The organism is Pseudomonas sp. PGPR N4, assembly GCF_059693665.1.
The window spans coordinates 1,714,197-1,829,539 of record NZ_JCAUKV010000001.1 but is presented as its reverse complement, the minus strand read 5'-3'; the positions used below and the strand labels follow the sequence as shown (position 1 = coordinate 1,829,539).

96 protein-coding genes, 10 tRNA genes and 2 pseudogenes are annotated in these 115,343 nt (G+C 57.8%); 72 read left to right on the top strand and 36 right to left on the bottom strand.

Annotated features, from left to right (window positions below):
* Positions 1–462 precede the first annotated feature (462 nt).
* Positions 463–1,617 carry a molecular chaperone DnaJ gene (locus AC58X1_RS08215; protein ID WP_497428656.1) on the bottom strand — a complete coding sequence of 385 codons (1,155 nt, stop codon included), beginning with the start codon at positions 1,615–1,617 and terminating at the stop codon, positions 463–465.
* 196 nt (positions 1,618–1,813) lie between these two features.
* Here AC58X1_RS08215 and AC58X1_RS08210 point away from each other — a divergent pair, with 196 nt between their 5' ends.
* Positions 1,814–2,623, top strand: a complete 810-nt coding sequence (locus AC58X1_RS08210; protein ID WP_497428655.1) for a hypothetical protein — start codon at positions 1,814–1,816, stop codon at positions 2,621–2,623.
* A gap of 91 nt (positions 2,624–2,714) precedes the next feature.
* Here the strand turns inward: AC58X1_RS08210 and AC58X1_RS08205 are convergent, their stop codons facing one another.
* The 5 genes from AC58X1_RS08205 to AC58X1_RS08185 all read right to left on the bottom strand — a co-directional run bounded on the left by AC58X1_RS08205 (position 2,715) and on the right by AC58X1_RS08185 (position 9,307).
* On the bottom strand, positions 2,715–3,509 hold the full coding sequence (locus AC58X1_RS08205; protein WP_497428654.1) for a DUF1889 family protein: 795 nt from the start codon (positions 3,507–3,509) through the stop codon (positions 2,715–2,717).
* A gap of 227 nt (positions 3,510–3,736) precedes the next feature.
* Positions 3,737–4,942 (bottom strand): XRE family transcriptional regulator, encoded by a 1,206-nt coding sequence (locus AC58X1_RS08200; RefSeq protein ID WP_497428653.1) that lies wholly within the window; start codon positions 4,940–4,942, stop codon positions 3,737–3,739.
* The gene (locus AC58X1_RS08195; RefSeq protein WP_497428652.1) at positions 4,939–5,595 is read right to left on the bottom strand and encodes a hypothetical protein; all 657 of its coding nucleotides are present in this window, start codon (positions 5,593–5,595) and stop codon (positions 4,939–4,941) included. The genes AC58X1_RS08200 and AC58X1_RS08195 overlap by 4 nt, the downstream gene beginning before the upstream one ends.
* A gap of 301 nt (positions 5,596–5,896) precedes the next feature.
* Positions 5,897–8,482 (bottom strand): DEAD/DEAH box helicase, encoded by a 2,586-nt coding sequence (locus AC58X1_RS08190; protein ID WP_497428651.1) that lies wholly within the window; start codon positions 8,480–8,482, stop codon positions 5,897–5,899.
* Positions 8,483–8,944: 462 nt separating this feature from the next.
* Complete coding sequence (locus AC58X1_RS08185) at positions 8,945–9,307, bottom strand: hypothetical protein (protein WP_497428650.1); 363 nt, start codon at positions 9,305–9,307, stop codon at positions 8,945–8,947.
* Positions 9,308–9,700: 393 nt separating this feature from the next.
* On the opposite strand from AC58X1_RS08185, the gene AC58X1_RS08180 reads away from it, so the two are divergent.
* Complete coding sequence (locus AC58X1_RS08180) at positions 9,701–10,078, top strand: type II toxin-antitoxin system CcdA family antitoxin (RefSeq protein WP_497428649.1); 378 nt, start codon at positions 9,701–9,703, stop codon at positions 10,076–10,078.
* 62 nt (positions 10,079–10,140) lie between these two features.
* On the opposite strand, the gene AC58X1_RS08175 is transcribed toward AC58X1_RS08180, so the two are convergent.
* Positions 10,141–10,599, bottom strand: coding sequence for a helix-turn-helix domain-containing protein (locus tag AC58X1_RS08175; RefSeq protein ID WP_497428648.1), 459 nt, complete (start codon positions 10,597–10,599; stop codon positions 10,141–10,143).
* Between the two features lie 247 nt (positions 10,600–10,846).
* Here AC58X1_RS08175 and AC58X1_RS08170 point away from each other — a divergent pair, with 247 nt between their 5' ends.
* The 6 genes from AC58X1_RS08170 to AC58X1_RS08145 all read left to right on the top strand — a co-directional run bounded on the left by AC58X1_RS08170 (position 10,847) and on the right by AC58X1_RS08145 (position 15,521).
* Positions 10,847–11,359, top strand: a complete 513-nt coding sequence (locus AC58X1_RS08170; RefSeq protein WP_497428647.1) for a hypothetical protein — start codon at positions 10,847–10,849, stop codon at positions 11,357–11,359.
* Between the two features lie 200 nt (positions 11,360–11,559).
* Positions 11,560–12,288, top strand: coding sequence for a metallophosphoesterase (locus AC58X1_RS08165; RefSeq protein ID WP_497428646.1), 729 nt, complete (start codon positions 11,560–11,562; stop codon positions 12,286–12,288).
* An 803-nt stretch (positions 12,289–13,091) separates the two neighbouring features.
* Positions 13,092–13,736: an HAD family hydrolase gene (locus tag AC58X1_RS08160; RefSeq protein WP_497428645.1), complete on the top strand. Its 645-nt coding sequence runs from the start codon at positions 13,092–13,094 to the stop codon at positions 13,734–13,736.
* A gap of 882 nt (positions 13,737–14,618) precedes the next feature.
* Positions 14,619–14,969, top strand: coding sequence for a hypothetical protein (locus tag AC58X1_RS08155; protein ID WP_497428644.1), 351 nt, complete (start codon positions 14,619–14,621; stop codon positions 14,967–14,969).
* A 53-nt stretch (positions 14,970–15,022) separates the two neighbouring features.
* Positions 15,023–15,187 (top strand): hypothetical protein, encoded by a 165-nt coding sequence (locus tag AC58X1_RS08150; RefSeq protein WP_497428643.1) that lies wholly within the window; start codon positions 15,023–15,025, stop codon positions 15,185–15,187.
* Positions 15,188–15,200: 13 nt separating this feature from the next.
* Positions 15,201–15,521 carry a hypothetical protein gene (locus AC58X1_RS08145; protein WP_497428642.1) on the top strand — a complete coding sequence of 107 codons (321 nt, stop codon included), beginning with the start codon at positions 15,201–15,203 and terminating at the stop codon, positions 15,519–15,521.
* 132 nt (positions 15,522–15,653) lie between these two features.
* Here the strand turns inward: AC58X1_RS08145 and AC58X1_RS08140 are convergent, their stop codons facing one another.
* From AC58X1_RS08140 to AC58X1_RS08110, 7 genes and pseudogenes are all read right to left on the bottom strand, one after another.
* Positions 15,654–16,367, bottom strand: coding sequence for a methyl-accepting chemotaxis protein (locus tag AC58X1_RS08140; protein ID WP_497428781.1), 714 nt, complete (start codon positions 16,365–16,367; stop codon positions 15,654–15,656).
* 144 nt (positions 16,368–16,511) lie between these two features.
* Positions 16,512–16,634 (bottom strand): annotated as a pseudogene (locus AC58X1_RS08135) (HAMP domain-containing protein); the annotation flags it as partial.
* Between the two features lie 1,180 nt (positions 16,635–17,814).
* The gene (locus tag AC58X1_RS08130; protein WP_497428641.1) at positions 17,815–18,426 is read right to left on the bottom strand and encodes a dimethylsulfonioproprionate lyase family protein; all 612 of its coding nucleotides are present in this window, start codon (positions 18,424–18,426) and stop codon (positions 17,815–17,817) included.
* Positions 18,427–18,458: 32 nt separating this feature from the next.
* Entirely contained in the window at positions 18,459–19,562 is a 1,104-nt protein-coding gene (locus AC58X1_RS08125) for a polyamine ABC transporter substrate-binding protein (protein ID WP_497428640.1), read from the bottom strand.
* A gap of 455 nt (positions 19,563–20,017) precedes the next feature.
* A complete protein-coding gene (locus AC58X1_RS08120) occupies positions 20,018–20,377 on the bottom strand; it encodes a cupin domain-containing protein (RefSeq protein WP_497428639.1) in 360 nt (119 codons plus the stop codon).
* A 9-nt stretch (positions 20,378–20,386) separates the two neighbouring features.
* Positions 20,387–22,447 carry an oxidoreductase gene (locus AC58X1_RS08115; RefSeq protein ID WP_497428638.1) on the bottom strand — a complete coding sequence of 687 codons (2,061 nt, stop codon included), beginning with the start codon at positions 22,445–22,447 and terminating at the stop codon, positions 20,387–20,389.
* A gap of 265 nt (positions 22,448–22,712) precedes the next feature.
* On the bottom strand, positions 22,713–23,186 hold the full coding sequence (locus AC58X1_RS08110) for a hypothetical protein (RefSeq protein ID WP_497428637.1): 474 nt from the start codon (positions 23,184–23,186) through the stop codon (positions 22,713–22,715).
* Positions 23,187–23,810: 624 nt separating this feature from the next.
* On the opposite strand from AC58X1_RS08110, the gene AC58X1_RS08105 reads away from it, so the two are divergent.
* The 10 genes from AC58X1_RS08105 to AC58X1_RS08060 all read left to right on the top strand — a co-directional run bounded on the left by AC58X1_RS08105 (position 23,811) and on the right by AC58X1_RS08060 (position 35,322).
* On the top strand, positions 23,811–24,359 hold the full coding sequence (locus AC58X1_RS08105; protein ID WP_497428636.1) for a helix-turn-helix domain-containing protein: 549 nt from the start codon (positions 23,811–23,813) through the stop codon (positions 24,357–24,359).
* A 332-nt stretch (positions 24,360–24,691) separates the two neighbouring features.
* Positions 24,692–25,441 carry an electron transfer flavoprotein subunit beta/FixA family protein gene (locus AC58X1_RS08100; RefSeq protein ID WP_497428635.1) on the top strand — a complete coding sequence of 250 codons (750 nt, stop codon included), beginning with the start codon at positions 24,692–24,694 and terminating at the stop codon, positions 25,439–25,441.
* A complete protein-coding gene (locus AC58X1_RS08095) occupies positions 25,441–26,370 on the top strand; it encodes an electron transfer flavoprotein subunit alpha/FixB family protein (RefSeq protein WP_497428634.1) in 930 nt (309 codons plus the stop codon). The genes AC58X1_RS08100 and AC58X1_RS08095 overlap by 1 nt, the downstream gene beginning before the upstream one ends.
* Positions 26,371–26,448: 78 nt before the next feature.
* Entirely contained in the window at positions 26,449–28,119 is a 1,671-nt protein-coding gene (locus tag AC58X1_RS08090; RefSeq protein WP_263596327.1) for an electron transfer flavoprotein-ubiquinone oxidoreductase, read from the top strand.
* Positions 28,120–28,151: 32 nt separating this feature from the next.
* The gene (locus tag AC58X1_RS08085; RefSeq protein WP_497428633.1) at positions 28,152–29,576 is read left to right on the top strand and encodes a gamma-aminobutyraldehyde dehydrogenase; all 1,425 of its coding nucleotides are present in this window, start codon (positions 28,152–28,154) and stop codon (positions 29,574–29,576) included.
* Between the two features lie 95 nt (positions 29,577–29,671).
* Entirely contained in the window at positions 29,672–31,078 is a 1,407-nt protein-coding gene (locus AC58X1_RS08080; protein WP_497428632.1) for an APC family permease, read from the top strand.
* Positions 31,079–31,142: 64 nt separating this feature from the next.
* The gene (locus tag AC58X1_RS08075) at positions 31,143–31,484 is read left to right on the top strand and encodes an ethanolamine utilization protein EutQ (protein WP_497428631.1); all 342 of its coding nucleotides are present in this window, start codon (positions 31,143–31,145) and stop codon (positions 31,482–31,484) included.
* Between the two features lie 37 nt (positions 31,485–31,521).
* The gene (locus AC58X1_RS08070) at positions 31,522–33,483 is read left to right on the top strand and encodes an oxidoreductase (protein ID WP_497428630.1); all 1,962 of its coding nucleotides are present in this window, start codon (positions 31,522–31,524) and stop codon (positions 33,481–33,483) included.
* 80 nt (positions 33,484–33,563) lie between these two features.
* Positions 33,564–34,925 (top strand): MFS transporter, encoded by a 1,362-nt coding sequence (locus AC58X1_RS08065; RefSeq protein ID WP_497428629.1) that lies wholly within the window; start codon positions 33,564–33,566, stop codon positions 34,923–34,925.
* A 55-nt stretch (positions 34,926–34,980) separates the two neighbouring features.
* Positions 34,981–35,322: a cupin domain-containing protein gene (locus tag AC58X1_RS08060; RefSeq protein WP_497428628.1), complete on the top strand. Its 342-nt coding sequence runs from the start codon at positions 34,981–34,983 to the stop codon at positions 35,320–35,322.
* A gap of 177 nt (positions 35,323–35,499) precedes the next feature.
* Here the strand turns inward: AC58X1_RS08060 and AC58X1_RS08055 are convergent, their stop codons facing one another.
* Genes AC58X1_RS08055 through AC58X1_RS08045 form a run of 3 tightly spaced genes read right to left on the bottom strand, consistent with a single transcriptional unit; the run spans position 35,500 to position 39,053 of the window.
* Positions 35,500–36,531: a DNA helicase UvrD gene (locus AC58X1_RS08055; RefSeq protein ID WP_497428627.1), complete on the bottom strand. Its 1,032-nt coding sequence runs from the start codon at positions 36,529–36,531 to the stop codon at positions 35,500–35,502.
* Complete coding sequence (locus AC58X1_RS08050; RefSeq protein WP_497428626.1) at positions 36,516–38,081, bottom strand: ATP-dependent nuclease; 1,566 nt, start codon at positions 38,079–38,081, stop codon at positions 36,516–36,518. Before AC58X1_RS08050 ends, AC58X1_RS08055 begins: the two co-directional genes overlap by 16 nt.
* Before the next feature lie 42 nt (positions 38,082–38,123).
* A complete protein-coding gene (locus tag AC58X1_RS08045) occupies positions 38,124–39,053 on the bottom strand; it encodes a hypothetical protein (RefSeq protein ID WP_497428625.1) in 930 nt (309 codons plus the stop codon).
* Between the two features lie 367 nt (positions 39,054–39,420).
* Here AC58X1_RS08045 and AC58X1_RS08040 point away from each other — a divergent pair, with 367 nt between their 5' ends.
* Positions 39,421–40,020: a hypothetical protein gene (locus AC58X1_RS08040; protein WP_497428624.1), complete on the top strand. Its 600-nt coding sequence runs from the start codon at positions 39,421–39,423 to the stop codon at positions 40,018–40,020.
* 259 nt (positions 40,021–40,279) lie between these two features.
* Positions 40,280–41,140: a hypothetical protein gene (locus AC58X1_RS08035; protein WP_497428623.1), complete on the top strand. Its 861-nt coding sequence runs from the start codon at positions 40,280–40,282 to the stop codon at positions 41,138–41,140.
* A gap of 241 nt (positions 41,141–41,381) precedes the next feature.
* On the opposite strand, the gene AC58X1_RS08030 is transcribed toward AC58X1_RS08035, so the two are convergent.
* Entirely contained in the window at positions 41,382–42,410 is a 1,029-nt protein-coding gene (locus tag AC58X1_RS08030; RefSeq protein ID WP_497428622.1) for a reverse transcriptase family protein, read from the bottom strand.
* A gap of 260 nt (positions 42,411–42,670) precedes the next feature.
* Between AC58X1_RS08030 and AC58X1_RS08025 the strand changes: the two genes are divergently transcribed.
* Entirely contained in the window at positions 42,671–44,854 is a 2,184-nt protein-coding gene (locus AC58X1_RS08025; protein WP_497428621.1) for an AAA family ATPase, read from the top strand.
* A gap of 452 nt (positions 44,855–45,306) precedes the next feature.
* Here AC58X1_RS08025 and AC58X1_RS08020 read toward each other — a convergent pair whose 3' ends face one another.
* The 9 genes from AC58X1_RS08020 to AC58X1_RS07980 form a co-directional block, all read right to left on the bottom strand.
* Positions 45,307–46,215 (bottom strand): bacteriophage abortive infection AbiH family protein, encoded by a 909-nt coding sequence (locus tag AC58X1_RS08020; RefSeq protein WP_497428620.1) that lies wholly within the window; start codon positions 46,213–46,215, stop codon positions 45,307–45,309.
* Positions 46,216–46,395: 180 nt separating this feature from the next.
* On the bottom strand, positions 46,396–46,893 hold the full coding sequence (locus AC58X1_RS08015; RefSeq protein ID WP_497428619.1) for a hypothetical protein: 498 nt from the start codon (positions 46,891–46,893) through the stop codon (positions 46,396–46,398).
* 118 nt (positions 46,894–47,011) lie between these two features.
* On the bottom strand, positions 47,012–47,473 hold the full coding sequence (locus AC58X1_RS08010) for a hypothetical protein (protein ID WP_497428618.1): 462 nt from the start codon (positions 47,471–47,473) through the stop codon (positions 47,012–47,014).
* A 157-nt stretch (positions 47,474–47,630) separates the two neighbouring features.
* Positions 47,631–48,233: a hypothetical protein gene (locus AC58X1_RS08005; RefSeq protein ID WP_497428617.1), complete on the bottom strand. Its 603-nt coding sequence runs from the start codon at positions 48,231–48,233 to the stop codon at positions 47,631–47,633.
* Between the two features lie 284 nt (positions 48,234–48,517).
* Positions 48,518–49,846 (bottom strand): site-specific integrase, encoded by a 1,329-nt coding sequence (locus tag AC58X1_RS08000; protein WP_497428616.1) that lies wholly within the window; start codon positions 49,844–49,846, stop codon positions 48,518–48,520.
* The gene (locus tag AC58X1_RS07995) at positions 49,843–50,832 is read right to left on the bottom strand and encodes a hypothetical protein (protein ID WP_497428615.1); all 990 of its coding nucleotides are present in this window, start codon (positions 50,830–50,832) and stop codon (positions 49,843–49,845) included. The genes AC58X1_RS08000 and AC58X1_RS07995 overlap by 4 nt, the downstream gene beginning before the upstream one ends.
* Positions 50,829–52,901, bottom strand: a complete 2,073-nt coding sequence (locus tag AC58X1_RS07990; RefSeq protein ID WP_497428614.1) for a tyrosine-type recombinase/integrase — start codon at positions 52,899–52,901, stop codon at positions 50,829–50,831. The genes AC58X1_RS07995 and AC58X1_RS07990 overlap by 4 nt, the downstream gene beginning before the upstream one ends.
* Complete coding sequence (locus AC58X1_RS07985; protein ID WP_497428613.1) at positions 52,894–55,107, bottom strand: hypothetical protein; 2,214 nt, start codon at positions 55,105–55,107, stop codon at positions 52,894–52,896. Before AC58X1_RS07985 ends, AC58X1_RS07990 begins: the two co-directional genes overlap by 8 nt.
* 2 nt (positions 55,108–55,109) lie before the next feature.
* Positions 55,110–55,988 carry a deoxynucleotide monophosphate kinase family protein gene (locus AC58X1_RS07980; protein ID WP_497428612.1) on the bottom strand — a complete coding sequence of 293 codons (879 nt, stop codon included), beginning with the start codon at positions 55,986–55,988 and terminating at the stop codon, positions 55,110–55,112.
* Between the two features lie 114 nt (positions 55,989–56,102).
* On the opposite strand from AC58X1_RS07980, the pseudogene AC58X1_RS07975 reads away from it, so the two are divergent.
* The 7 genes and pseudogenes from AC58X1_RS07975 to AC58X1_RS07945 form a co-directional block, all read left to right on the top strand.
* Positions 56,103–56,441 (top strand): annotated as a pseudogene (locus tag AC58X1_RS07975) (dTMP kinase); the annotation flags it as partial.
* Positions 56,434–57,420, top strand: a complete 987-nt coding sequence (locus tag AC58X1_RS07970; protein ID WP_497428611.1) for a DNA polymerase III subunit delta' — start codon at positions 56,434–56,436, stop codon at positions 57,418–57,420. The pseudogene AC58X1_RS07975 and the gene AC58X1_RS07970, both read left to right, overlap by 8 nt.
* A 31-nt stretch (positions 57,421–57,451) precedes the next feature.
* Positions 57,452–58,234 carry a TatD family hydrolase gene (locus AC58X1_RS07965; protein ID WP_497428610.1) on the top strand — a complete coding sequence of 261 codons (783 nt, stop codon included), beginning with the start codon at positions 57,452–57,454 and terminating at the stop codon, positions 58,232–58,234.
* Between the two features lie 405 nt (positions 58,235–58,639).
* A complete protein-coding gene (locus AC58X1_RS07960; RefSeq protein ID WP_101321468.1) occupies positions 58,640–59,275 on the top strand; it encodes a TetR/AcrR family transcriptional regulator in 636 nt (211 codons plus the stop codon).
* Positions 59,276–59,383: 108 nt separating this feature from the next.
* Entirely contained in the window at positions 59,384–60,352 is a 969-nt protein-coding gene (locus AC58X1_RS07955) for a GTP 3',8-cyclase MoaA (protein WP_150570199.1), read from the top strand.
* Positions 60,353–60,418: 66 nt separating this feature from the next.
* On the top strand, positions 60,419–61,024 hold the full coding sequence (locus tag AC58X1_RS07950; RefSeq protein WP_101321464.1) for a DUF4823 domain-containing protein: 606 nt from the start codon (positions 60,419–60,421) through the stop codon (positions 61,022–61,024).
* Positions 61,025–61,036: 12 nt separating this feature from the next.
* The gene (locus AC58X1_RS07945) at positions 61,037–61,597 is read left to right on the top strand and encodes a DUF1285 domain-containing protein (protein ID WP_497428609.1); all 561 of its coding nucleotides are present in this window, start codon (positions 61,037–61,039) and stop codon (positions 61,595–61,597) included.
* A 36-nt stretch (positions 61,598–61,633) separates the two neighbouring features.
* Here the strand turns inward: AC58X1_RS07945 and AC58X1_RS07940 are convergent, their stop codons facing one another.
* Positions 61,634–62,830 carry an amino acid aminotransferase gene (locus AC58X1_RS07940; protein WP_150572946.1) on the bottom strand — a complete coding sequence of 399 codons (1,197 nt, stop codon included), beginning with the start codon at positions 62,828–62,830 and terminating at the stop codon, positions 61,634–61,636.
* A 279-nt stretch (positions 62,831–63,109) separates the two neighbouring features.
* Between AC58X1_RS07940 and uvrB the strand changes: the two genes are divergently transcribed.
* The 11 genes from uvrB (at position 63,110) to AC58X1_RS07885 (ending at position 69,772) form a co-directional block, all read left to right on the top strand.
* Positions 63,110–65,125, top strand: a complete 2,016-nt coding sequence (gene uvrB / locus AC58X1_RS07935; protein WP_101321457.1) for an excinuclease ABC subunit UvrB — start codon at positions 63,110–63,112, stop codon at positions 65,123–65,125.
* 145 nt (positions 65,126–65,270) lie between these two features.
* Positions 65,271–66,752 carry a glutamate--tRNA ligase gene (gene gltX, locus AC58X1_RS07930; RefSeq protein ID WP_103438112.1) on the top strand — a complete coding sequence of 494 codons (1,482 nt, stop codon included), beginning with the start codon at positions 65,271–65,273 and terminating at the stop codon, positions 66,750–66,752.
* Positions 66,753–66,997: 245 nt separating this feature from the next.
* Positions 66,998–67,073, top strand: a tRNA-Ala gene (locus AC58X1_RS07925).
* A gap of 76 nt (positions 67,074–67,149) precedes the next feature.
* Positions 67,150–67,225: transfer RNA gene (locus tag AC58X1_RS07920), tRNA-Glu, on the top strand.
* A gap of 53 nt (positions 67,226–67,278) precedes the next feature.
* Positions 67,279–67,354 (top strand) — tRNA-Ala (locus tag AC58X1_RS07915).
* Positions 67,355–67,396: 42 nt separating this feature from the next.
* Positions 67,397–67,472: transfer RNA gene (locus AC58X1_RS07910), tRNA-Glu, on the top strand.
* 64 nt (positions 67,473–67,536) lie between these two features.
* Positions 67,537–67,612: transfer RNA gene (locus AC58X1_RS07905), tRNA-Ala, on the top strand.
* A gap of 45 nt (positions 67,613–67,657) precedes the next feature.
* Positions 67,658–67,733 (top strand) — tRNA-Glu (locus AC58X1_RS07900).
* 171 nt (positions 67,734–67,904) lie between these two features.
* Entirely contained in the window at positions 67,905–68,444 is a 540-nt protein-coding gene (locus tag AC58X1_RS07895; protein ID WP_103438111.1) for a TetR/AcrR family transcriptional regulator, read from the top strand.
* A gap of 22 nt (positions 68,445–68,466) precedes the next feature.
* Complete coding sequence (locus tag AC58X1_RS07890) at positions 68,467–69,300, top strand: alpha/beta hydrolase (RefSeq protein WP_101323080.1); 834 nt, start codon at positions 68,467–68,469, stop codon at positions 69,298–69,300.
* Positions 69,301–69,343: 43 nt separating this feature from the next.
* Entirely contained in the window at positions 69,344–69,772 is a 429-nt protein-coding gene (locus AC58X1_RS07885; protein WP_447733030.1) for an acyl-CoA thioesterase, read from the top strand.
* 8 nt (positions 69,773–69,780) lie between these two features.
* Here the strand turns inward: AC58X1_RS07885 and AC58X1_RS07880 are convergent, their stop codons facing one another.
* Together AC58X1_RS07880 and AC58X1_RS07875 are read right to left on the bottom strand one after the other, a co-directional pair.
* The gene (locus AC58X1_RS07880; RefSeq protein ID WP_497428608.1) at positions 69,781–70,488 is read right to left on the bottom strand and encodes an ATP-binding cassette domain-containing protein; all 708 of its coding nucleotides are present in this window, start codon (positions 70,486–70,488) and stop codon (positions 69,781–69,783) included.
* On the bottom strand, positions 70,489–71,376 hold the full coding sequence (locus AC58X1_RS07875) for a hypothetical protein (protein WP_497428607.1): 888 nt from the start codon (positions 71,374–71,376) through the stop codon (positions 70,489–70,491).
* Positions 71,377–71,806: 430 nt separating this feature from the next.
* On the opposite strand from AC58X1_RS07875, the gene AC58X1_RS07870 reads away from it, so the two are divergent.
* Both AC58X1_RS07870 and AC58X1_RS07865 read left to right on the top strand, forming a co-directional pair.
* A complete protein-coding gene (locus AC58X1_RS07870) occupies positions 71,807–72,781 on the top strand; it encodes a tRNA dihydrouridine synthase (RefSeq protein WP_101321437.1) in 975 nt (324 codons plus the stop codon).
* A gap of 126 nt (positions 72,782–72,907) precedes the next feature.
* Complete coding sequence (locus AC58X1_RS07865) at positions 72,908–73,351, top strand: Hsp20 family protein (protein WP_101321435.1); 444 nt, start codon at positions 72,908–72,910, stop codon at positions 73,349–73,351.
* A 49-nt stretch (positions 73,352–73,400) separates the two neighbouring features.
* On the opposite strand, the gene AC58X1_RS07860 is transcribed toward AC58X1_RS07865, so the two are convergent.
* Entirely contained in the window at positions 73,401–76,697 is a 3,297-nt protein-coding gene (locus tag AC58X1_RS07860) for a PAS domain S-box protein (protein WP_497428606.1), read from the bottom strand.
* 61 nt (positions 76,698–76,758) lie between these two features.
* Positions 76,759–77,637 carry a LysR family transcriptional regulator gene (locus AC58X1_RS07855; protein WP_101321431.1) on the bottom strand — a complete coding sequence of 293 codons (879 nt, stop codon included), beginning with the start codon at positions 77,635–77,637 and terminating at the stop codon, positions 76,759–76,761.
* Positions 77,638–77,767: 130 nt separating this feature from the next.
* Here AC58X1_RS07855 and leuC point away from each other — a divergent pair, with 130 nt between their 5' ends.
* The 23 genes from leuC to AC58X1_RS07740 all read left to right on the top strand — a co-directional run bounded on the left by leuC (position 77,768) and on the right by AC58X1_RS07740 (position 101,289).
* Positions 77,768–79,201 (top strand): 3-isopropylmalate dehydratase large subunit, encoded by a 1,434-nt coding sequence (leuC, locus tag AC58X1_RS07850; RefSeq protein WP_101321429.1) that lies wholly within the window; start codon positions 77,768–77,770, stop codon positions 79,199–79,201.
* Positions 79,198–79,842 (top strand): 3-isopropylmalate dehydratase small subunit, encoded by a 645-nt coding sequence (leuD, locus tag AC58X1_RS07845; protein WP_101321427.1) that lies wholly within the window; start codon positions 79,198–79,200, stop codon positions 79,840–79,842. The genes leuC and leuD overlap by 4 nt, the downstream gene beginning before the upstream one ends.
* A gap of 78 nt (positions 79,843–79,920) precedes the next feature.
* Positions 79,921–81,003, top strand: coding sequence for a 3-isopropylmalate dehydrogenase (gene leuB / locus AC58X1_RS07840; RefSeq protein WP_150572950.1), 1,083 nt, complete (start codon positions 79,921–79,923; stop codon positions 81,001–81,003).
* A 64-nt stretch (positions 81,004–81,067) separates the two neighbouring features.
* Positions 81,068–82,180, top strand: coding sequence for an aspartate-semialdehyde dehydrogenase (gene asd, locus AC58X1_RS07835; protein WP_101321423.1), 1,113 nt, complete (start codon positions 81,068–81,070; stop codon positions 82,178–82,180).
* A gap of 139 nt (positions 82,181–82,319) precedes the next feature.
* On the top strand, positions 82,320–83,324 hold the full coding sequence (locus tag AC58X1_RS07830; RefSeq protein ID WP_497428605.1) for an aspartate-semialdehyde dehydrogenase: 1,005 nt from the start codon (positions 82,320–82,322) through the stop codon (positions 83,322–83,324).
* A gap of 71 nt (positions 83,325–83,395) precedes the next feature.
* Positions 83,396–86,146 (top strand): motility hub landmark protein FimV, encoded by a 2,751-nt coding sequence (locus AC58X1_RS07825; RefSeq protein WP_497428604.1) that lies wholly within the window; start codon positions 83,396–83,398, stop codon positions 86,144–86,146.
* A 119-nt stretch (positions 86,147–86,265) separates the two neighbouring features.
* On the top strand, positions 86,266–87,120 hold the full coding sequence (gene truA / locus AC58X1_RS07820) for a tRNA pseudouridine(38-40) synthase TruA (protein WP_497428603.1): 855 nt from the start codon (positions 86,266–86,268) through the stop codon (positions 87,118–87,120).
* A gap of 58 nt (positions 87,121–87,178) precedes the next feature.
* Positions 87,179–87,799: a phosphoribosylanthranilate isomerase gene (locus AC58X1_RS07815; protein ID WP_497428602.1), complete on the top strand. Its 621-nt coding sequence runs from the start codon at positions 87,179–87,181 to the stop codon at positions 87,797–87,799.
* 238 nt (positions 87,800–88,037) lie between these two features.
* A complete protein-coding gene (gene accD, locus AC58X1_RS07810) occupies positions 88,038–88,937 on the top strand; it encodes an acetyl-CoA carboxylase, carboxyltransferase subunit beta (RefSeq protein ID WP_101321413.1) in 900 nt (299 codons plus the stop codon).
* The gene (gene folC / locus AC58X1_RS07805; RefSeq protein ID WP_497428601.1) at positions 88,937–90,244 is read left to right on the top strand and encodes a bifunctional tetrahydrofolate synthase/dihydrofolate synthase; all 1,308 of its coding nucleotides are present in this window, start codon (positions 88,937–88,939) and stop codon (positions 90,242–90,244) included. The genes accD and folC overlap by 1 nt, the downstream gene beginning before the upstream one ends.
* On the top strand, positions 90,228–90,878 hold the full coding sequence (locus AC58X1_RS07800) for an SPOR domain-containing protein (protein ID WP_150570208.1): 651 nt from the start codon (positions 90,228–90,230) through the stop codon (positions 90,876–90,878). Before folC ends, AC58X1_RS07800 begins: the two co-directional genes overlap by 17 nt.
* A gap of 120 nt (positions 90,879–90,998) precedes the next feature.
* The gene (locus tag AC58X1_RS07795) at positions 90,999–91,553 is read left to right on the top strand and encodes a CvpA family protein (RefSeq protein ID WP_101321407.1); all 555 of its coding nucleotides are present in this window, start codon (positions 90,999–91,001) and stop codon (positions 91,551–91,553) included.
* Between the two features lie 42 nt (positions 91,554–91,595).
* Positions 91,596–93,101 (top strand): amidophosphoribosyltransferase, encoded by a 1,506-nt coding sequence (purF, locus tag AC58X1_RS07790; RefSeq protein WP_101321405.1) that lies wholly within the window; start codon positions 91,596–91,598, stop codon positions 93,099–93,101.
* Positions 93,102–93,115: 14 nt separating this feature from the next.
* Complete coding sequence (locus AC58X1_RS07785) at positions 93,116–94,327, top strand: O-succinylhomoserine sulfhydrylase (protein WP_101321403.1); 1,212 nt, start codon at positions 93,116–93,118, stop codon at positions 94,325–94,327.
* Positions 94,324–95,097, top strand: coding sequence for an SDR family oxidoreductase (locus AC58X1_RS07780; protein ID WP_101321401.1), 774 nt, complete (start codon positions 94,324–94,326; stop codon positions 95,095–95,097). The genes AC58X1_RS07785 and AC58X1_RS07780 overlap by 4 nt, the downstream gene beginning before the upstream one ends.
* Before the next feature lie 137 nt (positions 95,098–95,234).
* Positions 95,235–95,310: transfer RNA gene (locus AC58X1_RS07775), tRNA-Val, on the top strand.
* Positions 95,311–95,388: 78 nt separating this feature from the next.
* Positions 95,389–95,465, top strand: a tRNA-Asp gene (locus AC58X1_RS07770).
* Positions 95,466–95,561: 96 nt separating this feature from the next.
* Positions 95,562–95,638 (top strand) — tRNA-Asp (locus AC58X1_RS07765).
* 141 nt (positions 95,639–95,779) lie between these two features.
* Positions 95,780–95,856 (top strand) — tRNA-Asp (locus AC58X1_RS07760).
* A gap of 399 nt (positions 95,857–96,255) precedes the next feature.
* Positions 96,256–98,313 (top strand): ATP-binding cassette domain-containing protein, encoded by a 2,058-nt coding sequence (locus AC58X1_RS07755; RefSeq protein ID WP_497428780.1) that lies wholly within the window; start codon positions 96,256–96,258, stop codon positions 98,311–98,313.
* Between the two features lie 2 nt (positions 98,314–98,315).
* Complete coding sequence (locus tag AC58X1_RS07750) at positions 98,316–99,377, top strand: ABC transporter substrate-binding protein (RefSeq protein WP_150570236.1); 1,062 nt, start codon at positions 98,316–98,318, stop codon at positions 99,375–99,377.
* Entirely contained in the window at positions 99,374–100,276 is a 903-nt protein-coding gene (locus AC58X1_RS07745) for a homocysteine S-methyltransferase family protein (protein WP_497428600.1), read from the top strand. The genes AC58X1_RS07750 and AC58X1_RS07745 overlap by 4 nt, the downstream gene beginning before the upstream one ends.
* Positions 100,277–100,428: 152 nt before the next feature.
* Positions 100,429–101,289, top strand: a complete 861-nt coding sequence (locus tag AC58X1_RS07740) for a DUF2242 domain-containing protein (protein WP_497428599.1) — start codon at positions 100,429–100,431, stop codon at positions 101,287–101,289.
* A 251-nt stretch (positions 101,290–101,540) separates the two neighbouring features.
* Here AC58X1_RS07740 and AC58X1_RS07735 read toward each other — a convergent pair whose 3' ends face one another.
* Together AC58X1_RS07735 and AC58X1_RS07730 are read right to left on the bottom strand one after the other, a co-directional pair.
* Positions 101,541–102,581, bottom strand: coding sequence for an AraC family transcriptional regulator (locus tag AC58X1_RS07735; RefSeq protein ID WP_101321393.1), 1,041 nt, complete (start codon positions 102,579–102,581; stop codon positions 101,541–101,543).
* A 4-nt stretch (positions 102,582–102,585) separates the two neighbouring features.
* Complete coding sequence (locus AC58X1_RS07730) at positions 102,586–103,719, bottom strand: nitrilase-related carbon-nitrogen hydrolase (RefSeq protein WP_497428598.1); 1,134 nt, start codon at positions 103,717–103,719, stop codon at positions 102,586–102,588.
* A gap of 191 nt (positions 103,720–103,910) precedes the next feature.
* On the opposite strand from AC58X1_RS07730, the gene AC58X1_RS07725 reads away from it, so the two are divergent.
* Both AC58X1_RS07725 and AC58X1_RS07720 read left to right on the top strand, forming a co-directional pair.
* Entirely contained in the window at positions 103,911–105,938 is a 2,028-nt protein-coding gene (locus tag AC58X1_RS07725; protein ID WP_497428597.1) for an oxidoreductase, read from the top strand.
* Positions 105,939–105,992: 54 nt separating this feature from the next.
* On the top strand, positions 105,993–106,892 hold the full coding sequence (locus AC58X1_RS07720; RefSeq protein WP_497428596.1) for a 1-aminocyclopropane-1-carboxylate deaminase/D-cysteine desulfhydrase: 900 nt from the start codon (positions 105,993–105,995) through the stop codon (positions 106,890–106,892).
* Here AC58X1_RS07720 and AC58X1_RS07715 read toward each other — a convergent pair.
* Both AC58X1_RS07715 and AC58X1_RS07710 read right to left on the bottom strand, forming a co-directional pair.
* Positions 106,883–107,428: a cytochrome b gene (locus AC58X1_RS07715; protein ID WP_101321387.1), complete on the bottom strand. Its 546-nt coding sequence runs from the start codon at positions 107,426–107,428 to the stop codon at positions 106,883–106,885. The genes AC58X1_RS07720 and AC58X1_RS07715 overlap by 10 nt on opposite strands.
* A 147-nt stretch (positions 107,429–107,575) precedes the next feature.
* The gene (locus AC58X1_RS07710; protein ID WP_497428595.1) at positions 107,576–108,565 is read right to left on the bottom strand and encodes a DUF1853 family protein; all 990 of its coding nucleotides are present in this window, start codon (positions 108,563–108,565) and stop codon (positions 107,576–107,578) included.
* A 43-nt stretch (positions 108,566–108,608) separates the two neighbouring features.
* Here AC58X1_RS07710 and AC58X1_RS07705 point away from each other — a divergent pair, with 43 nt between their 5' ends.
* From AC58X1_RS07705 to pepN, 6 genes are read left to right on the top strand one after another with little or no spacing between them, the layout of a single operon-like run.
* The gene (locus tag AC58X1_RS07705) at positions 108,609–109,499 is read left to right on the top strand and encodes an NAD(+) kinase (protein ID WP_101321383.1); all 891 of its coding nucleotides are present in this window, start codon (positions 108,609–108,611) and stop codon (positions 109,497–109,499) included.
* Complete coding sequence (locus tag AC58X1_RS07700; protein ID WP_497428594.1) at positions 109,499–110,470, top strand: metallophosphoesterase; 972 nt, start codon at positions 109,499–109,501, stop codon at positions 110,468–110,470. The genes AC58X1_RS07705 and AC58X1_RS07700 overlap by 1 nt, the downstream gene beginning before the upstream one ends.
* Positions 110,467–111,339: a rhomboid family intramembrane serine protease gene (locus AC58X1_RS07695; RefSeq protein ID WP_497428593.1), complete on the top strand. Its 873-nt coding sequence runs from the start codon at positions 110,467–110,469 to the stop codon at positions 111,337–111,339. The genes AC58X1_RS07700 and AC58X1_RS07695 overlap by 4 nt, the downstream gene beginning before the upstream one ends.
* A 13-nt stretch (positions 111,340–111,352) precedes the next feature.
* Positions 111,353–111,613, top strand: coding sequence for a YeaC family protein (locus tag AC58X1_RS07690; protein WP_101321377.1), 261 nt, complete (start codon positions 111,353–111,355; stop codon positions 111,611–111,613).
* Positions 111,610–112,440 carry a DUF2797 domain-containing protein gene (locus AC58X1_RS07685; protein WP_150570219.1) on the top strand — a complete coding sequence of 277 codons (831 nt, stop codon included), beginning with the start codon at positions 111,610–111,612 and terminating at the stop codon, positions 112,438–112,440. The genes AC58X1_RS07690 and AC58X1_RS07685 overlap by 4 nt, the downstream gene beginning before the upstream one ends.
* 12 nt (positions 112,441–112,452) lie before the next feature.
* Positions 112,453–115,110: an aminopeptidase N gene (gene pepN, locus AC58X1_RS07680; RefSeq protein WP_259072392.1), complete on the top strand. Its 2,658-nt coding sequence runs from the start codon at positions 112,453–112,455 to the stop codon at positions 115,108–115,110.
* The last annotated feature ends 233 nt before the right edge of the window (positions 115,111–115,343 follow it).

The window sequence follows — 115,343 nt, the reverse complement described above, 5'->3', positions numbered from 1 at the left end:
TTTCAGTGCTTGCGGTATGATTTAATTGTAGCATCTGCCGATTGAAAAATGTAAACCCCCTCCGATCAGGGGCTTTTTAGGGTAGGAATGTAAACGTGCCCTTTGTTCTTTCTCTATAAAACGGCAACATGGACGGCGTCAATTTTGGCTAAACCCAGTAAATACGGGCCTTTCACGGTTTACATTTCTAAAAACAGTGCGTGGCAGCGCCTCAAAGTCGAGGATTTTTGGCCAATAATGCGAGATTCTACCGTTTGTCGGAATTTTGGCTGATCCTGACTCTGGCACTGACGGCTTAAATGCTAATCGGTATGCAGTCAGCACCATGCGCTCTCCTGTCTTCCCTGGCACCCATTGAGCATTTGTACACGCAACTCAGACCCCACCTCGCGAGAGTCCCAGCCTCCTTACATATAGAAGCTGTAGCTGACCTGTGGCTTCACCACCTTTGTCGTTCTTGGCTCATAGCGCGGGCACACCGCCGCTATTAGTAGTAGTGCTCTCCGGAGGCTGGGCCATACGCAAGGCCTGCGCCCTTACCTGGGGTTCACATTTGTGGCAGGCAAAGTACTTGATTGTTTCCATGTCGCCTGTGACAAATTCTTCGCATCTACTGCATGCGACTGCTCCCCAGCCACGGTCGAAGCACGATACGCAACTCCACATACCGTCGATGAAAAATACTGATGGCTCAGCGTGCTTACAGCTGTGGCAGGATGCGATGTGTACCTGGCCTTCCTCGCACCAAGCGTCTCCCTCGGTAAAGTGTTTGGAGCAGAGGTCGATCAGGACATCGGTGGTTATTTCATGACCGCAGCCCCGGCAAACGCTGTTGCCCTGCTGAAAAAACTTAAATGGAGTGCCGCATTCAGGGCAGGGAAGTTCTGCGTTGCATTCCACCAACGCGGTGTCATCAACCCCACAGACCATACAGGCATAGTCAGTGCCCCACGCGTGTGCCTCACCCTCAATTGCGGCAGGCATGTGGCAATGACCGCAAGGAACGATGTTTTTGCCTTTCTTGACTTGGATTTCGATCTCGGGCTTAAGGATTTCAAATCGGGCTTTGATGAACTCACCCTGACGCATCATGCGTTGGTTGAGTACATGTAGTTCGGCTGCATAGGGCTGGAAGATAGCTTCCCATGGCCCGCTCAACAGCGCATGCAGGTAGTGCCAAGACGCCCACGCCTCCGCGATCACACCGGCCTGTGTCTTGCTCGGATTATCCATGCCTGAGTGAGCGAAATGGACAATCTGATTGCGATGCTCACCCAGTGCCTTGAAATTTTCAGAGGCATCCTTGTGGATTTTGTCTCCTAGAATCGATTCGATTCGCTTCAGCGCGTCATCCAGGTAGACAGAAAGGAAATCACCTACGGCAAGGTTTTGAAGGTCGCCGGTCTCGGGCTTGGACAGCATCAATGTCCAGTGCTCTTTCATTAGTCGGGCTTTCAGGAACAGCTCGATCGCCGTGTACAGGTCGACAATGGCATTCTTGGGTTTGTGCTGGAGATGATCGATGGAGGTATTCACGAAGCCAAGGGCGTTCCGCACCAGGGCATCGAAAAGCTCTTCTTTCGTACGGCGTTCCTGTTTCAACCACCTGCGTGCCATAACCCCTCACCTTGTCTGTCTTGGTTTAATTGTGGGATTGTAGGGGCGAGTGCACCTCGATGGTAGCGCCTAGTGGCCAAGGCCTGATTACACGCACGGGTACCTATGGCGCGCTGGAAAAGTTTTGAATAGGTACCGACTCTGCAGGCGCCGAAAGCTAGCCTAAGGACACATAAAATCAGACAGGTATCACTGAGTGTCCCACGCATCCACCGAAGCGGTACAAAAATGCGAAATTCTACTGCGCACGATGATGGAGGATCTTCAGGCCAAGCGAATCTGGCCGAACATGTCCAACATCATCGACGGCATGCTCAAACGCCGAATCGAGCTTGCGGAGGTATACCAGGAGGTTCATGGCTCCCTAGCGCACTCACCCAGGGCTCTATACATTTTTTGGGATGTCTTCCTCCATGCTGCTGATGGTTGGAACCCCCAGAAGAATCACGCGGCACGGCAAGCTCGCGAGGAGTTGGTCGGAGTCAATCGCCGAATCAGCGAGCTCGCTGACCAGTTGGCGGCGCTGCTAGATCGGCGCAATACCATTCATAACTACACAGGCTTCCGTTCGAATACGCACTACCACATCATGGATATTGTGCACGAAGCGTCGGAGCACAATGGCCTGTATGAGAGCTACGTGAAGGAAGATGTGGAGCGCCTTCAATACCAGTACGACCTGAAGTACTGGCCGACATTGAGTGACGTAATCCAGACGATCGGTTCCGACTCTGAGAGGGCAGAAGTATCCGCCAATGACCCAGCTACTGCAGCTGCTACAGCGAGCCGGAAATCAGGGCGCTCAGACTTCGTGAGGGCGTTCATGGCACGGATTGACGGCAATAGAGTTGAGGAGTGTGGTTTCATCCCCAATGACTTCGCGCTCTCTGACAGCTGTATGGCCTCGCTCGTCAATTGTGGCCTGGATTTGGCTCCCGATGAACTGGTGGACGCCGACTTCATCAAGCGGTTTCGACAACGACAGCGCCAAGCGAGGAAGGCCTAGCTGGATGTGCGTCGGGGCAGCATCACATAGGGCGGCGTGACCAAGTGAATGCCCGATGCTGGCCCGGTTAGGAGGGGGCGGAAGCTAGCTGTCAGTCGATAGGATGTTGCGGCTTCGCTGCCTCAGTCCAGCGCAGATAGAGCTGCTCGGCGTGAGCCGGATTATCGAGCTTCGGTTTTGAACGCAAAGCGAACGTCTTTTCAGCCAAGGTCTCCAGCCGCTCTGCTGCTTTCGGCAGCCAGCCATTCTTGATCGCCCACAGCTTGATGTTTTCTGCCGGTTCTTGATGGTTGCGCGAGCGCAGGATTCTAAGGGTGCGTTTGGCGTGGTCATCATCGGAGGCGTTCAAGACGGCGGTGCCCCGGTTGATGGCTGAGGTTAATGACTTCATTGCTTGCTCAACGATCGGATCGGCAATGAGCTTGATCGCGGGGGCGGCAGACTTCCCAGATTTTGCGGGCTTGCCCAGCACTTGGGGTGACCAGGTTCTATTCCAATTTTCAATTGCATCAGGCATCCATGGGACAGCCACGACAGCCACCAGGTTTTGCAGCGAATCGATTTTGTCCATCATGTCCTGGCTGGCAAAGATGGCGATCAGCACGGAAGGTTTGGATACCCATTTCAAGGTCTTCATCGTTTCGCAGCGCATCTGGGCGCCGCTAGGCAATGTCACGGGTACTCCTTTGACCAGCTTACTGTGCATCGTCGCCCCTAGCGCCTCATGGAGAGCGCCAGAGGTGAGTGATGCTTTGGCGGGCACCAGGAAAATGACTTCGCGAGTGCCGGAGGTCTCGCAGAGACGGTCTGCGACTTTGACACCTGCCAGGACGTGCACAGGGCTTTGATTGGTATCGGGCAGGAGTAGCCGTTGTACGTTGGGCATGCAGTCGTCCTTGTCAAAATGGTCGTCACGCGCGTGAGCCAGGTCAGCTTTGAGAAACATGTTCCCCGTTGTTTGTACAATCAAACAGCGGCGGTGGGCACAGCTTCGTGAGGTCGACGGCGGGCTTGTAAGTGCTTGCAGCGGCACGCCTCGTACTGTCTTCCCAGCTGAGCCGCAACTAAGAATGTAGTGAGGCCGGAGGCTAAACGACTTGGCCTCCGTGAAAATCATCTACCGCGATTGAATGGCACCACAACTCCTGCATCTCGCGTTTTGTGCGTAGCGGTCACGGAACTACCGTTGTTCTTGAGCTTGGCCAAGTGCACTACTTCAGCGTTGCCACTGAGGTAGCGGCTCGGCAAGCCTGTCAGCATCTCGATATCCATTGCCGCCAGGCCAATGTAGCCAGCGACTCCGTTCACAGGTAAGACGCCTGAAGAGGCCAACAACTCGATGGTGCGTTTGAGAAGGCGCGGTTGCTCAGGAGCGCGCCCCTCATCACCGGGCTCTGCCTTTACCCCCCAACGGGCTGAGCGACGCTTGAAGAGTAGGCTTTTCGCGTCATCATCGATTACGTTCAACGCCCACAAGCGCATAACCATTGCAGCTACAGAAACACCCCAGCGCTGCTTGAGCAGTAGGAGGCTGTCCAGGGTGACGGGGCTCCTGACTTCCGAGGCGAATGTCTCTGCAGGGAGCAGGAAGGCACCAGCGAAACGGTGTGCCTGATCTTCCATCACTTTGTGGCGAACAGGGTCAGTCGACCGCTCAATTCCTTTGTGGAGGATCAGATGACCAAGCTCGTGAGCCAAGTCGAAGCGGCTGCGGAAGCCATTTTGCTTGTCAGCGGAAAGCAGCACGAGCGGACGGTTCAGCACCTGACTCCACGCTGACAGTCCCTCGATAGTTGCGACGCCAGTTTCTTCACGTACCAATATTACGCCAGCGCCTTCGACCGCCATTGCAAGGTCAGGTATCGCACGTCGACCTAGTCCCCAAAGCTCGCGACATTCATCAGCAGCTTCTTCGATATCGGCACTGGTGATCTGTTCCGGATCCGTGAACGTGCGCTTGGGCAGGTTCACATCAGGGAAATCCACGAACTCGCCCAGCGCGAGTGCGATATCCTGGGCCCATTCTAGGCGGGCTTCAAGCATCATTCGGGCGCTGGCATGCGCCGAGGCATTGCTTCGGAACAAGGGGAGAGAGCATTTCTCAGGTAAAGGGCGGGTAAACCACTCCGGGGCCACATTGATGACTTTAGAAAGGTTAGCCAATGCTTCGGCTTCGGGTGACTGCTGCCCGCTTTTCCACTTGCTCATGGTGGCAGGGGAAACCCCGACCATGCTCGCCAGTGCGACTTGAGAAAGGCCGCGAGCCGAGAGCGCCTGTACAAGCCGGCCCGGCTCAAACCCTGTAATTCCACGACTCATGATTCTGTATCTTTTCCTGTTTCGAGAAGGCCCGTTTCCAGCACACCTGTTTTGAGCTTTGGCATGGCCAAGTCGACTTGCTGAGGTGTTTCGTCGTAGCGAGCCAGGAACTTAGTCAACGGCTCCCGGAAAAGCCAGCCCTTCATTTCCGCATCCGGTACCGCGATGTGGATTTCTATAGGGCGTTCCGGCTGATTGGTGAGCGATCCGGTGAAGCACGCAACGAAAAAAAACGTACCGGAGGTGATAGGTTCCGGAGCAAACAGCGATGGCTGAACCAGTTGCGTCATGGCCTGATTCGCCTCCGCGAGTTGACGACGGGTGGCGCCGCGCCGGATGTTGTTCCACAGGGTGGACGACATATTTACCCGACCGAACTTGAAGATGCCGGCGTGGCCTAGCACGACGCCATTGCCTTTGAGGGGCGTATGGACTGCGTCGGCGGCACGCAGCATCTCCTCAAAAGACTCGTTCATGTGGAAAGCCCGCATCTGCCCTAGCGCATTCTTCCGATGATTACTGTCCATGTCCTTCGTATCCAAGTAGGCACGAAGCGCACCTGCCTCGCAGGCATCCTCGGCACCCATGACAAGGTTTCGAGGGACGTGGTGAATCAATAATTCGGGAATGGTGGGTTGGCGGGTTTTGGTCATGTAAAGGATCTCAGGTTTCGGATGGCGGGATTATACCCTTGAAAAGTTTCGTGTAAACAGGGGTGCCCCGCGATTTGTGACTTCATCAGCCGAGGGCGAGGGTTCGTTTGCGTTGGCCATGGCAGATGAAGCGCAAAGAGAAATTACTTAGCTATCGTCTCGCCAACCTGTGGAAGACGGTTGGCATGGGCTGGGTGGCTCTCGGGTCGAGAGCAGTCTCGCAAGCCTGTTTTACTTCAAAGGCGTGAATGACCATACGAGAGGTGCTTTGCCTGCTCCCGTATGGCTAGTTTCTGCTGGGCTAAACGGCTTGCATGCGCTGTTCGACCGGGGTGGCTTGGACATGTCGGCAGATAGACGCGAAGTCGACCGCCTGCTGCTTTAGTACGTCCATCGCCTGTGCTTGCCAGACTAAGTCACCCTGCTCAAAGAAGCTTGATCTGAGCTTGCGCACGACTTGGAGAGCATGCGCTGCAAAATTGCAAAAATTACCGAGCTCCCAATACAGCAAGCCAGCAGCGTGAACCAGTGCCGCGTGGCTGATCTTGGTCGCAGGGGTAACTAGTACTGTGAGGAATTCGCACTGTGAGGATTCGCTGACGTTTGCTCGCATCCAATCCGGGTGAGAGGTAGCTTGCCTTGCTTTGTTCACGTGCAACGTTCCATCTGTGGTGTTGACGTAGTCCTCGAAGACAATGCACTTGGTATCACAAATCCACCATGGATCCGGCGAGCCGTCACTTTCAACCTTTCCTGCATTGAAGCCTAAAAGCCCCCCAAGGTCTTTTTGCGCTTGCTCGAACGTGTCGGGATGTCGAAGCCCATCTAGGATGGACATCTCTAGCTTGGCAAAATCACGATCATGGGTGGCGCCAAGTCGAGTTAGTTCAGCGCCCAATCGCTCGACCTGGCGTTGAAGAGCAATATCATCTTCCTGAACACTGACTGCTTCACTGACCTCACGGCGAGCAAACGCTGTGAGCCATGGGATAGTGGGAGCACACTTGTGCGCATCGCTGAAATACTGTCGTGACTTTGCTGCCATAGAGGAGTTACCAGCCTGCGCACCGAGGTAGCACGTCGAACCAGCAAGGTAGTTCCAAAGCGCTCGGTAACCTCGCAGATCAGCAGAGGTTAGGATCCCTAAAACGCGCTCAGCGGCACCAACTGCCTCGTCATAATTATGGTTCCAAAGCGCAGTCTGGTAATCGATTTCAGCTCCGACGGCATTCTCCAACTCTGCGATCGCTGGCAAGAACGTCTGCTGAGTGCGATCGCGCTCATCAAGGATCAGTCGGTTGACCTGTTCCCAGTCCCTGCCGTTTGCCAGGAAGATTTCGAAATTCTCGATTATGTCGGCAAGTTCAGTGCCTCGGGACTGCTCTGCCCCAAAGCTGATTTCTGCCTGGAGTTCCGGGTGGAAAAATGGTCGACGGCGCAAGTCTGCCAGATAGTCAGGTAGCTCATCGCCGGAAACTACCACTGCAGAATAATCTTCAAGGGAGCGGGTACATCTCCCGATAGCCTGAACCACCCTAGTCTGGATTCGTTCGTTATAGAGCGCGTTAGCAGCCATCCGGGTCATCAGGAATCGCTCTTGCGCATTCATCGCTTTGGGAAGGCCTTCAATGAATAGCAGGCGGCATTCATCCCCAGCGAAGTCGATCCCGTCATATCGGTTTGCAACGACGGCTACCGCTTCTTTAGCCAGCGTGAAGTCAGCTTTAGATTCTTCAATATCCGTTGCGTGGAATACTCTAAATTTGAGGTTTTTATTAACTTCCTCAGCAACCTGCGCGGCTGCTTTATCGCTCGGCACAAGTACAACGCTGCGACTAGCTCGTCGCATCAGCTCACATCTAAGCTGTACAGTCTCCTCTGCGGTAAGGGACATCTCTGGAAAAATGAAGAAGCGGCGGCCAACACCTTGGGTGTCCCAACCGTCTGGTGCAGGGAGACGCATGATTTTTTTGCGGCCAGTGAGCCGTTCCAAGTCTCCTCCCGCACCTAGGGTTGCGGACATGTATATCCGTTGCTTAGCGTGGCCAAATGCGGGATGAGAGAATGTAGGTGGCAGGAGAGGCCTGATCATTATCTCTTGGGAAGATAGGTAGACGTGGCAGGCGTCAAGGTGGCTACGGATCAGTGACCATGAATAGGCAAGGTCGGTGTCCTGGGTATGGGCATCCAGAATCTCAATGATCTGGGGTGTAAGCTTCACCACCGTGGGCGTGGCAATTTTCTCGACCCAGTTACGGTCTACCACGTCTTCCCAGACGCCTCTCAGGCGCGAGAGGTCTGTGGCGGTCAGGTAGGGTGCGAAAGCATTGCTAAGAGCTTGATGCAATGCTGCGTACCGCCCTTCGAGGCGGTTAACGCGCAGCGTCCATAGATGCGCGATATAGTTTTCACTGGCGTGTGCATCGTCAACAAAGATGATGTCGGCTTGATTGAAGAATGGATTTGTATTGAATAAAGCTGAATAGGTGGTGACTGCAATTTTTTGCGCTTGGAGGTAATCCGTTTTGGATGCAGGGGTGAAATCTCTCTTGCTGCCCACAAAAGTTGACACCGAAAGGCCATATTTTTTCTCTGCTTCTTCGGCTACCTGATAGACCAGTTGCTTGGTGGGGCAGAGGTAGATTACGCGTTCCCTGTACTTGCGACGGCGCCACTCTGCGATCAGTAGCCCCACCAAGGTCTTTCCGCTACCTGTAGGCAGCTGCAATGCTACATCCTCGGCGTTGACAGCTTTTGCAGCATAGGCCTGCATCATCTGGGCCTGGTGAGGCAGGACGTCCGGGAATTTTCTTCGAGGTAGCTCCCGGAAAAGCTTATCCGGCGAGTCAGGAACAGAAGTACCTGTAGTGGGGATCTTGAAAGCCATGTTCACTCCTTGTGTGCGCCTTGGGGCATGCCTGCCGGATTCATGGTGCGACCTTCAATCACATTCTCTGAACGTCCGGTGGAGCCAATTTATAGCAGGCTCGGCTTCCGAATGTTGAGTCATGGCTTTCACGGTGTGATTGGTTGAGTCTGCGGACAGCTTATGTTGCGATCGCCCGTACAATAACCTCTTGCTACTGGCACATTACGTGGACTGAAAAGGTGCCTGCGTCCGAGAAGGCCAGCCGTCATATCGAGGGGTATGAAACTTTCTGGAGGATCGAGGGCCCTCGAACTGCATCGCGTTCGGACAGCATCATGCGCAGGGTAGTAAAGGACGGTAGTCATGGCGCGCACCAAGGTTGTCAAGACGGGGTAGGGGGTAATAGCAGTTTAAAATTGCAACCTCTCCGGCTCCAGAATGCAATCCACCCGGGACACCCCATCGCACCATGTCCCCAGCTTACGCCCGGGACGTGTCCAACTCGTCAAAAGGCCGTATAGCCCGTGCGTTATCAAGCCAGTCCTCAGGGTCTTCAAGTTTCTCTCTGACGTAGTCACCGTCGCGATTGCGGTAGCCGAAGGCCAAGTACCGAAGATTTTCACGGTGGATCATGTAAGCCGCCGTGACCCTAGCCTGGCAGGCATACTCTGCTCCATCGAAGACGGGGGCGAGCAGACCCATCCTGGCCAGCGTGAGCTCAGTCTGCTCTCGCACAAACTCGACGAAGAGTTGCTGTGTGTCTGCCACCTCTGATTTGAGCCCCTTGGGCCGACCATCTTCATGTTCCAGGCCGTAGAGGTAAGCCGCCTGCTGAGACTCCACAAACAATACATCCTTGAAAACCCGGCATGCTCCTCCAGGCTCGCAAGCCTTAATGTCAGCGAGCCAAAGCTCGTCATGCTCGGAGTCTGGGAAACGCCCTGCGAAACGTGGGTCTGAGGCTGAGTAGATGGTGGCTGGTGTGATGCTATCCTGCAGGGTTGTGCTCCCAAAAATGCCGTCGAGTGTCGTCCGTCATCGAGTGTAGTCACTCATGGTGACGATCAATGACGACTATTCAGGTCATGGACTTGGGCGTTGAGGCGTAGGCTGGAATCTGACCCGTTACGCACGGGGAGTTTTAATGGCAAGCTAGCATTCACTTCCGGGGGCTTTACAGGCTTGGAGCTTCGAGTAGGACAGCCCATTCGCTCTGCGCATTATAGGAGATAAGCCATGCCACTCGGATACGACCCAAATGCCCCCAAACAGGCAGTCAAGCTTCTTGTTAACGGCGACCTGCTGGACAGGGCAGCGGCCATCGATCTGAACCTCTCCGCCGTCTTAGAAAACGCCATAGCTGAAGCTGTCGCCCGGTATCATGAAGGTGAGCAGGGCCTTGGAGAAAACCGAGACGCCATACTGGACGAATCCGTGGATCAGATTGACCCCAATGTGCTGACGGCAGCTATTGGTGTTTTCGGTAGCGCGACTCAAGCGAAAAAATGGCTGACCACCCCAGCGCGTGCGCTAGGCGACAAGCGTCCAGCAGAGGCGGATATTGAACAAGTCATGGATCTGATAGGGCGTATAGAACACGGGTTTGGTGCCTAGTAAATCGCGTCAGAATCGGCGCCTGTCAGCACGCCCGAAATCATCTCAGCCCCACATCTTGCTCAAAGCTCATGCCAATGCCGCTGAACGGTGGATCTTGGGAGCCTTAATTGCTTCGCTGCCTCAACCTGCGTCAGCCCCTGGCTTTTGAGCATCTGCACATCCGCGCGCGTAGCTGCAGCGCGAATGCTCGTTGGGTGTGTGCTATCTACGGCCTCTGCAGATGCCGGTGGAATCTGATCAGCCAACTCAAGGAGTTCTAATTCGCTGATTGCCTGCATCAGCACAGACCTGGGCGAGTCCTGAGAGTCAGAGGCTGTGGCAACGGCTACTAGAGCGGAAGGGGATAGGTCGAGCATATAGGCTAGGTCTGCTGCAACCTTGAGTGTTGGGCTGGTCTTCCCGCTTTCTAGCTGGCTGACATGCGACGCAGCAACCGTGCCGCTGAGATCCTTTTGCGTCAAACCTTTGGCCAGGCGGATCACGCGCAGCGCGGCGGCGAAGCCATTTTGAATCGACATTTGGCCTTCTCAAAAACAGACGGTATGCCTCGTTTGCCTGCGCTCGAACAAATCTATATATTGAGTCGTATGGGCTTTACGTTGCCGTCACGGCTAGCTTTTGGCATGCCGCACAGAGCGGCGCTTGAGCAATATGCCTGCGATGGTTGCCATGGCCCGTGGTGGCGTTGCCTTCGCGGGTTCGTGCGGAGGCGCAATAAAGATTTAAATTGCTTTATGAACAGGTTAGGCACTAGGGAAAGCCAGGATGTCAAAGCTGAAGAAAGTAACTGTCGTAGTTAAGAATTTTGAATTCCACTCATCCCAAAGCTGTGCAAATTTGTATAAAAAGGTTCGGCTAGAGGACGAGGACGGCAAGGTCTTTTATTACAAAGATCTGATTGTTCCTAAGTATCTTGAGAGTAAGGGGGCGTTCGTCCGCGATACTCCAAAAGTTTGGTTTATCAAGAATATCCATAAGTCAGCGGTGGTTCTGGTAGCTTTTGAGACCAAAGCGGGAAAGGTCGAATATGATCTGGATGAGGTTCGCGAGTTGTCGCGATCTGGGTTGTGGGCTGGGGTTCTGTGCGGTATCGCTGCGATTCCCGTAGGTATCATAGTGGCAATCGCCACGTACGGGCTCGGGCTGTTATTGATCCCATTGGGCTTTTATCAAGCGTATAAGCAAATTTTTAAAATTCCGGCAATTTTGAGTCGAAAGCAATTGTTGCAGGATTTTTCTCAGCACGGAATAAGTGTTAGCGAGGGTTGGTCTCGTTAGATGGTTTTTTGTCCATGGCGCTTACAGGCTTGGCTACGGCTACTAAGCACGCACTCGCCCCGTTGATCACAGTCAGTCTACCCAGATTCAATATAGCGAAAAACCGTCAATTAGAAGACCCATAAACCGCCGAGTGGCGGTTCTGAGGTTGGCCAGGAATGCCATTCCAGCCCGTTTCCTGGGAGGCAAAGGGTTCCCCAATGAAGATTTTGATTTACTCGGATTTGCACAACGAATTCGACTGCTTCGCCCCACCCGATATCAACGTTGACCTGGTCGTCCTGGCTGGAGATATCGATCTCCTGCACCGAGGGGTGAAGTGGGCAAATGACGCGTTCACGAGTGATGTGATTTATTGCAGCGGTAATCATGAGTTCTACAAAGGCCATCTCACTCGTACTCGCGAAAAAATGGAGGCAGCAGCAGCCTCGCATGTCCATGTCCTGGACAACCAGGTCTGGACGTCGGACGGTGTCCGATTTCTTGTTGCGACCGCTTGGACTGATTTCTCTGGAACAGGTGATGTGATGGCTGCTTCCAGCGCAAGCGTGCGGGAGCTGAATGACTTTCGAATGATCCGTACGGGTAGCGAATACCGTCGCATCCGGCCTGCGGATCTCATTGAGAAAAATCGAACAACTTACGAGTTTCTGTGCGAGCAACTCGCGATTCCCTATGCCGGCAAGACGGTAGTCATCACCCATCATTGCCCCATCCCAGAGGCCTCTGGGTCAGAGCATTCAGGACATTTGAACGCCGGCTATTTCAACCGCTGGCACCAGTTAGTTGACCAAGCCGACGTCTGGATCTTCGGGCATACCCACCATTCGCTCGATCAGTTTTTTGGGCAGTGCCGGTTGATCTCGAACCCTCGGGGATATCCGTCCGAAGAAACGGGCTTTGACCCTAGCAAGATTCTGGAGATTTGAAGTGTCGAAAGTAGCGAGGAGCTCGGCGGGTGACGTAACTCCCATCCCTCTACAAGTCTTAGCTGCGAAGCGAATCAAGTGGGGCGTTGTTATCGATGCGTACCTTACCGATGTTGCGAGAGTAGGAGCGCGATACTCGGCTATGGCTTTCTCGGATCGTGCGGGTCTGATTGAGGACGGAGAGACCGTCGCCACTCCGCCGGCCAAGGCTATCGCTGAGCAGCAGGGCTTCGTATTGCTCCGGAGCATTAGTGGCCGTGATCATTACGTCGTTGTGAATTGGCTGGAAGCCGATGAGGCCAGCACTCATGCCAGTCCATGAAATGATCCGGATCATGAGTCTTGGGGCGCTTTAGGGCGGGGCCTGTATGCCCCTGTATGAGGCAATCGCGTTCGCGCAGGCGGTGTCCGGATCACTGCCTATGAACTGTTGATACCTGATTCAGGATGGATTTGAACTCTTCCTCGATGGTCATTGAGGCGTTGGCAGGGGAGGGCAAGCGGTCATGTATGCTGCTCGCCAGCAATGTCCTGCTCTCCAATTCTGGAGCAAATATCAGGCTCATGATCGCCTGGCCTTTTTGCCGTACGGCCCGGAAAATAGGCATCTCAGAAAGATGAAACCTGTTTTTTGACCTGTTAACCATGGCAGTTTTCAAGTCGGAAAATCGGTTTACAGCCCTAAGTTGACTGAGGGTCACGTCTCGACTGAAAGGATTGGCAGAACAGATTCGGATACCGTTCTACAACTGGTTGCTCCGGGTAGTCGTGGAATTTGAGTCAGGTCGGTCAGGAGGAGCTTCATGATTTCAGCCGCCATATTTGATGCATTTGGTACCATCGTTCGCATCCGTGAACGCACCAACCCTTATGGTGCTCTGTTCAGAGAAGGTCGGCGACAGGGGGTGTTGCTCACACCCAACAGCGCTCATTTCGCGATGACGGCAAATCTCACTTTTGATCAGATGGCTGATCATCTGAGTATTGAGCTTTCTCCCTCTAAGCGAGCCGAGCTGAACGATGCGTTAGGGAAGGAACTGGCATCCGTCGAGCCTTACCCAGATGCTCTTGAGGCGATTGCCAAGTTCCAGGAATCTGGGGTGATCATTGGCATCTGTTCGAACCTCGCCCAGCCCTTCGGCTCTGTGATCAGGAAGGCCTTTCCGCACGTGCAGTGCCACGCTTTCAGTTATGAGCTTGCAATCATGAAACCCACCCCTGAAATCTATTTGGCCGTATGCCGAGAGATGGGCGTGGAGGCCGGTCATCGCAACGCTGGAGATGGGCGGGTGGTAATGATTGGTGACTCGAGAAAATGCGACAGAGATGGCCCTGGCAGTGTGGGAATAATGGGGTACCACTTAGACCGGTCAGGTTTGGGGCAGATCAGCGACCTCATGCAATTCACTGACAGGGTCATCGGGCACGACTTTACTGGTGAGTGGTAAGCATCCTGAACGGCGGCCAGCTAGCTCGTTCAGTTGATAGCTCAGGCATCCCTTTGGCTCACCCAAATACCGGGACGACCGTCCCGGACACATTGTTATTGAAACCCAATTAGGGGAGGGGTAACGACCTTTTCAGAGATCGATGAAATGCAGCCTTGTGCGGGCAGCGTCAGACTAACGTATGGTTTTGCGACATTTCATGTCAATTTCAGGTTTTTTTCGTACCCCACCCCCTTGAAAATTTTAAAGGACGACGGAGTTCTTTATTTGAGGGCAAGAGAAAAGCGGCAGTGGCCCAGACACCGCTTTTCCCACAGGCTACCACCGGCTTTTACTTCTGATATTTCCGGCTTCTGGATCACAAGGTTTTGAGTCCTTGGTTGCCTTGCTGGCACGCATGGCGGGGGTGGTAGGGGGATCGGCGTTTGGGGCCGTAAGGCCCTACTGCCTCTTTGAATACAAACAACCCTGCAATCCACATTTTTTTGAGTGGGAATGAGTCCGCGTGGAATCCCACGCAGGTCATCCGACGCGTGGGGGACTTTGGATGAGGTTGCCCAGCATTCTCAGAGGGCGGGGTGGGTGGTATTGGCACTGGTTGCCGATATAATCACGTGCAATGGATGACCCGAGGTCATCGCGATCCATTGGCCACCAGTAGAGCCTCCTGTAAGGCCTCCAAGGCGTCCTCTAAGCGTTGATCGTCGCGGCTGTCACCGCTTGCTGGCTTAAACGACTCGCAGTGTCTTAATAGGGCTTCCAGATCGTTTTGGTTCAGTTCAAATTCGATGTGCATGCTCAGGCTGTCTCGGTAGGTGTGATGATCGCGTTGCGCCCTGATCACAACACGATGCGATGGCGTAATAGAAGCGAGAATTAGCATTGGATGGTGATGTTGAAAAGCTCATGTGGCAAAAGGTGTCGCAGGTCTATGGCGACTCGTTGAGCGCAGTTTTGGGCCAGGCGTTGGCAGGCTACAAGCGCACTGCTGGACTTGATGATTTGACTCGTCTGTACCCCAGCACTGCTGGAATCCAAGCGCTGCAGGTCTTGAAGCAAGAATTGATTTCGCGCTGGCCTAAAGGCCATTTTGGGGATTCCGAGTCGTGTCTCGAACTGCGCTCACGGCTTCGCTCACACCTCATCCATTATCTACTGCGCCGGCTGGTCAAGGATGAGGTCGATACGCCCATTCTTCGAGACGCTCTTTTTGGGGGAGATGTAGGCGCATGATGGGGCTGTCGAATGAACAGGGTCAATGAGCCGGGCATGCCTCTGGAAGTACCATGAAGGATGGCAGTTCCCCCACGGCGCTGACTGAAGCAGACTTCGTGGAAATGATGCGACAGTTCGAATCGTCCAGCCGCTGGATGATTGAGCAACTGAAGTTGAAGCGTGAAGCTACAGGCTTGCCGATGCACAGTCGCCAGTGGCAGAAAACGATAGTTTGAGAAAGTCAAAGAAATGAGCGATACCCTCAGCGAGGAAGATATGCGTGCCGCGCTCTTCGGTACAGCAATTACCTCTGTTGGCAAGTCGGATCGGCAGCCAGAGTCGAAGTCCCAATTATCACCATCTCCTCAGGCACCAGCATCGAAGCCCCTTGTTTCCAGGTTGCGCGTAACTTTGCACGTCACGAAGGCCTACGAGGGGGCCCAGGAACTATTTGTCCACGAGGTAAATACGTTGAGTAGTTTGATTGCTGAAGCAGAAGCTAAGGCTGCGGCGAAAAATAATAAATTTCGTTATTTTGAGCTGGTTTCGATAAAGCCGGTGCAGGTCTGATTTCATGGCGCTTCCACATAAACTCCCATAAGGTACAGTGTAAAAATGAGCTTCCCTTGATCTCGTCTGTTGCGATCCCAAGGGGTGGCTCTATATATACTCAAGGGAGAAAATCTATGTGGCAATGTCTATTCAGATCTTGAACACATTCATCAGGCGATGTTGATTTTCAGCCAATGTCCACAGTTCGATGCTGGCCAGTGATACGGCTCCCGCATTTTTCGCAACGTAGTTTGCTACTGATCCGATATTGCTGACATTCAGATTGATCTCCTCTGCCACCGAGCTTTGTTCCTCTGCGGCACTGGCAATTTGTGCATTCATGTCGCTAATGACCGATACAGCTTGCGCTATTGTATCCAGTGCCTTCTGGGCGTCCTCGGACTGCCGAAGCGTAAGCTCCGTGCGGGTTTGACTCTGCGCCATGACCTCTACCACTTGCTGGGTTCCTTGCTGCAGTTGGGAGATCATGGCTTGGATCTCGTCAGTCGCTTTTCGGGTACGTTGGGCCAAGTGCCTGACCTCATCTGCTACCACCGCAAATCCTCGACCCTGTTCCCCAGCTCGTGCGGCTTCGATTGCAGCGTTGAGCGCCAGGAGGTTTGTCTGTTCTGCGATGCCGCTGATGGTTACCAGGATGGCGCTGATGCTTTCGCTTTCATCTGCCAGAAGCTCAACCACCTGTGTGGCCTTTTGAATTTCCAGCGCAAGCTGAGCACTGGCCTCTGCTGCGGAATGAACGATGCGCTTTCCATCTGCAGCTGCCTCATCTGCATGATTAGCAGCTTGGGCGGCTAGGCTAGCGTTACGCGCAACATCTTGGGCGGTTGCAGTCATCTCATGCACTGCAGTTGCCACGAGTTCAATCTCGGCGAGCTGCTTTTGCACCTCTGAGCTTGTCTGTGCGGCAATATCGGCGGTGCTCTGCGAGGAGTTGCGCAGCCCACTGACAGATGACGTGACTTGGTGAATCGTTGATTGAAGTTTGGATAAGAATGCGTTGAACCCGTCTGCTATCGCCCTGAGTTCGTCGCTTCTGCTGGAGACCAGGCGGCGAGTCAGATCCCCTTCGCCTTGGGCAATGTCATCAAGCATTGCGACCATCTGGCGCATTGGTCGCGCGATGCCAAAGCTGATCAACCAGATGACCCCTAAGCCGGCCAGCGAGACTGTCAGTCCTACCAGGGTCATCCCCCAGATGTCGTTTGCCCGCCTTTCACTCAGTTGGCTCTCTAATGCATGCAGGTCAGCCATTACCACATCGATAGGCAGGTCGAGCACGAGCAGCCAAGGTTTGGAGCCTTCTACGCTGAAAGGTTGCAACAGATAGATACGACCGTTCTCTCGATCAATCTTGAAGACTCCGTCGTCAGTCATCTCCATCTGAACGAGATCTTGCAGGGTGCCGCTGAGCACTCCACGGCTGTCACCACCCAAAATCTTGTCGTCTGCGCTGAACCCGACGATGCGCCGGTTACTGGACAGCAACGCGACCTTGCCGGCGCCACCGTAGAGTTCCTGGTTAGCCTGAGTGATGAGACGTTGGATGAACGCCAGCGATAAGCTCGCGCCTGCCACACCTCTGAAATTCCCGTCAGTGATGATAGGGGCATTGAAGCTGGACATCAGGGTCGGCTTACCTGCAACGTCATAAGGTGCCGGATCGATGGCGCAGGTGGAGAGGCTTTCTCGTGGACACAAGTAGTATTCACCCTCGCGTACGCCCGTAGAGAGCATCTTCTGGCTTTCGAGTTCGTCGCCGAGCGTAGCAAGCTGAGGTTGTCCAGAGGAATCGCGGTACCACCAGGGGGTAAACCTCCCTGAACCCTTGGACTCTGCTTCGGAGGTGCCAAGCTTTTCCTGATCGAAGGCGCCCGGCTCCCACGCGGTATACAGATCGATGAGCTCTGGATTTTCCAGCAAAATTTTGTGGGTGAGGTTGGTCATCTCCTTTCGCAAGCGTTGATTGGATGCGGATTGACCATCCTCCTCTGTGCTTAGCGAAGCATTGGTCTGAGCGACCGTTTTAGCAATCATCATGGGGTGGGCCAGTTCAGCTTGAACTTGAGCTACCTTCGCGAGTGCCAGCGATCTGAGTCGGGATTCCGTGGATTTTTCTAAGAGTTTTTCGGTGCTTTTTTCTACAAGAATCTTAGTCTCGGAGCCTGCATGAAGTGCATATATGACTAGAGCAGCAGCAACGGCGAGCACACTTACCCCGGCCAGCATCGCCACGGAATGCTGAATGGATTTAAACTTCATTTAAACTCCAACTGATCAATGAATAGTAGAGCTAGGCCGCTCCGGGGACGAAATCGGGGTCGCCGTACATGAGCCAAAGTGCTAGGAGTGGCGTGCCGACAGAACGCATTGAATGAAGCGAATTTGATGGGTTGTGAACAATCCCCCCGACTCCCGGTGCGAACCAATTTTGGTTCGGTTGCCACCATTCGCTTTCCGATAGCGCAATATAGAGCTCCTCAGGTTTGTGCCGATGTTTTGGATACACAATCTGAGGTTGCATCACCGTAATACCGAGCATGAAATCTTCACAAGTTGCCAGTCCCCTCGTTCCAAAAATTATGGCATTGAAATGACCCTCATGAAACTCGGGGTTGTCAACGGTGTTTGGTTTTTTGTACCAGTCCAGTTCATGCGCGACTACAGAAATACAGCTGGCCATGAGTCTAATATTTTCGGGAACGCTGGCGAGTTGTTTTCTTGCTGATCCTATGGCTGCCTTAGCCGCCCAGAAATTTTGATTTTCGAGTCGACTTTCTGTCAGGGGTTTGATATTTAAACGTGCTGTATTGAGCTGTATTTTTTGAGCGATATTCGGCGCAGCCTTGCGCAGGTGGATGTCAATGAGTTTCAGAAGGCATGTCAATTCAAATTTCAAATCCATGTCCTTAATGGCCTCTTGGTCAGAGACCCTCCTTATTTGCCACTCTTAATTTTGTTCCAAGCTCTGGTCTGAAGGCGGTTGACTGAAGGGGGCTGGATCTTGGCCACCACCAACCGTGCCATGGTCTGTGCATCAGGGTATATTGCAGTGTCATGCAAAATCTCTGGAGCGATGAATTGTTTGGCGTCGGCCACTGCATTCGGGAAGTGAACATAATTGGTAGTAGCAGCCATATTTTTAGGGTCTATTACGTAGTTTATGAAAGCCTCCGCGTTGTCGGTGTTCCTGGCGTCTGCCGGCACGGCCAGCATATCGACGCTAAGCTTCGCACCCTCTTTAGGGACTGTGAACTTTACCTGCACGCCATTTCGAGCTTCCTGAGCACGCGAGTTGACCATGCCAGCATCTCCTGAATAACCTATTGCTATGCAGATGTTCCCATTAGCAAGATCTGAAACATGCTTAGAAGAATTGAAGTAGGTAACATAAGGCGCAATTTTTTTCAGCAGGTTCTCAGCTGCCTTGAAATCATCTGGTTTTGAAGTGTTAGGATCCAGTCCGAGATAAATCAAGGCTGATGTGATGACTTCGTCAGGAGAGTCTAAGAATGCAACACCGCATTTTGAGAGTTTTTTTACTGTAACTACGTCAAAAACCGCTGACCAAGAGTCAATTCCGCTGCTGCCGATTAGCGCACTGACTTTCTGCGGGTTGTAAATCAGGCCCGTTGATGCCCACAGATAGGGCACGCCATAATTGTTGCCAGGGTCACTGGATTCCAGCTTGTTGAGAAATTCCGTATCGAGATATTTAAAATTCGGAATCTTAGTTTTATCCAGTTTTCTATAGACGCCAGCTTGGATGTGGCGTGCTAAGAATTGGTTCGACGGAACGACAACATCGTAACCGGTGTTTCCTGAGAGCAGTTTACCTTCAAGCGTTTCATTGGTGTCAAAAACATCATATACAACATTAATGCCTGTGCTCTCCTCAAACGACTGCTTTATACCCGGATCAATGTAGTCGCCCCAGTTGTAAACATTCACGACCTTCGTCGTGTTCTTTTGCGCCACTGCAACAGACTGTTGAGCAAGAATAGCAGTAACTATAGCGAGGCTAGTCAACGCATTTTTCATCTTTCGTCTCCTTCTATATCTCATCGTTGCTATGTGCCTAGCGCGCGATAAGTGATAAGTAAAGAATGACAACGCAGAAGTTAGCTCACATCATCATGGCATGCCTGGATGATCCGAGGAGTGTACTGACGCGGAAGAGATCAATGAATGAGAAGGAGTGGCCCTGTTCCAGTCGAGCGTTGACACTGGCGCTGAAGCGGGGAGCCTGGTCGTTGAAGCGCGGTAGTTATTGAGAAGATCAGACTTCATGAGTCTTTCCTCTTAGCTGGGGCTTTGCCTCTTTTTATCGACTCACTGTGGAACGGGGCGTGAAAAAAATCAAGAATTATCATGAATAAAAACAAATATTTTCACGATGGCTGGGCGAGGGGACGACGAATGGTCACCTCGCCAGCTGATAGCACCCAGAGCCTGCGCCATGTCTGGATGTAGGAGCCGCGTTGCGCGGCCCAGTCTTAAGCGATGACGAACAGCTTTTTCACAGTGCCAATGTTTTCCCAGACACCGCTGAAACCGGCGGGAATTACGAAGGATTCACCCGGGCCGTAATGAACAGAGTTCCCATGGTCGTCGGTCAGTCGTACATGCCCGTCGAGGATGTGGCAGAACTCATCCTGCTCTGAGGCGAAGCTCTCGCGGCATGCTCCTGCTTCCCACTCGCCCGAGATGAAGCCACGTTGCTCGTCAGAAAAATGCAACCAAGTGGCAGCTCTGTATTCGCCGGAGAGCACTTTCTCATGGCTTACAGTCTCATGAGCGGGCTCAACGCCGGAGCGGGAGAAGGAGACAACATCCTCAATTTGTTTAATATTCATTTCTACATCTCACGACTGGACAATGATTCTTTCACGACGGAATGCGATAGCTTCTTCGCTTTCCTCAAGTTCCCGTGCAGCCAGATGACCGCTGTACACCGCGCTGGCAATGATTCCTGGCGCAAAGCAGTCGCCAATGGCTCTCACCGTTTTGATGCCCGCTTCGTTTAGGGCGTCCTGGTTAGCGTTGAGCTCCAGATACAGGCCCTCATTGGGTGTGCGTTCAGTGACGAAAACAACTGCGTTGCCGGGTATGTGGGTTTCCTTGCCGGTATAGGTGCACGCGCTTGTGACCCCATTGTCTGAAAGGCCAGTCAAGGTTCGACAGGTAATGATGTCTACACCAAGCTCCATGAGACGTACCTGAGTACGACGTTGCTCCCATGTGAAATAAGACCATGGAGAGACGACGGTGGATGGCGTTACCACGCGGACTGTGCAACCTTGCTTGGCTAGGAGTTCTGCAATAACGCCACCCATATAATAGGTGTCGTCATCAAACACCACGACCTCACCGGTGGGGAGATGGCCACGCATGATGTCGTCCGGTGTAAAGACGGGAATAGAACCGAGCCCAGGCAACGGCTGATAGTGGGAGCGACCCACCCCGTCGTTTCGCCACGTAGCGCCGGTTGCCAGCAACACGTGCTGGAACCCAAAGCCTAGGACGTCCTCGGCAGACAGGGGGCTATCACGGTAGATATCTACGTTGGTCGACTTCAGCAGTTGTTGGATCCTGTAGTCGGCCACGCGACGCCATTCTGCCAGGCCTGGCAGCGCGCCTTCTTTCATTACCCGCCCACCCAATTCGGTGGAGGCTTCCGCCAACGCGACGGTATATCCTCGCTCACCCAGCGCTCGGGCAGCTTCCAAGCCTGCAGGGCCGGCTCCAACGACAAGCACCGCGTCATCCGATTTTTTCGGATTCATGCGTTCAGGGTGCCAGCCCCGACGCCACTCCTCACCCATGGTAGGGTTCTGGGTGCAGCGGATTGGTACGCCATTCTGATCCGATGAAACACAGATATTGCAGCCGATGCACTCACGAATGTCTTCGAGGCGGTTTTCTTTGATCTTGTTAGGCAGGAATGGGTCTGCGATCGATGGGCGTGCAGCCCCAATCAGGTCGATGACACCCGATTTAACCAACCGAACCATGGTGTCTGGTGAGGTGAACCGGCCTACGCCGACCACGGGCTTGCTGGTCACTCGCTTCACGAAGGAGATGTATGGCTCCTGGCTTCCTTCTTGAGCAAAGCGCGAAGGTGACGAGTCGTTCTCCCAATCACTGACGTTTACGTCCCAGAGGTCGGGAATCTCGGCGAGCATCTCAACGATCTCACGTCCTTCCACATCGAAGCGGATACCGCCGTCACCGAGCAATTCTTCGACCGAGAAACGCAGCGCTACGGCGCAAGTGTCACCTACGGCGTCTTTGGTATCCTCCAACACTTCTCGAAGGAGCCGCACACGGTTTTCAAGCGAGCCGCCGTATTGGTCTGTTCGGGTGTTGTAGCGTGGAAGGAGAAACTGCTGCAGTATCGATAGATTGTGCGCCGCGTACACATAGATGATGTTGAATCCGGCTTTCTTTGCCCGCAATGCGGCATTGCGGTGCCAGGTGCGGAACTCTTTGATGTCGCGAAGCGACATCCCACGGGCCTGGATCGGCTCTTCCAAAACGATGGAACGATGCGAAGGGGCCAGAGGCGGCATGCGCGAGTCTTGGTTGCCGAATGCGAGTCCAAGGTGTGCGAGCTCAATGCCGGCGAGGGCTCCGTGAGCATGGACTGCCTTGGTCATGGCTGCGATAGCGGGGATATCGCCATCGTCCCAGAGCCTTCCTTCAGCGTAGGGGCCTTGGTCAGACGTTGGGTGGATGTCGGTGATTTCTGTGCAGATCGATCCCCAGCCACCTTCCGCTTTAATCCCTCGCATTGCTGCCAGCATATTTGGACGAACGTGCCCCATGCCATTGCAATGAGGTACTTGGAAGAAGCGGTTTGGGGCAGTTACTGGGCCGATTTTTACGGGTTCGAAAAGGAGGGCGTATCGCGGATCTGTCATCATGGCTGGGAACCTCAGGGTGGCAGGAGCTGCACGCTCCTCACGTTGTTATGGCGCCACTGTGAAACCCGACGTGAAAAAAATCAAGAATTTTCATGAAATGAAGCGTCGTTTTTTCACGGACGGTCAGCAAGCCACCCTTTCACGAACGAGATGCTTTCCGTACAAGCGCTGACCCAATCAGTGACCGGGCGCGGTTGTGCATCACCCAAGTCAAACGATGCTGCTCGGAAATACGAAGCGAGGAAGGTAGTTGGGCCAGATTGATCTACGCCGACTTGATGGGGGAGTTGTCTTTCAAACCGTTGATGTACTGGATGAACCGTGGGTCGCCACCCTCTAGTAGACTATCCAATCGATCGGAAAAATCGTCTCTGCTGCACCACTGACGCATGTAGTTTTCCCATGCTGCCCATCTTCTGATTTGGTGTTTCGACATTTTTCTCGAATAAGACAAAATGTAAGCTTGTTCGAATAGAGACACCAGGAGCTCGAACAGCGCTCTTGACCGTTCTTCTTGGTCTGCGGTTAGTTCGATTTTTTCATCAGGACTTAGAAGTTTAAGATCAGAGTTTTTTAAAATCAGTATTAAGAACTCATTATAGCTTGAGGTAAGGCTCTCGTAGATTGCTCTGTCCTCGTCTTCGCGAGCTCTTGTACGTTGCATCCAATATAAGAAAATAGCGAATGGGAGTCCAAGCACAGTCACGAGCGCGCTCATCGTGGCGAGAGATTCTATCATATCCAAAGCACCTCAGTTTAATCGCCCAGGATCATCGTCGGATCAACTTGGCTAAGTTTATTGAGAGGAAAATTCGTAACAGTCTTCCCGTCAAAGGCTTTTGCAATGCCTACGTCCGATGCCAATGGCCCTCACCGTACCTATGCTGCCGTCATCAATGGATCCTGATCAGAAGTCCACGAAAGCATTAATCCTCTACCCACCTTTTCCTTGAGCGCTGATGATCCATCCATGCACTGAGCGTTCTGTATTGCCCAGTTCTTCCTCAGCGATTGAAGGTGGTCATGCGCCGTAATGCCACTGCGGATCTACGGTGCGGAATGGCCTTGGTGAACCTGCGAGCCAGCGGGCATCAAGAGCTTGACGATTCAGCTTCAGCCCCCCTCGACGGCCTCCTATCAATGCGGCAGCGCTGAGGTGGCATCAGGCTCCATACCGAAGGTGGCCTTCACTCTGAAATTCCCGCTGAAAAAAATCAAGAATATTCATGAAATCAGTCGGTGGTTTTTCACTCTCGACAGTTCCTGTATTGTTCGCAGCTAAGAGAAAAAATCGACTTTTGGGCTAGCTGGCGGTTGCGTGCGCCTGACTATCAGACCCTAACCTTGTCTTACGGAGCTTCCAATGAACGATCATGTCGCAGGTCTTAGGATCAAGTACCTGCGTAAAAAAAAGGGTCTCAGCCTTCAGCGGGTAGCAGATCACATTGGCCGCTCGGTGGGTTTCGTATCCCAAATTGAAAGAGGGCTTTCTCGGCCCAGCATAGAAGACATAGGTGCTATCGCTGAGCTCCTGGAGGTCGACTACCTAAGCTTTTTCACAACTGAAGAGGAACAGCCGTCTCACCGTTTTTTTGTGAAAAGATCCGAGCGCTCCGTCTTGGACTACCGAGGTGGGATTTCCGACGAACTGCTGTCACCAAGCATTTCCGGAAAATTCCACATGCTCATGACCGAGGTTGCACCAGGCGCGAAGTCCAGCGATGACCAAATGAAAGACGTCGGGGAGCAGGGTGGATTGATGCTGGAAGGCGAGCTTGAGTTCACAGTTGACGGCGAATTCTTCACGGTTGCCAGCGGCGACAGTTTCCAATTCGTGTCGGCTACCCCTCATAGCTATATCAATCGTGGTAAAAAGCCAGCAAAAATAGTGTGGGTATTTTCCCTCCGTTAGGAGATCTCTACGCACAAGCAGGGGCCCTGATTTCAGTTTTTTCACGAATGGTGTCCCGAGACAAAACGCCGCACCGGGGTCTTCTTGATTAATAAGACACTGATTTGAAAGGGTTTTCCAAAAAAACGACGAACGTAAATTTGAAATGCCTTGCCTACTCCGTGAAAAAATGAGTAAATTTTCACGGCGCTTCTGTTGAGCCTCCTGGCCAGCCTCCCCCCTTGGGGCGTAGCTGGTTCCTTCGACAGTCCCGTCAGTAGATTGCCGTCTCCCTCCACGGTGAGGGGAGAAGCCGGCGTTGCTGAAACCAGAGCACGCAAGGTAATAACAAGATGAAAGTATTGGTAGCTGTAAAACGGGTCGTTGACTTCAACGTCAAGGTGCGTGTCAAGCCGGACGACTCGGGCGTTGATCTCACCAACGTCAAGATGGCGATGAATCCATTCTGCGAGATCGCAGTGGAAGAAGCTGTGCGTCTGAAAGAGAAGGGTATCGCTTCTGAGATCGTCGTCGTGACGATCGGCCCCAATGCTGCACAGGAGCAGGTTCGCACTGCTCTGGCCCTTGGCGCCGACTCGGGCATCCTGGTCGAGACTTCCGAAGATGTTTCTTCTTTGGCAGTGGCGAAGCTGCTCAAGGCGGTAGTCGACAAAGAGCAGCCGCAGCTGGTCATTATCGGGAAGCAAGCCATTGACACCGACAACAACCAAACGGGTCAGATGCTGGGTGCTTTGACTGGTTACCCGCAAGGCACCTTCGCGTCCAAGGTTGAGCTGGCAGGCGATAAGGTCAGTGTCACTCGGGAAGTCGATGGTGGTTTGCAGACGGTTTCGCTGACCCTGCCGGCGATCGTCACCACTGACTTGCGCCTGAACGAGCCTCGTTATGCATCTCTGCCGAGCATCATGAAGGCCAAGAAAAAGCCTTTGGAAATTATCACTCCCGAAGCTCTGGGTGTATCGACCGCTTCGACAGTCACCACCATTAAAGTTGAATCCCCGGCGACGCGTACTGCGGGGATCAAGGTGAAATCTGTTGCGGAACTGGTTGAGAAACTGAAAAACGAAGCGAAGGTGATCTGATGGCTATCCTGATTGTTGCAGAACACAACGATGGTAGCCTTGCTGCTGCCACTCTCAATGCAGTCACAGCCGCTCGCCAGATAGGTGGTGATATCCACATTCTGGTTGCAGGCCAGGGTGTAGGTTCGGTGGCCGAAGCTGTGGCTCAGGTAGAAGGCGTTGCAAAGGTGCTGGTAGCAGATGCCGCGCATTTTGCTCACCAGTTGCCGGAGAATGTCGCCCCCCTGATTGCCGAAATGGCAAAGCAATATTCTCACGTCATTGCGCCTGCCACCACTAACGGCAAAAACTACCTGCCGCGTGCGGCTGCGCTGCTGGACGTGGATCAGATCTCCGAAATCACCGCCGTTGTAAGCGCCGATACTTTCAAGCGCCCGATCTATGCAGGTAATGCGATTGCCACGGTGCAGTCGAACGCGACGATCAAGGTGTTAACCGTGCGCACAACCGGCTTTGATGCTGCCCCTGCTCAGGGTGGCAGCGCAGCCATCGAAATCGTTGGCGTGGGTGGCGATTCAGGCAAGTCAGCCTTTGTCGGTGAGGAGCTTGCCAAGTCCGAGCGTCCTGACCTGACCTCTGCGAAGGTGGTTATCTCCGGTGGTCGCGGGTTGCAGAATGGCGAGAACTTCAAGCTTCTTTATGCCGTGGCTGACAAGCTTGGGGCTGCTGTTGGTGCTTCGCGCGCAGCAGTGGACGCTGGTTACGTAGCCAACGATATGCAGGTTGGCCAAACCGGTAAGATTGTAGCGCCACAACTCTATATCGCGGTTGGTATCTCTGGTGCGATTCAGCACTTGGCGGGTATGAAAGACTCCAAAGTCATTGTTGCGATCAACAAGGATGAAGATGCGCCCATCTTCCAGGTGGCTGACTATGGCCTGGTCGGCGATTTGTTCGAATTGATGCCTGAGCTGGAAAAAGCGATTTAAAAGGATTGATTGCGTTTTAAACGTTCATCGAACCCTCATTTATAGCCGGTTCGCCGGCTTTTTTTATACGCCACTCTTATAAGAAAGTCTGATGCTATGCGTGAATTTATGGAATATGACGTCGTCATTGTTGGCGCCGGCCCGTCTGGTCTATCTGCAGCTTGCCGTTTAAAAAAGCAAGCAGCTGAAGCTGGCCAGGAGATTAGCGTCTGTGTAGTGGAAAAGGGCTCTGAAGTTGGGGCTCATATCCTATCTGGCGCAGTCTTTGAACCGCGTGCGCTGATGGAGTTATTTCCTGATTGGGAAGAGCTCGGCGCGCCACTCCATACGCCAGTAATTCGCGACGACATTTTTCTTTTAAAAAATGCTGAAGACGCTCTGAAGGTTCCGGGTTTCCTGGTTCCGAAAACAATGCATAACGAAGGTAATTACATAATTTCCTTAGGCAACCTTTGCCGTTGGCTTGCGCAGCAAGCCGAGGGTCTGGGAGTGGAAATCTACCCTGGCTTCGCCGCGCAGGAAGCGCTCATCGATGAGTCTGGTGTTGTTTACGGCGTGCTTACAGGTGACCTTGGTGTAGGCAAAGAGGGGAACCAGAAAGAGGGTGTCTACACGCCGGGCATGGAGCTGCGGGCCAAGTACACGCTCTTTGCCGAAGGATGCCGTGGGCACATCGGGAAGCAACTGATCAAGCGTTTCCAGCTAGACGCCACCGCCGATCCTCAGCACTACGGTATCGGCATTAAAGAAATCTGGGACATAGATCCGGCCAAACATCAGCCAGGCCTGGTGATTCATACCGCTGGTTGGCCGTTGGATGATGCCAATCCAGGTGGCTCGTTCCTGTACCACCTTGAGAACAACCAGGTGGTGGTAGGCCTCATTGTTGATCTGGCCTACAGCAATCCTTACCTGTCGCCGTTTGATGAATTTCAGCGTTACAAGCATCACCCGGTAATCAAGCAGCATCTTGAGGGCGGCAAACGTGTCGCCTACGGTGCTCGCGCAATCTGCAAGGGTGGTTTGAATTCGCTTCCTGAAATGGTATTCCCTGGCGGCGCTTTGATTGGCTGCGATCTGGGAACACTTAATGCTGCCAAGATTAAGGGCAGTCATACCGCGATGAAATCCGGGATGCTGGCGGCTGATGCGATTGTAGATGCACTTCAGAATCCGTCCGATGACGGCAAGATCTTGACTGGCTATGTGGAATCATTCGAGTCAAGCTGGTTGTACGATGAATTATTTAGTAGTCGTAACTTTAGTGCATCGCTGCATAAGTTTGGTTTGAAGGTTGGTGGAGCCATCAACTTTGTCGATCAAAATATCTTTGGCGGCAAACTGCCCTTTACCCTACATGACACAAAACCTGATTATGCATGCATGAAGCTGGCATCAGAATCTGATCGGATTGAGTATCCGAAGCCGGACGGCAAAATCAGCTTTGACAAGCTGTCCTCGGTCTTCCTCTCCAACACCAATCATGAGGAAGATCAACCAGTCCATTTGAAGTTGGCTGATCCGAGCATCCCGATCGACTCGAATCTGCCAAAGTTTGATGAGCCCGCACAACGTTACTGCCCTGCGGGAGTTTACGAAGTGGTGCAGATGGATGATGGTAATAAGCGCTTCCAAATCAACGCTCAGAACTGTGTTCACTGCAAAACCTGCGATATCAAGGATCCGGCGCAGAATATTACCTGGATTACGCCTGAGGGTACCGGCGGCCCTAACTACGCCAACATGTAAATCCAACTACAAACAATAAGCTGGTGAATAAAATGCAAACGAAGCTTCTTATAAATGGTCAGTTGGTCTCGGGGCTTGGTGAGTCTCAGCCGGTATTGAATCCCTCGACCGGTGAGGTCGTGGTGATGATTCCTGAGGCTACCCTTGATCAGGTTGACGGAGCAGTGGAGGCAGCTCACCAAGCGTTTGACAGTTGGTCTCAGACATCTCCCAAGGATCGTTCGACGCTGCTGCTCAAGATTGCAAATGTCATTGATCAGCACGCTGAAGAGCTTGCCCGGCTGGAGTCTATTAACTGCGGAAAACCCTTCAATGCAGTGCTAAACGATGAATTGCCCGGTATCTCCGACGTGTTTCGCTACTTCGCAGGCGCGGCGCGTTGCTTGACTGGTACAGCAGCTGGCGAATATCTGCCCGGTCACACGTCGATGATTCGACGAGACTCGATCGGTGTGATCGCTTCCATCGCTCCCTGGAACTATCCACTCATGATGGTTGCCTGGAAGATCGCTCCTGCTTTGGTTGCGGGCAATACTGTTGTGCTGAAACCTTCCGAACAGACGCCATTGACCGCTCTGCGTCTGGCCGAGCTGATCGGTTCGATTCTGCCGGCTGGTGTTTTGAACGTGGTTTTTGGGCGTGGCTCGTCAGTTGGCTCCCCGCTCACCAACCACCCGCTTGTAAGAATGGTTTCGCTTACTGGATCGGTCGCAACGGGCGCCAGGATCATTTCCAGCACTAGCAGTGACGTCAAGCGCATGCACATGGAGCTGGGTGGCAAGGCTCCGGTCATCATCTTTGATGACGCTGACATCGATGCTGCGGTAGAGGGTATTCGCACATTCGGCTTCTATAACGCAGGCCAGGATTGCTGCGCGGCCACGCGACTCTATGTCCAAGAAGGAATCTACGATCGCTTCCTTGAGAAGCTGACGGAAGCTGTAGGCACCCTAAGACATGGTCTTCAAGATGATGAAGGCGTTGAATTGGGGCCGTTGATCACTGCCCAGCATCTCGCGCACGTTAAAGGCTTTGTAGAGCGTGCAGCAGCTCAGCCACATATTCGCATCACCACTGGTGGCAAAACAGTGGAAGGGCCAGGCTTCTTCTTCCAGCCCACCATCGTTGCTGACGCGAAGCAAGATGATGAAATCGTTCAGCGCGAAGTATTTGGCCCCGTTGTCTCGGTAACAAAATTTGCCACTGAGGGTGAGGTTCTGAACTGGGCCAACGATTCCAACTATGGACTCGCATCGTCAGTTTGGACTAACGACTTGGGTCGAGCGCACCGCCTTTCTGCGCGACTCCAGTATGGCTGCACCTGGGTCAACACTCATTTCATGTTGATCAGCGAAATGCCCCACGGTGGGCAGAAACATTCTGGTTACGGTAAGGATCTGTCGATGTACGGTCTTGAAGACTACACCGCTGTGCGCCACGTGATGATCAAGCACTGATTTAGTCCAGATGACACACATGGATGTGTGTCATTCGCAGTGTGATTAATAAATGGAAACCCGTGGCTCTGACATAAAAACAAGAGGGTTCATTTGTGACTAACCAAACAGCCTTATCCGAAAGTAATTTTCTTGATTCCGATTCTGGCAGTGAAGTCAAAAAAACGGAGTCTTTGTTTCGCGTGACCATGCTCGGCCTTTCTGGGCAGCAATTGGTTCCTAGCGCGGCGATGGCTGCAGGTGCATTGCCTCTTTATGCAGGGAATGGATCTTGGTTGGCAATGCTTCTCGCGCTGGTTGCGGCACTTTTCATGTCGATCGCTACCAATGTGTTCGCACGAAAGTACGTCGTTACTGGTTCGTTGGTTTCTTATGTGGGGCTTGCGCTTGGTCGCTTGCCACAGCGGGTGGTGGCTGCCTCTTATTTAACTGGTTTCCTGATTGTCTGCGCTTCATTGTCTACATCCGTAGTGATGTTTAGCAGCAGCTTCCTGCATAGCGTTGGAGTGTCCTTTGCAGCCGCAAACTGGTTCCAGGCTGTCTCGGCCATTTCCATATCTGTCATGGCCGGCGCGCTGACGTGGCGAGGATTGGACGCATCTATTTCGGTAACTGCCTGGTTGTCGTTCCTCTCTGCGCCCCTGGTTATAATCGTCGGTGTCGCAGCTGCCATGAACGGTGGAGTAGATGTTGTCAGCCAATTGACGCTCGAAGGCGTCTCGTTGCGCAACTTGGCTGAAGGCACCATTGTAGGTCTCGCCTATTTCGTCGGTTGCGATGCGCTGGCAGCACTTGCAGCTGAGACTGATAATCCCAAGAAGAACGTTCCAAAACTACTGCGGAATGTCTTGCTCATCACCGGCTTCGCGTTCATTGGTTTGATCATGCTGAGCTGCCATTTGATGAATGGCCAAATGGACGCGCTCAATGCAGGTGAATCTCCTACCTCGATTTTGGCTACGATCGCAGGCATGCCCTACCTGCAAAAGCCTATTGACCTGCTGCTGGCTGCGGCAGCATTTGCCAGCTTGGTAGCTTTCCTTAACTACGGAAGCCGCGTTTTCGCCACTTCCGCTAGCGAGCGCTTCTTGCCAGCTGTTTTTTCCAGCGTTCACCCAATCTATGGGTCGCCCACTGCCGCGACTATTTTGATGGCTGCGTCCGCCGCTGTAATCCCACTGGCGCTGCAAATCTTCGCTGGTGCGCCCCCCCTGCTGTCGGCTAACTATTTGGCCACACTTTTCTCGCTTTTCTGGATTGTGCCTTATGTCTTGCTCAGCATCGGCGCGATTAAGGAACTCATTGCATCAAACGAACATAACATACTCAATGTTGTATCGATTGCTCTTGGTGGTCTAACCTTCGGTGCGATTCTCGTTTATTACTTTGCTATCCAGGCTGAAGGCGTGTTCGGCTGGCTTCCACATATTATGGTGGGAATGACAGCGGTTGCTTACCTGATTATTGTCGCGCTTGAGCGTAAGCGTCCTGGGAAAATTTAGATGAAATTCGAGCAGGGAAAACCCTGCTCAATTCAACATGCACTTTATTATGAGAGGCCTGATAATGTCTAAACATATTCACTTCAAGAACCAGGCTATGGTGTTTTCCTCATATGGTGGTGAACCAGATGAGCGGGCGTCCATTTGCCGTTTGGTGGGAACTAAGGAGAGTGAGACCATCGGTGCAGGCATCGCTTTTTTTGATGGCGCCTCGATCCCTTGGACGGTTCTTTATGATGAGGTGATCGTTGTGCTGGAGGGAGAGTTTGACCTTTCCATTGGTGATGAAGTTATACATGCTCAAACCGGGGATGTTATTTGGGTTCCTGAGAAAAGCCCGCTTGTTTATTCTGGTAAAAAAGCAAAAGTATTCTATGCGCTTTATCCAGTGACCTGGCAGGGCTGATAGAAGTCGTACCGTTTTAGCCTATAGGTATAAAAATATGCTTTCCCAGAATAGCGCCTACAAGAACCTCTTCTCGCCGTTCGAGATACGTGGCAAGCGTTTGAAGAATCGTATTATGTCCACAGGACATGATACCTCGATGCCTACCGACAACTTGGTCAATGATCAATTTGTTGCTTATCACCAAGCGCGGGCGGAGGGTGGCGCAGGGCTGATCATTCTCCAAGTAGCAGGTGTGCACGAAAGTGCGCGTTATACCTCCCACGTATTGATGGCCACCGATGATGAGTGTATTCCGGGTTACCGTCGTGTTGCAGACATTTGCCACGCTAACGGGACTATGGTTTTCTCCCAGATCTTTCATCCAGGTAGGGAGATCATGGAATCCAGCGATGGGCCGTTGGCAGTCGCGTATTCCGCATCCTCGACCCCCAACGAGCGCTTCCATGTCATGCCGCGAGCTCTAGATCAGAAAATGATCGACGAGATCGTGCGGGGCTATGGTGAGGCGGCCCAGCGCCTCGAAGCAGCAGGCATTGATGGCGTTGAAATCGTAGCAAGCCATGGTTATCTCCCGTCACAGTTTCTGAATCCCCGGGTTAACCGGAGAACAGACGATTACAACGGCGACATCAGTAAGCGCGTACGCTTCATCGAGGAGATCATTCAGGCAGTCAGAAGCCGTACCGGCGAAAATTTTGTTGTCGGGATGCGTATTTCCGCTGAAGAGCTTGATCTTGAAGGCCTCACAGAAGACGAGTCCCTTGAAGCCGCTCGATTGCTTCAAGATCGTCTGGATTATCTCCACATTGTCGCAGGTACCTCTGCGACGTTGGGGGGCGCGGTGCACATCGTTCCGCCAATGGCCATTGAGGCCGCGTATCTGGCAAAGAATGCTGGACTGTTTAAGTCCAAGCTATCAATCCCGCTTTTCGTGACGGGACGCATCAACGCTCCACAAGAAGCAGAGCTGATCGTTGCGCGCGGCCAGGCAGATGTCTGCGGGATGACCCGTGCGTTGATCTGCGACCCGGAGATGCCGAACAAGACTTACCAGGATAAGGCTGATGATGTTCGCGCCTGCATTGCTTGCAATCAGGCGTGCATTGGACACTTCCATAAAGGGTTCCCAATCTCGTGCATCCAGCGACCCGAAACGGGGCGTGAGATCAAGTATGGCAAGGTCACGCCAGCGGCAGTCAGCAAGAAGGTGATGGTCGTCGGCGGAGGCCCCGCCGGTATGAAGGCAGCAGTAATCGCCGCGCAACGCGGTCATGACGTAACCCTCTTTGAGGCAACGTCGCAGCTGGGGGGGCAAGTCTTGCTTGCTCAATTGTTGCCTCGTCGAACCGAGTTCGGGGGAGCAAGCACCAACCTGCAGCGCGAAATGGAACTCGCTGGCGTCAAAGTCCAGAGGAACGTGCGGGTCACTGCCCAGTCGGTCGCGGACTTTGCACCTGATGCCATCGTGGTTGCTACGGGCGCGACACCGTACATCCCGCAATATGAAGCGGGAGGCGAGCTTCAAGTCGTTGATGCTTGGCAAGTGCTGCGCAATGAAGTGAAGGTCGGACGATCCGTAGTAGTGGTCGACTGGCGGTGTGACTGGATCGGGCCTGGTATTGCGGAAATCTTGATCCGCGCGGGTCACAATGTTCAATTGGCTGTGAACGGCACCAATGTGGGCGAGACACTCCCCCTGTACGTTCGGGACAATCTGGTTGGGGAAATGCACAAGCTGCAAATTCCTGTGACCACGTATGCTCGTCTCTACGGTTGCGACGACAGCACTGTGTACATGCAACATACGGCCAGTGGCGAGCCGATCATGTTTGAGGATGTAGACACGTTGGTTCTATGTACAGGCCATCAGCCGGTCGATGATCTGGTTGAGCAACTTGACCCGAGTATTGAAGTATATCGTGCTGGTGACTGCCTTGCTCCCCGTACTGCTGAAGAAGCGATCTACGAAGGTATGAAAGTCGGCTGGGAGATTTAAGTTTCTGCGCTTTGCCCGCTATCTCACCAGTTGCGGGCTTTTTTTCCTGAGGCTTACAATAAACACAATAAGGGTAAAGCATGAGCGTCTTCGACGTAATTGAAAACTCACCTGTCTCAAAGTTTCATCGAAAACTACTGCTTGCCTGCTGCGGTGGCCCATTCCTTGACGGATATATCCTCAGTTTGATTGGCATTGCTCTGGTGGGCTTTTCTCAAGACATCAGTGCCACACCGGTAGAGACAGGGCTAATTGGCGCCGCTTCCTTACTCGGCATTTTCTTCGGTGCAACTGTATTCGGAGCGCTTACTGATCGAATTGGTCGGGAAACGATGTATGCACTGGACTTGGCGGTGCTAGTCATCGCTTGCGGTCTTTCTGCGTTCGTAACAGATGCCTGGCAGCTGATCGTATTACGATTCGTGATCGGTCTTGCGGTAGGTGCGGATTATCCTATCGCTACCTCACTGCTTACGGAGTTTACTCCTGCCAAGCGACGAGGCTTCATGATCGGCGTGTCAGGTCTCGCGTGGTCTATCGGCGCCATGACAGCGTTCCTCGTGGGTTACCTCATGGTGCAGTATTCTGGTGACCACTCGCTGTGGCGATGGATGCTGTTCAGCGGCGCGGTGGTGGGCATCATTGTCGTCATCGCTCGTCGCGGTATTCCCGAGTCACCACGGTGGCTGGCGAGCAAGGGCCGTGTTCGTGAAGCAGAGGAGGTTATCAAGCTCGTCTACGGGAAAACTGTGTCCATCACTGACCAGGACATCCTCGAACTCAACGATGGGGCACATCAGCGCTCGATCATCAGCGACCTCCGCTTACTGTGCACTGGTGGTTACCTCAAGCGCACTATCATGTGCGGGGTATTGTACTTTGCCCAAATCACCCCGCAGTACGTGCTCTACACATTCGGTGGTTTGATCTTGCTGTCCGCTGGAATTCAGGAGGACAACTCGTCGACACTGGGTGAGTTGCTGATCGCCATGCTATTCGCGTTAGGGATTTTGCCTGCATTGCGGCTGGTCGAAACGTGGGGACGACGCCCGATGGCAGTGGTGCCATTTGCTCTGATGGCACTGCCCTTGATTGCCCTAGGCCTATGGGCTGATGCCCCTGCTTGGTTCATCGTTGCTGCATTCGCCTTCTACGCATTCGTGTCTGGGGGCCCTAGTATCCTTGAATGGATCTACCCCAATGAGCTCTTCCCAACAGCAGTCCGAGCGACCGCTGTAGGAGTAGCGGTCGGGTTCAGTCGTATTGGGGCTGCTACAGGCACCTATTTGATGCCCATCGGCATCGCCACGATTGGGCTGCAGGCAACCATCTTGATCGGCGCAGGAATCACCTTGGTGGCGTTCGTCATTTGCCTGGCTTGGGCGCCTGAAACCCGTGGCCGTTCGCTTCATCAAACGGCCTCTCTCAGCGCTTATACCTAATAACAGTCTAGCGGGAGCGAGGACACTCCTCGCTCTTGATGATCAGGAGATCCCCATGAGCCAACCTGTAGTTTTTTCAGATGTTCTTAACCAACCGCTGGGTCTGGCGACTCGCGTCGCTGAGCCTTTAGGTTCTCCCGTCGCTGAAGTGGCTTGTCATGAGCATGAGACCCAAGACGGTTTGTCTGCCGGCGTGTGGGTCTGCAGCCCGGGTCGCTGGCGGCGTAAGGTCATGCAGAGAGAGTTCAGCCATTTTGTTGAAGGACATTGTTTCTTCATCCCTGATAACGGTTCGGCAATTGAAATCCGTGCAGGAGATGCGGTGTTGTTTCCTGAAAACTGCGCAGGTACCTGGGACGTCAAGCAGACCATCCGGAAGAGCTTCCTCATTCTCTAGGATCCCGTTGTCGGATAGGGAGCGAGGACACCTGTGTAGGAGGGGGCCAGTTTGAGCGGTACTGGCTCTGTGCAAGCAGGGGGTTGATTGGGAGATCTACGACATTCGCGGTGGTGGTATCAAGCGCAAGCTACCGCACTTCGACGACTTGCTGCTGGCAGGCGCGAGCGTCCCGCGCTACCGAGCTTTCTTGAACGGTTTTAAAAGCTTGTCGTGAACGATGTAGAGGTCGCCATTCGCGCGCGAGCAGGCCACGTACAGCTTGTTTCGAGTCTGTGGATTGGCTTCGTGTAAATTGCCATTCTGGTATCGTTTCCAGGTGTCGGCGCCTAAAACGACACAGACGTGCCCGAAGTGATCCATGCCTTTGCTCGCTCCCCAGTTGAGCGAGTGGCAATCGTATCTGTCGTGTTCCTTCAAGAAGAGCTTCACGACGTTTGGATCGGCGTGAAGGGTTGCGGCTTGTCCAGGTTCTTCGATCGTAATGATCTCACTAACCCGCTCCTGCTGCGCGCCCATGGTGATCTGCAGCTTCGCGTTGATGAAATCGCAGACGGTTGTAGAGCACCGCCAGCTGTGCCCCAGAGTGGTTTTGTCCACCTTGATTCCAGCTTCACGGAATCGTTTCTCGTACTTGGTGATGTCGTCATGCAGCGATTTGTTAACCGAGCCGTCCCGGCTGGTGTCGTACGTATGCTGATAGAAGTCACCAACAAAGGTCATACCCGCCTTTGCTTTCGAGATGTCCAGCAGTAGGTTGAAGTCGTGGCCAGCGAAATCCTGCACCTCGTCGACGTAGACACAGTCATAGAAACGCTCGATCCGCGCGCGTATGGCCGGTATGCATTTCCTCATCTCCAGCAATTTTGCCAGGCGGTTGTAGTAGAGCCTTCGACTGCCATCCCTGAAGCGCGCCATGTCGCTGAGCGGTGTCCGGGGGTTGGTTGGTAGCCGGAAGTTCATACCCCGGGTATCTAGCTCTAACTGCAGCAGTGGGCGGTAACAAAAACCGTGCAAAAAGGAGAAGTACGTCATGACGGTGATGTTGGGCGGAATCGTCCCAAAGTTTTGGATGATGCGATGTCGAAGGTGGCGATAGTTGTTCTCGGTATAGGTGACGATCAGAGCGCGCTGGTCAAGGCTCAGGCGATTAATCACCAGGCTGGTTTTCCCGGATCCGGCAACCGCGAAGATCACGCTCTTATCCACTGGATCGCCTCCTGGATATAGGCAGGTGCGATGAGTTCTTCTGGCTTCTTCGTAAGGAGCTCGAAAGCCACATCCGCCTTGTTTTTGAGCATGTAATCCTGAACCGTAAGGGTCTTGCGTGCTCCCCCGAATAGACCGTCACAGATTTTCTGGTTGTCGAGGTAAAGGCCGATCTCGAACGTAGAGCGCTCATTGTTCCCGTCAGCGAAAATCTGGGCACCGTCGTACAGGCAAGCCTTGTAGTTCTCGACGCAATTTTGCTGATGGTCATGGTCGTTGTCCCGGATTGCTGCGACCCTGATCCCAAGGAGCTTGCCGAGCTCTAAATACCGTTTGAAGCTGGTACCACCGATCGAGATGATGTGGACGTTGTCTGACTGCGGAGTGGTTCCAGCGTGCTTGTTGTAGAAATGTTCCAGAAGGATGAATTCGGCATCCCCCTCGACCAAAATGACCCGATTCGACAACGAAAACTCAAGCACATTGTTGTCCGGGGCCTTCATGAAGAATTCGGCAGTGGACTCCGTCAGATCCTTGAGTCGGCCTGCCTTTTGTTCGGTTCCCAGGAGTAGGGCTCGACGAAGATCGAGTCGTGAGCAGATGTGACTACTGTGGGTGGCAATGAAGAGTTGAGTTCCCTGGGTACGGGTCAGACGCTCTACCAGACGCTTCATGTTCGTGTGGCTCAGATGGTTCTCGGGCTCTTCGAGCAACAATGCGTGTAGGCCACCTCTGGCATCATGCTTCTGCAGCGCAAAATTGGTCTTGATGAAACACTGCTCGCCCTTGCCACGGTTTTCGATTGGGATCCCTTCCTTGGTGATCACCAGGTCAGTTTCCAGATTCGAACGCACGCTGGTTCGCAATGCGAACTGGTACTCGCCCAGCTTGGCATTCAGCTCCTTGAGACTGTCTCTTTGGAAGCCTTCCTTGCCCTGACGGTATTGGTTTTCGAGCCGATGGCGGTCTGGCACCTGGGTGTGGAAGCCGAACACCGTCCGTGTGTACTCCCGCGCGGCGTACTCGGTGTCGATTCGAGAGCTGTCGATGAGTAGGTGCTTCACAGGCCTTCGATAACTGACGTGGGGTGCCCCGGAAAAAGTAGAGAACTGCACCGCGTAATATTCGTATGGAAAGCTTTCTTTGTTATCCCGAAGCAGTTCAAGAATGGTTCCGCCGAAATCCTCCACCAAGGGAACGATGGCCATGCGCAGGCCATCGCTGTCTGCCCCCGTCGAGTTCTGGCGTCCGTACAAACCCTGGTCATCACCCGCTTCAAGAAAAACGTCCACTATCACCTCAGGCAGCAAATCGAGGCGGGCTGGGCCTGCCAGGAATTTCCTCACTGCAGATTGGTTCAGTAGCGCTTCGTAGCCAATGGTTTCGACTCGGCTGCGACTCGCACTTAATGCGAGGTCAAGGGCCAGTAGGACGCTACTCTTGCCCGTCTCATTGTCCCCAATCAATACGTTGGTGCCGGCATCAAACTGAAGAGTCAGATCGCCAAAGCTTTTGAAATTGTGCAGCACGAGTTTGGTGATGGCCGGCATGAGCCTTTCCTGTTTGACCTTAGGCAGGAGGGTAAGCGTTCATCAGTCGATTTTGGAGACCTGGGCTTTCAGAACCAAGGTCAACGTCAATCTGCGTTTAGTGAGGGTCTTGAAGCGTCCCTCCCTAGGGGCTTTCTCGGGTGCGGTTGTGGAGTTTTTCCACATGCCCAGAACTACGACCTCATCGTCCTTTTCAATGCCTTTGAGCCACGATGGATCCCTGGCCCAAATGCTCACCTCCAGGCCAATGCCATTTTCTGCATCATCCGGATCAACTCGGAACTTGTTCATCTGCAGGTTGATAACGTTCTTGGATTTGTCACCCCTGATTTCAGTCCTGACACTGCTCACCGCACCCTGAATCGCGATGGGGTGTTGAACGGTGTTATGCGACACCGCGTAATACGCTTCTGCGTGGCGCTCCGGCTCGAAATAGAACTGATTCCAGGCGACCTTCACATTGCCCTCAAACACCAGCTCCAGATGCTGTTCGATGTCTTGGTCTTTGTCACAGAGCGCGCGGAGCTTCAGGGCTCGCTTGGCGGAATTGATGTACGCTGGAAGAAGATTTGGGTTGTGGGTGTAAGTTCGACCCGCTGTCGCCCGAGTGCCCCCATCATCCTCGAAATTACGACCACCTTTCTCCAGGGCTTCTTTGATCATGACCAGGCGCATCCGGTAACGATTGTGCTGGATGCTCTCGATCAGGTCTTCGGAGGTGCTGGCAATCTCGTTAATTTCCTCGTCCACACCGAATCGACAGTTCGCGGCATGGGCACCTTTGGGATAGAGGCGAAAATAGCCCTGGACGAAAACAGGCTTGTCATACATTTCCCGGGTGTACGGTGGGTTATGAGCGACTGGAGTTCCGCATTTGCATTGAAGAGGTTCGGCTCCCGTGCCTTTGGTGTATGTGTCTGCTTCCCATCTATCGCCGTTCTGGTCGAAGGCGTGATCCATTTTGATGCCCATGCAAACCCCTCAAATCAAAGGCGGATTAAATCCAATCTTCATATCGAGTATGAAGCCACGGTCATCCTGCCGACGGCTGCGTGGTAACCGATACGGTTGCGCTCCTGGTCTCACGGACAGCTTAAGCGTCCGAGCTTCTGGCTATAGGCCATCAGTGTACCGATCAGGGGAGGGCCTGCAAGCATGGGCTAGTGCTGGTCAACGGGAACCACTACCCATCCCCAAATACTCGCTTCGATAGGATCTGGTTGAAGCGATGAGGTTGCCTTCAGTGATGTTTTCCTGCTGGCCGGTTAACATGGCGATTTTTCAGCCGTAGGTCGACACAATGGCTAAACGCTGCGCCTGCTTGCCATGAAGGAAGGATATGGATTCTGACGCACACGCAACGCACGCTGCTCTAAACTCTAGCGGGGCAGGATTGGCTGATGCATCTGATGGGCAGAAAGCCCCTCGACAGATCCACAGCAAGAAGGCCCCGAGCGAGGCGATCTACTGCAAGAGGTTCATCAGACGCCTGCAGACAGACAACGTTCTGACTGCCCTGATGGCTTTCAGTGATCGAGATCTCCAGTCGAATCTCCGAACATGGGATCTCGCATGTGAGGTTTACACGACTGAGCAGCTTGCGCAGATTTTCGACGAGATGGTGCAGTCCGGTGACTATTCGCTCGGCAGATTGACAGGAGAGCTGATGCATTCTTTCGATCGACTTCGAGATCCAGCTCCGGATATGGAATTTCCGTCTGTGGCCGCAGCCTGTGCCGCTGTGAAGCGTGAAGCTAAGGTGCGCCTGGCGAAGGGTGATTATCACTGGGCGATGCCGGATGCTGAGCAGGGCTATTCGCCGCACCGAGGCGAAGGTCACGGATGGGATGCAATGACCTTGGCTTTGTTTGACCGAATGATTGAGGACAAACTGCCACGAGCTTTGGATCTGCGGTTCGCTGGTGATCTGGGTCTTTGACATTACTGCTTCGAGGGTAGCCAACCCTTCACTTCGACGGGTCAGTTTGTTAGAAGGCCTTGAGTTACGCAGTGCACCCTGCGACGCTTCGTCGAAGCCTATAGGGTGGCTGTGCGAATGGAGCGCATGTGTTTTGCTTGCGACCATGCCGGGCGTTACAGGGCTGTCCAGGCCGCAAGGGAGGCGTGGAGCGTACTTTCGGCTGGCGGTTGGCGTAGGTTCAAGCGATGATAGCCCTCCACAAAAATGGAGGTGCCTAGTGTCGGTTACTTACAGGGATGTCGTCGAAGCGTTCATTGCGGATTTCAAGTGGATGCATGAGGCCAATCAGCAGCCTGATGTGCAATGTGACTTCAATGGTGATCCATCCCCGCTCGCCCAGATTGCGGAGGCTGGTGGGAAGGCTACCCTGAAATTCTCCTACCGATTCGCCGATAGTCTCGTAAGCGATCACACCGATTTGTTCTACTGCTTGATCATCGCCGGCCATGAGCTGGCTCATTGGGCAAATTCCCATACTAAGCACCTGGATAAGGATGATCTAGACAGTAGAGCCATTGAAATGTGGGCTGATTTCTTTGGCACGCGGCTTGTGTTCACCGCCGTAGCGAGGTGCCCGCACCTCAGGGTTATCATAAATCAACTGCGCACGCCTGCATTCGATGCGGAGGGTGCGGATGCGTTGCTTCCGGCTTTCGGACAAGCTTTGCGTCAGGTATATGAGCGAGTTTACGTCCCAGCCGGTGTCACGCCGACCTATCCGGCGCCGAGCGAACGAGTGCAAATCTGCGGAGCTGGGGTTACCTCGTTCTTTTACCGACACTTGGAAGAAATGCACCAAGGGATGACGGTATTTGCGCTGAAGAAAGTGCTTCTCGAACCCTTCGCTGATGTCCTCGACATTTTTTCGGGTGACATTGACTCCGATGAAAGCGATGAATTGTCCTTCCGTAGTATTGAAATCCACTTGGGTCTCAAACATGGAAGGCCAGTAATCACTCCTGGCATACGACCGGAATTTAGCCAATTGGTTGGTACACATTATTTGGGGCATAGTGAGAACATGGCGCATCGTGAGGATCTACGCGGTCAGGTTCGAGCGTGGGGTGTTGACATTTAACCTGGTAGAAATCGGGGGGAGCAGGCCAATTTCCCCTGTCCCACCGTTGTGAATATGGGGATTACGGCATCAGCTCTACGAGCGATGATTGAGCTGGCGAGAGCTAGGGGAAGACGACGTGGTCAACCTCTAGCGTTTTGCAGATCGCTTTGAGCTGGGCACCTTGCTTCTTGGCCCATTCTGACTCAATGCTATAGCCGTAGGCTATTTTCCCGCTGATATGGTTTATCAGCCCCTGAAGCTATTGAAATCCACGATGCTTGGCATGGATCATCGGATCGATAGACGGGTGGTCAAGGTAGTAGAGATGATCGCTGACGTACTTCTTGTAGGACTTCGTGAGCCGGGGCTTATCACCATCAACTAGCAGCCCCAGCACAATCTTGCGGGCCCCAGGTGGGACGATTTTCGTCTTGGCCTCGTTGAGCCAGAACCCTTCCTCAATCACCCATCCATTGATCGATTTAACGTGTTGGGACGCTTGTGAGCGGTCGAACGCATTTCTTGATGAGAACACGAGGTCGTCGGCATACCGCGAGTACATGAGACCATTCTCCGACGCATATAGCTGCAGACTCTCATCCAATGACTGCATCACCAAGTTAGCGATTCTTGGGGACGTAGCAGCACCTTGGGGAAGGTGACCGATCCGAGGATCGCCGGTATAGGGCAGCCCTGTGGGAAGCGGCTTATTACCGAATCTTCGATCCGGGTTGCCGCTTGCGCGTACGCGGGTACAGAGCCGGGCAAGTTCGAAGGCTACCAGCGGTTGATATCCGAATGACCTGAAAAGCTCGTATACCTTCGGCTCCAGGATCGACTCAAAGAAGTTCGTAAGGTCGAGCTTGATCAGCCATGCTGCCTCGCAATGGAGTTCAGCTGCTTCCAGCACCCCGTGGCGATCTTCATAGGCATCGCTGGCCTCGTGAGGATCGACCTTTGACAGAATGTTGGCGTTTATCCAACGCTGCACGCGGAGTAAATCTTCACTGGGTGCGCATATCCACCTGAAGCGATCGAGGCTGTGACCCACCTTGGCCTTGCGCAGCTTAAAGACGTTATACGCCTCTGTCTGATACTTTCGGCTGACCGTTCGATGCAAAAAAGGATAGGGGACACCTGTCAGGTGTGCGAGGTGATTCAGGGTGAGGATGGGTGGACAGCCATGTTTCGTCTGATTGGCTGCTTTCACCGCGTTTTGCAGTGTGTCTTCAGACACGCCAGCCTTTCGGCCTGCCTTTAAATAGGGCTGAGAGCTCCAGCGATTCATCTACCTTTAGATTCCGCCCTGGCGGATGGCAGCCTTCTGGCGCCAGACTTCGATAGCGAACACCATGAAGGATGCCGCCCTCCAGTAGGCGTGAGATCGTCCGACGGTAAGCAACTAAGCCGCTCATGCTTCGCGTTTGATACTCGGTGCGCTTGGAAACGGGGAGGCCAAGACGCTGTTGCCTGGTTTGGCGAATGGTGGCACTTTGCAATTTATTGCAGACCGATTAATCTCGATTTTTTCGCGCGATGGATTGCCCTGTGATCGAGAACCTGCTCATACGCGGCGTATCAAGCTATTCACCCAACGCCCACACTGCCATCGGCCCCCTGAAGCGGGTCAGCATGCTTTACGGTCAAAACGGGACGGGTAAGAGCACGATCGGCAACTATCTGCAGGCCCCTGGTGAAGCCTACTACCGGGCCTGCAGCATGGTGCCTGCTGACCCCGAGCGAGAGATCCTAGTTTACAACCATACGTTCCTGGAAAAGAACTTCCATGAGGACGTGGCTCAGCCTGGGGTGTTCACCCTCAATGCCGGCAATATCGAAGCCGAGACTTCCCTGAATGCCGCGCAGGCCGCTATCAAGGTGCTGTCAACGCAGCAGGAGCAAGAGCTGGCCAAGGGCACAGCCAGCAAGACCGCGCGCGAGGTTGCCAAGCAGGCGCTGAAGGACAGTCTCTGGAAGCTTAAAACGCCGTTTGATGGGACACCCTTGGCCTATTGCTTACAAGGGTTCAATACCAAAGAGCGGCTTTTGGATAAGATCCAGGCGACAGCTGAATCTACAGGCAGTGTCACCACCGAGGAGCTGATGGCAGAGGCCCAGGCGTTGCAGTCTGCGTCGGATGCACAATTGCCCTCGATTCAGCCTATCGGGTTTCCAGCCTTTGAGCTTGAAAGCCATCCTATTTTCAAGGAAATCATCACTGGCTCAGACAACTCCTACCTGGCTGACCTCATTCACTCCATCGGTCACTCCGACTGGGTTCAGCATGCGCTGACCTTTCCACGCATTGAGGGCGATTTATGTCCGTTCTGCCAGCAACCGCTGCCAGAGGGCTTTCATGCCGAGCTCGCGAAGATCTTCGACAAAACCTACGAGCAGCGTATACGCGATCTCGCGGATATTCACCGCCGCTACAGTGGTGCCGTCGAGCAGACCCTCCAGCGCCTGCGCGGTGCCGGTTATCAGCACCCATCATTTCAACTCACAATCTCCAAAATCACTGCAGCGCTGGAGCGAAACCAGCAACTCATCGTTAAAAAGGCGACCAGCCCATCCATTGCGGTTGAGCTAGAGGTGACTGCGGGATTGATTGACACCCTGAACGAGCTCATCGCGGTCGAGCAGAAAGTCATCGATGAATTCAACCACAAGGTGAAGAACAAACAGATCCACCTGAGCCGGATCAGGGAGGATTTCTGGGGGGGGCTGAGAAAAGCGTGCGGCGCCTTACTTGATCACTACCTTCAGGAAGACCAGGAACTTGCTCAGGCGCAGCAGCAAGCCAGGGATAATATTGAGGCGCTGCGCGTGAAGGCGAGGGCAGAGCGGGCAATCATCGCCCAGTCCAAGGCGGCCATCACCAATATCGATCAGTCAGTCGACAGCATCAACCAATGGCTCCGCATCCTGGGGTTCAAGGGCTTTGAGTTGACCAAAGAGGAAGGGGAAGTCCCTCAGTACAGGCTGCAGCGCCCCGAGCAACGCACGGACGTCTTCAAGACGCTCAGCGAGGGCGAGAAAACGCTCATTTCCTTCCTGTATTTCCTAGAGGTTTGCAACGGTGAGCTGAACGCTGCAGCAGGGAGGTTGATCAGCGACCGCATCATCGTGATCGATGATCCGATTTCGAGCTTGTCCCACAATTACGTGTACGACATTGCCTCGTTGATCAAGCGCCATGTACTGAGTCCGAAAACCCGGTTCAAGCAGGTAATCATCCTGACCCATAACCTGTTTTTCTTCCACGAGATGGTCAAGCTCATGAATGAAGACGGGGGGCGGGGCAGGGGGAATGGTAGGCAGGAGGCGAGCCAGCTGGCCTTGTTTAGGATCACTAAATCCGAATACAGTACTGTGGTCGCCATGCAGCCTAAGGAGATTCAGAATGACTACCAGTCCTTCTGGCAGACGATCAAAGACGCCCTGGATGGTCGCACGTCGGTTACGGTGATTCCCAACATGATGCGAAACATCCTGGAGTACTACTTCACGTTCGTTCATTGCAAAGACAAGCTCGCCCAGGCGCTCGAAGACTTGGGTGATCAGGATCCGCAATTCCGCTCCCTATACCGCTATATCAACCGCGAATCGCATGCTGATGCCGTTAACATCACCGACTTTGGCGAAATCGATCCGCAGGTCTATGTCGAGCGATTCCGCCAAGTGTTCGTGAAGACCGACTTTGAGGAGCACTATAACAAAATGATGGGCTGATTCGTGGCGCGGGTGCGTCATCAAAAAACGGGGCGGCTACTGGTCAACTGCTCAATTGGTTCGGGAAGACCAGTGCCTCAAGTCGACCCGTCTGAGTGGAGTGTCACATGAATCGATTCAGGTAGCAGCCGGGCTTTTCAGCCTGCGAGCGCGCTGATAGCATTGTGCCCGCAGCTACTACCCAAGGACTCTCCTTCCTGCCTGAAGTCATCTGCTCGCTTTGCACGTGGTGTAAAGGCTATCAGCGGCCCGCTGAGATCAGATGGAGAATACGCCATGAACAGTCATGGAAAAGTCGTGCTGGTTCGCCAGTACAACCGGTTCCGGTTCGGGCAGTGGGAGACCGTGTGCATGCACATGAGATCCCTTCCGCGCCGTTAATTTGAACGTACCTAGGTGGTAGCTGCACTTATTCTCCTCAGGCCATGTATTCTTCATGGCTATCCCAGTCCTCACGCATGAAATTCGCTCCAAGGCTTGCATCGAACTAATGCAGGATCGACGCCCTGCATTTGCAGCCTATAGACTTTTTCTCGCTCATCGTCGTCTGGAAGTACAGCAACCGTCCAAGGTACCTGGCGGTTGTCTACTGCGCGTACGAGAGCCTTGAAGTAAGGCCCATCCACCGCATCCAGGGAATGCCCCAGCACGACGATCTCTTGAACTGTGCCCAGCCGTGCGAAAAAATCGCCATGACGTTCGATGATTGCATGTGAGGGCTTGAAAGTGGCGGTGAAGAAATCGTCCAACGATGTCATGGCTTCGATGACGCGATGGTCGGAATCTTCGTGATCAACAGCTTCGAAGAGGGATGGGCGCTGCTCCGGAGCCCACCCGTGGCCCAGCACCAATTCGGAGTCCTCATCAGTGGATTCGCCATGGATATGTAGAATGTTCGCCCTAGGTACTTGGTAGACGCTAGTCAGCGTGCTGGTGTAATTGAAGGTGAGATAAGTGGCGGTGAGATCAAGATTGCCCAATCGATTCGGCGCATTGGCTGAATCAGGTACCTCAATCGTCCGGATCCATTGAGCGAACAGCGTTTGGAGCGTGGCCGATAATCCCTCCGCCACTCGATTGATCTCATATTGAAAATCATGATGTCCCGAGTCGCTCCAATCATCGTCAGCATATGATCCCATGAAGTGGCTGAGACTGCTGACAATGTGGTCGGTATCGAGGTCGGCAAGCGCCGCCTCCAGATGGGCCCAGTCGCCGCCGGCGGGTACGTAGTCCTCAATCCAATCGTAGACATCCCGATCATTGACTTGCACGTAAGCCTTGAAATGCCCATACCCAGTAGGCATCCCGTGATTCCGGTCAAATCCGTTACCAATGATGTAAAGCGTGTTGTTGGACATCTGTCGACCTCGGGAAGGGACGCGGGCTAAAGCTCAAAGGGGCTGCCGGCTGGCTCAAGGCGAGCTCAACTCGACTGGGTACTTCACAGTGCGCAGTCGTCCTCAGGGCTCTGGATACACGGGCGCGGTTGTTCCTGATGGTCTGGTGAGACATCTGCTGCCCACGTCTTAATGGGCGTTTCAGTCGCCTAGGTCAGGCCTCACGATTGCTCGGATTTTGTAGAGGCTGGTGCTCACGTCATGAAGCTTGGTAATGAACGCATCGAGAGTCTCGTTGTTGACGTCGAAGTGTCGATTTCTCTCGTCCAGCCGGCGATGCAAAATCTGCTCGTCTGACGTGCTGGTAATCGGGTAAGCGTGGACAATGTCCGAGCGCCGGGTGTTAAGGGCCTGGAATAAGTCCCCAGCGGCTCTGCCATGAGGTACTACCGCCGGTGCTGATTGCTTGGCCTTCTTCACGCCCTTGCGAAACGCCGTGAGAATAACGCCACCGCATTTGGCTCGTAGCGCTGTCTGGTCAACATCGGGATCCAGGTAGCTGGTTATTTCAGCCATGAAGCTGCTGATCGAGGCGAAGCCGTACAGCACGATCCCCAGTCGGAAGGTGTATCCATCGTCTCCCGGCAGAGCGAGGCGCGTCTGTTTTTTGATTGCTGCGATGTCTAGCTGGGTAGTCATGGTGCTTTCTCGAAAATCCCTTGTCGCAACTTGAGTTGCCAACCCCAGTCGGCGCCTGCTAGGCCAGCCTCAGCGGACTGGGCCAGTGCCTAGGGGCATGGTGTCCAGACCTGTCAGCTTACTTGAGCTTGCTCAGCAGCCACCTCAAAATCTGAGTCAGGGACTGCAGCTTGCTGTAGAAATTATCGAGATCAGCCAGGAAACCCAAACGCTTTTTCAACTCAGCCTGCTCGCTCGTCACAGCTTGATACGCATCAGTGTTGTTGCAGCCGCGCACTGCCAAGTCCCGTTCGACCTCGCTGAGTTGCTGGTGACGGTCAATCTCGTCGGCGTGTCGCTCGAAGTGGCGACGGTTGAGCCAGCGGTGACGTGCCAGTAGCAAGACATACGCGCCTAGCCCTGCCTGAAACACCTGTGCCATGCTGAGGTCTAGGCCATACGAGTTCAGGAACACTGCGATCTGCGGCGTCCGCCAGCATCCTATCGCAAACAGAACTGGCCATAGAGCAATGGCGAACAGTGCCTGGTTTGTTGAGGGGTAGTTCAATCGCCAAGCGGGGTGGGGGCGAAGAAGGTTCATGAGTACTCCTGATGCAAAGAATGTTCTGGCCAGGGAGACCAGGACTCACTCAAGCATCTTCGGTTCGGCAGGTGGCGTGCAACTCAACTGGGTGCCGTTGCTGCTACCTCGTGGATGACCTCTATCGAAGGCTGCGCGCTTTGCGCACGGGCTCGGCTCACGCCTGGGTTGCAGCACCGCTTTCCAGGTAAGCGTGGACTTCCGACAAGAACCTGCAGTGGCCCTTGACCTTCTCCAGCTCTGTCAGCAGCAGATCAATCCGAAACGCTGTGAACTTGGCCTGACCACCTTCCAGCGCAATTCCATCGCGCTTCAGCGCATCTGGAGCACTTTTGGTGAGCGCTACCAGGTGCTTCCCGTCCACGTACCGTTTGACCACCCAGTGAGAAAAGGTGTGGCGGAAGATCCTGTGCATCTCAAGCGTCTCAACCGCCGAAATGATGCCGGCTTTGTCTATATTTAAGGCGCTATCCCGGGCTTCCTTCTTGGTGTGAATGAGGACGTCGGTATCGTTCAGTGAGAAAATCGAATCGCTTGCGGTACCAAGCCGGTGCTCCTTGAGCATGGCGGTGAGGCCACGGCACAATGCGTCGGCCATGCAGTACGTCTGGATGAGTTCGCCGATCAGGGCGTAATCTTCCTTGGTTACGCCGGACAGCAGTTGGAGCAACTCAGAATCTCCCTCGGCACTCTCCAACCGAAGGAAAACGTCGCGCGCTTCCTGTTCGACCAAACCGATCATCGAGCTTTCAGCTTCCATTTCTTGTGCACCTATAATGTTTGGCCTGGAGCTAGTCACAGGCGATCGTGAGCCCTAGTGCCATCTGATTGATTGGCGGCTTATGGTACCGCATGCTCTATGTGGCGGGCCCCTGCTGCGGGTGAGCTCTAATTTCCTGCGGCTCGCGCTGCCACCTTCGGCGGGGGCCATAAGGGGTAGCTGATCTTCACAGCGAGCGTGCAGAGCAGGGCGTTTGACTGAGGATGCCTGGGGCTGACTCAGCGCTGTGTCGTCATCCTCGCGGGCTAGCAGTGACGGAGGCCTCAGCCCTCGTCATCAGACGCGTTTATGATGCCTTCAAGCTTCGTGTCGTCAAACAAATGCAAGAACTCAATGACGCTGTTGGACGGGGCACTGATGAGTTCCTGCACCCGCCCGGCGTGAGCGTCCATCACCACCCTGGCCATATTCACATAGTATTTGTATGTGGTCTCAACAGATGAATGCCCCATCTGATCGGCAAGCGCCTGGGCCGCTGCCTGGAAATAGCCGTCTGCATATTCAGTGAGCAGTTTGTCTCCAAAAAACTCAATGAGATATTTGGTCGGCCACCAATGCCGAGATTCATAAAAGGAGAGGTGGGGTCTGAACTCTGGATCAGTTTGCATAGCCCGCTGCTTAGCAACATAGGTACGGGTGGCAACCATATGTGGCGTAACGGGGATGCCCCGCGAATTCAAAAACAGAACGTCTAACGGGCATTCGTGACCAAACCGCTTCTTATAGAGGCCTCGGCGAACGTGGTAATGCTCGCGGATGTAAATATTCTCCAGCGCTTCAAGGTCAGACATATTTAACGTGATTGTTCTGGTTTTATTGCCTTTGCTGGCTTCGATCTTGTATTTCACGGTTTTGGCAGACTTGGCCATGTCCGAGAATGGCATAATATGCTTGTTCTTTCCGTTGCCTATGTACGGAAAATTGCACAAGTCCATCGGTCTCATAGCTGTGCCCATCGCCAACAGAAACATCGCAGCGTACACGGGGTCGTTGTATGACTTGAGCAGAGTCTCGATTTCGCGATTGCTAATCAAATCGCGAGATACCTTTTGCCTGCTCGCTCGGTCAAGCGTGTCGATGTTTCTGCTGTCGATGCTCACTCGCGCCCTGAGTTGAATGTAATTGAGCATTTTCGGGCTCTTAAACTTTGCCTGCCAGGTTCTGAGCGCTACATCAACGTTGGTGACAAACTTGTTGTCTTTGAGCCAGCGGAAGTAAAAAAGCAAAACTGTAGCATCAAGCGACGTTGTTTCAGTGGTTGGTCGCAATGAACCTCGCGCCACGCGATCAATTTGCCTCTGCACTTTCCAGCGTCGGATATCCCTATTATCTGCAATAACGTGGTACTGGGCGGGATCTATATTTTCAAAGTGTGACTGCGTTGAAAGAAATCTATAAAACATCAAAATTATGCTGGCATATCGTCTTGAAGTCGCAATGGATTTTCTTGAGACGTAATAGAGATATAGATTTGCATGGCTGAGCAACACCTGCTTCTTCTTATGGTTTGCAACCAAGATACAATGGGAGACTGAGGTATTCAACTCACTGCTATGGTAAGTGATGTCTTGCCGTTTGATGGTGATCATCATTCACCTTGCTTGATATTGAACTGGATCACGCGATGGAACCCTTGCTCCAGTTTTAATGGGTCAGCCGAATCTGCTTCACTCAGTTCAAAGTCTGGAACGATTCTGGCGAAAAAGCTTCTCTGGGCCTGCTTGTCTGCTGGGGAGAGGCACGCAGGGACGTAAGCTGTTATCTCGGTTGGGGTGTCCAATGACTTCAGGAAACGCAGGTACTCGGATCGTCTGAAAAGAGGGGCTCGAACCAGCAAGACATTCTGTGGGGAGTGATGTTGGTAGTTATCTGAGAAGACACTGAATCGCGATATGTAGCGCTCGAAGAATAGTGCTACTGCTGTGTTCTCAGTCTTAGCTAGTTTTTCAACTCGATCCGTAGTGGCTTTGATTAGACGAAGCCTCTCGGTACTGTATTTTTCCAGATCCTTATGTTTCATGTAGTCTTTGAAGAGCGTCTCGATGTCCATGTCGACCACCGTCACCTTGCCCCTGCTGCCTGTGGCGTAATTTGCACTGTCTGGGGTGGAGCTTTCCATTTTGGCCAGTGCGAGCTCTGCTTCTAGTTCAAGAATCTTATTGCCAAGATTGTCGACCTGCAGGGACTGGGATTCGAAGTTGGCGCGAATTTTATTGGCACTGAAAAAAGCAATGTCATTATTCATCAGAGTGGAGATATGATTGCTCAAGGTCTTTTCCATGAGCCGCGCATGTTCTTCCTGCTGCTCAGCCAGCGAGCCTTCCAGTTCCTCAATCCTAGCTTGACTCTTGATGAGGAAATCCGAAAGCGAACTGTCGTCGGAACTTGTCAGGAGTTCCCCGATTTTCTTATCGCCGGTGATATAGGGCTTTAGGTCATCATAATAACGATTGAAAGATTGACGGCTAATTCCAGCCAAAATGGCTAAATCACCAATTTTTAGCTTGGAACCATCCCCGGCCAGCTGATGTTCCGCGATGATCTTGATCAGGCGCTCTCGCGTTGAATTGACATTCATGCGAACTCTCCTGACCGTACAATGATGTGGGTTTTGTGTGTTTGAGCCCCCACCATCTTGTGACCAGAGTCGGTGTAGAGGGGAAGCGGCAGGCGGTTCATCTGGAGGTTGCTCAGGTGGTGCTTACTGGCAGCCACACGCCTTGCCAATTCCTGCTCGGTTTTTGCATTGAGCTTGGAGTCAGGATTATCGAGGATCGCTGAATAGAAGGCGATATTTTCCTCCAGCGCAGTCTTGGCCTTTTCCACTAACACCAGTTTGTTGCATTCCACTTGGCAGTTTCCTGGGTTGGGGATAAGTGCTTGACCTGGTTCCCATGATTGCTCAATGCAGGGCGGGAGATTGCTCGGGGTATAATCCTCACCGGTCACGCAGTACGTGCCAATCGCAGTACGACGAATAAAGATCGGCTCGCCGGCTTTCAAAAGGTGAGAAACATAGAGCAAGACCGAAGTTCGCATCTGGCTGCCAGTAAATTCATCAGGCTTGGCAAGCACTTGTTCCGCAATTCGCGATCCCGCAGTGCCTGAGAAACGACCGTATTTGATCTCGGCAATAAGTTCGCGGAAGTCCTTGGTATAGCTTTGCTCAATGGCAATTGCTACCGCTCTAACCATGAGCGGGTTGCGAGCGATATACCTCAGCGTCATGGCATAGCTTTTATGGCCGAACAGTGCGCGAATGAGTTCGATATTTCGCTCATCCCGATTGATAAGAATTTCGGCAATTGTCTTTCTGAAGCGATGGGGGTGCAGGCGCTCTACAGGGATTTCATCTTTGAGTTGCGTAAGAAGGATGTTAATCAAACCCGGCGTGGCTCTCTCAACCTTTCGGTAGCTTTCATTGGCCTGGAAAAGATAAGGGCGAATGATTTCCGGGTTTGCAGTTTGAGCTTCCGCATAGCGCTCAATGACCTCCCCGATAAACCTCGGGAGAGGAAGCGCTTCCGTGTCGCCACGGTAATTCGGGTCTTTGGATGTTTTCCATCGGGTGATATTGACCCAGTAATCACCGACTTTATCCTTGAAGATATCAGAGTCGCGAAGGGTGGCAAGTTCAGACTTCCTGGCACCTGTCATCAGTGCAAGAAGGATAAAAATAGAGTTACGCACCCTGTCCATTGCTTTGTTGTAACTGCGACGCCAAGAGGTCACGTGGAATGTTCTTCCATCTTGTTGCCGAGTTTTGATCGAGGGCTTCATAACTCTGCGATCATCAACGATAATATTGAGTGCCGCCTCTGCTTCATGAGGATAGCTGTATTTGTAAATGATGCCTTTGTTCTGGGTGTAATCATTCTGCAGAACAAAGTCCTTGGCTTTTAGAAGCTCTGGCAGCGCCTTTTCAGTCCAGAACAGCGCATAGTCCATGAGGTGTTCCAGATCTTCTTCCGAGTATGCGACCCAGCTTTCCATGCTGCCGGTATACACATTCACAACGTCTTGCTTACGCTCAATCGTATCAAGTTCGCTTAAGGTGACCTTGATCTTCAGTTCTTCCGGAATCATGTCGTGGCTGGACAGCGATGCCCACAGCATCACAAACTTGAACAAGACAAAGTAGTGGGATTTCTTATCTTGTTCTCGTGCTTTGTCCAATGCCTTATTGATCAAGGTAGCAGAGATGGCGAGCAGGCTCTCGGGTGTGGCGTCGAGGTAGTTGTCCGTGAAAATATATTTTTCTAGAATTGAATATTGATTTGCGGCAGTGTTGGAAGTTTTATAGGAACGAATGTTTCCCATGAAGGCGTTTTCAGGGAGCATGTGAAAGATCAATGCGCGCTTCAGGTCGTTGGAGCCAAGAACTGATCGATCAAACTTGACATTGTTAGGGTGGCGGTGTTTGCCACTGGGCAGCGACCACGACGGGCTCATATAGTTAGACTTGTCACTGATCGCAAAGTCGCCCTCGCCATGCAAAAGCTTATACTTCAGCGTTCCGCGCACCAAAAGAACTGAGAGATCAATTTCCTTGAACATTTCCTCAATGTCATCCTTGTTTTCGCTTCGGGCGTCTTCGATGTCCAAGCCCAGTTCGCGTTCAAGTTCTTCCAGGGTCAGTTCAGACATCGAGCGACTCGCTTTCAAAGAGAAGTTTAAGACTATTTAGATTACGGGGTAGCAGGGGCTTGTTGAGGCGCTGGAATTTCTCGGCTTTGGTCATGGCATCTTCGTCCTCGTCTTCATCTTCGATGACTGGCCAGTTATCAAGGATGAATTCCAGTGCCTTGATTTCGCTAGCTACCCGCGACGAGAAGATGATGTCGTCTTCTTCCTCCATCTCCTGCATAAGATGGCTCATCCGCTCGATCAGGTAGGGCAGTGAGTCTTCGAAAATCCAGATCTGGCTGCAGAAGATGCACTGATCCAGCTCGAAGCACTTCTTTCCCTGTTCGCGCAGAGATTGTGCGCCTGCCCAATCTGGCTTCATCTGGTCGCGGCACCCCCACATAGCGCGGCGATGGCCAGGAATATGGAAGAACTTGATCTCGCCACTGGCCTGTTCCTGCGCATGGGCAGTTAGCAACATGCCCTTGAACTGTCGAGAGCGAAGCAGATCCATGATTTCTTCAAAAGCAACACGCAGTCGTTTGAAACGCTCCGTTTGGGCCTGGGCATGGTTGTCGTAGAAAATGTCCGTCGTCGCCTGATCCTTATGACCCAGACTAATGCGGGACAACATCGAAAGAGGGTGCGTTTTCTTTTTATAGGCCGTCCAGGTAGGACGAAGACGGCGCGTGAGGTCTTTGGCGCCTGTGAGGCGTTCCCCGTTCTCGATGATTTCGTACTTTTCAAGCAGGTACTTCACGCCAATGCGAAACGCTTTGGGGTTTGCGATAGAAGTGTGTCGTCCGCCTTTATTGAGCCAGTCAGCGTGATCCCGGATGCAGAAGAAGAGAGGGTTAAAACTGTCTTTTGTTTCGCCCTGCGGTATATAATCCAGCTCATACCTCATGAGAGGTTTTGCCAGCTGGTTGGCAAGACGGATCATGTTATAGATGGAGTACGGGTCTTTGGTCGAAGTCGGCGCGTTCTGCCTTTGGGGCTTAAGGTATTCGGTATTGTTGCTTTGAGACCTTTGCTTCTCAGAAAACACCACGCGAAGTGAATCTTCAATGGTAGCGGTCAGCGCGTGCTCAAAGTTGTGCCGGTCTACGGCCAGCACTACCTCTTTGTTCCAGTTGCTCTGCAGCATGATGAACAATACCAGAGCGGTCATGTCCAATTCCGTTGGAAAATAAAGACCCAGCAGGTCGTCCAAGAGAGGCAGCGGGGCGGCAGTTTCGCTCCAATTCAGTCGCTTTAGACGATACATGATCATCGAGATTAGATCGTCACGGTAGTGCTCTTGGACGTCCTTAGGTTTCGAATAGCGTGTGGCGATGAGTTCCAAGGGCATCTCGAAAGGATAGCCTTGGGCTAACAGGGTTTTCAGGAGGCGAGGGAGTTCCGGGCTCCATGCCGCAGGCCCTGGCTGTTTCCCCACTGGGATGCTATCCAGTGGAGTAAGGTCTGGTTCTGTGCGTGCCATGTTGATAAGGACGTGGAGAACGTCCCCACCTGATCGGGCGATAGTCTGAATAACAGGATCCGCGCAACGCTTAGCAGCTGCTAAGAGCTGCGCCTTCGCTTTCTCGCTCCAGCTGTGGCCTCCATTAAATTTGCAGAACCCCAATACTTGTTCTCTGGAGACTTCTGGATAAGCATGCTTATTAATTTCGGGCCAAGTGTAAGGCTCGCTAGCATCAACCAGCTTTCGAAACTCAAGTTTTGCATAGAGGCCGTCGATATGGCCTCGTAGTGCAGACTCAAGTGCATCAAATGCCTCGGGTTCGAGTGGTTCCGTTTCTTTTCTTGGCTTCTGCGGAACAATGGGCAGGATAAGAAAAGGGATTTTTCCTGTTTCCTTTGCTGCGCCAATCAATGCCGATTTCATGCGCTCGGCATAGGAAATGGGGATTCCGCTCGCTTGGATATAATGAATATATCGACTGAATAAGTCCGAAGTGATGTGCTCAAAGCGGGTTGCAGCTAAACCTACGGGGTTAACGGAGTTGTGCTGTTGAATAACAGTCATGAATGTTTCAATGGCAGTCAGTAGGAGATAGCCATTAGACTGTGTGCGGGTGCTTGCGTAGTTTTTGAACACAAAGTCCAAAGCAATGCAAAGCGGAAGGTCGCGATCCCAGGCGGGATGCTGACGGTATCGACAGGGTACGGGTTGGCCCTTCTTGCTAATGATCTTTTCTTCAAGATACTCGGTGTGGGCCAACATGATCACTGATCTCCCTTGTTAGGGAGTTCGGGGCTTTGCGGGTTCTGGCCTTCGCCGTTTTGTGGTGCGGGCGTCAAGGCGTTTGAAATGAGCTGTCCCCATGCCTGCTTCACTCGATGCTCAAGCTGGTCAAGCGAGCCGTCATTCATGATCAGGGCGTCTTCAGGTCTGCGCTCGATACCGGCTTCGGAGGAGTGCGCGTTCACTGACTGCACACCCGGGCGGACGATATGCCAGATGACCCCGTTGTGGCTGCGCAGGAACGCGGCCTCGTTCTCAAACCGGATGTCAGTGATGATGATCACCGCTGCGGTTTGAGGAATGCCAAGGAGCGCCTTAGGTGGCTGTGTGGGCACCGCAGAGCGTTTTCGGTAGTAGTCGGGGGTGAGTTCCAGGGCTTTTTGCTCCAGGTACCCCACAGTCTGTCGAGGGCTTAGGCCCCAGTACGAATCGACTTGGTCGAATTGGGGCGTTTCCCAAACCTGGGCATCGGTGAAATTAAAGAAGGCTTGGGCTGCCAGGCGGAAGGGGGCATCTGGGAGTAGGAGGTTTGGGGTCGCACCAGACTGGAACTCCACAGCAGCAGGATTGATCTCGCGCTCTGCACGCTTCAGCCAGTGGTTGGCGTCCAGGCCTCGCATCCACTCAGTGCCGACCTGCTGGAAGAATTCTCGGGGCGACTTCCCCCAATGAGGGATCTGGATTTCCTTGTGCGAATCACCCCAGGCTTCGGCATCGGACAGACCAAATAACGCCTGGCAACCTGCTTTCAGTGGATTCGCAAGGGCAAATGCCGCTACCCTTGCATCTTTAAGCAGGAGCTGGGCTGTTGTGTCCTTCCCTGAGCGAGCCTTGGCTGCCAGTCCCAAAATTGTTCTCAAGCCTTGTACTCCCTGGGCTGTGGGGGTTTGCAGACCCTTCCAACAGCGTGTTTACATTTTGTCGTATGGGTAGATAATACCACTGTGTTTACATTTTCAGCAAAAGCGAAACAAGATGCCACCTACGCCTACCAAGGTGGCGGCCGCGGCTTGCCGGTCGAGCGCATTGCTACGCTGGAAACATTTGTCCAGGGCGATCTGCGCCCTGACCTGACGCTGGTGTTCGACCTGCCGATCGAGATCGGCCTGTCGCGCGCGGCTGCCAGGGGCCGTTTGGACCGCTTCGAACAAGAAGGCACGGCCTTCTTCGAGGCCGTGCGCCATGCCTATCTGGCACGGGCCCAAGCTGACCCGCAGCGCTACAGCATCCTCGACGCCGGCCAATCGCTGGAGGCGGTGCAGCGCGACATCGACAGCTTGTTGCCGGCCATGCTGGAACGCGCCCGTGGCTGAGGCCTTCGCCTGGCAGGATGCGCTCTGGCAGCAATTGGCCGGGCGCAGCCAGCATGCCCATGCCTACCTGCTGCACGGTCCGCAGGGGATTGGCAAGCGGGCCCTGGCCGAGCGCCTGATGGCGCGTTTGTTGTGCCAGCAGCCGCAAGGCGCTGATGCCTGCGGGCAGTGCAAGTCATGCCTGTTGCTGCGTGCTGGCAGCCATCCGGACAACTACGTGCTTGAGCCGGAAGACGTCGACAAGCCGATCAAGATCGACCAGGTTCGCGAACTGGTGTCATTTGTTGTTCAGACCGCGCAGTTGGGCGGGCGCAAGGTGATCCTGATCGAACCGGTCGAGGCCATGAACATCAATGCCTCCAACGCCTTGCTCAAGAGTCTGGAAGAGCCGTCCGGCAATACGGTGCTGCTGCTGGTCAGCCATCAGCCGAGCCGACTGTTGCCGACCATCAAGAGCCGTTGCCAGCAAGTTGTATGTCCGCAACCAAACCTTGCCCAAAGCCAGGCCTGGCTCGCCAATGCGTTGCCAGACAGTGGACCGGGAGAGCGCGAGGAGCTGCTGACCCTGGCGGCAGGATCGCCACTGATGGCGGCCAAGCTGCACGCGCAAGGTGTCCTCGAGCAACGTGCGCAGGTCACCGAGGGCGTGAAAAAACTGCTCAAGCAGCAACAGTCACCGACGCAACTGGCCGAGTCGTGGAACAGCGTGCCGCTGCTGCTGTTGTTTGACTGGTTCTTCGAGTGGTCGCACCTGATCCTGCGCTATCAGATGACTCAGGATGAACAAGGCCTGGGCCTGGCTGATATGCGTAAGGTGCTGCAGTATCTGGCGCAGAAGAGCCGCCAGGGCAAGGTGCTGGAAACCCAGGCGTGGATCCTTGAACAGCGCCAGAAGGTGCTGGGCAAGGCCAACCTCAACCGCGTGTTGCTGCTGGAAGCCTTGTTGGCCCACTGGGTCCAGCTGCCAGGCTCACGCTGACTCCCTTCTTCTAAATATGTGTCCTGCTGCCATGCTCGTAGATTCCCACTGCCACCTCGACCGTCTAGACCTGAGTGCCCATGATGGCTCGCTCGATGCTGCCCTGCAGGCGGCGCGTGAGCGCGGGGTAGGACACTTTCTGTGCATCGGCGTGAGTGCCGACAATGCCGGCGCGGTAAAGGCGTTGAGTGAACAGTACGCAGATGTCGACTGCTCGGTGGGTATTCACCCGCTGGATCTGGCGCCAAGAGAAACCCCAGCGCTGGACTGGTTGCTCAACGAGCTTGCGCATCCGCACGTCGTGGCGATTGGTGAGACTGGCCTGGACTATCACTACGAGCCGGAGGCGGCGAGCCTGCAGCAGGCGTCTTTCCGCTTGCACCTGGAGGCCTCGCGGCAGACCGGCAAGCCGGTGATCGTGCACACCCGTGCGGCCAGGGCTGACACCCTGGCGTTGTTACGCGAAGCCAGCCTGGAGCAGGCCGGGGTGTTGCACTGCTTCACTGAAGACTGGCCGATGGCCAAGGCGGCGCTGGACCTGGGCTACTACATCTCGTTGTCCGGCATTGTCACCTTCCGCAATGCCGAGGCCCTGCGCGACGTGGCCCGCCAGGTCCCCAGCGATCGTCTGCTGGTAGAGACAGATTCACCGTACCTGGCGCCGATCCCTTACCGAGGCAAGCCCAACTTGCCTCAGTACGTGCGAGAAGTCGCCGAATACGTCGCGTCGCTGCGTGGCGTCAGTTATGCACAATTGGCCGAGCAAACCACGGCCAACTTCAAGCGCTTGTTCCCGCTTGCGCGAGTACGCTGATCTGACAGCCTGATTGGCGGGCAAAAAAAACCCGGGTTCTGGGGGAGGAAACCGGGTTAAGACCATTAGGAGTAAACAAAGGCACGCGGTCCCTGAGCGCCTTTATCGGCACGCCACTTGGGGGGATGTGGCGGGTCAACACTTCAAGTATTGGTCAGCTTTGGCACAGTGCCAGCGACAACTGGTCGTTTTTTAAACAGATTTGGAATACGTCGCGGGATGCACAGTGCATTCCCTGCAGGCAAGTCACTTCGATTGGCCAATCTGCAGCTTGCCCAATCAATCCCACCGTTTGCGAACTCATCGTGAAACACAGACATGCGCCGATGATCCGTGCAATTTCTTGCAAGATAGGCATAATAATCCGCTTCGATTGTCAGCCAGTCCTCCCCCATGCAGCCTCCCATGCAGAAAGAACCGCGTAAGGTCCGTGAGTTTCGCCGTCGCGAACAAGAGATCCTTGATACCGCCCTCAGACTGTTCCTCGAACAGGGTGAAGACAGCGTCACCGTCGAGATGATCGCCGACGCCGTTGGCATCGGCAAAGGTACGATTTACAAGCACTTCAAGTCCAAGGCAGAGATCTACCTGCGCCTGATGCTCGACTACGAGCGCGATTTGAACACCTTGCTGCACTCGGCCGATGTCGACCGCGACAAAGAAGCACTGTCGCGTGCCTACTTCGAATTCCGCATGCGTGACCCGCAGCGCTACCGGCTGTTCGATCGCCTTGAAGAGAAGGTGGTCAAGGGTAATCAGGTACCAGAGATGGTCGAGGAGCTGCACAGCATTCGTGCCTCCAATTTCGATCGCCTGACTCAACTGATCAAGGGTCGTATCAGCGAAGGCAAGCTTGAAGACGTGCCACCGTACTTCCACTACTGCGCCGCCTGGGCGCTGGTGCATGGCGCAGTGGCGCTGTACCACTCGCCGTTCTGGAGCAATGTGCTGGAAGATCAGGAAGGCTTCTTCCAGTTCCTGATGGACATCGGTGTGCGCATGGGTAACAAGCGCAAGCGCGACCCCGAACCGAACGCCTGACAGCAACGCCCCGTCACCCTTTGCGTGGCTGTCCGACATGCGAGCTTGCAAAAACCTGATTTATGAGTCAGGTTTTGTACGGCTTATTCTTCCATGTCGGAGTCATCCATGATCGTCGATCGTCAAGGCAGGCGTTTTCGCAACCTGCGGGTCAGCCTGACGGCGGCCTGTAACTACGCTTGTACCTACTGCGTACCCGACGGCAAGCGTTTGGTGGCGGCGCAGGATGAGCTCTCTGGCGAGGCCCTGGCACGAGGGGTGGCTTACCTGATCGAGGCGGCCGGCATCGAACGTCTACGCATCACCGGCGGCGAGCCACTGATCAGTCCCAGGCTTGAAGGGTTTCTCACCGCCATCGCCGGCCTCGACCTGCACGACATCAGCCTGACTACCAACGGCCAGTTGCTGTCGCGGCGCCTGCCGCTGCTACAGGCCGCGGGTATCCGCCGCTTGAACGTGTCGCTGGATACCCTCGACGCCGCTGCATTTCGCAGCATTGCTCGCGGCGGTGACCTGGCCACGGTGTTGCTTGGCATGCAAGAGGCCAGTGCGGCTGGCATGCGCATCAAGGTCAACATGGTGCCGATGCGCGGACAGAATCTGGATCAGGTCGCGCCGCTGCTCGACTACTGCCTGGCGCGTGGCTACGAGCTGCGTTTCATCGAGCTGATGCGCATGGGCCACCTGGCGCGCGACGGCAATGCCTTTCGCCAGCAGTTGGTCAGCCTGCCTGAGCTGCTGGCGCTGATTGGCCAGCACTATGCTTTTGAGCAGGCCAGCGCTGCTGTTGATGCCACCGCATTGCGCTACCAGATCCCCGGCAAAGGCCATTTTGGCGTTATCGCCAACGAGAGCGTACCGTTCTGCCGCGCCTGTTCGCGGCTGCGCTTGTCCTCAACCGGCTGGCTGCATGGCTGCCTGTCGAGCAGCAATCGGCACTACATCGGCGACTTGCTTGATCGCCCCCGGCACCTGGCGTTGCCAGCGCTGCAACGGTTACTGGTAAAAGCCCTGGCTGACAAGCAGGAGCTGGCGTTCGCCGGTGGGGTAACGGTAATGAAGGTGATCGGCGGCTGACTCTGGCGCAAAAGCTGCATCTGGCGGCTATTCGCCGGTTTTTCGTCACCGGTCTCTGGAGGAAAGATGCGTAGCCTGGTTTTGCTGCTGGCGCTGATGGCGCTTGGTGGCTGCATGAATGTCAGCGATATGGGCGAAGGTGTTCGCTATCACATGAGCGATGCCGGTCTGCTCGATCATAGCGATACCCAGCGCAGCCTGTCGGTGCGCCTGCAACCGGATTCGTTCATCTATATTGGCCAGGGTGCGTTCGTGCCGCCGGGTAAAGGCCCGCTGCCGCAGCAGAACATCGTCGCCGAAGAAGCGTTCAAGGCTTTTGTCGAGTACTTCCCGCTGGTGCGTCGTGCGCAAGGCCCGCTGGGCCTGGAAGATGCCATCGCCGAAGCCCGCTCGGTCGGTGCCCATTACGTGCTGTATACCCGCTTCGCTCGTACCGACGACCGCATCGGCAATGGTGATGAGTGGTACGACGAACAGGCAGTCGACCGGCTCGGTTGGGACACCGGCGTGGTGCAGATGATGCTCATCGAAACCAGCACTCGCTACCTGATCGACACAGCGCGGATCAAGAGCCGTGGCGGTTTGTTGACGTTTCACGACAATAGCCCGCAGGATTTGCTCGCAGCGCCCATGCGCGAGTACGCTCGTAGCCTGTTGGGTATGAGTCGCTGATAGGAGAGGGTGATGACCGAGTCTGTCGAGACCAATGATCTGTTGGCGCAAATCCCCAAGGGTAGGGGCCCGGCGCCGGTTCACCTGTGGAACCCGGATTTCTGCGGCGACATCGACATGCGCATCGCCCGTGATGGCACCTGGTTTTACCAGGGCACGCCAATTGGCCGTAAACCGATGGTGCGGCTGTTTTCCAATATCCTGCGCCGTGACGGTGATGATTACTTTTTGGTGACGCCGGTCGAGAAGGTCGGCATCCAAGTCGATGACGCGCCGTTTGTGGCGGTGTTGCTGGAGGTGATCGGCGCGGGGGAGGCGCAGGTTTTGCGTTTCACCAACAATGTTGAGGATGTGATTGAGGCTAGCAGTGCGCATCCGTTGCGGGTCGAGGTTGATCCGGTCACGCAGGAACCTGCGCCCTACATCCTGATGCGCAGCAACCTTGAGGCGCTATTGCATCGCAACGTGTTCTATCAGTTGGTGGAGCTGGCGGTGCCGCGCTTGCTGGACGGCGAGGAATGGCTCGGGGTGTGGAGCCATGGCCAGTTTTACCCGATTGGGCGTGCTGGCTGAAAACAGTTGGGGGCTGCAGAGCAGCCCCCGACTGCATCAAAGCACCGCGACGATAGCTTTGGTCACTACGTGGATGTTGCTCTGGTTCAGCGCAGCAACACAGATACGGCCAGTATCCAGCGCATAGATGCCGAACTCATCCTTCAGGCGATTGACCTGCTCGGCAGTCAGGCCCGAGTAGGAGAACATCCCGCACTGGCGACCGACAAAGCTGAAGTCGCGCTTGGCCCCATAGGTAGCCAGCAACTCGACCATCTGCTTGCGCATGCCGTGAATGCGATTACGCATTTCGCCCAGCTCGTCTTCCCACATCTGGCGCAGCTCAGGGCTGTTCAGCACGGCAGCGACGATGCTTGCGCCGTGGGTCGGCGGATTGGAGTAGGTGGTGCGGATAACCCGCTTGACCTGCGACAGCACGCGGGTGCTTTCGTCCTTGGAGGCAGTGACGATCGACAGCGCGCCGACGCGCTCGCCATACAGCGAGAACGACTTGGAGAACGAGCTGGAGACAAAGAAGTCCAGGCCCGACTCGGCGAACAGGCGTACGGCGAAAGCGTCTTCGGCGATGCCGGCGCCAAAGCCCTGATAGGCCATGTCGAGGAACGGCACATGGCCTTTAGCCTTGACCACTTCCAGGACGTTTTTCCAGTCGTCCAGGGTCAGGTCGACACCGGTCGGGTTATGGCAGCAGGCATGCAGGACGATGATCGAGCCCGACGGCAGCTGGTTGAGGTCTTCGAGCATGCCGGCGCGGTTGACGTCGTGGCTGGCAGCATCGTAGTAGCGGTAGTTCTGTACCGGGAAACCGGCCGTCTCGAAAAGCGCGCGGTGGTTCTCCCAGCTCGGGTCGCTGATGGCGACGACTGCATCAGGCGACAGGCGCTTGAGGAAGTCTGCGCCGATCTTCAGCGCGCCAGTGCCGCCCACGGCCTGCACGGTGACCACGCGGCCAGCGGCCAGCAGTGGCGATTCGGCGCCGAACAGCAGCTTCTGTACAGCCTGGTCGTAGGTGGCAATCCCATCGATCGGCAAATAGCCGCGCGAGGCATGCTGTGCGGCACGCTGGGTCTCGGCTTCGATCACTGCGCGCAGCAGCGGGATACGGCCTTCCTCATTGCAGTAAACGCCGACGCCCAGGTTCACCTTGTCGGTGCGCGGGTCGGTGTTGAAAGCTTCGTTGAGGCCCAGGATAGGGTCGCGGGGTGCCAGCTCGACAGCGGAAAACAGGCTCATTGTTACCTTGGCTCTGAATGGAGTGTGATAGGGCTTGCACGCTCCAGCCGAATGCACTGAAGCGGTGCACAAACGGGGAGTCAGTATAGAGATACGCGCCGACCGCTGCGACCATCGGGCGCAGGTTTTCCGGCGTTTTTTCGCAATTTTTTTGGACCATTGGTCTAATTGCCCGGTCCACAGAAACACACGTTCACAGCGCCAGCCGCGAAGCGGGCAATGGAAAGGCCCGTTTCGGTGTAGACTACTGGCTATATTTACAGTTGCTCGAGGTCTGCCATGTCCGAGTTTCAGCTTGTCACCCGTTTTCAGCCGGCCGGCGACCAGCCTGAGGCGATTCGCCAGTTGGTCGAGGGTATCGACGCCGGGCTTTCGCACCAGACCCTGCTCGGGGTAACCGGCTCGGGCAAGACCTTTAGTATCGCCAACGTGATTCAGCAGGTGCAGCGGCCAACCCTGGTGCTGGCGCCGAACAAGACCCTGGCGGCCCAGTTGTATGGCGAGTTCAAGGCGTTTTTCCCGAACAACGCGGTCGAGTATTTCGTTTCCTACTACGACTACTATCAGCCGGAAGCCTATGTGCCGTCTTCGGACACCTTCATCGAGAAGGATGCATCGATCAACGACCATATCGAGCAGATGCGCCTGTCGGCTACCAAGGCCCTGCTCGAGCGACGCGACGCCATCATTGTCACCACGGTGTCGTGCATCTACGGTCTGGGCAGCCCTGAGACGTACCTCAAGATGGTCCTGCACATCGATCGCGGCGACAAGTTCGACCAGCGCGCGTTGCTGCGGCGCCTGGCCGATCTGCAGTACACCCGCAACGAGATGGACTTCGCGCGCGCCACCTTCCGCGTGCGCGGTGATGTCATCGACGTGTACCCGGCCGAGTCAGATCTCGAGGCGATCCGCATCGAATTGTTCGATGACGAAGTGGAGAACATTGCCGCCTTCGACCCGTTGACCGGCGAGGTGCTGCGCAAGCTGCCACGTTTTACCTTCTATCCGAAGAGCCACTATGTAACCCCGCGTGAAACCCTGCTTGGGGCAATCGAGGGCATCAAGGAAGAGCTCAAGGACCGCCTTGAGTACCTGCACAAGAACAACAAGCTGGTCGAGGCGCAGCGCCTCGAGCAGCGCACCCGCTTCGACCTGGAAATGATCCTCGAGCTGGGCTATTGCAACGGTATCGAAAACTACTCGCGCTACCTGTCTGGTCGGCCTTCCGGTGCGCCGCCGCCCACCCTGTACGACTACCTGCCTGCCGACGCCCTGCTGGTGATCGACGAGTCGCACGTGAGCGTTCCGCAGGTCGGCGCCATGTACAAGGGCGACCGTTCACGCAAGGAGACTCTGGTCGAGTACGGTTTCCGTCTGCCATCGGCGCTGGACAACCGGCCCATGCGCTTCGATGAATGGGAGTCGGTCAGCCCGCAGACCATCTTCGTTTCTGCCACCCCCGGTCAGTACGAGGCGGAGCATGCCGGGCGTGTGGTCGAGCAGGTGGTGCGGCCGACCGGCTTGGTTGATCCGTTGGTAGAAATCCGCCCGGCGCTGACCCAGGTCGACGATCTGTTGTCGGAGATCGGCAAACGTGTGGCCGTTGGCGAGCGCGTGCTAGCCACCACTCTGACCAAGCGCATGGCCGAAGACCTCAGTGACTACCTGGCCGACCACGACATACGCGTGCGCTACCTGCACTCGGACATCGACACTGTCGAGCGGGTAGAGATCATTCGCGACCTGCGTCTGGGTACCTTCGATGTGCTGGTAGGGATCAACCTGCTGCGTGAAGGCCTGGACATGCCCGAAGTGTCGCTGGTGGCGATTCTGGATGCCGACAAGGAGGGTTTCCTGCGCTCGGACCGCTCGCTGATCCAGACCATCGGCCGCGCAGCGCGTAACCTCAACGGCAAGGCCATCCTGTATGCCGACCGCATGACCGGCTCGATGCAACGCGCCATCGACGAGACCGAGCGCCGCCGGGCAAAGCAGATCGCCTTCAACGAGGCCAACGGCATCGTGCCCAAAGGGGTGGTCAAGGACATCACCGACATCATGGAAGGCGCCAACATCCCCGGCGGGCGCAGCAAGAAGCGCAAAGGCATGGCCAAGGCGGCGGAGGAGAGCGCTCGCTACGAAGCCGAGTTGCGCACCCCAGGCGAGATCACCAAACGCATCAAACAGATGGAAGAGAAGATGTTCCAGCTGGCGCGCGACCTCGAGTTTGAGGCCGCCGCGCAGATGCGCGACGAGATCACCAAGCTGCGTGAGCGGCTGATCACCAGCTAAGTTGCCGACGGGTCCGGTGATCGGCATAGCCTGCCGATCATCTGCACGCCTGGGCTGACGGTGGGGCGATTGCGCCACCGCTGGAGCCTGATGCCCGCTCCCTGCTAACATCGCGCCTTTGTTTCAACTTCGTTCGAGACCCTCCATGACCACCGTTCGCACGCGTATCGCGCCATCGCCCACCGGCGACCCCCATGTTGGCACCGCCTACATCGCCCTGTTCAACTACTGCTTTGCCAAGCAGCACGGCGGCGAATTCATCCTGCGCATCGAGGACACCGATCAGCTGCGTTCGACCCGTGAATCGGAACAGCAGATCTTCGACGCCCTGCGCTGGCTGGGCATCGAGTGGAACGAAGGCCCGGACGTGGGCGGCCCGCACGGCCCTTACCGGCAGAGCGAGCGTGGCGAGATCTACGCGAAGTACGCCAAGCAGCTGGTTGACGCCGGGCATGCGTTCTACTGCTTCTGTACCGCAGAAGAACTCGACCAGATGCGCGCCGAACAGATGGCCCGGGGCGAGACGCCGCGTTACGACGGCCGCGCGCTGTTGCTCAGCGCTGAGGAAGTGCAGCGTCGCCTGGCCGCTGGTGAGCCCCATGTGATCCGCATGAAGGTGCCAAGCGAAGGCGTCTGCGTGGTCCCGGACATGCTCCGTGGCGATGTCGAAATCCCGTGGGATCGCATGGACATGCAGGTCCTGATGAAGAACGACGGCCTGCCGACCTACTTCCTGGCCAACGTGGTCGATGACCACCTGATGGGCATCACTCACGTCCTGCGTGGCGAAGAGTGGCTGCCGTCGGCGCCCAAGCTGATCAAACTGTATGAGTACTTCGGCTGGGAGCAGCCGCAGCTGTGCTACATGCCGCTGCTGCGTAACCCGGACAAGAGCAAGCTGTCCAAGCGCAAGAATCCGACTTCGGTCACCTTCTACGAGCGCATGGGCTTCATGCCCGAAGCCATGCTCAATTACCTCGGCCGCATGGGCTGGTCGATGCCGGACGAGCGCGAGAAGTTTTCCCTGGCCGAGATGGTCGAGCACTTCGACCTGTCGCGGGTTTCCCTGGGTGGGCCGATCTTCGATATCGAAAAGCTGTCCTGGCTCAACGGCCAGTGGCTGCGTGAGTTGCCGGTCGAGGAGTTCGCTGCGCGGGTACAGAAGTGGGCGTTCAACAGCGATTACATGATGAAGATCGCGCCGCATGTGCAGGGTCGCGTAGAGACCTTCAGCCAGATCGCCCCATTGGGTGGCTTCTTCTTCGAGGGTGCGTTGAAGCTTGATGCCAAGCTGTTCGAGCACAAGAAGCTCTCGCCCGATCAGGTCCGCCAGGTCATCCAGCTGATTCTGTGGAAGCTGGAGAGCTTGCGCCAGTGGGAAAAAGACCGCATCACCGGTTGCATCCAGGCCGTGGTCGAATCGCTTGAGCTGAAGCTGCGTGACGCCATGCCGCTGATGTTTGCTGCTATCTCAGGCCAGGCCAGTTCGGTGTCGGTGCTGGATGCGATGGAAATCCTTGGCCCTGACCTGACTCGCTACCGCCTGCGTCAGGCGCTGGATCTGCTCGGTGGTGTGTCGAAGAAAGAAAACAAGGAATGGGAAAAACTGCTGGCCAACATTGCCTGACAGCCAGCTACCCAAGCGTGCTTGCCTGTCCCAGCTGACGCTGGGCGGGCCGGCTGCCGTAGGCAAAATCGTCAATTGCTGGGGCAGGGCGGTAAGTGATTGTTATCTGTGAAAAATCTTTTGGTTAATTTCAAAAATTCGTTTGACAGCATAGCCATCCGATCTTAATATGCGCCCCGTCCACAGCGATGAACGTAACGAACTGTCAGCAACCCAGCCGGCAATTCAGTTCAAAGCGGCATTGTGGGGCTATAGCTCAGCTGGGAGAGCGCCTGCATGGCATGCAGGAGGTCAGCGGTTCGATCCCGCTTAGCTCCACCAAATTCCGATTCTTGGCCAGCACTGCTGGCGGAGAATGAAGCCCGGCACCAGCGCCAGGTTTCACGGTAGAAGGTTCGTCCCCTTCGTCTAGTGGCCTAGGACACCGCCCTTTCACGGCGGTAACAGGGGTTCGAGTCCCCTAGGGGACGCCAGTTTTGCACAAGCGATGTATAACCATGTCGCTGGGCCGCGAGGCTAGAAATCCGGGGCTATAGCTCAGCTGGGAGAGCGCCTGCATGGCATGCAGGAGGTCAGCGGTTCGATCCCGCTTAGCTCCACCAATTTTGCCGCGGTTTGTGCAAGCGAACCGGCACGAAGGTTATGTCCCCTTCGTCTAGTGGCCTAGGACACCGCCCTTTCACGGCGGTAACAGGGGTTCGAGTCCCCTAGGGGACGCCAGTTTTACCCGCGTTTTGCGGGGCTTTAAAGGCTCATTCGCATATTGGATGGGCCTTTTGTTTTAGGGGCTATAGCTCAGCTGGGAGAGCGCCTGCATGGCATGCAGGAGGTCAGCGGTTCGATCCCGCTTAGCTCCACCAATATTTGCCAGGGTTCGTGAAAGCGGGCCTGCACGAAGGTTACAAGTCCCCTTCGTCTAGTGGCCTAGGACACCGCCCTTTCACGGCGGTAACAGGGGTTCGAGTCCCCTAGGGGACGCCAATTTTTTCTCGCGTTTTGCGGGGCTTATAAGGCTCATTCGATTATTGAATGGGCCTTTTGTTTTTTCAGCCTTCCTTACTTTTTCAATGAAGCGGCCTGAGCTCGATTTTTTCGCTTGCCAATAAATATTATGTGCATCATATTACGCTCATAATATTTATCGGGTGGCTTATGAACGACAAGAAGAGCAAGACCCGCCAACGCATTCTCGATTCAGCCCGCAGCGCGTTGATCCAGCACGGACCGGCCGAGCCCAGTGTGAGTCAGGTGATGGGCGCCGCCGGGTTGACCGTGGGCGGTTTCTACGCGCACTTCGACAGCAAGGACGAACTCATGCTCGAGGCGTTCAGCCAGTTGCTGAGCGAGCGCCGCGGTTTATTCACCCAGATCGATCCAGCCCTGGACGGCGCCGGCCGCCGTGCCCTCGCTGCTGCTTTCTACCTGTCACGCAAGCATCGCGACGCGCTCGAGCAGGCATGCCCGTTGCCCACCTCGCTGAGCGAGATGCAGCGCCTGCCTGAGGCGTTTCGCGAGGCGCTGGCCGAGCACCTGGAGCTGATGACCGCGCAGATGGTCGACCGCCCTGAGGACGCCGACAAGGCGTTGGCCGACCTGGCGCTGATGATCGGTGGCCTGGCGCTGGCCCGAGCGCTGGGCACCAGTGAGCTGTCCGACCGAATCCTGCGCGCCGCCAAGTCGGCGGTCATCTAGTGGCCTGACTGGAGTATTGATGATGACTACCCTGAGCTGGATTCGCGGCGTCAACGGTACCCTGGGCCGACTGGCCCCCGAGCATATAGCGGGCAAGATGCGCCGCGCCTTCATGACCCCGCGCAACCTGCCGCCGCGGCAATGGGAGTTGCCCTTGCTGGCGACAGCTGAACGCATCACCTTGCGCTTCGGCCTGTCAGCGCTGCGCTGGGGCCAGGGGCCGACAGTGCTGATGATGCACGGTTGGGAAGGGCGCCCAACCCAGTTTGCCGCGTTGATTGAAGCGCTGGTGGCGGCTGGGCATACCGTGGTGTCGCTGGAAGGGCCGGCCCACGGACGTTCTCCGGGCCGCCAGGCGCATGTGGCGCTGTTTGCCCGGGCGCTGCTCGAAGCTGCCGCCGAACTGCCGCCGCTGCGCGCCGTGATCGGCCATTCGATGGGCGGTGCCAGTGTCTTGCTGGCGCTGCAATGGGGTTTGCGCACCGAGGCTGCGGTCAGCATTGCCGCGCCGGCGCAACTGCTCGGGGTATTGCGCGGTTTTGCCCAGCGGCTGGGCATGCCGGCGCGGGCGCGGGCGGCGTTTATTCGCCAGGTCGAGCAGGATGTCGGCCTGCAAGTCGCCCGGCTTGACGTCAACGGCTATCAACTCGAGCTGCCGGGCCTGATAGTGCACGCCAGTGATGATCCTCTGGTCGCTGCCAGCGAAGCGCAATTGATCCACAAGGCCTGGTTCGACAGCCGCTTGCTGATGCTCGAAGAAGGCGGTCACCAGCGTGTGCTGGCCGACCCGCTCCTGGTCGAAGGCGTGCTTGAGCTGCTGGCGCGCGCTGCCACACCAGCACGCCAAAGCGCCTGAGCATCCGGTACAATCAACGCGTTCAATGACCTTCGGAGCGCGCATGAGCTGGGATCTGGCATCGCCATTCATCATCGACCTACGCGTTGGCGGTGACGACATCGACGGCCTCGGCCACGCCAACAACGCGGTCTACGTCACCTGGCTGGAGCGCTGCGCCTGGCGCCACTCGCAGCGTCTGGGTCTGGACCTGGTCGAATATCGCCGTCTTGACCGGGCCATGGCCGTTGTTCGCCACGAAATCGATTACCTGGCTGCCGGCTACGAAGATGACGAGCTGCAACTGGCCACCTGGATCGTCGACTGGGACCAGCGCCTGCGCATGACCCGCCGGTTTCAGCTCAAGCGCCCGAGCGACGGCGTGACCCTGCTGCGCGCGCAAACCACCTTTGTCTGTATCGAGCTGTCGACCGGCAAGCCCAAGCGTATGCCGGGCGAATTCATTGAAGGTTATGGGCAGGCGCTGATGTGATACCTGAATCAGTCTTTCGACGAAGCGAGAATAAACGCTTCGTCAAGGCACGCTGTGTCGTGGTGGGTCATAAAATGTTCGGCACTGCTGAACTCCTGCAATGTGCGTTGAGCAAGCATGTAGAACCGATCACAGTTAGCCGTGATTTCCTGAATGTGGTGTGATGAGACGAGCACGGTCGCGCCCTCTGCGCAGGCCCTGCGAATGGCCAGCCATATATAGTGCCGGAACTCCGGGTCAACGCCAGCTGTCGGCTCATCAAGGATAAGCAAGTCGCCCTGCATCACGAGCAACGTCAGCGTGAAAAAACTCCTTATTTCTCCGTAGCTGCAGTTCGCTGGTTTTTTGTTCCAGAGGGCCGCATAGCGTTTATACAAGGGGACTGACCATCGCTCCATGCACTTGAAGGTTTCACCCGCGCTAAGCGGCTTGTCCCCATCAAGATGAGTGATGAGGGCGTGAATCTCCTGCATACGCAAGCCTGGGGGAGGTGACAGCGTTTGGGATAGGTATAACTGACGGCAAGCGTTATTGGTCAGGGTACCGGCGTCTGGCTTCCTAAGATTACAAATCAAGTCAAACAAGGTGGTCTTGCCCGCGCCATTGGAGCCGAGTATTCCGATAGCCTCACCTCGGTAGGCAGAAAAATTGAGTTTATGGAACAGTGGGGTGCGAGCATATGAGTAGCCTAGGTCGCGGATAGTGATCTTGGTCATTCAGTATCTGCTCCATACGGGTTGGATGCGAAAATAGCGCTTGGCCAGATAAAGACTAAACAGGAATGAAGCAGCGACGGCGACAGCAGCTGTCAGCAATGGGATGTCGCCCGATAGCAGCGCTGCGATCAGGGCAAGCGGATTGTAGCGTGAAAGAGGCATTGAGGATTCAGTAGCTGAAGCACTGATAAACCCTAGCACCAACATCGCAAATGAAAAGATTGAAAATAGAGTGCCTGCTGTACTGAACTTGATCGGCAAAATAGTAAAAATCAGACCGATCGATGCAAACCCCAGGTAGCTAATGTAAAAACCCGTCAGTAGGAATGTGTACTCCGTGATGGAATAAGCGCCTGCCATGGGCTTGGTAATTAAATAGAAGATAGAGAAGTGGATCGCGCTGATACAGCTATTACTGAGGATGTGCGAGGTTAGAAATAGCCTCAGTGCAGATTCGTTATAGATGAATGACCGTATGAACCCACTCTCTCGCCGGCCAATGAGGTAGTAGCTCAAGCCGAATAAGGCTGAGCTGCATGCGATGTATGCACAAAACCATGATGCCGACGACGTGTAGTTTGGCGGCGCCAGTTGAGCGTGTTTTGATGAAGCCATGAAGTAGAATAATGCGCACGGGGAGAGTGTGGTCCATAGAAGTGCGGTGGGCTCTCTGAGTTGTTCGATGATAAATAATTTGGTAATTGTATATATCTTTATGTGAGATCGCTTAAAGCATCCGGATCCGCCAGAGCCATCACTCCCGCCGCTGCATCCGCCGCTACCTCCACAGCCACCTGCACCGCCCGATCCTCCAAAGAACTCAGGATCGAAGTGGTTGGCGACCCCTGTTTTTAACTTCAGCAGCGTAGTTCCAAATGTAGTTGTCATTTTGCCTCCTTGAATGCCCTGGTGTGGATTTTTCAAGGTTTAGTAGTTTTGATGCTGTTCGTCAATGTTGCCCGGCGATCAATGGGTACCTCTACGGTGTAGTATGTTTATTGAGTTTCGTTATTTGGCGAATAATCCTGCGAAATGGATTTCAGAAATTTCCTAAATTAATGTAGTCCCAGGATTGAAATGCTATTAGTTGCTCGCTGTTTTCTTAAGCGCAAGTTTTTATTCTGACTGTACTGGATGCGCTGTAGGAATTGTTACTGTCAATCGCGAGCGGTTAAACGTGAAAAAAATCTGAATTCCACGCAATTATTTTTCAAACGGGCGATTGTGTTGCGCACCGTGGTGCTCTCGCCTCAGCAGCTGCCCTCCGTCCGTCCGGGTTTCTTCTCTGATAGAATGCAAATTTTTGAAGAGCCCCCTCATGCAAATTGCCCTGGCCCCCATGGAGGGGCTGGTCGACAACATCCTGCGCGACGTCCTTACGCGGGTCGGCGGTGTCGACTGGTGCGTGACCGAGTTCATTCGCGTCTGCGACCGCCTGCTGCCACCTTCCCAGTTCGACAAGCTCGCCCCTGAACTGCGCCACGGCGCGCGTACTGCGGCAGGTGTGCCCATGCGCGTGCAGTTGCTTGGCTCCGATCCGGTGTGCCTGGCTGAAAACGCTGCATTGGCCTGCGAGCTGGGCGCGCCGGTGATCGACCTGAATTTCGGCTGCCCGGCCAAGACGGTGAACAAGTCCCGCGGTGGGGCGGTGTTGCTCAAGGAGCCTGAGTTGCTCCACGCGATCGTCCGTGAAGTGCGCCGGGCGGTGCCTGCCCACATCCCGGTCACGGCCAAGATGCGTCTGGGCTTCGATACCCCGGATGGCGCCCTCGATTGCGCTACCGCGTTGGCCGAAGGTGGCTCGGCGCACCTGGTGGTGCATGCACGGACCAAGGTCGAGGGCTACAAGCCGCCGGCGCACTGGGAGTGGGTGGCGCGGGTGCAGGATGTGGTCAAGGTGCCGGTGTTCGCCAATGGCGAGATCTGGACCGTGGACGACTGGCGACGGTGCCGCGAGGTCAGCGGCGCTGAAGACATCATGCTCGGCCGTGGCCTGGTGTCGCGGCCTGATCTGGGCCTGCAGATTGCTGCTGCACGGGCGGGGCTCGAGTATCAGCCGCTTGCCTGGCAGGCGCTGTTGCCGTTGCTGCGCGAGTTTTGGCGTCAGGCCCAGGCCAAGCTGTCGCCGCGCTATGCGCCGGGGCGGATGAAGCAGTGGGTGGCAATGCTGACTCGCAGCTATCCGGAAGCAGTACTGTTATTTGCCGAACTGCGCCGGGTCGATGATTGTCAGCGGATCACCCATTTGCTGGGTGCCGACATCAGCCAGCTGCCATGTGAAGCAGTGGCCTGAGCAAATTTTAAAAATTTTTTTGGTTGAGCTCTTGAAAGCGGTTGGTCGAGCCATATCTATTTAGTACGCGATGCCGAATTCGGGTCGCGGATTGACTCACTTGCTGATTTTCAGGAGTTTATGACCATGACTACCGCTTTCTCCCTTGCACCACTGTTCCGCCATTCCGTTGGTTTCGACCGTTTCAACGACCTGTTCGAATCCGCGGCGCGTAATGAGGCCGGTAGCAGCTACCCGCCCTACAACGTGGAAAAACATGGCGATGATCACTATCGCATCGTGGTTGCAGCAGCAGGCTTCCAGGAATCAGACCTTGAACTGCAGGTTGAGAAGGGTGTACTGACGGTTACTGGCGGCAAACGCGACGCCAGCAACGACGCAGTGACCTACCTGCACCAGGGCATCGCTCAGCGTGCCTTCAAGTTGTCGTTCCGCCTGGCCGACCACATCGAAGTGAAATCCGCAGGCCTGGCCAACGGACTGCTCAGCGTCGAACTGCTGCGCGTCGTGCCGGAAGAAGCCAAAGCCAAGCGGATCCCGATCAGTGCTGACAAGCCAGCGTTGAACTGACGATTGGCTGGGGCCGCCTCGCGGCCCCATTCCTCTATCCCCCGCCTGATCAATAATCCGCCGGTGCCTCAAGCAACATTTGCCTGAACTCGCTCAGCGGCAACGGTCGGCTATGCAAATACCCCTGATACAAATGGCAACCCAGCCGCTCCAGAAACTCCAATTGCTCGCTCAGCTCGACGCCCTCGGCAATGATCGTCAACTCAAGGCTGCGGGCCATGGCGACGATGGCGCGGACGATCTCGGCATCATTGGGATCTATCGGCGCATCGCGCACGAATGACTGGTCGATCTTCAAGGTATCCACCGGCAGCCGCTTGAGATAGGTCAGCGACGAGTAACCGGTGCCGAAGTCATCCATGGCAAAACTCACGCCGTAGCCTTTGAGTTCACGCATCTTGGCGATGGTGTCCTCCAGATTCTGGATCACGATGCCCTCGGTAATCTCCAGCTTGAGCATGTGCCGGGGCAAGCGAAAGTCGTCCAGGCTGCGCAGCACTCTGCCGACAAAGTCGTTCTGGCGGAACTGCCGCGGGCTGATATTCACGCACAGGCTGAACTCGTCCGCCTTGATCAGGCCGTCGCTGAGCATGCCGGCGCAGGCATCACAGGCCTCGTCGAGAATCCAGCTACCCACCTCCAGAATCAGCCCGCTTTCTTCCAGCACCTGGATGAACTGCGAGGGCGGTTGCTGCCCCAGTTGCGGGTGATGCCAGCGCAGCAGTACTTCAGCGCCGACAATGCGATTGTCGCGGGCATCCACCTGCGGCTGAAAGTGCAACGCCAGTTCGCCGCGGGCCAACGCCTGGCGCAGATCATTCTCCATGCGCAGGCGTTCACTGGCGGCCTTTTGCATGGTGGTGTGGTACAGCTGGGTGGTGTTGCGCCCAGAGTCCTTCGCCCGGTACAGGGCAATGTCGGCGCGCTTGAGCAAGTCGGCAGGCGTAGCCCCATGATCGGGGATCAAGGCAACGCCAATGCTGGGGGTGACTTGCAGGCGCTGGCCGTCCAGAGACATCGGCTCGGCGAGCAATTCGCGCAGGGTGTCGGCCAGTTCGCGGACCTTGCCTTCAACCGTCTCGCGGCTGCCTTCCAGACCGCTGAGCAAGACCACGAACTCGTCGCCGCCCAGGCGCGCCACCGTGTCTTCCAGGCGCACGCTAGCCTCGAGCCGGGCGGTGATGACCTTGAGCACGATGTCGCCGACCGGGTGACCGAGTGAGTCGTTGATGTGCTTGAAGTGATCGAGGTCGAGAAACAGCAGCGCGCCGCGCAGGTTGTGCCGCTTGAGCAGGGCGATCTGCTGGCTCAGGCGGTCCATCAGCAGGGCGCGGTTGGGCAGGTTGGTGAGCGGGTCGTGGTACGCCAGGTGGCGAATCTGCGCCTGGGCGTTTTTCAGCTGGCTGACGTCGCGCGCGGTCAGCAGCAGGCATTCGGTGGCATTCAGGGTAATCGGCTCGACCGACACTTCCACCGTCAGCAGCTCGCCGCGTTTGTTGCGTCCGAGCATCTCGCGGTGGTGCACCCGCCCGCGCAGTTTGATCTCGCTGAGCAAGGTCGCCCGTTGCGTGTCGTCGGCCCAGATGCCGAGCTCGTGCACGGTACGCCCGATCACTTCGTCAATGCTGTAGCCCGTCAGGCGGCAGAAGCCGTCGTTGACTTCCAGGTACAGGCCGCTGGCGCGCACGGTTATGGTGATGGCGTCGGGGCTGGAGTGAAACGCCTTGGCGAATTTCTCTTCACTGGCCTTGATTGCCGCTTCGGCGCGCTGCTGCTGAGTGATGTCACGCAGTGAGGTCACGCTGCAGGGCTGGTTATCGACCATGATCAGGCGGCTGGAAATGACACAGGTCATGGGCGCGCCACTACGATGGTTGACCACGACTGCGACGTTGCTCAGCGCCCGTTCGCGGATCACGTGTTCGATACGCTGGGCGCGCTCTGCGGTTTCTGCCCACAGGCCGATCTGCTCGGCGGTGCGGCCGAGCACCTGTTGCGCGCTCCAGCCAAAGGTCTGGCTGAAGGCCGGGTTGATCTCGATGAACTGGCCATTGTCCTGGCGGGTTACGCAGATTGGGTCGGGGCTGACCTGGAAGAGGCTGGCGAACTTTTCTTCAGAGGCGCTCAGGCGCTGCTCGCGCTCGACCTGGTCGGTGATGTCGAGCAGGGTGCCAGCCATGCGCAACGGATTGCCCTGCTCGTCACGGTAGAGGCGGGCGCGGCTTTCTATATAGCGCGCTGTGCCATTTTCCAGCTGCACCCGGTAGGTGATCTGGTAACTGCCCGCCGGGCCTTCGCGCAAGCTGCGATAAGACTGGCGCATGGCCTCACGCTCCTGTTCAGGCACACCTTCGAAAAACGCTTCGAAGGATTCATGAAACGGCACCGGCTCCAGCCCATGCAGCTGCGCGGCGCGCGCCGAGCCGTAGAGCATGCCGCTGGGGATATGCCAGTCCCAGGTGCCCAGCTGGGCAGAGTCCAGCGCCAGGTCGAGGCGTTCCTGGCTGTCCTTGAGGGCAAGCTCGGCGCGCTTGCGCTCGCTGGTATCGACAAAGGTAGTGAGTAGAAACGCTATGCCCTCCAGTTCGTTGCTCTGGGTGCACAGGATGCCGTCGTGGACCTTGCCGCCGCTGCCGCGAAACTGCACTTCCATGGTGATCGGCCCGGTGCTGTAGCGGGTCGCCTCCAGTACCTGCTGGCGCTGTTCCGGATGCACCCACAGGCCCAGTTCGATACTGGTCTTGCCGACGATCTGCGCCCCGGGCCAGCCGAACATGTCTTCAAAATGCTGGTTGACCTCGAACAGCATGCCGTCTTTGCGCCGGCTGAGCAGAATCGCATTGGGGCTCATGTGAAACAGGCTGGCAAAGCGTTTTTCCGAGTTGATCAAGGCCGTTTCGCGGTCGCGCTGGCGGGTGATTTCGCGGATCACGCCGATCATCTGCCGGCGGCCATTGCCGTCGTGGGTCAGGCTGCCGCTGACCTCCAGCCAATGCAGGCTGCCGTCGGGCCAGCGAATCCGATGACGCATGGCCTGCTCGATGGGCTCGCCATTGACCACCGCCTGAAACGCTAGGCGGGTACGCGCGCGGTCTTCCTCCGGGAGCAGTTCAAGGTAGTCGATATCACTGGGCAAAGGCTGCTGCGGATCGAAGCCGAACAGCGCCTGGGTGCCTCGCGACCAACTGATTCGGCCACTGTCGATATCCCACAGCCAAGCGCCCAATTGCGCGCCATTGAGCGCCGCCAACAACTGCGGGGCGTTCTGCCAGGCCAACTCCGAGTCCTGCGGGTCGACAGCAGGAATACGCGGCAAGCGCGGAAAACGGTTAGCTGATTTGGGCATCGATACCAGACCTTTGGCGAGTGACCTGTCCCTGAGAGTGGTGTGCCGCCCCGACGAACCGTCAGGCGCTGCCGGCGTGACTGTCGAGCAGGGCCATGAATGCCTTGGCGGCATTCGAAAGGGTGCGCTCGGTGTGCAGAATGTAGCCTAGCTGCCGCGTCAGCTTTACGCCGGGCAAAGCGATAGGCGCAACCTGATCATCGAGCATGGTGCGCGGCAGCACGCTCCAGGCAAGGCCGATCGAGACCATCATCTTGATGGTTTCCAGGTAGTTGGTGCTCATCGCGATGTTGGGTGTCAGGCCCTGGCTTTCGAACAGGCGCTGGACAATGTGGTGGGTAAAGGTATTGCCGCCGGGAAACACTGCCGGATGGCGGGCGACGTCAGCCAGGCTCACTGTCTCGCTGCTGGCCAGCGGGTGCTCGGGGGCAGCCACCAGATCCAGCGGATCGTCCCAGACCGGCACCGCGCGCACCAGGTTGTGCGGTTCGGGGGCCAGGGTAATTACCGCGATTTCAGCCCGGCCGTGGAGTATTTCATCGTAGGCCGCTTCTGAATCGAGGAACTGAATATCCAGCGCAACCAGGGGGTACTGACGGGTGAAAGCCCGCAATAACGGTGGCAGGCGGTGCAGGCCGATGTGGTGGCTGGTCGCCAGGGTCAGCCTACCCGTGACTTCACCGGTCAGATTGCTCAGGGCGCGTCGTGTATCGTCGAGTACATTGAGTATCTGGTAGGCACGCGGGAGCAGGGCGCGGCCGGCCTCGGTCAGGGTCACTTCGCGGCCCAGCCGATCGAACAGGCGAACATCAAGTTGCTGCTCAAGGCCAGCGATGCGTTTGCTGATGGCGGGCTGGGTCAAATGCAGGCGTTCTCCTGCGCCAGAAAAACTGCCGGTCTCGGCGATGGCGATAAACGCACTGAGGTTGGCCAGGTCCACTGCTGGTATTCCTTTTGGTTATCCAAAGCATAAAAATTATCAATTTGAGTTATTCAATCTAAACCCATAGCATCGTCCGTACAAGCCAAGGGGTTATTGGCATAGAAAGACGCTGATGAGGAACAGTCTGATGGCCGGCAAAACGCTTTACGACAAGCTCTGGGATGCGCATGAGGTCAAGCGACGCGACGATGGTTCGTCGTTGATCTACATCGATCGCCACATCATTCACGAAGTGACGTCGCCCCAGGCATTCGAAGGCCTGCGTCTGGCCAAGCGGCAGCCGTGGCGGATCGACGCCAACATCGCTACGCCCGATCACAACGTGCCGACTACCCCTGAGCGCAAAGGCGGCATCGAGGCCATCGCTGACCAGGTGTCGCGTTTGCAAGTGCAGACCCTCGATGAAAACTGTGACGAATACGGCATCGTCGAATTCAAGATGAACGACATTCGCCAGGGCATCGTTCACGTCATCAGCCCAGAGCAGGGCGCCACCTTGCCGGGCATGACCGTGGTCTGTGGCGACTCGCACACCTCGACTCACGGCGCTTTCGGCGCACTGGCCCACGGCATCGGCACTTCCGAGGTTGAGCACGTGCTCGCCACCCAGTGCCTGGTCGCAAAAAAAATGAAGAACATGCTGGTCCGTGTCGAGGGCCAGCTGGGCGAAGGCGTGACCGCCAAGGATATCGTCCTTGCCGTGATCGGCAAGATCGGCACCGCCGGCGGTAACGGCCATGCCATGGAATTTGCTGGCAGCGCCATCCGCGACTTGTCGATGGAAGGCCGCATGACCATCTGCAACATGTCCATCGAGGCCGGCGCCCGAGTTGGCCTGGTCGCTGTCGACCAGACCACCATCGATTACGTCGAAGGCCGCCCCTACGCGCCGACTGTCAGCCAGTGGCCGCAAGCGGTTGCCGCCTGGCGAGGGCTGGTGTCCGACACCGATGCGGTATTCGATACCGTGGTCGAGCTCGACGCCGCACAGATCAAGCCACAGGTCAGCTGGGGCACCTCGCCGGAGATGGTCCTGGCCGTTGACCAGCGTGTACCGGATCCAGCTGCCGAGCCGGATCTGGTCAAACGTGGCTCGATCGAGCGCGCGCTCAAGTACATGGGCCTGAGTGCCAACCAGGCGATCACCGATATTCGTCTCGATCGGGTGTTCATCGGCTCGTGCACCAACTCGCGCATCGAAGACCTGCGCGCTGCCGCCGAAGTCGCCAAGGGCCGCAAGGTCGCCGCTACCGTCAAGCAGGCGATGGTGGTACCGGGCTCGGGCCTGGTCAAGGCTCAGGCCGAGAAGGAAGGGCTGGACAAGATCTTCATCGAAGCCGGCTTCGAATGGCGTGAACCGGGCTGCTCGATGTGCCTGGCGATGAACCCGGATCGGCTGGAAAGCGGCGAGCATTGCGCGTCGACCTCCAACCGTAACTTCGAAGGTCGGCAGGGCGCCGGTGGTCGTACCCACCTGGTCAGCCCGGCAATGGCCGCCGCTGCCGCGGTGACCGGCCACTTCATCGATGTCCGCGAGTTGATTCAAGGGAGCGCAGCATGAAAGCCTTTACCCAGCACACCGGCCTGGTTGCGCCATTGGATCGCGCCAACGTCGATACCGACCAGATCATCCCCAAGCAGTTTCTCAAGTCGATCAAGCGCACCGGCTTCGGCCCGAACCTGTTCGATGAATGGCGCTACCTGGACGTTGGCCAGCCATACCAGGACAACAGCAAGCGCCCGTTGAACATGGACTTCGTGCTCAACCACGAACGTTACCAAGGTGCCAGTGTGTTGCTCGCCCGGGAAAACTTCGGTTGCGGCTCGAGCCGTGAGCACGCCCCGTGGGCCCTCGACGAATATGGCTTTCGCAGCGTCATCGCGCCAAGCTTTGCTGATATCTTCTTCAACAACAGCTTCAAGAACGGCTTGTTGCCGATCATCCTCAGCGACGAAGAAGTCGACGAGTTGTTCAAGCAGGTCGAAGCCATTCCAGGCTATCAGCTGACCGTCGACCTGCAGGCGCAGGCCGTTACCCGTCCTGACGGCAAGGTGCTGCACTTCGAGATCGACGCCTTCCGCAAGCATTGCCTGCTCAATGGTCTCGACGACATTGGCTTGACCTTGCAGGATAGCGAGTCGATCCAGGCGTTCGAAGCCAGGCACCGCGCCAGCCAGCCATGGCTGTTCCGCGAAGCCTGAAGCAGCGCGCAGGTCGGGCATTAATTTTTGTTCGGCGCGGCCATGGCGGCGGCGCCGTTTGAACGGATAGAGAAAAGCATGAGCAAGCAGATTCTGATTCTCCCAGGTGACGGTATCGGCCCGGAAATCATGGCCGAAGCGGTCAAGGTACTGGAGCTGGCCAACGACAAGTTCCAGCTCGGTTTCGCCCTTGAGCACGATCTGATCGGTGGCGCTGCCATCGACGCCCATGGCGTGCCATTGGCGGATGCCACCCTTGAGCGTGCGCGCAACGCTGATGCGGTGCTGTTGGGCGCTGTCGGCGGGCCGAAGTGGGACAAGATTGAGCGGGACATTCGTCCAGAGCGCGGCCTGCTGAAGATTCGTGCGCAACTGGGCCTGTTCGCCAACCTGCGTCCTGCGATTCTCTACCCGCAACTGGCCGACGCCTCTTCGCTGAAGCCGGAAATCGTTTCGGGCCTGGACATCCTCATCGTCCGTGAACTCACCGGCGGCATCTACTTCGGCGCCCCGCGTGGCCAGCGCGAGCTGGAAGGCGGCGAGCGTCAGGCCTACGACACCCTGCCATACAGCGAAAGCGAAGTGCGCCGGATTGCCCGGGTCGGCTTCGACATGGCCCGCGTGCGCGGCAAGAAGCTGTGCTCGGTCGACAAGGCCAACGTACTTGCGTCCAGCCAGCTGTGGCGTGAAGTGGTTGAAGAGGTTGCCAAGGATTACCCAGACGTCGAACTCAGCCACATGTACGTCGACAACGCCGCCATGCAGCTGGTGCGGGCACCCAAGCAGTTCGATGTAATGGTTACCGACAACATGTTCGGCGACATTCTTTCGGATGAAGCGTCCATGCTCACCGGTTCCATCGGCATGCTGCCTTCGGCCTCGCTGGATGCCAACAACAAAGGCATGTACGAGCCATGCCACGGCTCGGCGCCAGACATCGCCGGCCAGGGCGTAGCCAACCCGTTGGCGACCATCCTGTCGGTGTCGATGATGCTGCGTTACAGCTTCAATCAGCACGCTGCTGCCGAGGCAATCGAGCAGGCGGTCAGCCAGGTGCTCGATCAAGGCCTGCGCACGGGTGATATCTGGTCGACAGGCTGCAACAAGGTTGGCACCAAGGAAATGGGCGATGCAGTAGTCGCGGCGCTGCGGAATCTGTAATCTCTCTGGCCCGCTGCCAATATCTCTCGGTGGCGGCCCACTTTTTAGCAAAGGTGTAGTTGCGATGAAACGTGTAGGTCTGATCGGTTGGCGTGGAATGGTCGGTTCCGTGCTCATGCAGCGCATGCTGGAAGAGCAGGACTTCGACCTGATCGAGCCGGTGTTCTTCACCACCTCCAATGTCGGTGGCCAGGGTCCGAACGTGGGCAAGGATATTGCTCCGCTGAAGGACGCCTACAGCATTGAAGAGCTGAAGACCCTCGACGTCATTCTGACTTGCCAGGGCGGCGACTACACCAACGAGGTGTTCCCCAAGCTGCGCGAAGCCGGCTGGCAGGGTTACTGGATTGACGCTGCATCGTCGCTGCGTATGCAAGATGACGCGGTGATCGTCCTCGATCCGGTCAACCGCAAGGTGATCGACCAGCAGCTCGATGCCGGTACCAAGAACTACATCGGCGGCAACTGCACCGTCAGCCTGATGCTGATGGGCCTGGGTGGCCTGTTCGAAGCGGGTCTGGTCGAGTGGATGAGCGCCATGACCTACCAGGCCGCTTCCGGCGCTGGCGCGCAGAACATGCGCGAGCTGATCAAGCAGATGGGCGGCATCAACGCCGCCGTCAGCGAAGACCTGGCCAACCCGGCCAGCGCCATCCTCGACATCGACCGCAAGGTTGCCGAGGCCATGCGCAGCGAAGCCTTCCCTACCGAGAACTTCGGTGTGCCGCTGGCCGGTAGCCTGATCCCGTGGATCGACAAGGAGCTGCCCAACGGCCAGAGCCGTGAGGAATGGAAGGCCCAGGCCGAGACCAACAAGATCCTCGGCCGCTTCAAGAGCCCGATCCCGGTCGACGGCATCTGCGTGCGCATCGGTGCCATGCGTTGCCACAGCCAGGCGCTGACCATCAAGCTCAACAAGGATGTGCCGCTGGCCGATATCGAAGGCATGATCAGCCAGCACAACCCATGGGTGAAACTGGTGCCGAACCAGCGTGAAATCAGCATGCAGGAGCTGAGCCCGACCAACGTCACCGGTACCCTCAACGTGCCGGTTGGTCGTCTGCGCAAGCTGAACATGGGCAGCCAGTACCTGGGCGCGTTCACCGTCGGTGACCAGCTGCTGTGGGGTGCTGCCGAGCCGCTGCGCCGCATGCTGCGGATTCTGCTGGAGCGCTGATTGCGTTTGCACTGAAGAAAAACCCGCGCTGTTGCCCAGCGCGGGTTTTTTTATGGGCGGTAGATGGCGCGGCCAAGGTACCCCCAGGCTGAGAATCCAAGTAAAGTGCCGCTCCCGCCGTTTCAGCAGAGGACTCCCCATGAGCCAACCCCTAGATATCGCCGTGATCGGCGCCACCGGCAGTGTCGGTGAAACCCTCGTGCAGATCCTCGAAGAGCTCGAATTCCCGGTGGGCACCCTGCATCTGCTGGCCAGCATGGAATCGGCTGGCAGCAGTGTGATGTTCGCCGGCAAAAAGGTGAGCGTGCGTGAGGTCGACAGCTTCGACTTCAGCCTGGTCAAGCTGGCCTTCTTTGCTGCGGGCCCGGCGGTCAGCCGCAGCTTCGCCAGCAAGGCCCATGCCGCCGGTTGCAGCGTGATCGACCTGTCCGGCGAGCTTGAGCACGCCGTTGCCCTGGTACCAGAAGCCAATCCCGAGCAGGTGGCCGGCTTGAGCCTGCCCGCGCTGATCACCAGCCCAAGTGCCAGTGCCGTGGCCCTGGCGGTGGCGTTGGCGCCGCTCAAGGGCCTGCTCGATATCGAGCGGGTGCAGGTCATGGCCAGCCTGGCGGTGTCGGCCCAGGGCAAGGAAGCGGTGGGTGAGCTGGCCCGGCAGACCGCCGAGCTGCTCAATGCGCGGCCATTGGAGCCGCGCTTCTTCGATCGGCAGATCGCGTTCAACGTGTTGGCCCAGGTCGGCGCCGTTGACGCGCACGGCCACAGCGCGGTAGAGCGGCGCCTGGTCAATGAGCTGCGGGCGCTGCTGGATATGCCAGCGCTGAAGATTTCTGTGAGCTGCGTTCAAGTCCCGGTGTTTTTCGGCGATAGCTTGAGTGTGGCCGTGCAAAGCCGGCGCCCGGTGGATCTGGGTGCGGTGAACCAGGCGCTGGAGGCGGCGGCGAGCATCGAATTGGTCGAAGCGGATGATTATCCGACACCGGTGGGTGACGCAGTCGGCCAAGACGTGGTCTATGTTGGTCGTGTACGGCACGGAATTGATGAGCCAGAGCAGCTCAACCTTTGGCTGACCACCGACAACCTGCGCAAGGGTGCGGCGCTCAACGCCGTGCAGGTCGGCCAATTGTTGCTTAAACACAGGCTGTAAAAGATACTGCTGAGCACTTTTGTCCTGCACCGCATGCAGGTTTCGGGACGATTCATACAAGGGAAGAGGTCATGCTTCGAATTCGCAAACTGGTTCTGGCCATGGCGGCAGCTTCGGCGCTGTCGTCTGGCATGGCCAATGCTCTGGGGTTGGGTGAGCTGACATTGAAGTCGGCGCAAAACCAACCGCTGGACGCTGAGATCGAACTGCTCGACGTTCGCGACCTCACCGCTGCCGAGGTGGCACCTAGCCTCGCTTCGCGCGAAGAGTTCGCCAAGGCCGGGGTGGCCTATCCGTCCTACGTCGAGGACCTGACCTTCACCACGGTGCTCAGCCCCAACGGCAAGAGCGTGTTGCGGGTTACTTCCAGTCGGCCGTTGCCGGAGCCGGTGGTCAAGTTCCTGGTGCAGGTAATGTGGCCGCAGGGGCGATTGCTGCGTGACTACAGCGTTCTCCTCGACCAGGCCCAGGCCCAAGGCGCGCAGCCTGCTGCAGCCAATATAAACCCGGCCGTGAGTGGTGCCGCCAACTACACCACCAAGCGCCGCGACACGCTTTGGCAGATTGCTGCGCGCAACAGCCAGGGTGGCTCGGTGCAGCAGACCATGCTGGCGATCCAGGCGCTCAACCCGGACGCGTTCATCGGCAACAACATCAACCAGCTCAAGGTCGGTCAGGTGCTGCGCCTGCCTGATCAGCAACAGATCCAGAGCATCCCGCAGGGTGAGGCCAATCGCGATGTGGCCGAGCAATATGCCGCCTGGCGTGAAGGGCGCAGGCTCGGGCCGCGCGCCCGCCAGCTCGATGCCACTCGCCGCGGTGCCGCTGAAGCCACGCCCGCGCAGATCGCTCAAGGCGACAACCTGCGCCTGGTGACCCCTGGCGGCAAGACCGCCAGGAACGATGCCAAGGCGGTCAGTGACAAGCTGGCCGTGGCCCAGGAAAGCCTGGACACCAGCCGTCGTGACAACGACGAACTGAAAAGCCGCATGACCGACCTGCAGAGCCAGCTGGACAAGCTGCAGCGTCTGATCCAGATGAAGAACGACCAGCTGGCCCGCCTTGAAGCCCAAGGCGCGGCCGAGCCAGACCCGGCCGCTGCAGCTGCGCTGCCTGGTGCAGAGACGCCTGCTCAGCCTGCTGTACCTGCTGTCGATGCGCAACTGGCCCCGGCCGAGCCGGTGGTTACACCTGCGCCAGCTGCTGTGGATACTGCGCCGCAAGTCGCTCCTGCAGATGAGGTCAAGCCGGAACAGAGCGCTCTGGACCAGTTGCTCGGCAACCCGCTGTTGCTGGCGCTGATCGCCGGTTCCGCGCTGCTCGTGCTGCTGTTGCTCCTGCTCTTGCTGGCGCGTAAGCGCAAAGCCGACCAAGAGGCCGAAAAACACCTGCGCATGGCCCGTGCCTTGTCGGAGGAGGGCGAGCGCAACCCTGATCTGGATCTGCCACCTGGCAGCTTCGACGGTCTGGACATGTCGGCGCCGAGCGTGACCCTTGCACCAGCGGTGGTAGCAGCGTCGGCAGCAGCGGCGACAGCGGCCGAGAAACCGGTGGTGCCGGTTGCTCCGGTGGTACCAGTGGTGGAGGCTGAGCCCGCAGCTCAAGCCGATACGACTGATCCACTGCTCGCGGAAGTCGACCTGAGCCTGGCTCGTGGTCGCCTGAATCACGCCGCCGACCTGCTCGAACCAGCGGTTGCTGCCGAGCCGGAACGCAGCGATCTGCGCCTCAAACTGATGGAAGTCTACGCGCGCCAGGGCGATCAAAACGCCTTTGTCGAGCAGGAACGCCAGTTGCCCGCCAACCCAGCCAATCAAGCCGAAGTCGACTCGCTGCGCGAGCGCTTCCCGGCCATGGTTGCAGTGGCAGCTGCCGGCCTCGGTGCTGCGGCGCTGGCCGCTGAGCTGGACGAGCAGTACGTACAGGAGCTGCTGCAGGACGAACAGGACATCCCGGCCGCTGTCGAGCCGGAGCCGGTGCTTGACGATCTGTCTTTCGAGCCCGAGCCGGTAATCACCGAGCCCGCACCTGCAGCAGAGCCTGAGCCCGAGCCGGCCGCACTGGCCGATATCGAACCGGTTGCCGAAGACGATCTGGACACTGCCTTCGACCTCAGCCTGGACGATGACCTGTTGCTGGATGAGCCACTGCAGGCGCAGCCCCAGGACGACCTCACGGTAACGCTGGACGATAATCCGCAAACCGAGCTGAGCGAGCCGGTTGAACCTGTCGCTGCCGCTACCGACGCGGACGATGATTTCGAAGCGCTGCTGGCACAGGCGCAAGCCCAGGCCCAGGCCCAGGCCGAGCCGCAGGCCGTTGATGACCTGGCTGACTTCGACCTTGACGTCGGCGACGTAGCAGTCGAGCCGCCGGCAGCAGAGCCACCGGTAGATGTCGCGGCGGAACTGGCCGCATTCGACGAAATCCCCGAGTTCGATCCGATCTCCGAGCTGGAGCTGCCAGACGACTTCGATCTGTCGCTGTCGCTGGACGACGACTCGCCGGCAGCGCAGAACTTCGCCTCCGAGCTGGACGACGTCAACGCCGAACTCGACAAGCTGTCGCAGAGCCTGGAAACCCCGCCGCTCGAGCCGCAGTTCACGGCCGCCGATGCCGAGCAGGAGCTGGAGCCGCTGGACGATTTGGACTTCGACTTCTTCTCCGGCGCCGATGAGGTCGCGACCAAGCTTGACCTGGCGCGTGCCTACATCGACATGGGTGACCATCAAGGCGCGCGGGACATCCTTGATGAAGTGGTCAAGGACGGCGACGACACCCAGCGCAGCGAAGCTGAGGACATGCTCTCGCGTCTGGTCTAGTCAGCCAGTTCAGCAGAACGGGGCAGGGCCGACATGGCGCCTGCCCGGCAACGGCAGCCCTATCGGCTGCCGTTGTCGTTATACTGCCGCCTTTTGTTCCATCCACAGGTTTCAGTTACTTGGACATCATCGACATCGACCGGGCCGAATCGGCGGCCGAAGGCTTCTCCCGGATTGCCCTGGGCGTGGAATACAAGGGCGCCCGCTACCGTGGCTGGCAGCGCCAGACCAGTGGCGTACCGAGTGTTCAGCAGGCGCTTGAGCAGGCCCTGTCGAAGGTGGCCAATGCACCCATTACCGTGTCTTGCGCCGGGCGCACCGATGCCGGTGTGCATGCCAGTGGTCAAGTTGTGCATTTCGATACCAATGCGTTGCGCGACGAGCGTGCCTGGACCATGGGTACCAATTACAATCTGCCCCACGACATCAGCGTGACCTGGGCGACGGTCATGCCGGCGGATTTTCACGCCCGCTTCAAAGCCAACGCCCGACGTTATCGCTACGTCATCTACAATGATCCGATCCGCCCGGCGCACCTGGCCGAGGAAGTCACCTGGAACCACCGCCCACTCGACGTCGAGCGCATGGCCGAGGCCGCTCGATGCCTGCTCGGTACCCACGACTTCAGCGCCTTTCGCGCCAGCCAGTGTCAGGCCAAGTCGCCGGTCAAGGAGATGTACCACCTGCGCGTGACCCGGCACGGCCAGATGATCGTGCTCGACATCCGCGCCAGCGCCTTTCTGCACCACATGGTGCGTAACATCGCTGGTGTGTTGATGAGCATCGGCAGCGGTGAGCGGCCAGTGGCCTGGGCTCGTGAAGTGCTGGAAAGCCGCGACCGGCGCGAAGCCGGAGTTACCGCGCATCCGTATGGGCTGTACCTGGTGCAGGTCGAATATCCCGAGCCATTCGTGCTGCCTCAGCGTTACATCGGCCCACACTTTCTCAGCGGTTTCGATACCTTGGCGGACTGACGCGGCATCCAGCGTTTGCTACCATCCGCCCCCTATCGATTACCGAGGGTCGCCGTCCATGAGCAACGTGCGCAGCAAAATCTGCGGGATTACCCGCATCGAGGATGCCCTGGCTGCCGCCGACGCAGGCGCCGATGCCATTGGTCTGGTGTTCTACGCCAAGAGCCCGCGTGCGGTCGACGTGCACCAGGCGCGGGCGATCATCGCCGCGCTGCCGCCGTTCGTGACCACGGTCGGTTTGTTCGTCAATGCCTCACGCTGCGAACTCAACGAGATCCTCGAGGCGGTGCCGTTGGACCTGCTACAGTTCCACGGCGACGAAACCCCGAGCGACTGTGTGGGCTTCAACCGGCCATACATCAAGGCCCTGAGGGTGCGCCCGGGGGATGATCTGGAGGCGGCTTGCCAGTACTACGCGGGTGCCAGCGGAATTCTGCTGGATACGTTCGTCGCCGGCGTGCCTGGTGGCACCGGCGAGGCGTTCGACTGGTCGTTGGTGCCGGCGCAGTTAAGCAAGCCGATCATCCTTGCCGGCGGCCTGAGCGCAGACAACGTCGCCCAGGCAATCGCCCAGGTGCAGCCGTATGCGGTGGATGTCAGCGGCGGCGTCGAGCAGGCCAAGGGCATCAAGGACGCGGCCAGGATCGAAGCGTTCATGCGCGCAGTGCGCCAGGCATGAGTGCAGATGTGACGGCTGGCCGCGCGCCATCGTCCATAGCTTTCGCAGCCTGGTGCTGCCCGGCGCGCGCTGTGGCGCAGCCGAACAGATTGAACACGGCCCGGTCGTCCGGCCGGCACCGCACTACCGCGGGCCACGGAACCGAGCTGGTAGCGAATCATTTGAAAAAATTGAGCTCAAGGGCAGGGCTTGGCCGGCGTGACCGGTCCCCGTCCGTCAAATACTGGAGAGACGAAGCATGAGCAACTGGTTAGTCGACAAACTGATCCCTTCGATCATGCGTTCCGAGGTGAAGAAAAGCTCGGTGCCTGAAGGCCTTTGGCACAAGTGCCCGGCCTGCGAGAACGTGCTGTATCGCCCGGAGCTGGAAAAGACCCTCGACGTCTGCCCCAAGTGCAACCACCACATGCGTATCGGTGCCCGTGCGCGCATCGACATCTTCCTCGACGCCGAAGGCCGTGCCGAGCTGGGTGCCGATCTGGAACCGGTCGACCGCCTCAAGTTCCGCGATGGCAAGAAGTACAAGGACCGTCTGGTCGGCGCGCAGAAGCAGACCGGCGAGAAAGACGCCCTGATCTCCATGAGCGGCACCCTGATGGGCATGCCGGTCGTGGTCAGCGCCTTCGAATTCTCGTTCATGGGGGGCTCGATGGGTGCCGTGGTCGGTGAACGCTTCGTGCGTGCTGCCAACTATGCCCTGGAACATCGCTGCCCGATGATCTGCTTCTCCGCTTCCGGCGGTGCGCGCATGCAGGAAGCGCTGATCTCGCTGATGCAGATGGCCAAGACCTCGGCAGTGCTGGCGCGTCTGCGTGAAGAAGGCATCCCGTTCATTTCGGTGCTGACCGACCCGGTTTATGGCGGCGTTTCTGCTTCGCTGGCTATGCTCGGCGACGTGATCGTTGGCGAGCCCAAGGCGCTGATCGGCTTCGCCGGCCCGCGCGTAATCGAGCAGACCGTGCGCGAGAAGCTGCCAGAAGGCTTCCAGCGCAGCGAGTTCCTGCTGGAGCACGGTGCCATCGACCTGATCATCTCCCGTCCTGAACTGCGTCCACGTCTGGCCCGTCTGCTGGCGCAGATGACCGGTCAGCCAACGCCTGCCCAGGCCCTGGTGCAGGAAGTGGCGGCCGTCGCCTGATGAGTCAGCGCACCCTCGGCGAATGGCTCGCCTATCTCGAGCAGTTGCACCCTTCAGCCATCGACATGGGCCTGGAGCGTTCGCAGCAGGTGGCGCAGCGGCTCGGGCTGGGCAAGCTGGCGCAGCGGGTAGTGACGGTTACCGGCACCAACGGCAAGGGCTCGACCTGTGCCTTTGTCGCAGCGTTGCTCAAGGCCCAGGGCCTGCGCGTTGGCGTGTACAGCTCGCCGCACCTGCTGCGCTACAACGAGCGGGTGCGCATCGATGGCGTCGATGCCAGCGATGAGCGCCTGTGCGAGGCGTTTGTCGCCGTCGAGGCTGCACGCGGTGACACCTCCTTGACCTATTTCGAGATGGGCACCCTGGCGGCGTTCTGGCTGTTCGAGCGGTCGGCGCTGGATGCCGTGGTGCTTGAAGTCGGCCTCGGTGGGCGGCTGGATACCGTCAATCTTGTCGATGCCGATCTGGCGCTGGTCACCAGTATCGGCGTCGATCACGTCGAATACCTGGGCGACACGCGAGAGTCGGTGGCGTTCGAGAAGGCGGGCATCTTCCGTCCGGGCAAACCGGCCCTGTGTGGTGATCTCGAGCCGCCGCAGCCGTTGCTGGATAAAGCCCGCGAGCTGGACTGCCCGTTGTTCCTGCGCAGCCGCGATTTTGACCTGAGCCTGGCTGCCGATAGCTGGCACTGGCGGGGGCGGACCCTGGATGGCGCGGCGGTCGAACTGCATGACCTGCCGTTGCTCGATCTGCCTATGGAAAACGCCGCGCTCGCGTTGCAGGCCTATCTGCTGATGGGGCTGGAGTGGGACGCGGCGCAGGTACGTCAGGCACTGCTGGACACGCGCATGACCGGTCGCCTCGACCGGCGTTCGCTGACTTGGCAGGGTACACCTGTCGAGGTCCTGCTGGATGTCGGCCACAACCCGCATGCGGCCGAGTACCTGGCGCGACGGCTGGCTTCCAGGCCACCACTGGGCAAACGCCTGGCGGTGTTCGGCCTGCTCGCCGACAAGGACCTCGACGGCGTGCTCGCGCCGCTGCAGGGGCTGTTCGACAGCTGGGCCGTGGCACCGCTCGACACCCCGCGCAGTCGCCCGGCTGGCGAGCTTGCGCAGGCCTTGACGAACCTTGGCCAGTCGGTGAAGTCTTACCCCAGCGTCGAGGCCGCTTTGCAGGGCCAGTGCGCACACGCGACCGGCTATGATCAGATCGTGCTGTTCGGTTCGTTTTTCTGTGTTGCCCAGGCCTTGCAATGGCTTGCGCAGCAGGCTCCTGAGGGCGGAGTAAATGGCAGTGCTGGATAAGGGAATGAAACAGCGCATGGTCGGTGCGTTGGTGCTGGTTGCACTGGCGGTGATCTTCTTGCCGATGCTGTTCACCCGCGAAGACGAGATGCGCCAGGTCCGGGTCGATGCGCCCGAGGCCCCGGCTATGCCGAGCTTGCCGCAGGTGCAGGTCGAGACGATCCAGGTGCCCGAGCAGCAGCCGATTGTCGAGCAGCCACCGGTGGTGGTCGATGAGTCGACCGCGCCACCGTCCACGCCGAGCCAGCCTATCAGTGCTGCACCGTCGCCAGCGCCGGTAACTGCGCCAGCGCCTGCGCCGAAGGTCGAGAACCGTGCGCCGGTCACCGCGCCAGCCACCGCCAGCGCCGCCGCCACCAAGCCTGCCGCCGCGTCCAAGATCGATACCAATGGTCTGCCGGTCAGTTGGTCGATCCAGTTGGCCAGTCTGTCCAACCGGGCCGGTGCCGACAACTTGCAAAAGACCCTGCGCAGCCAGGGTTACAACGCCTACATCCGCTCCGCCGATGGCATGAACCGGGTCTACGTCGGGCCGTTGATCGAGCGCGCCGAGGCCGAGCGCCTGCGTGATGTGATCAACCGTCAGCAGAAGCTCAAGGGCTTTGTCACCCGCTTCCAGCCCGAGCGCAACTGAGTCCGGAATGTCGCTTTGCCAGCGTCGCCAGCGCTGGTGAAGCAACACCCTGACATTCCGCTTACTCCCAGCCCGTTGCTCTGGTAAAATGCGCCGCCTCAAACGTATGCAGGCGGCACCGTGGCATTTACCTGGGTTGATTGGGCGATCATCGCTGTTATCGCCGTCTCCACATTGATCAGTTTGACACGCGGCTTCGTCAAGGAAGCCCTGTCGCTGGTCATCTGGATTACCGCGGGTGCGGTTGCCTGGATGTTCGGCGGCTCGTTGGCGCAGTACCTGGAAAGCTACATCCAGACGCCTTCGGCACGGGTCATCGCCGGCTGTACCATTCTTTTTGTCGCCACGCTGATTGTCGGGGCGATGCTCAATTTCCTGATAGGCGAGCTGATCCGCGTGACCGGGCTGTCCGGCACCGATCGCTTTCTGGGCATGGCCTTCGGCGCCGCCCGTGGAGCCCTTTTGGTTGTCGTGGCAGTCGGTCTGCTCAGCCTTGGCCCTGTACAACAGGACCCATGGTGGCAAGAGTCGCGCCTGATACCTCAATTTCTATTGGTCGCTGACTGGTCGAAAAACCTTATCCTGGGTTTCACCAGCCAGTGGATGTCCAGTGGGATCAGCGCACCTGCTGATCTTCCGTTCAAGGAACAGTTGCTGGGGCCATCGCGGCCTTGAGCGCTATTCACTCAAGTTTCATCAAAGTAGGGGTTGCGTCGCATGTGTGGCATCACCGGTATTGTCGGTAAGTCGAACGTCAATCAGGCGCTGTATGATGCGCTTACGGTCCTCCAGCACCGCGGCCAGGATGCTGCCGGTATCGTCACCAGCCATGACGGCCGGTTATTCCTGCGCAAGGACAATGGCCTGGTGCGCGACGTATTCCAGCAGCGGCACATGCAGCGTCTGGTCGGCCACATGGGCATTGGCCACGTGCGCTACCCGACTGCGGGCAGCTCGACCTCGGCCGAGGCCCAGCCGTTCTACGTCAACTCGCCGTACGGCATCACCTTGGCCCACAACGGCAACTTGACCAATGTCGAGCAGTTGGCAAAGGAGATCTACGAGTCCGATCTGCGCCACGTCAACACCAATTCCGATTCGGAAGTGCTGCTCAACGTGTTCGCCCACGAGCTGGCCGTGCGCGGCAAGCTGCAGCCTACCGAAGAAGACGTCTTCGCGGCGGTCTCCCACGTGCACAGCCGTTGTGTTGGTGGTTACGCGGTAGTAGCGATGATCACCGGCTACGGCATCGTCGGCTTCCGTGACCCCAACGGCATTCGCCCGGTGGTGTTCGGCCAGCGTCACACCGACGAGGGCGTGGAGTACATGATCGCCTCCGAAAGCGTCGCCCTCGACGTGCTCGGCTTCACCCTGATCCGTGACCTGGCACCGGGCGAAGCGGTGTACATCACCGAGGAAGGCCAGCTGCACACCAAGCAGTGCGCGCATAACCCAATGCTCAAGCCGTGCATCTTCGAGCACGTCTACCTGGCGCGTCCTGACTCGATCATGGATGGCGTCTCGGTGTACAAGGCGCGGCTGCGCATGGGCGAGAAACTCGCCGACAAGATCATGCGCGAGCGTCCTGAGCATGACATCGACGTGGTTATCCCGATTCCGGACACCAGCCGTACCGCAGCGCTGGAGCTGGCCAACCGTCTGGGCGTGAAGTTCCGCGAAGGCTTCGTCAAGAACCGCTACATCGGCCGTACCTTCATCATGCCCGGCCAGGCCGCGCGCAAGAAGTCGGTGCGCCAGAAGCTCAACGCCATCGAGCTGGAATTCCGCGGCAAGAACGTGATGCTCGTCGACGACTCGATCGTGCGCGGTACCACCTGCAAGCAGATCATCCAGATGGCCCGCGAGGCCGGCGCGAAAAACGTCTACTTCTGTTCCGCTGCCCCGGCAGTGCGTTACCCCAACGTCTACGGCATCGACATGCCGAGTGTCCACGAACTGATCGCCCACAACCGTACCACCGACCAGGTGGCCGAGTTGATCGGCGCCGACTGGCTGATCTATCAGGACTTGCCAGACCTGATCGATTCGGTCGGTGGCGGCAAGATCAAGATCGAGCATTTCGACTGCGCAGTGTTCGACGGTGAATACGTCACCGGCGACATCGACGACGCCTACCTGGACCGTATCGAGCAAAATCGCAACGATGCGGCGAAGGTCAAGACTCAGGCTGTCAGCGCGATCATCGACCTCTACAACAACTGATTGGGAGTGACGGCATGACGGATCAATGGGATGCCGGGCGACTGGACAGCGACCTCGAGGGTGTCGCTTTCGACACCCTGGCGGTGCGCGCCGGTCAATACCGCACGCCGGAGGCTGAGCACAGCGACGCGCTGTTCTTCACCTCCAGCTACGTGTTCCGCACGGCTGCCGATGCAGCTGCGCGGTTTGCCGGTGAAACACCGGGCAACGTCTATTCGCGCTATACCAACCCGACCGTGCGCGCCTTTGAAGAGCGTCTGGCGGCCCTGGAAGGCGCCGAACAGGCAGTCGGCACCTCTACCGGCATGTCGGCGATCCTGTCGACGGTGATGGCGCTTTGCAGCGCCGGTGATCATGTGCTGGTCTCGCAAAGCGTGTTCGGCTCGACCATCAGCCTGTTCGAGAAGTACTTCAAGCGCTTTGGCGTCGAGGTGGACTACGTGCCACTGGCCGAGCTCAGCGGTTGGGAGCAGGGTATCAAGGCCAACACCAAGCTGCTGTTCGTCGAGTCGCCGTCCAATCCGCTGGCCGAGCTTGTCGATATTGCCGCGCTGGCCGAGATCGCCCATGCCCGCGGCGCGCTGCTGGTGGTCGACAACTGCTTCAGCACCCCAGCGCTGCAGCAACCGCTGAAGCTGGGTGCCGACATCGTCGTGCATTCGGCAACCAAGTTCATCGATGGCCAAGGCCGTTGCATGGGCGGTGCGGTGGCCGGGCGTAGTGAGCAGATGAAAGAAGTAGTGGGCTTTCTGCGTACCGCAGGGCCTACCCTCAGCCCGTTCAACGCCTGGGTCTTCCTCAAAGGCCTGGAGACGCTCAAGCTGCGTATGCGCGCCCATTGCGAGAGTGCCAAGGCGCTGGCGCAGTGGCTTGAGCAGCAGGATGGGGTAGAGAAAGTCCACTACGCTGGCCTCGCCAGCCACCCGCAGCACGAACTGGCCAAACGGCAGATGAGTGACTTCGGTGCGGTGGTGAGCTTTGAGGTCAGAGGCGGCAAAGACGGCGCCTGGCGCTTCATCGATGCCACCCGTTTGCTCTCGATCACGGCCAACCTGGGTGACAGCAAGACCACCATCACCCACCCGGCGACCACTTCCCACGGCCGTCTGTCGCCGCAGGAGCGTGAGGCGGCGGGTATCCGCGACAGCCTGATCCGCATTGCGGTTGGCCTGGAAGACGTTGCTGACCTGCAAGCCGACCTGGCGCGTGGGCTGGCAGCGCTGTGATCGACTGGAAGGGCGGCGAGCCCGATCATAACGGTCGGGTCGCCCTGGTTACCGGTGCCGCCCGCGGCATCGGCCTGGGCATTGCCGCCTGGCTGATCTGTGAGGGCTGGCAAGTGGTCCTCAGCGACCTTGACCGCCCGCGCGGTGCCAAGGTGGCCAAGGCCCTGGGCGACAATGCCTGGTTCATCACCATGGACGTTGCCGATGAAGCCCAGGTCAGTGCCGGGGTGTCCGAGGTGCTTGGCCAGTTTGGTCGCCTCGATGCACTGGTGTGCAACGCCGCCATCGCCAACCCGCACAACCATACCCTCGAGAGTTTGAGCCTGAGCCAGTGGAACCGGGTGCTGGCGGTCAATCTGAATGGCCCGATGCTGCTGGCCAAGCACTGTGCGCCGTATCTACGTGCCCATGGCGGCGCCATCGTCAACTTGACCTCGACCCGTGCACGCCAATCCGAGCCTGATACCGAGGCTTATGCGGCGAGCAAGGGCGGGCTGCTGGCGCTGACCCACGCCCTGGCCATGAGCCTGGGCCCGGAGATTCGCGTCAATGCGGTGAGCCCGGGCTGGATCGACGCACGTGACCCGTCCCAGCGCAGGGCTGAGCCGTTGACCGATGCCGACCACGCCCAGCATCCGACCGGCAGGGTAGGGACAGTGGAAGACGTCGCGGCGTTGGTGGCGTGGTTACTGTCGCGTCAGGCCGGGTTCGTTACCGGCCAGGAATTTGTAGTGGACGGCGGCATGAGCCGGAAGATGATCTATACCTGATCCGTTTTGCCCTTTTTGAAAAAAAATTCAATGGGGGTATTGACTTAGCATCGGTACCTGCGTAAATTTCGCGGCCTCAGCGAAGTAAACGTAACAAGCAAGACTAGGTAGAACTAGGCAACACTTGAAGCGAATATGGGTGATTAGCTCAGCCGGGAGAGCATCTGCCTTACAAGCAGAGGGTCGGCGGTTCGATCCCGTCATCACCCACCACTTTCTGAGATGTTCCTGACTGGTCAGCTTCGCAAGAAGCAAATCGGTAGAGAGGAACAGGACGCAAGTCCACTATGCGCAGCGGTAGTTCAGTCGGTTAGAATACCGGCCTGTCACGCCGGGGGTCGCGGGTTCGAGTCCCGTCCGCTGCGCCACTTTTCTCCAGATGGGTGCTTGTCACCGGTCTGAGGTTCAAAGGCCAAGCCTTTGTGCCAGACCCAGTTTCAATCGGGCGCAAGCCTGAACGATACGCAGCGGTAGTTCAGTCGGTTAGAATACCGGCCTGTCACGCCGGGGGTCGCGGGTTCGAGTCCCGTCCGCTGCGCCATCTTCGCCTCGAGGCCCTTTGAACGCCTCGAAGCAACACAAAAGAAGCGATCACGTTATCGCTTTTTTTGTGCCTGAACCGCCAGCACAGGTTGCTGTAGGTCAGATCCCAGTTTCAAACAGGCGCAAGCCTGAATGATACGCAGCGGTAGTTCAGTCGGTTAGAATACCGGCCTGTCACGCCGGGGGTCGCGGGTTCGAGTCCCGTCCGCTGCGCCATCTTCGCTTCGAGGCCCCTTGAACGCCTTGAAGCACACAGAGAAAGCGACCTTCGGGTCGCTTTTTTTGTTTCCAGCAGTTATCCCTCTTCATCGACGGTATCCACTCAGCGATAGAAGTGTGACGCTTGCTCAGGCGTGCCTGCGTGCTGAAGCATGCCGACGCTCCTCGTGACTACGACGCACACGACTAAGCTAATTCTAAAAAAGTATTTATTTTGCTTTTTTAAGATCGTTTAGCTTTAACCCAACCCCAACGCCTTGCTGTCCAGTCAGGCGTTGTCCAGGCGTCGGGCTGAAGCAATATCCCACTGACGCCCGCTTTTTTTTCGTCAGCCTGTGAGCCGGTTTTGGCCCAGCTGATCTGTCGGGAGTCGTCGTGACAGTCATCCAATCGCCGCTGGCGCCAGTGTATGAGTCAGAGCTTGATCTCAATGTTTCCGAGCAGGACGACGGCGACGTGGTGCTTGAACTTCGCTCGGTGACCAAGCGCTACTTGCGTGGCAAGGGCACGCCATCGCTGCCTGCGGTCAATGACGTCAGTCTCAAGGTGCGCCGCGGTGAGGTCCTGTGCCTGATGGGCACCTCTGGCAGCGGAAAATCGACCCTGCTGCGTCACATCAACCGTCTGATCAAGCCGAGCCAAGGTGAAGTGCTCATCGACGGCCAGGCCCTCAGTGGCTTGAGCAACAGCGCGCTGCGGGTACTCAGGTCACGACGCATCGGCATGGTGTTCCAGCACTTTGGTCTCCTGCCCCATCGCACCGTGCTCGACAATGTCGCATTGCCGCTGGAGTTGAGCGGTGAAGCCGAGGGCGCTCGGCACGCGGCAGCTGCCGTGCAGCTCAAGGCGGTCGGGCTTGAGGGCTGGGGCGAGCATTATCCGCATGAGCTTTCCGGTGGTATGCAACAGCGGGTCGGTCTGGCCAGGGCGCTGGTGTCGGAGCCGGACATTCTGTTGATGGACGAGCCGTTCAGCGCGTTGGACCCGACTATTCGCCGAGACCTGCAACTGCACTTTCTGAGCCTGGTCCGTGAGCGTGGCATCACCACCTTGCTGGTGACCCATGATCCTGCTGAGGCGTTGCGGCTGGCCGACCGTATAGCAGTCATGCGCGGCGGGCGACTGGTGCAATTGGCCGCACCGCAGACGTTGCTCGAGCAGCCGGCTGACAGCGAAGTGGCGGATTTCTTCCGCGACTGCCAGCCCGCTTCGACCCCGCCGGCTGCGGCGAGCAGGTCAACCCAGACCGCCTTGCCAGCAGAGCGCCGGGCGCAGCCGGGCAGCACCGCCTTGCCCTGGTGGCAAGCAGCGCTGCAGGGGCCAGCCGCGTTAGCGGCGCGCGGCAAAGGCGCAGCCTTCTGGGGCACGTTTGGGGTCGAGCTAGCCGCGCTGGTCGGGCTGGCACAGTCGACTGCCGGGTGGCTGAGCATTCTCGCGCTGCTGGCACTGCTGGCAAGCCGCCTGACTGCGGTCAGGCTGAGCCGTCATGCGGGTGCAAGCGAAGGTACTGGCTGGCTACTGCCGCTGGCCTTGGTGGTTGTCTGCCAGGCGCTGGTGCTATGGCGTGTGGCGGCACCAGAGCCAAGCCACGCGTTGCTGCAGTTTCCGGTCAACCGCCAGTTGCTGCTGGTAACCGCACAAGCAATCGACGACTTTATCGGTTGGTCGCAGGTCACCTTTGAGGGTGCATTCGTTGGTGTGATCGTGGCCGTGCGCACGGTGATCGAGGGTGTCGAAAACCTGTTGGGCTGGTTGCCATGGCCGGTTGCGGCACTGACGCTGGTGTACCTTGCCTGGCGCTCGGCTGGCTGGGGGCTGGCGTTCACCAGCGCCGCCGCCTTGGCGTATATCGGCGTGTTCGGCTTCTGGGACCACACCATTGCCACGCTGGCGCTGGTCGGCTCCTCGGTGCTGATTGCCCTGGTCATCGGCGTCCCCAGCGGGATCTTGTTGGCTAAACGGCCACTGCTGCGGCGGCTGATGACACCGTTGCTGGATGTCATGCAGACCTTGCCGACGTTTGTCTATCTGATCCCTGCCGTGGTGTTTTTTTCGGTCGGCAAGACGCCTGCGGTGATTGCTACTGTGATTTTTGCGCTGGCGCCGATGATTCGCCTGACCTCGCTGGGCATTCAGGAAGTACCCAAGGATGCCCTCGAAGCCGCCGTCGCCCATGGCGCCAGCCCCTGGCAGACGCTGTGCAAGGTGGAGCTGCCGCTGGCTCGGCGTTCGCTGCTGCTGGGGATAAATCAAACCATTGTCATGAGCCTGTCGATGGTGGTGGTCGCTGCCTTGATCGGCGCCGGCGGCCTGGGTTACGACGTCATGACTGCGCTGCGCAACATCAAAGGCGGCGAGGGCGTGCTTGCGGGTATCGCGATTGTCGTGTGCGCGCTGATCCCTGATCGGATCATTCAATCGAGCCTGCGCAAGCAAGGCCAACTCTACCAGTGAAAGTGAGACTTACCGTGAACCCATCTTTATCGCGTAGCCTCGGCGCGCTGGCTGTACTGGCCGCCGTCATCGGTTCGAACACGGCGTTGGCCAAGGACAAGATCGTCATTGGCGAACAGAACTGGACTGGCGCAGTCGCCATTCAGTACATCCTCGGTGAAGTGCTGCAGAGCCGCCTCGACGCCGACGTCTCCTACCTGGCGGGGGACGTCCCGGTGCTGCTCAGCGCAGCGTCGAAAGGCGATGGTTCGGTAGACGTGCTGACCGACATCTGGATGCCCAACCAATCCGCTGCCTGGGCGAAATATGTCAGCGGTGCCAACCCTTCGCTGTTTCCGAACAAACAACCGTACACCGGCGAGCAAGGCTTTTACATCCCCGGCTATCTGCAGGACAAATACGGGGTGAAATCCGTGTATGACCTGAAGAAGCCGGAAGTCGCCGAGCTCTTCCAGCCACCGGGCGGCGGCAAGGCGCAGTTGCTGGTCGGGCCAGCGGGCTGGGAGTCAACCTACATCGGTGAGATCAAGGCCAAGGATTACCAGTTTGCCGATAAATTCGAGTCGATCTCCACCGAGGCAGCGGTCACCTATTCCAGGCTGGCGGCAGCTTACAAAGCAGGGCGAGGCGTGGTGTTCTATGCCTATACCCCGGACTGGATATTCTCCGCCTTCGACCTGCGCCGATTGCAGGAGCCGGCATTCGATGGGTATGCCCAGGACAACAAGAAGGGGGATCCGTTGTACAAGGCTGACGGCTGCTGGAAGTTCATCAGCCCTACAGTTGACCCTGACTGGCTCAACAAAAGCCAGATCACTTGCGCGTACCCGGATGCCAAGGTTTACGTGTTGTCGTCGGTCGCCCTGCAAAAGCGTGCACCGAAAATTGCCGCGTTTCTGCAAAACGTCGCTATCGAACCTGCGCAGCTCAATGACCTGATTCTCAAGATCGAAAAGGAAAAGCAGCCGGCTGAAATTGCAGCCAAGGCGTGGGTCAAGGCTAACCCTGCCATCATTGCTCGTTGGCTGGGCGAGCCTCAACAGACCGTGAGTGCCAACCAATGAGTGCAGCCTCTGTTCGTTTGTTGGATGGCGGCATGGGCCGTGAGCTGCAGCGCATCGGCGCACCGTTCAGGCAGCCGGAGTGGTCGGCGCTGGCATTGATTGAAGCGCCCGAGTTCGTGCTGCAGGCGCATCGCTCGTTCATCGCCGCTGGCGCCAGGATCATCAGCACCAACAGCTATGCCGTGGTGCCGTTTCACCTCGGTGAAGAGCGCTTTGCCGAGCATGCTCAGGCGTTGGCCGAGAGGGCAGGGCGCCTTGCCCGCGAGGCTGCCGATGAGTCTCCCGCGCCAGTCACGGTGGCTGGCTCATTGCCGCCGGCGCTGGGATCTTACCGCCCGGATTTGTTCGATCATGCACGCAGTGTCGCCATTCACCGGCAACTGATTGCTGGCTTGCGCGAGCGGGTTGATGTCTGGCTGGCGGAAACACAAAGCTCTGTCGCCGAAGCTCGCGCCGTGGCCGAGGCACTGGGTGCGCAGCCGAAGCCACTGTGGTTGTCCTTTACCTTGCTGGGCGAGGTCGCCGGGGCCCCGCGCTTGCGCTCAGGTGAGACGGTGGCTGAGGCCGTGCGTGTGGCGGCGGAGCTGGGCGCGGCCGTCGTGTTGTTCAACTGCAGCCAGCCAGAGGTGATGGCTGCGGCCTTGCATGAAGCGCGCGTGGTCATCCAGCGCCTCGGTCAGGCCATCGAGCTTGGGGTGTATGCCAATGCGTTTCCTCCAGTCAGCGCGGCGGCCAAGGCCAATAGTACCTTGCTCGAGATTCGTGATGATCTGACCCCTCAGGCATATCTGCAGTGGGCAAGTAGCTGGGTGGCCGCTGGAGCCAGCATCGTTGGCGGTTGCTGCGGGATCGGGCCGGAGCACATCGAGCGGTTGCATACACACCTGTCGGCAGGGTGATCGCGTCTTGCTATCTTGCTCACAGCGCCCCTATCACCGTGTTGAGGCAGCCCAGCTTTAGCCAAAGCTGACAGCCTCTTCACAGATCAACGGTTTAAGTCAGCGGGTATGTGTTGCACAATAGGCGCCATTCGACCAATCCGGTATTCATGATGTCCAGATCATCCGTCTTCGGTGCGCTCGGGCTGGCCCTTGTGCTGGCGGGCGTATCCGGTTGCTCCTCGAAAAAACCTGCGGTCTACGAGCACGAGAACTTCGATGACTCGGGCACCTACTCGCGCAGCTTCCCGGTCAGCGACGCCGGCTCCTGCGAAGCGGCCCGGCGCGCGTTGCTCAGCCAGGGCTATATCATCACCAGCACGGGCGACAACCAGATCGCCGGCAACAAGAGCTTTCAGCAGAACAGCGACAACCATCTGCAGATCAGCTTCAGCGTCACCTGTGCACCCGACAGCAGCGATGAGCAGCGTTCGACGATGTTCGCCAACGCCCTGCAGGATCGCTACGCGCTGAAAAAGTCCAATACCTCGGCCAGCCTTGGCGTAGGCATTCTTGGCTCGGTGTCGATGCCAATCGGTTCGAGCGATGATTCGATGGTCAAGGTGGCCAGCGAAACCGTCACGGCGCCGCAGTTCTATGAGCGCTACTTCGCGCTGGTCGAGAGCTTCCTGCCCAAGCCCAAACCGAAGAAGGCGAAAAAGGCTGAAGCCAAGGTGGAGGCGCCGAAGGCTCAACAGCCAGCGCCAGATCTGGGCCTGCCGGAGCAAGCGCCAGCGCCGGCTGCATTGGCTCCGGCTGCAGCGGTCGCGCCGGCAGCGGCCCCAGCGGCCCCAGCGGCTCCCGAAGCACCTGTAGTCGCCCCAGCGGCCGTTGCTCCCGTCAGCGAGGCACCTGCCGCGCCGCTGGTAGACGACAGCCGCAGCTCGCAGCCGATCGCGCCACCCAACGAGGCTTCGCCGATCCAGGTGCAGCAGGAGGCTCCGGCCAGCGAGGCTGCTCCAGCCTCGATGTAAATGGCCTCTGCAAGGCCTCGATCGGCCTTGCAGTTTGTTGTTACAGCTTGCCAGGCTAATCATTCGAACCCCTGCTACGTTTATCACTCATAAGCTTGTCATCAATGCGTCATGCGCCCGCTTTAGCGTGGCGACATGAGCCAACATCATGAGTGAAGAGGAAGCAGGGCGATGGACGACTATCAGGAAGAGCTGCTCGAATATCAGGCCTATGAACTGGACGCCCCCGAACCAGACGACGCCACCGAGCTCTAACCGGTGCGCCGTTGATTACGCCGGAACTCCCCCGGCGTAAGCCCGGTCCAGCGCTTGAACGCACGTTGAAAGGCTTCTGCTGAAGCAAACCCCAACAGATAGGCAATCTCGCCGAAGGCCAGCTCCGTGTCGCGGATGTAGGTCTCGGCAAGATCCTGGCGGGTGTCGTTGAGCAGGCTGCGAAAGCGCGTGCCTTCTTCGGCAAGCTTGCGGCGCAGGGTCCAGGTCGGCAATTGCAAATGGCGGGCGACTTCCTCCAGGTCAGGCTCGCGCCCGCCGTTAAGCAGCGGCCCGAGCAGATGCGTGATGCGCTCGCCAAGGCTGCGTACACGGGTGTGCTGGGCGAGCTCCACTTCACATAGCTGGAGCAGCTGCTGCCAGGTGCTGGGGCAGTGCTGCGGGTTGGCCTGCTCAAGCGTGGCCCGGCTCAGGCGCAGCTGATTACCTTCGGCCGCGAAGTGTATCGGCGTGGCACAAAGTGCCTGATAGCCCGCTGCGTAGCTTGGCGCTGCAAATTCGATCTCCATTCGCTCTGCCTGCACCGGCTGCCCCGCCAGCTGGCCTAACTGCGCAAGCCAGCCCGACAGCAGCGAGTCGACCACGAAACGGTTGTAGTCGTTGTAGGGGCTGATCGAATAGAAGCGCAGCCAGGCGCCTTGCGTGTCTTCGACAAACACCGAGCTGCCGCGGTAGTTGGCCGCATATAGCGGCTCGAAGCGCAGCAAGGTGCGGGCAGCTTCGCCGAGCGTCGGTGCTTGAGCTGCGGTGACTCCGGCCAAACCTGTCTGTGCCAGCCGGCTCAGGCAGCCCATGCGCAGGCCCAACGCTGGCTCGCCGCTGAGCTTGATTGCTGCATGGCCCAGGTGCATGTAGCGCGGTATCGACAAGCGCGCGCCGGGCTGGGCGAGGCGGCTGCTGGTCAGGCCGTAACGCTCGAGCAACGGCGTAGGGTCATGCCCCAGCTGTTGCAGGGCCTCGGCCAGAGGCTGGACGAACCCTACAGTCAATTCACCGAGGCGCACACGCGGCCTGGGCATGGCGTTACAACCACACGTTTAGCAGGCGGGCGCCATGCTGCGAGGTGCCGGCCAACTGGCCGCCAGCGTGGTTGGCAAAGCCTTGACCGTCAGCGCCAAGTTCCCAGAATTGGCCACGCATGAACACGCTGATGCTGGTCAGGCCGGGATTGGCGGCCAGGGTCAGTTGCCGCCAAGCCTGTTGTTCGCTGACTTGACCACGCTGCAGTGGCAGCTCGGCGGCGGCATCCTGATGGCGATTACCGCGCCAGGGTGCGTCCCAGCTGTGCTTGCCACTGAGAAATACCGGGTTGGCGATCAGCTGTGCGGACTGCTGCGCCAGCTGCTGATAATTTTCCGGGTACCAGCTGTCACTGCCGATCAACACGCCAAGGCGTCCAGCTGGGGTCGAAACGACGTGCAGGGGCTGCTCGCGACCGTCTTGCCCGCGACCGTCCTGAATGTACCGGCGTACTTCGCTGTCGGCAAACTGCTGGCGTTGCGGCTGCCCCAGCACACTGCCGTCGCCGGCGAATACCACGCTGCTGTTGAACAGTGGGCCGCTGCCGGCGTGCAGCACGCCGTTCTCCACATAGGGCGCGGGCAAGACAATCGAGCCGGCCACCAGGGTCACGCCAAATTCCTTTGCCAGGCCGCTGAACAGAGCCTGATAGTCGGCGGCCATCTGCGCCGCCTTCATGCGCAGATGCGCATCGGCGCGGCGGTCGTCGCCGGTCGCCCAAAGCATTGCCAGGCCGTAGCGCAGCGGGTTACTCAGCTCAAGCCATTGCTCGGCCTCGCGCCGCTGGGTCACTTGATACAGCTCGTTTTTTTCACCGCGCGCCCATAGCCATGTGCCGATGTGCTCAGGCAACACCACCACCGTGCGCGGATTCACCAGCCCCTGCTCGCGGGCCTGCTGCAGGTAAGCGGCAAGCTTGAGGCGCAGCCGTTGCAGGTTTTGATAGTCGCTGGGGTAGAGCAGCGGCTCGATGCCGAGCAGATTGCCGCGCTCGCCAGGGCTACCCTGATTGAGCGCCAGCTCGATACGCAGGTCAGACAGGTAGTGGCCTTCAGGGCGCTGTTGCGTCCAGAAACCATAGCCACACAACGCGGCGATCATTACCAGCGCCAGGGCGCTTGCGAGAAGTTTGCGCATGAACCGCTGCGGCACCATCGAATGTAAGGAGCCCTAGGGTAGACCTGCTGTGCAGCAGGATCAATAAGTTGTCAGTTTCGATCATTGAGCCGGTTCAAACGGCTGTTTAATGTCGAGGGCAGATAACCGACGGGCCCCGCATCCCAGCGAGGCGCCTGCATCCCGTGATTTTGCCCATGTGGAGTTGCTCCATGGCTTACCCGAACCTGCTGGCCCCGCTTGACCTTGGCTTCACCACTTTGCGCAACCGCACCCTGATGGGCTCCATGCACACCGGCCTGGAAGAGCGCCCAGGCGGCTTCGAGCGCATGGCAGTGTACTTCGCCGAGCGAGCACGCGGTGGTGTTGGCCTGATGGTCACGGGTGGCATTGCGCCAAACGATGAGGGTGGCGTGTACTCCGGCGCTGCCAAGCTGAGCACCGCTGAAGAAGCCGACCAGCACCGTATCGTCACCGAGGCGGTGCACGCCGCTGGGGGCAAGATCTGTCTGCAGATCCTCCACGCCGGCCGTTACGCCTACAGCCCGCGCCAGGTGGCGCCGAGCGCGATTCAGGCGCCGATCAACCCGTTCAAGCCCAAGGAGCTGGACGAAGCCGGCATCGAGAAGCAGATCGCCGACTTCGTCAACTGTGCCGAACTGGCCCAGCGCGCGGGATATGACGGCGTCGAGATCATGGGATCGGAAGGCTACTTCATCAACCAGTTTCTCGCCGCTCACACCAACCACCGCACCGATCGCTGGGGTGGCAGCTACGCCAACCGCATGCGCCTGGCGGTCGAAATCGTCACCCGCGTGCGTGCGGCGGTGGGCCCTAACTTCATCATCATCTTCCGCCTGTCGATGCTCGACCTGATCGAAGGTGGCAGCGATTGGCAAGAGATCCTGCAGCTGGCCAAGGCCATCGAGCAGGCCGGGGCAACGCTGATCAATACCGGCATCGGCTGGCACGAAGCGCGCATTCCGACCATCGCCACCAAAGTACCGCGGGCGGCCTTCAGCAAGGTCACGGCCAAGCTGCGTGGGCACGTCAACATCCCATTGATCACCACCAACCGCATCAATACACCCGAAGTTGCCGAGGCCGTGCTGGCTGCCGGCGATGCCGACATGGTGTCGATGGCCCGGCCATTCCTGGCCGATCCAGAGTTCGTCAACAAGGCCGCAGCCGATCAGTCCGAGCAGATCAATACCTGCATCGGCTGCAACCAGGCCTGCCTTGATCACACCTTTGGCGGCAAGTTGACCAGTTGCCTGGTCAATCCGCGCGCCTGCCATGAAACCGAACTGAATTACCTGCCGGTGACCCAGGTCAAGCGTATCGCGGTGGTGGGTGCTGGCCCGGCTGGCCTGGCTGCGGCGACTGTGGCCGGCGAGCGCGGCCATCAGGTCACCCTGTTTGACGCCGCTGGCGAGATCGGTGGCCAGTTCAACGTGGCCAAGCGCGTGCCGGGCAAGGAAGAGTTCTCCGAAACCCTGCGCTATTTCCGTAACAAGCTGCAGCTCACAGGCGTGGACGTGCGCCTGAATAGCCGAGTCAGCGCCGAGCAGCTGATTGCCGGCGATTATGACGAGATCATCCTGGCCACCGGGATTGTCCCGCGCACCCCGGCTATCCCCGGCATCGAGCACGCCAAGGTGCTGAATTATCTGGATGTACTGTTGCAGCGCAAACCGGTCGGCCAGCGGGTTGCGGTGATCGGCGCGGGCGGCATCGGCTTTGATGTCTCCGAGTACCTGGTGCACCAGGGCGTGGCAACCAGCCTGGATCGCGACGCGTTCTGGAAAGAGTGGGGCATCGACACTGCGCTCGAAGCGCGTGGTGGCGTGGCCGGGATCAAGCCCGAGCCGCATGCGCCGGCGCGGCAGGTGTACCTTTTGCAGCGCAAGAAGACCAAGGTCGGCGACGGTCTGGGCAAGACTACCGGCTGGATTCACCGCACTGGCCTGAAAAACAAGCAGGTACAGATGCTCAACAGTGTCGAATACCTGCAGATCGACGACGCTGGTTTGCATGTACGCATTGCTGATGGCGAGCCGCAGTTGCTGGCAGTGGACAACGTAGTGATCTGTGCAGGCCAGGATCCACTGCGCGAACTGCAGGACGGGCTGGTCGCAGCGGGGCAGTCGGTGCACCTGATCGGCGGCGCTGATGTGGCCGCCGAGCTGGATGCCAAGCGCGCCATCAACCAAGGTTCGCGCTTGGCCGCCGAGCTGTAACGGCATGGGGTGGGGCTGCAGCGCGGCCCCGGCCCAAGCTGGTAGACTCGGCCGATGTCTGCCGAACTCTCCTGCCTGCCTCAGGCACCTCTACAACCGCTGTGCTTGCCCTGGACTCAGCGCGCTGAGGTCCAGCTCGCAGTGTTGCGTCTGGACCTGATCGACCCGCTGATCAGCGGCAACAAGTGGTTCAAGCTGCGCGACCATCTGGTCGAAGCCTGGCGGTGCAACGCGCCCGGCTTGATCAGCCTGGGCGGCAACCATTCCAACCATCTGCATGCACTGGCCGCTGCCGGCAAACGGTTTGGCTTTGCCACCGCCGGCCTGCTGCGTGGCCATGCGCAGGACACCCCGACCGTGCGCGACCTGCAAGCCTTGGGCATGCAACTGTACTGGCTCGGCTATGGCGGCTACCGGGCGCGACATGAGCCGCAGTTCTGGGCTGAGTGGCAAGCACGCTACCCCGGCTGGCAGTGCATCGCCGAGGGCGGTGGCGGCATGGCCGGCGCACAGGGTTGCCGATTGATCGTCGAGCAGGCACGCGAGCAGCTGCCGCAGCTGGGTTGGGATGACTACGATGGCTGGTGGCTGCCCGTCGGTACCGGCACCACCCTGGCGGGGCTGGTGCTCGCTGAAGCCGGTGCGCGCCCGGTGCACGGCGCCCTTGCGGTGCCGGCTGACCACGGCGTGGCGGCAACGGTGGCAGCGTTGGCGGGAGAGCAGGGCTACCAATTGCATGACGCTTGCCGTGGCGGCTTTGCGCGCATGGATGATGAGTTGCTGGCGTTTATCGCCGACAGCGAACAGCACAGTGGCCTGCCGCTGGAGGCGGTGTACACCGGCAAGGCCCTGCTGGCGCTGCGCGATGAGGTCGAGGCGGGGCGCTTCAGGCCCGGCAGCCGCCTGCTGTTCGTGCACACAGGCGGGCTGCAGGGCCGACGCGGTTACTTGTAGGGCAGCATGCGCACCAGGGTGTTATCGCGCTTGATGTAGTGATGGTAAAGCCCGGCCAGTGCATGCAGGCCAATCAGCCAGTAGCCCCAGCCGCCAACCCGCTCATGCCAGCCCTTGATGAATTTGGCAAAGTCCGAATCAGGCCCGGTCAGCGCGGGCAGCTCGAAGCCGTAGAACGGGATTGGCTTGTCGGCGGCGCTGAGGATCAACCAGCCCGCCAGCGGCATGCCGATCATCAGCAGGTACAGCAGCAGGTGCACCAGGTGCGCCAGGCCAGTCTGCCATGCCGGCGGCTTGGGCGTGATCGGCGGCGTCGGGTTGATCAGGCGCATGGCCAGGCGTAGCCAGACCAGTACGAACACGGTCAGGCCGAACATGAAGTGCAGGTCTTTCATCAGGTTGCGTTCGGCGCTGTCCTTGGGGAACAGGCCACGCAGTTCGATCAGGGCGTAGACGCTTGCCAGCAACACCAGCATCAGCCAGTGCAGGGCAATCGAGATCCGCGCGTAATGCGCCGGCGGGTTGGATGAAACCATGGTCACTCCTCACTTATCAGGTCGAAAAGGCGCTCTTGCTGGCGCGTATCGCTAACTCTAATCGATGGCTGACAGATTTCTTTGCTACAGGTCGAAGGCTGCGCAGATATTTGCGTGAATCTGTCGAAAACCTTGGCGGCCTGCTGCTCAGCTCGGCAAGTGCGGCCAGCTGTCCGCCACCAGAAACAACCGCTGCTGTTCCTCCCAGGCGCCGTCTTCGGCCTGCGTCAACCTGACCAGCAATTGCGCGGGTGCGAACGGGTCCAGCTGCATCAGCCATTGCTCGAACTGCGCTGGCGTCCAGCAGTCGCTGTCTGCAATACGCGCGGGCGCCAGCCAGTGCTGGCGCGTCAGGACCTGCCAGCGGCCCTCTGCCGCGCCGCTGCGGTAGCCGGGCCAGTCGTGCCGGTGCAGCCAGTCACCGCGTAAGTGCGCAGGTTCTGCGCCGGCTGGAGGATGGACTGCAAGCATGCCTGGGTAGAACAGATAGCCGCCCAGCCACAGATGCGCCTGGGGCTGATCCAGGCCAAGCTCCGCAAGCAGCGCCTGGCTCTCTGGCCGAGCAGAAATAGGCAGCTGATGACCGACAAGGTGGGCCAGTTTCAGATCGAGCCGATCATGGCATCCCGGCCCCAACCAGTGCATCGAGCCTGGGCCAGCGCCATTGGCCGGGCCGAGGTAGAGCTTGATCGCCAGTTCCAGATGATGCACACCGTCGCGGTCGCGCAGGAGGATATCCAGCTCGCCCAGAGTGCGGCCGCCTTCGCGGATCGGCAGATTGGCGCCGAGCAGTTCGACCCCGCTGGCGTGGTTCAAGGCGAACTGCCAGAGGGCCTCGTAATACAGGCCCAGGCGCCGGCTGGTCATCTTCACCAGCCAATCGCGCAGCGGTTGATCATCGCCATCCAGCGCCAGTAACCAGTCCTGCAACTGCTGCGGGTCGGCAGCCCAGTCACTGGCGGTCAACGGGTGGCGCTGTGGTGCGGGCAAGTCGCGCATCAGCGGTGGCGACAGCAGCGCCCAGGCCAGATCGCGCACCGCAGGGCGGCGCAAACGGCGGGGCAGGTCGCGCAGCTCGGCGAAGGGCGTCATCCTGCGAGCATAGCCGGTTTGCCGCTGGACGGTCGTTTCGACCATAATCCGTCTATCGTTACCCGCCGCACGGCCTTGCAGGAGCACCATGGAGCAATTTCGCAATATCGGTATCATCGGCCGCCTGGGCAGCTCACAGGTGCTCGACACCATTCGCCGACTGAAAACGTTCCTCCTCGATCGCCATATGCACGTGATCCTCGAGGACACGATTGCCGAAGTGCTGCCAGGGCATGGCCTGCAGACCTCGACCCGCAAGCTGCTCGGCGAGGTCTGTGACCTGGTCATCGTGGTCGGCGGCGATGGCAGCCTGCTCGGCGCCGCCCGCGCGCTGGCCCGGCACAATGTGCCGGTGCTCGGTATCAACCGCGGCAACCTGGGCTTTCTCACCGACATCCGCCCGGATGAGCTTGAGGTCAAGGTCGCCGAAGTGCTCGACGGCCACTACCTGGTCGAAAACCGCTTCTTGCTGCAGGCCGAAGTGCGCCGCCACGGCGAAGCCATTGGCCAGGGCGACGCGCTCAACGACGTGGTCCTGCACCCGGGCAAGTCGACGCGGATGATCGAGTTCGAAATCTACATTGACGGCCAGTTCGTCTGCAGCCAGAAGGCCGACGGCCTGATCGTCGCCACCCCCACCGGCTCGACCGCCTATGCGCTGTCGGCCGGCGGGCCGATCATGCACCCCAAGCTCGACGCCATCGTCATCGTGCCGATGTACCCGCACACCCTGTCGGGCCGGCCGATCGTGGTCGATGGCAACAGCGAGCTGAAGATCGTCGTCTCGCAGGACCTGCAGATCTATCCGCAAGTGTCCTGTGACGGCCAGAACCACTTCACCTGCGCCCCCGGCGATACCATCACGGTGAGCAAGAAGCCGCAGAAACTGCGCCTGATCCACCCGCTCGATCACAACTACTACGAAGTCTGCCGCACCAAGCTCGGCTGGGGCAGCCGCCTGGGGGGTGGGGGCGACTGATGCTCGATCCGGCGCGCAGTTTCGATATCATCGGCGACGTGCACGGTTGTGCACATACCCTCGAACGCCTGCTCGATACCCTCGGCTACAAGCGCGTGGGTGGGGTCTGGCGGCATCCATGGCGCCAGGCACTGTTCCTCGGCGATATCGTCGATCGCGGCCCGCGTATTCGCGAGGCGCTGCATATCGTCCACGACATGGTCGTGGCCGGTCAGGCGTTCTGCATCATGGGTAACCATGAGTACAACGCCTTGGCCTGGGTCACGCCGGCGCTGCCCGGCAGTGGCAAGGCATTTGTCCGTGAGCACTCGCCGCGCAACGCGCGCCTGATCGACGAAACCCTGACCCAGTTCGCCCAGCACCCGGGCGACTGGCACGACTTCCTGGCCTGGTTCTACCAGCTGCCGCTGTTTGTCGATGCCGGGCGCTTCCGGCTGGTGCACGCCTGCTGGGACCCGAGCCTGATCGAGCAGTTGCGCCCGCAGTACCCAAGCGGCTGCATCGACGAGCACTTCATTCAGGCCTCGGGTGTGTCCGGCAGCTTTGCCTCGACCGTGTGCAATCGCCTCCTGCGCGGCACCGACATGCGCCTGCCGGATGGCCTCACCCTGACCGGTGGCGATGGCCTGACGCGGGCGTTCTTCCGCACCAAGTTCTGGGAAGAAGACCCGCAGACCTACGGCGACATCGTGTTCCAGCCCGATGCCTTGCCGGACGAGGTGGCCAGCGCGCCGCTCAGCCACACGCAGAAAAACGCCTTGCTGCGCTATGACGAAGCGCAACCGATGCTGTTCGTCGGCCATTACTGGCGCAGCGGTCGCCCGGCGCCGATCCGGCCCAATCTGGCCTGCCTGGATTACAGCGCCGTGCTCTACGGCAAACTGGCGGCCTATCGCCTGGATGACGAAACCGGCATCGACCCGCACAAGTTCGTCTGGGTCGATGTCGAGCGCCCACAGGACACTCAATGAATGTGATCGAAGTGCTGCGCCTGCCGTTGACCGTCGACCTCAGTGGTTTTGTCAGCCTGCTGCGCCGCCTGCAGGTGCCGCACCGGGTCAGCGAGGAGGGCGAAGAGCAGGTGTTGTGGGCGCCGCAGGCCTTGCTCGAGGATGTCCGCCAGCTGTATGAGCGCTACCCCGAAGGCAACGACCAGATCGAACTGCCGGCCGCGGCTCAGGCCAGCCTGCCCAGGCAACCGTCCCTGGCCCAGCAGGCCCGCGCATGCAAGGTCACGGCTGGCGTACTGCTGCTGTGCGCGGTGGTCGCGGCAATCACCGGGCTGGGCGACAACCTGTCGACGCTGAGCTGGTTCACCTTTCTCGATTTCCGTGTGCAGGGTGAATATCTGTACTTCACCTCGCTGGCGCAAGGCCTGAGCGACGGTCAGTGGTGGCGCCTGATATCGCCAATGCTGCTGCACTTCGGCTTCCTCCACCTGGCCATGAATGGCATGTGGTACTGGGAGCTGGGCAAGCGCATCGAGCTGCGCCAGGGGCCTTGGTTGCTGCTGTTGCTGACGCTGCTGTTCAGCCTGATCTCCAACCTGGCCCAGCACCTGGTCGGCGGCCCGAGCCTGTTCGGCGGGCTGTCCGGCGTGTTGTACGGCTTGCTCGGCTACGTCTGGCTGTACCAGTGGCTGGCACCCAACCCGCATTACCGCCTGCCCAAGGGCGTACTGGTGATGATGCTGATCTGGCTGGTGGTGTGCCTGACCGGCGTGGTCGGCCAGCTCGGCTTCGGCCAGATCGCCAATGCCGCGCATGTCGGTGGCCTGCTCATCGGATGCCTGACTGGGCTCTTGGGTGGCGCGCTGGCGCGGCGTAAACTGTCGGCTTGATTGAGGAGAGACAATGTCCACGTTCGCCCAAATGATTGAAAACATCACCCCCGAGATCTACCAGAGCCTCAAGCTTGCGGTCGAGCTGGGCAAATGGTCCGACGGGCGCAAGCTCACCGTCGAACAGAAAGAGCTGTCGCTGCAGGCGGTCATCGCCTGGGAACTGCAGAACCTGCCGGAAGACCAGCGTACCGGTTACATGGGCCCGCAGGAGTGCGCCTCGAAGTCGGCGCCCATCGCCAATATTCTGTTCAAGTCGGACTCGGTACATTGATCGAACTCGCTCGTGGCTCTTTGAGCAAGATGTCGGTGCAGTTGCAGGCACCGGTTGTGCAATACAGCTTTCGCCTGGGTGATTCGCTGGTGCCGGTCAACCCGATGATCGGCAAGACCCTGCGTCTTGAATACCTCGGTGCCATCCACTGTAGCCACTGCGGCAAGCGCACCAAGACCAGCTACAGCCAGGGCTACTGCTACCCGTGCATGACCAAGCTGGCCCAGTGCGACCTGTGCATCATGGCCCCGGAACGTTGCCACTACGACGCCGGCACCTGCCGCGAGCCGTCCTGGGGCGAGCAGTTCTGCATGACCGATCACGTGGTCTACCTGGCCAACTCGTCGGGGGTCAAGGTCGGTATCACCCGCGCTACCCAACTGCCAACCCGCTGGCTCGATCAGGGCGCCATCCAGGCCCTGCCGATCATGCGCGTTTCCACTCGGCAGCAGTCGGGCCTGGTCGAGGATGTATTGCGCAGCCAGGTGCCAGACCGCACCAACTGGCGCAACCTGCTCAAGGGCGATGCCGAGGTGCTCGACCTGGCGGCGATTCGCGAGCAGATCTTCGACGCCTGCGCCGACGGTATTCGCACCCTGCACGAACGTTTTGGCCTTCAAGCGATCCAGCCGCTGCCCGATGCCGAGGTGGTCGAGATCCGTTACCCGGTCGAGGCCTATCCGAAAAAGATCGTCAGCCTCAACCTGGACAAGACCCCGGTCATCGAAGGCACTCTGCTCGGGATCAAGGGCCAGTACCTGATCTTCGATACCGGCGTGATCAATATTCGCAAATACACGGCCTACCAGTTGGCCGTGCATCAGTAAAAGGACAGCCACATGCGCACCGAACAACCGCAAGTGATCTACCTCAAGGATTACCAGGCGCCCGAGTACCTGATCGACGAGACGCACCTGACCTTCGAGTTGTTCGAGGACCACAGCCTGGTCCATGCGCAACTGCTGATGCGCCGCAACCCGGCGCGTGGCGAAGGCTTGCCGCCGCTGGTGCTGAACGGTCAGCAACTGCAACTGGTCAGTGTGCAACTGGATGACCAGGCCCTGAGCGCGGGCGATTACCAGCTTGATGACGACAGCCTGACCCTGCATCCGAAAGCGCAGACGTTCACCCTCGACACCACGGTGAAGATCCACCCCGAGAGCAACACGGCTCTGGAGGGCCTGTACAAGTCGGGGTCGATGTACTGCACCCAGTGCGAGGCCGAGGGCTTTCGCAAGATCACCTACTACCTCGACCGCCCGGATGTGATGAGCACGTTCACCACCACGGTGATCGCCGAGCAGCATCGCTATCCGATCCTGTTGTCCAACGGCAACCCGATCGGCAGCGGCCCGGCTGACGACGGCCGCCACTGGGCAACCTGGGAAGACCCGTTCAAGAAGCCGGCCTACCTGTTCGCCCTGGTGGCGGGCGACCTCTGGTGCGTCGAAGACACCTTCACTCGCCAGTCCGGCCGTGACGTGGCGCTGCGCATCTATGTCGAGCCAGAAAACATCGACAAGTGCCAGCACGCGATGGTCAGCCTGAAGAAGTCGATGCGCTGGGACGAGGAAGTCTATGGCCGCGAGTACGATCTGGACATCTTCATGATCGTCGCGGTCAACGACTTCAACATGGGCGCCATGGAAAACAAGGGCCTCAACATCTTCAACTCCAGCTGTGTGCTGGCGCGTGCCGAAACGGCCACCGACGCCGCTCACCAGCGCGTTGAAGGGGTGGTCGCGCACGAGTACTTCCACAACTGGACCGGCAACCGCATCACCTGCCGCGACTGGTTCCAGCTGTCGCTCAAGGAAGGCTTCACGGTGTTCCGCGACGCCGAATTCAGCGCCGACATGAACTCGCGCACGGTCAAGCGCATTGAGGACGTGGCGTACCTGCGCACCCATCAGTTTGCCGAAGACGCAGGCCCTATGGCCCACCCGGTGCGCCCGGACAGCTTCATTGAAATCTCCAACTTCTACACCCTGACCATCTACGAGAAGGGCGCAGAAGTGGTCGGTATGGTCCGCACCCTGCTCGGCGCCGATGGCTTCCGCAAGGGCAGCGACCTGTACTTCGAGCGTCACGATGGCCAGGCCGTTACCTGCGATGACTTCATCAAGGCCATGGAAGACGCCAACGGCGTTGACCTGACCCAGTTCAAACGCTGGTACAGCCAGGCCGGCACGCCGCGCCTCGAGGTCAGCGAAGCCTATGACAGCACAGCGCAGCGCTACAGCCTGACCTTCCGCCAGAGCTGCCCGCAGACGCCGGACAAGCGCGAGAAACTGCCGTTCGTGATTCCGGTCGCGCTGGGCCTGCTCGACGCCGACGGCAACGACCTGCCGCTGCGCCTGGACGGCGAAGCCAGCGCCCAGGGCAGCAGCCGCGTGCTGTCGCTGACCGAGGCCGAGCAGACCTTCACCTTCCTCGACATCGCCGCCAAGCCATTGCCGTCGCTGCTGCGCGGCTTCAGTGCGCCGGTCAAGCTGAGCTTCCCGTACAACCGCGACCAGCTGATGTTCCTCATGCAGCACGACAGCGACGGTTTCAATCGCTGGGAAGCCGGCCAGCAATTGTCGGTGCAAGTGCTGCAGGAGCTGATCGGCCAGCATCAGGCCGGCCAGCCGTTGAGCCTCGATCCGCGTTTGATCACTGCCCTGGCCACGGTCATCGGCAATGACGCGCTGGACCCGGCCATGGTCGCGGAAATGCTCTCGCTGCCAGGTGAGGCCTACCTGACCGAGATCAGCCAGGTGGCCGACGTCGACGCGATCCACGCGGCCCGCGAATTTGCCCGCAAGCAGATCGCCGAGCAGCTGTTCGACGCCTTGTGGTCGCGCTATCAGGCCAACCGTGAAGTGTCGCGGCGCACGCCATATGTGGCGGCCGCCGAGCACTTCGCCCGGCGCAGCCTGCAGAACATCGCCCTGTCGTACCTGATGCTCAGCGGCAAGCCGCAGGTGCTGGCGGCGACCCTTGAGCAGTTCAAGGACAGCGACAACATGACCGAGCGCCTGACCGCGCTGGCGGTGTTGGTCAACTCGCCGTTCGAGGCCGAGCGCGCCGAAGTGCTGCAAGCCTTCGCCGAGCACTTCAAGGACAACCCGCTGGTCATGGACCAGTGGTTCAGCGTGCAGGCAGCCAGCTCGTTGCCGGGCGGCCTGGCGCGGGTCAAGGCGCTGATGCAGCACCCGGCATTCACCTTGAAGAACCCGAACAAGGTGCGCGCACTGATCGGCGCGTTTGCCGGGCAGAACCTGGTCAACTTCCACGCGGCCGACGGTTCCGGCTATCGCTTCCTGGCGGACCTGGTCATCGAGCTTAATGCGCTCAACCCGCAGATCGCCTCGCGCCAGCTCGCGCCGCTGACCCGCTGGCGCAAGTACGATAGCGCGCGTCAGGCGCTGATGAAGGCCGAGCTGGAGCGGATTCTGGCGTCGGGCACCTTGTCCAGCGACGTGTACGAGGTGGTCAGCAAGAGCCTGGCATGAACCTGGCGAGCGCCCGTGATCTGGCGTAGGAGCGGCCTTGCCGGGGCGCCGGACCGGTCGGAAAGGCCAGCGTAGCTGGCCCGGGGATATCGGCTGCGAAGCTGAAATCTGGGGCCGCTGCGCAGCCCTTTCGCGACACAAGGCCGCTCCTACGCCGACCGCGCAGCACCCCGGCGACGCGGTCGAAACAACAGGGCGCTGTCGCCGTTAACAAAACATAACGTCCCGCCAAT

Bases quoted from the DNA above. Each gene is read 5' to 3' on its own strand.
- AC58X1_RS07700 (WP_497428594.1), top strand. From the start codon at position 109,499: ATGCTCGATCCGGCGCGCAGTTTCGATATCATCGGCGACGTGCACGGT.
- AC58X1_RS07785 (WP_101321403.1), top strand. From the start codon at position 93,116: ATGACGGATCAATGGGATGCCGGGCGACTGGACAGCGACCTCGAGGGT.
- AC58X1_RS08175 (WP_497428648.1), bottom strand. From the start codon at position 10,599: ATGTCGATTCAAAATGGCTTCGCCGCCGCGCTGCGCGTGATCCGCCTG.
- AC58X1_RS07990 (WP_497428614.1), bottom strand. From the start codon at position 52,901: ATGTCTGAACTGACCCTGGAAGAACTTGAACGCGAACTGGGCTTGGAC.
- asd (WP_101321423.1), top strand. From the start codon at position 81,068: ATGAAACGTGTAGGTCTGATCGGTTGGCGTGGAATGGTCGGTTCCGTG.
- AC58X1_RS08085 (WP_497428633.1), top strand. From the start codon at position 28,152: ATGCAAACGAAGCTTCTTATAAATGGTCAGTTGGTCTCGGGGCTTGGT.
- AC58X1_RS08120 (WP_497428639.1), bottom strand. From the start codon at position 20,377: ATGAATATTAAACAAATTGAGGATGTTGTCTCCTTCTCCCGCTCCGGC.
- gltX (WP_103438112.1), top strand. From the start codon at position 65,271: ATGACCACCGTTCGCACGCGTATCGCGCCATCGCCCACCGGCGACCCC.
- AC58X1_RS07950 (WP_101321464.1), top strand. From the start codon at position 60,419: ATGCGTAGCCTGGTTTTGCTGCTGGCGCTGATGGCGCTTGGTGGCTGC.
- AC58X1_RS08060 (WP_497428628.1), top strand. From the start codon at position 34,981: ATGAGCCAACCTGTAGTTTTTTCAGATGTTCTTAACCAACCGCTGGGT.
- AC58X1_RS08150 (WP_497428643.1), top strand. From the start codon at position 15,023: ATGAAGGATGGCAGTTCCCCCACGGCGCTGACTGAAGCAGACTTCGTG.
- leuB (WP_150572950.1), top strand. From the start codon at position 79,921: ATGAGCAAGCAGATTCTGATTCTCCCAGGTGACGGTATCGGCCCGGAA.
- AC58X1_RS08015 (WP_497428619.1), bottom strand. From the start codon at position 46,893: ATGACTACCCAGCTAGACATCGCAGCAATCAAAAAACAGACGCGCCTC.
- AC58X1_RS07695 (WP_497428593.1), top strand. From the start codon at position 110,467: ATGAATGTGATCGAAGTGCTGCGCCTGCCGTTGACCGTCGACCTCAGT.
- AC58X1_RS07885 (WP_447733030.1), top strand. From the start codon at position 69,344: ATGAGCTGGGATCTGGCATCGCCATTCATCATCGACCTACGCGTTGGC.
- AC58X1_RS07720 (WP_497428596.1), top strand. From the start codon at position 105,993: ATGTCTGCCGAACTCTCCTGCCTGCCTCAGGCACCTCTACAACCGCTG.
- AC58X1_RS07865 (WP_101321435.1), top strand. From the start codon at position 72,908: ATGACTACCGCTTTCTCCCTTGCACCACTGTTCCGCCATTCCGTTGGT.
- AC58X1_RS08130 (WP_497428641.1), bottom strand. From the start codon at position 18,426: ATGGATTTGAAATTTGAATTGACATGCCTTCTGAAACTCATTGACATC.
- AC58X1_RS08010 (WP_497428618.1), bottom strand. From the start codon at position 47,473: ATGAACCTTCTTCGCCCCCACCCCGCTTGGCGATTGAACTACCCCTCA.
- leuD (WP_101321427.1), top strand. From the start codon at position 79,198: ATGAAAGCCTTTACCCAGCACACCGGCCTGGTTGCGCCATTGGATCGC.
- purF (WP_101321405.1), top strand. From the start codon at position 91,596: ATGTGTGGCATCACCGGTATTGTCGGTAAGTCGAACGTCAATCAGGCG.
- AC58X1_RS07955 (WP_150570199.1), top strand. From the start codon at position 59,384: ATGATCGTCGATCGTCAAGGCAGGCGTTTTCGCAACCTGCGGGTCAGC.
- folC (WP_497428601.1), top strand. From the start codon at position 88,937: ATGAGTCAGCGCACCCTCGGCGAATGGCTCGCCTATCTCGAGCAGTTG.
- AC58X1_RS07740 (WP_497428599.1), top strand. From the start codon at position 100,429: ATGTCCAGATCATCCGTCTTCGGTGCGCTCGGGCTGGCCCTTGTGCTG.
- AC58X1_RS08195 (WP_497428652.1), bottom strand. From the start codon at position 5,595: ATGACCAAAACCCGCCAACCCACCATTCCCGAATTATTGATTCACCAC.
- AC58X1_RS07745 (WP_497428600.1), top strand. From the start codon at position 99,374: ATGAGTGCAGCCTCTGTTCGTTTGTTGGATGGCGGCATGGGCCGTGAG.
- AC58X1_RS08020 (WP_497428620.1), bottom strand. From the start codon at position 46,215: ATGTCCAACAACACGCTTTACATCATTGGTAACGGATTTGACCGGAAT.
- AC58X1_RS08160 (WP_497428645.1), top strand. From the start codon at position 13,092: ATGATTTCAGCCGCCATATTTGATGCATTTGGTACCATCGTTCGCATC.
- AC58X1_RS08145 (WP_497428642.1), top strand. From the start codon at position 15,201: ATGAGCGATACCCTCAGCGAGGAAGATATGCGTGCCGCGCTCTTCGGT.
- AC58X1_RS07830 (WP_497428605.1), top strand. From the start codon at position 82,320: ATGAGCCAACCCCTAGATATCGCCGTGATCGGCGCCACCGGCAGTGTC.
- AC58X1_RS08215 (WP_497428656.1), bottom strand. From the start codon at position 1,617: ATGGCACGCAGGTGGTTGAAACAGGAACGCCGTACGAAAGAAGAGCTT.
- leuC (WP_101321429.1), top strand. From the start codon at position 77,768: ATGGCCGGCAAAACGCTTTACGACAAGCTCTGGGATGCGCATGAGGTC.
- AC58X1_RS07985 (WP_497428613.1), bottom strand. From the start codon at position 55,107: ATGTTGGCCCACACCGAGTATCTTGAAGAAAAGATCATTAGCAAGAAG.
- AC58X1_RS08105 (WP_497428636.1), top strand. From the start codon at position 23,811: ATGAACGATCATGTCGCAGGTCTTAGGATCAAGTACCTGCGTAAAAAA.
- AC58X1_RS08065 (WP_497428629.1), top strand. From the start codon at position 33,564: ATGAGCGTCTTCGACGTAATTGAAAACTCACCTGTCTCAAAGTTTCAT.
- AC58X1_RS07995 (WP_497428615.1), bottom strand. From the start codon at position 50,832: ATGAATGTCAATTCAACGCGAGAGCGCCTGATCAAGATCATCGCGGAA.
- AC58X1_RS08180 (WP_497428649.1), top strand. From the start codon at position 9,701: ATGCCACTCGGATACGACCCAAATGCCCCCAAACAGGCAGTCAAGCTT.
- AC58X1_RS07870 (WP_101321437.1), top strand. From the start codon at position 71,807: ATGCAAATTGCCCTGGCCCCCATGGAGGGGCTGGTCGACAACATCCTG.
- AC58X1_RS07940 (WP_150572946.1), bottom strand. From the start codon at position 62,830: ATGAGCCTGTTTTCCGCTGTCGAGCTGGCACCCCGCGACCCTATCCTG.
- AC58X1_RS07960 (WP_101321468.1), top strand. From the start codon at position 58,640: ATGCAGAAAGAACCGCGTAAGGTCCGTGAGTTTCGCCGTCGCGAACAA.
- AC58X1_RS07730 (WP_497428598.1), bottom strand. From the start codon at position 103,719: ATGCGCAAACTTCTCGCAAGCGCCCTGGCGCTGGTAATGATCGCCGCG.
- AC58X1_RS07690 (WP_101321377.1), top strand. From the start codon at position 111,353: ATGTCCACGTTCGCCCAAATGATTGAAAACATCACCCCCGAGATCTAC.
- AC58X1_RS08000 (WP_497428616.1), bottom strand. From the start codon at position 49,846: ATGATGATCACCATCAAACGGCAAGACATCACTTACCATAGCAGTGAG.
- AC58X1_RS08070 (WP_497428630.1), top strand. From the start codon at position 31,522: ATGCTTTCCCAGAATAGCGCCTACAAGAACCTCTTCTCGCCGTTCGAG.
- AC58X1_RS08200 (WP_497428653.1), bottom strand. From the start codon at position 4,942: ATGAGTCGTGGAATTACAGGGTTTGAGCCGGGCCGGCTTGTACAGGCG.
- AC58X1_RS07705 (WP_101321383.1), top strand. From the start codon at position 108,609: ATGGAGCAATTTCGCAATATCGGTATCATCGGCCGCCTGGGCAGCTCA.
- uvrB (WP_101321457.1), top strand. From the start codon at position 63,110: ATGTCCGAGTTTCAGCTTGTCACCCGTTTTCAGCCGGCCGGCGACCAG.
- AC58X1_RS08115 (WP_497428638.1), bottom strand. From the start codon at position 22,447: ATGATGACAGATCCGCGATACGCCCTCCTTTTCGAACCCGTAAAAATC.
- AC58X1_RS07710 (WP_497428595.1), bottom strand. From the start codon at position 108,565: ATGGTCGAAACGACCGTCCAGCGGCAAACCGGCTATGCTCGCAGGATG.
- AC58X1_RS08005 (WP_497428617.1), bottom strand. From the start codon at position 48,233: ATGGAAGCTGAAAGCTCGATGATCGGTTTGGTCGAACAGGAAGCGCGC.
- AC58X1_RS07965 (WP_497428610.1), top strand. From the start codon at position 57,452: ATGCTCGTAGATTCCCACTGCCACCTCGACCGTCTAGACCTGAGTGCC.
- AC58X1_RS07880 (WP_497428608.1), bottom strand. From the start codon at position 70,488: ATGACCAAGATCACTATCCGCGACCTAGGCTACTCATATGCTCGCACC.
- AC58X1_RS08030 (WP_497428622.1), bottom strand. From the start codon at position 42,410: ATGAATCGCTGGAGCTCTCAGCCCTATTTAAAGGCAGGCCGAAAGGCT.
- AC58X1_RS08125 (WP_497428640.1), bottom strand. From the start codon at position 19,562: ATGAAAAATGCGTTGACTAGCCTCGCTATAGTTACTGCTATTCTTGCT.
- AC58X1_RS07715 (WP_101321387.1), bottom strand. From the start codon at position 107,428: ATGGTTTCATCCAACCCGCCGGCGCATTACGCGCGGATCTCGATTGCC.
- AC58X1_RS07800 (WP_150570208.1), top strand. From the start codon at position 90,228: ATGGCAGTGCTGGATAAGGGAATGAAACAGCGCATGGTCGGTGCGTTG.
- AC58X1_RS08165 (WP_497428646.1), top strand. From the start codon at position 11,560: ATGAAGATTTTGATTTACTCGGATTTGCACAACGAATTCGACTGCTTC.
- AC58X1_RS08110 (WP_497428637.1), bottom strand. From the start codon at position 23,186: ATGATAGAATCTCTCGCCACGATGAGCGCGCTCGTGACTGTGCTTGGA.
- AC58X1_RS08040 (WP_497428624.1), top strand. From the start codon at position 39,421: ATGGATTCTGACGCACACGCAACGCACGCTGCTCTAAACTCTAGCGGG.
- AC58X1_RS07815 (WP_497428602.1), top strand. From the start codon at position 87,179: ATGAGCAACGTGCGCAGCAAAATCTGCGGGATTACCCGCATCGAGGAT.
- AC58X1_RS08075 (WP_497428631.1), top strand. From the start codon at position 31,143: ATGTCTAAACATATTCACTTCAAGAACCAGGCTATGGTGTTTTCCTCA.
- AC58X1_RS07945 (WP_497428609.1), top strand. From the start codon at position 61,037: ATGACCGAGTCTGTCGAGACCAATGATCTGTTGGCGCAAATCCCCAAG.
- pepN (WP_259072392.1), top strand. From the start codon at position 112,453: ATGCGCACCGAACAACCGCAAGTGATCTACCTCAAGGATTACCAGGCG.
- AC58X1_RS07725 (WP_497428597.1), top strand. From the start codon at position 103,911: ATGGCTTACCCGAACCTGCTGGCCCCGCTTGACCTTGGCTTCACCACT.
- AC58X1_RS08205 (WP_497428654.1), bottom strand. From the start codon at position 3,509: ATGCCCAACGTACAACGGCTACTCCTGCCCGATACCAATCAAAGCCCT.
- AC58X1_RS08045 (WP_497428625.1), bottom strand. From the start codon at position 39,053: ATGGGCATCAAAATGGATCACGCCTTCGACCAGAACGGCGATAGATGG.
- AC58X1_RS07860 (WP_497428606.1), bottom strand. From the start codon at position 76,697: ATGCCCAAATCAGCTAACCGTTTTCCGCGCTTGCCGCGTATTCCTGCT.
- AC58X1_RS07875 (WP_497428607.1), bottom strand. From the start codon at position 71,376: ATGACAACTACATTTGGAACTACGCTGCTGAAGTTAAAAACAGGGGTC.
- accD (WP_101321413.1), top strand. From the start codon at position 88,038: ATGAGCAACTGGTTAGTCGACAAACTGATCCCTTCGATCATGCGTTCC.
- AC58X1_RS07895 (WP_103438111.1), top strand. From the start codon at position 67,905: ATGAACGACAAGAAGAGCAAGACCCGCCAACGCATTCTCGATTCAGCC.
- AC58X1_RS08170 (WP_497428647.1), top strand. From the start codon at position 10,847: ATGTCAAAGCTGAAGAAAGTAACTGTCGTAGTTAAGAATTTTGAATTC.
- AC58X1_RS07825 (WP_497428604.1), top strand. From the start codon at position 83,396: ATGCTTCGAATTCGCAAACTGGTTCTGGCCATGGCGGCAGCTTCGGCG.
- AC58X1_RS08190 (WP_497428651.1), bottom strand. From the start codon at position 8,482: ATGGCTTTCAAGATCCCCACTACAGGTACTTCTGTTCCTGACTCGCCG.
- AC58X1_RS07735 (WP_101321393.1), bottom strand. From the start codon at position 102,581: ATGCCCAGGCCGCGTGTGCGCCTCGGTGAATTGACTGTAGGGTTCGTC.
- AC58X1_RS07890 (WP_101323080.1), top strand. From the start codon at position 68,467: ATGACTACCCTGAGCTGGATTCGCGGCGTCAACGGTACCCTGGGCCGA.
- AC58X1_RS08095 (WP_497428634.1), top strand. From the start codon at position 25,441: ATGGCTATCCTGATTGTTGCAGAACACAACGATGGTAGCCTTGCTGCT.
- AC58X1_RS08100 (WP_497428635.1), top strand. From the start codon at position 24,692: ATGAAAGTATTGGTAGCTGTAAAACGGGTCGTTGACTTCAACGTCAAG.
- AC58X1_RS08050 (WP_497428626.1), bottom strand. From the start codon at position 38,081: ATGCCGGCCATCACCAAACTCGTGCTGCACAATTTCAAAAGCTTTGGC.